Genomic DNA, 115,343 nt, shown 5'->3' with positions numbered 1-115,343 from the left:
CTTCGTCTACCTTGGTATTCTGGTCGCAGCCGAAGGCTTGGCCCCGGCGACTTGGGGCGTGGAGTGGCTGGCGCGAGACGTCTTTTGGCGCATCTCTGTCGGCACCGTGATGGGCGCGGCGGGCGGTTGGGCCTTGGGGCAGGTGTTGTTCGCCGTGCCGCGCAAGGCGGTTCTGGCGGATACCTCCTCAGGGGTGGTGGCCTTGGCAGGGGTGCTTTTGTGCTATGGCACGACGGAATTGGTCGAAGGCTATGGCTTTATCGCCGTGGCGGTGGCCGGTCTGGTGATCCGGCGGGTTGAGGCAGACCACGAATTCCACCGCCGTTTGCATGATTTCACCGCAGCTGTCGAACATGCGCTTACGGCGCTTTTGCTGGTGGCAATCGGCGCGGTGCTGCCTGCCTTGCTGAGCGATCTGACCCTCGCCGGTGCGGTGATCGTGCTGGCATTGATCTTTGTCGTGCGCCCTTTGGCGGGGTGGCTGTCGCTTTTGGGAACGCCGCTAGAGACGCGCCCCCGCTGGGTTGTGGCGCTCTATGGCATCCGGGGGATCGGGTCGATCTACTACCTTGCCTATGCGGCGGGGAAGGTGGAGTTTCTGGACGAAGAGCCGCTTTGGGCGATGGTGGGGTTTGCGATCCTCGTGTCGACCTTGGTGCATGGTTTTACCGCCGGGATCGCGGTGGACGGGCTGAGCCGTAAAGAGGGTGAGCAGCCCTAAGCGCGCCACCGGCGCAGGGCGGTTGCGCCGGGACGCGGATCGCACATTGCGCGCGGGGCGTTTTTGCCGGAAAAGGGCGGCATGGACCTCAAGCTTTCCTCTGTCAGCCATTACTATGGCGATACCCAAGTGCTGCGTGACATCACGCTTGATATTCCCTCTGGCCAGATTGTTTGCATCGTTGGCCCTTCGGGCTGTGGCAAGTCTACCTTGCTGCGCATGCTCGGCGGCTTGGAGCGGCCCAGCGAAGGACGCGTGCTTCAAATGGGCGAAGCGCCTGAGGGCTGTCTGAACCCGCTCACCTACATCTTTCAGGATTTCGCCCTGCTGCCTTGGCGCACGGTGCGCGGCAATGTGGCGCTGGTGCTGGAGGATCATGGGCTAGGCAAGGCGCAGCGCGAGGCGATTATCGCCGATGTGCTGGCGCGGACCAAGTTGACCGATTTCGCCGATGCGCTGCCCAAACAGCTTTCGGGCGGCATGAAGCAGCGTGTGGCGATTGCCCGTGCACTGGCGGTGAACCCTGCCGTGATGCTGATGGACGAGCCGCTGAGCGCGCTCGACAGCCAGACCCGCGAATTGTTGATGGACGACCTTGTGGCGCTCTGGACGCGGCAGCCGTTCACGGCGGTCTATGTGACCCACAACCTCGCTGAAGCGGTGCGGTTGGGGCATAAGATCGTCGTGCTCTCGCGCCGTCCGGGTGAGCTGCGCGAGGTGGTGGAGCTAGACATGCCCTTGGCCGAGCGGCGTCACGGCGATCCGGTGTTGGAGGCGCAGCAACAGCACCTTTGGGGCTTGATGCGTGATGAGGCCGCGGCGGCGGATGCGGAGTTGATCGATGGGTGAGATGACAGATGCAAATGCCCGCGAGGTCACCTTTCGCGGCGGTGGTTTCCAGCCCGGCACGCGGCGGGGCGTGGGGCTTGCGGTTTTCGTGGTGCTGATCCTGCTGGCGGAATGGGGCACGCGCAGCGGCTTTATCTCGGCCCTGACGCTGCCTCGGCCCAGCGATGTCTTGCTGACGTTTCAGGAGCTTTATCAGTCGGGGATGTTGTTCAAACATCTTGGCCCCTCGCTGACCCGACTGGCCGTAGGCGCGCTGATCGGTGCCTCACTGGGTATCGGGATTGGGGTGCTGATCGGGCTGTTCTCCTTGGCCCGCGCGGGTCTGGTGCCGCTGGTGGCAGCGATTTTCCCAATTCCCAAGATCGCGCTGCTGCCGCTGTTTGTCATTTGGTTCGGCATTGATGAGGCAAGTAAATACGCGCTCATCGCCTTTGGCACCTTCACGCCCACGGTGGTTGCCACCTATGCGGCGGTCGACAATGTTGACCGGGTGCTGATCCGGATGGGGCAGAGTTTCGGCCTCGGTTGGTGGTCGATTGTTTCGAAAATCGTGGTGCCCGGCGCGATGCCGGGGATCCTCTCGGGGCTGCGGATTTCGCTGACGATCGCGATTATTCTGCTGGTGGCGGCTGAAATGCTGGGCGCGGAATATGGGATTGGGGCCTATATTCTGCAGGCGGGAAGCCTGTATGATTTGGAGCGGTTGTTTGCAGGCGTGGTGATCCTGTCGCTGCTGGGCGTGGCGGTGTCTTCGGTGGTGGCTTTCGTTGAACGGCGTGTGTTGAACTGGCGGGTCTGAGGGCGGGCAGGCGATGGCCCGGCGCCTGCGGCTTGTTTACGGGCCCGGGGTGGTAGTCCTGAACGGCTTTGCTATCAATACGCCAACCGCCCTCACAAACGGACCCCTCCCATGACCGACCACACCACCACCCACGCCGCTGACGAAGACGCCCGCAACCGCGACATCAAGATCTACGTCAACGGCGACATCGTCCACCGCGATGAAGCCAAGGTCTCGGTCTATGACGCGGGCTTCATGCTAGGCGACGGCATCTGGGAAGGCATGCGCCTCTATAACGGCACATGGGCGTTCTTCGATGAGCATATGGACCGCTTCTTTAATTCCTGCAAAGCAATCTCGCTCGACGTGGGCCTGGACAAAGACGGCATCGCCGAGGCGCTGCGCCGCACGGCAGAGGCGAACGACATGTACAGTGACGTGCACTGCCGCCTGATGCTGACCCGCGGGATCAAGGATAAACCGTTTCAGCACCCCTCGCTCAGCACCACCGGCCCGACGCTGGTGATCATCATGGAGCATTCCAAACCCGTGGATCGCCTGCAATCGGCCGGCATTCGTTTGGCGAGCGTCCCACAGGTGCGCGGCCTGCCACATAGCCAAGACCCCAAGCTTAACAGCCACTCAAAGCTGAACTGCATCATCGCCTGCCTTCAGGCCGAGGAAGCGGGCGCGGATGAGGCGCTGATGCTTGACCCGCATGGTTTTGTGAACACCACCAATGCCTGCAACTTCTTCATCGTGCGGCGGGGTGAGGTTTGGACCTCGACGGGCGACTACTGCATGAACGGCGTGACGCGGCAGAAGGTGATCGACCTGTGCCATGAAAACGGCATCCCGATGAAAGAAAAGAACTTCTCGCTCTATGAGGCTTATGGCGCGGATGAAGCCTTTCTCACCGGCACTTTCGGCGCACAGACCCCGGTGGCAGAGATTGACGGCAAGGCCATCGGCACCGGAGAGCGCCCCCTAACCAAGCGCATTCAGGCGCTTTATAAAGAACTGATCAAACAGCACACGGCCTGAGGGCCGCGAGGATGCCCGCCCCGCGAAGGGGCGGGCGGCATTTCAGGACACCATGCGTTTCAGCGCTGGAATGCGGCGCAGCAGCAGCCAATCCAGCAGACCCACGACCAGCAGGGTGATCCCCGCCATGGGAAAGGCCAGCGCCACGGCCAGCCCGACCACAACCGCGCCTTTCCACAGCGTCATGTTACGCGGCGCAGGCGGGGCCGAAAGCCAGCCTGCGGGATTTGCCGGGCGGCGTTTCCACCACATTACCACGCCAGATACGCAGAGAAAGATCACCGACAGACAAAACAGCGTATTGGCCAGAACGCTCGGCCAGCCCAGCGTGCCCATATGCAGCGCGATGCCCACGGCCATGGCCTTGCCCGCCAGCGAATAATCCGCATAGCGCACATCGGCGAGGATATTGCCCGTGTGCTGATCAATATGCACCGTGCGGTCGCTGGTGGGGTCGGTCGCATCGGTGTTCATCGTATCCCGGCTTAGGGTCCAGACACCCTCTTCGCCCTGCGGCAGGTTCATCTGATAGCGTGCGTCAAATCCGATCTGTCGCGCCAGCGCATCGATCGTGTCAAGCGTGGCAGGCGTGCCCTCGGCCAATCCGGCCACCCCGGCATCACTGCCGGAGGCGGGCATTGGCGTTTGCTCTAGCGCCCATGGCACTTCCTTGGGGCCGTGGTTCATCTTGGCATGGATGTCATCCGACAGCGGGGCATCCCACTTCTCAGCCGGAAATTGGCCCCATGCCTGCACCATTTTCTCCCCCCAGACTCCGGCCCACGACAGGCCCGAGATCAGGAAGAAGAACAGCACGATCGACACCCAAAGACCGATCGCCCCGTGCAGAGATTTCCACAAGGCACGACCACGGCCCAGACGGGGCAGCAGCGCCGCCCGCCAACTGGTGCCGCGCGGCCACCACAGGTAGAGCCCGGTCGCAATCAGCACCATGCCAAGCGAGGCCGCGATTTCGATCATGCGGTCGCCGGTGACGCCGAGCAGCAGGTTGGCGTGGATGTTGTCGGCCATGTCATACCAGCCACTGCGCCGCGGGAAACTGGCGAGGATTTCGGCGGTATAGGGATCGACGGCGACCATGGTTGCCACATCATTCGCATCCACCCGAAAGATCGCGGCCAAGTCATCGGCGCGTGGGGCGACATATTGGACGAGCGTGCCGCCCTCTATGCTGGCCTGTGCAGCGGCCGCCTGTTCCGAGACAGCAAGGGGCGCGTCTTGGGGCATCACAGAGATACGCTCCCCATCACGCCCGCCGACAAAAGCGATCCAAAGCATTACCAACCCGGTGAGGGCCAGCATTATGAAAAAAGGGATGACATAGAGCCCCGCGTAGAAATGCCAGCGCCAAGCGGCGCGGTAGAAACTGTTCGTGCGTTGCGTATTGTCGTTTTGCAGGGCCGCGGCGCCTGCGGGATCGATAGAAACCATTAAATTGGTCCTCTGACTGAATTAATTTGTAAGTTGGACGTCAGAGGGTCTTCGGCGGCGCCCGCGCGCGTTTGCTTGCGCTGGGGCGCGGTTTGGGCTGTCTGATCGCGGCCGGTGGTGGGGCAGGGGCCGGGTGAAAGTTGACGGTTCGAGGCTGCAATTCCAGCGCTGTACGAACCTCGGCAACGAGGTGCTGGTTCCAGTCGCAGGGCTTATGCTCAGGCGTGATCGGTTCGCCGTCGGGGCCGATGGTCACGGTTTTCACCCCGTAACCGGTGCACAAGACTATGGTCAGCCCGCCTTGCTGGCGTTCTGGCATGGTTCCCGGCGCAAGCGCCGAGAACGCCCCGAAAAACAGCACCAAAGCCCAGAGGCAGAGGTGCTGAAGGGGGCCGGTCAACGCCCTACGGCGCATTTTCGGTATGTTCAGGGTTTAGTTTTCGTGCTCGTGCGAGGAATGTTCCATATCACCGGCGTTATGACCCCGGCGGCTTTCGACGTTGAAGGTCACGTCCAGCGTCCCGGCCTTTTCAAAGGTCAGTGTGGCAGGAATTTTCTCACCTTCCTCGAAAGGGTCGCCATCTAGGCCCATGAACATGACGTGCAGCCCGCCGGGCTTAAGCGTGACGGTCTCACCCGCAGGCAGGTTGATCCCCTCGACATGCGACATGCGCGCCACGCCCATGTCATCGGTCGTTGTCTCATGGAGGGAAACTTCGTCGAAACCTTCAGCGCTTACTGCGAGCAGGCGGTCGGATTTATCGCCATTGTTGGTGATGGTGAGATACCCTCCGCCGACGCGGGCTGTCTTGGGTGTTTCAAAAGCCATGGGGTGATCAACGACGATACCGCCCGCGTTGTATTCATGTGCGGCGGCAGGCAGGGCGAGAAGGGCAGCCAAGGCTGCGATAATGATGGTTTTCATGTGTTGTTCCATTGTCTGATAAATTGCTTAACGGGCGATTAATCAGACAAAGGGCGGCCCGCGCACCGGGGGCGGCGCCCCGGCTGGACTGCGCGGCGCACCAAGCGCGCGAACCGCGCGGGGCGCGGCAATGCCCATCTTTTTAGCGGGAAGTAAGACATTGGCCAAAGTCGGCAGCATCAACGCGTTGACGATCCGACAGGCTTCGCAGTCCAGCGCTGCATGGCCTTGGCCGTCCAACGGCCCATCGCAAAGGTCGCTTAGCGTGCCGCCCGCTTGGATAAAGGCAACAAAGGCCGGGTCTTGCTGAGTTTGCGCGGTGGAACGATGCGCAAATGGCAGGCTGGCGAAGGCCAAAACCAGCAAAAGGGTCAGGGTGACCCGAAGCGAAGATATGCGCGAAGCGGCGGTCATAGGGCGTGATAACGCGAAGGGCTGCGCAAGGCTATAGCACGGAGCAATCTGCGACGTGTTGTCGTAGGGCGGGGTGCTGCGCTGTGGGTCTTGGGGAAGCAGTATTGGTTTGGTTGGGCATCGGAATGATATGGTCGACAGTGCCGGTTCAACGCGAAGCGGGCCCCATCAAACTGCCACCACCACTTTATCACAGATATGGTGGACGCTGGCGGTGGTGCCGTAGACCTCCAAAAGCATCGCTTCGGTCACGACTTCGACCGCTGGGCCTTGATGGGTAATTCGCCCGTCTTTCATCGCGACGATCTGATCAGCATAGGCGGCGGCATAGTTGATGTCGTGAAGCACGATGACGATGGTCCGTCCATGATTGCGCGCGAGGTCTTGCAATGTGCACATGAGGCTGCGCGAGGCGGCGATATCGAGATTGTTCAATGGCTCATCCAGCAGGATGTAGTCGGTCTCCTGCGCGAAAGTCATGGCCACCTGCGCGCGCTGCCGTTGCCCGCCTGACAGAGTATCAAGCCGCCGCTCTGCAAGGGGCAGCAGATCAAAGGTCGCTAGCGCGGCTTCTACCTTTTCATCGTCTTCAGCTGTGGGGCGGCCCTTGTGATAAGGATAGCGGCCAAATCCCACCAATTCGCGCACCGTCAGCAGCGGCGCGGCATCGCTGGTCTGCGGCAAGATAGCGAGCCGCCGAGCTAGTACATCATTCGCGCAGACGCCAATTTGCAGATCGTCGACCATGATCTGCCCCTGCTGCAAAGGGATCAGCCGCGCGATCAACGATAGTAGTGTGGATTTCCCAGCTCCGTTTGGCCCAATAAGCGCGGTCACACCGCCCGATTGCAGCGTCAGGTCAATCTCGCGCAGGGTCGGTTTGCCGTCTCGGTCGTGGTTCAGGTCACGGATGGCGATCATCTGGGTTTTCTCCGCAACAGGAGGGTTAGGAAAACAAGGCCGCCAAGCACATCAACGATTACGATCAGCGGCATTGTGGATTGTAGGGCGCGTTCCAACACCATTTGCCCACCGACCAGAGTGATCGCCGAGATCAAGCCCGCAGAGGGCAGCAAGATACGATGCGACATCACCGGTGTAATCTGCCGGGCAACGCTTACCACCAGCAAGCCAAGGAACGCCATTGGACCAACAAGGGCCGTCGAAACTGAGACGAGGATCGACACAAGGACCAGTACCTGAAACATGCCGCTCTTTGGAGCCTCGCCAAGGTTGATGGCGCTTTCATCGCCCAACGACAGCACGTCAAGCCGGTGCCGCATGCGCCAAGCCGCGAATAGCGCAGCGCCGGTCAGCGCGGCAGCGAGGGTCAAAAGCTCGGCGTCGACCCTGCCGAACCGCGCAAAGGAATTCGCCTGAACGACCATGAACTCATTGGGATCAATGATGCGTTGCAAGAAACTGGTGACTGAACGAAACAACCCCGCAAAGATGATGCCGGTCAGGATCATGCGGAAAAGGTCATGTCCGCCACGGCGTAAAAGCGTGCCAAAAAGCGCCAGCGCCGCTCCCATCAATAGTAATGTATTCACGATGAACTGTGTGATCTCGGGGAGCTGCGTGAAGCTTTGACCGCCAAGAACAAAGATCAGCATTGTAAGGGTCAGTAGATAGAGCGCGTCAAACCCCATGACCGAAGGCGTCAGGATGTGGTTGCGGGTGATCGTCTGGAACAGCACGGTGGCCGTCGACACTGAGATGGCGACCAGCAGCAAGGCGATCAATTTGTTGGCGCGAAACGATAGCACAAAACCCCAATTGCCCCGCGCGCCCAGCCCGAGGTAAAGCGCGATGCAAAGGCAAAGCACCGCCAGAAGCCACCACAGACGCTTAGGATACATGGCGTTTGGGCCCGTGCAGCAGCCACAAGAACAGCAAGGCGCCGACCACGCCAAAGACTGTGCCAACCGGAATTTCATAAGGGTAGCGGATCAGACGACCAAGAATGTCACAGAGTAGAACGAGCGCGGCACCGGTCATTGCAGTCAGCGGCAAGCTGCGGCGCAGATTGTCCCCGGCCAGCCGCGCGATGATGTTGGGCACCACAAGCCCGACAAAGGGGATCAGTCCCACCGTGACCACCGTCAACGCGGTGACGATAGAAATGGCCAACAGCCCCAGCACCATCGTCTGGCTATAGTTCAGGCCAAGGTTGATGCTGGCGGTGCGCCCCATGCCAATGATCGCAAATTGATCCGCGGCGAGATAGGCGAGCGCCGCCACCAGCGCCACCAGCCAAAGCAGTTCATATCGGCCCTGCAAAACGCCGGAGAATTCTCCATTCATCCAGATTTCGACATATTGCAGCAGGTCCGCTTGATAAGCGATGACAGTGACCGCCGCGCCAAGGATGCCACCGTAGATCAGCCCGACAAGCGCCACCAGCAAGGGCTGTGTTGGCGGCAGGCGTTGTACAATCGCCAGAAACCCAGCGCTCGCCGCAAGGGCGGTTAGCGAGGCGAGGACCATCTTTACAAGGAGAGACGCACCCGGTGCGAACAGCGTGACCAACAGGATGCCAAGGGCCGCGCCCTGACCTGTTCCGGCGGTCATCGGTTCTACGAAACGGTTGCGCACCAGCATTTGCATGATCGCACCGCTGACCGCCAATGCACCGCCTGAAATGATGACGGCGATGGTCCTTGGTGCCCGGCTGACCACAAGCAGTTCCAATGCGCCCGGATCGCTCCAGAGCGCTGGCCACGACAGGTCAATCACCCCGACAAAAAGCGAGGCGATCGACAAGATCACAAGAAGGCATGCAAGGGCCAGCGCCACGGGGTTTACTGGTCTGCCAAGGCGGCGTTGATTTCATCCAGCGTGAGGTTCATCGACTGAATGCCGCCACCCGCGATGTAGATTGGTGCTGCACTCAAATGCACAACTTGGCCGGATTTCCATGCGGAGGTCTCATGCACCAAAGCATTGTCCAGCGTCGCGTGCGCACCTTCGCTTTCTTGACCGATGGCGGCCATACGGTCGATCACCAGCAGGATGTCGGGGTTGGCCTCGCGGATAAATTCAAAGCTGATCGCCTCGCCATGGTCGGTCATTTGGACGTCTTCCACGGCCTCGGGCAGGCCAAGGGCCTCATGCAGCCAACCAAAACGCCCGCCCGTGCCGTATGCACTGATCTTGGGGCCATTCGTCATCACGATCAGAGCGGTGCCTTTGCCCGCCAGCGCCTTTTTGGTCTCGGACAATTTGGTTTGAAAATCAGCGGCGAGGGCTGCGGCCTGTTCTTCTTTGTCAAAGATTTCGCCATAGGCGGCAAGCCGGGCAAGCCCTTCGCCAATGGTGTCTTCCCAGATGGTCATATCGAGTGTCGGCGCGATGCGGGCAAGCTCGGGCACCTGTTCAGAGCTGCGGCCACCGGCGATGATCAGGTCGGGGTTCAACGCGAAAAGCGTCTCGAAGTCCGGCTCGAAAAGGGAACCGACAACATCGGTGCCAGCGGCGGCGTCTTCAAGATAAGGCAGGTAGATAGGGCGCACCATTCCTTGCGGTTTCACGCCAAGCGCAGTGAGGCTGTCAAACGCGGCCAGGTCAAATACCGCGACAGTTTCGGGAAAGTGGGGCGCGTCCACAGGGCCACGGGCGGTCTCAACCGATATTGTTTCTGCAAAGGCGGGCGGGGCAAGCAAAAGGGCCATTAGGGCTAGGGGTTTGATCATAGCGGTAGGGCTTTCGTAAGACAGAGAAGGGAGGCGGGCTGGTGTTTACCATCCCAATGGCACGGCGTAGGACTTGTAGACAACTTGAATCTGGAGAGCGCGCTATGCCGACGACAACAGGATTTTACGCAACCGAAAGCGGCTCGAAATACTTGCAGCAGCTGTGCAAGCATTTTGGTCATAAGGTTGAGACATCCTTTGATCCGCATAAGGGCTGGGTGGCGTTTGAGATGGGCACCGTGCATATGAGCGCCACCGATGACGGTCTCACCGTTACCGCGACGGTAGAAGACGCGAAAGCGGTGCAAGTGGTGCATGATGTCATTGACCGTCACTTGGAGAAATTTGCCTTTCGCGAACCAGAAAAAACTATGGTTTGGACGGTCGAATAGGTCGACTTTAATAGCAATACCCGGCGCCAATTGTGGCACCGGGAGCGGATCAAAGCGTCGTTTGACCAAAGATTAAGAGTGGATCAAAAGACGATCTCGGCGCTGACTCGGATGGAACGGCCCGGTTCGGTCAGCGGCTCCACTTCGCCTACGAACTCTTGCCCATAGGTGGCGCGGCTGGTGTATTGCTCATCAAAGAGGTTGTTCACCTCGGCCCGCAGGGTCAGATTGTCCATACGCTTGGGTGTGTATTCGGCAAAGACATTGGCGATCGTATAGCCATCAAGCTCTGCTCCACGTCCACCCGTATCTGAATCGTAGGTATCGTCAAAGTCGAAGGCAACTTGGACATCGCCGCCCAAAAGAACGCCGTTGTTAAGACGGTGCGCCACTTGGAAGGTCAGGAAATCCCCCATCGGCATCGTCAGGTAGTTGCCGACATAGGAGTCCGAAGAACGGCCGTTGATTTCGGTATCGATGCGGGCGAAACCAGCGCGGAAGAAGCCATCCTCCCATGCGGTGCCGAGGCCAAGCTCAAAGCCGCGGGATTGCACGTCTGCCGACAAAGCGGGACCACCGCCCCAGCTGGCAGCGCGGGCGTTATCGATGTTGGTGGCAAAGATCTTACCGTCAACGATCCACGCTCCCAAAGCGTAGTTAGCCGCGATGTAAAGGTTGTCGGCGGTGACTTCTTCGATGTCGGATGTAGAGTAGTCCCAAGCAGGGTTGAGAATGTAGTTCTCTGCCAGTTCCAGACCGCCCCAAACATGGGAGTAGCCCGCGCTGACGGTCAGCTCGTTCGAGATATCGTATTCGCCCGAGATATTGCCTGACAGACCGGATTCAGACTGCGAAGAACCATCGGTGCCTTCGAAATCCTGAAAATCAGCCCGCGCCCCGAAAGAAAGCCGCGCATTGCTGCTGGGCTCCATCCGCGCTTGGGCAAAAAAGCCGATGTTGTTTAGTTTTTCACGAGCCGTCTCACGCGCGCCGGACGCAATGGCGAGATAGTCCAGATCGGCTTCGTCAGAGTAGAAATCCAAACCTGTGTTCAGTTCACCCCAGCTAAGTTCAAAGCGGTTCGAGAGTTCGCCGTTCAGGCTTACGGTCTCACCTTGGGTGACCGAATTGGTTGACAGGTCCGTCTCGTCATTGACCAATTCCGTGCCGCTATAGGCCAGCCGCGCGGTGGGGTTCCACATGGCCGTTGGCGTGGTGTCGCTATAGCTCAAGACGATGTTGGTCCGCTCAAGATCATAGGGACGCTCTGCCGGGAGGGGGCGGCCACCAAAGATGGTGCCGATATTGGCGCGATAGGGGCGTATTTCATCGTCGACCACATGTTCGTAGGATAATTCGACCCGGTCGCCAGTTTGGGATTCGTAGGCCAGTTTCCCAAGCCCGCTAAGAAGGTCGGTACCAGAGCCGATGATATCATCGCCGTTGCCATCTTCACGCAGGCCGCCATCGGCGACCTTTGCAAAGCCAAGGTATTCAAACCCGCCTTCGCGGCCGTACAGCGTTAGACTGTTCGAGAAGATGTCGCCATTGCTGTCGTATTCAAACTTGTAGCGCCCACCGAACGTCTCGTCCGCAGCCAACAGATCGCTGGCGTCTTTTGTTTCATAGGCCAGCGCGCCGCCCAAAGCACCGGGTCCGGCATCTGCGGGGGCCACACCGGGATCGACACGGGCGGCTTTCAACAGGGCGGGGTCGATCAGCGTGGTTGTGTTGTGGTGGAAAACCTTGTTGTTCTGCCGCGCCCCGTCGATAGAGATAGCGAGGTTGTTCTCTTCAATGCCGTTCACATAGACCTTCTGCGACATCGGAATGGAGCTGCCCACAGCAATGGTCGGCTCAGCCACAAAAAGCTCTGACAGGTCGGCAGGGTTGCTCAGCGCCAAGCCCTCGCTTGAGACAGAAATGGCGTCTTCTTCCATCCCCGGTACAGATGGCATTTCCAGAACGATAGTTCCCAAGAATGCTTCTTCACTATTGCTCTGCGCCTGACCTGCGGCGGGTATCATCCCCGCGGCGAGGCAAGCAAATGCGTGTGTCGTCTTCATTAGTTTCCCCTTAATAAAATGGCTCTCAACCCGCCAATCGACCAGCTGAATATGCTATTGGGGGGATTCCTTATAGAAACTGTCAGAAATCTCAAGAGGGATAGTCAGGTCAACAAACTGTTTAGATATTCTGGCAAAAACTGTGCCTTTACAGGCATAGTCCGGGGGCGAGTTCTGTGGGCTGACGGCAGGTCACAGTGGGCTGGGTTGGGGGTATCAAGAGCGGTGTAGCGATTGAACAGCGCGACGCGGGCCGGGATCAATGTTACAGCAACAGACTTTTCACGAACCCGATCGTACGCCGAACTGGCATTCCGAACAGCATCTTCAGGATCAGACAGATCTAGATCGTAGTATTGCCGAATTGGCGCTGGCGATCCCACCTACCTGTCGGCGGTAGCGTACAGATCGTCTGGATCCGCCAATTGATCCCAGCATGGATTTGCGCGGCGACGCCCGAAAGGGACTATCTGATTTTTATGGATGTGTTGGCTGGGATGGTAGGATACCCCAGTCAGTTGATCCAGTTCATCGGCTTACGTCACGGGGGTAAGAATGTGGGGCACTTTTGGGGGCATTTTGGTGCCTGAAGGGGGTAGGATATCCATCTCGGTAGGTGGCCCTTTTTCGGGGGCTACAAGGACAGACAGGCAATATCTTGGTCCTACTGGTGGGAGCCCAGCGCCTTCGGAAGGAGGAGCAAGTCGTAAAAGCAAAAAAATAGGGAGGGAGAGCCCCCGACCGAACACCCCTAAGGATGCCCGGACGGGGGAGTGGTTAGTTGGTGGAGAAGCGGGGATATTCTGTGTAGCCTAGGTCGCTGGGAGGCGGGAGCAGAAAGTCTACAGTCCACTCGCGGCCCGAGAAGCGGACAGTCCCCTCAGCCGTGGCTAGTCGCGGCAGGTCGCTTGCCTTAATACCTGTCTCGGCCTCGAAGGTAGGGAGCTCTTCCACGTTAACGAACCAAGCGCCGGTGCCGTCGATAGCAAGGATTTCGTAGCCGTGGCGGTGTTCGTTCAATTCATGCATAGTGGTCATGGTGTATTCCTTTTAATTTTTTGTAATTATTAGCTTTAACGCACCCTAACCCTAACCCATTGATAATAATGAAGCATCGGGTCAGGGGCTGAAGAGGTCATTAGCGCTAGACTCGTTCCCTACCGAACGAGCTTGAAAGCTGTCAGGATCGGGACGGATATCATATTAAGTGCCCGTGAAGCGGTGGTTAAGCTGCTTTCGAGGCGGGAGCTCCACAGGCCGAATGCGGCTGAGCGAGCCGTATCACCGTCTGGGACCGCTCACAGTAGCCCTGCATCTCATAGAAGACGACCCGTTTCCGAGCTCGTGAAGCCCAGCGCTCGCCTGATATGGGCGAACCGTTTGGTGACGTCGTTCACCGTCAGGTCGGGGAACAAGGGCCCTGAGGCGGGAAGTTCTGAAAGAACGGTGTCCAAAACAGAGTGTACCGGGACCATCCTTTCCGCTGCATCAGTCTTAAGCTGCCGAAGTCGGTTCGGGCGGACATGAAAAAAGTGCCCGAGGTTGCCCTTGGTCACCAGGTCTTCCCTCAGCAACCCTGCCGCCTCTCCAGACCTCATGCCGGACAACAAGCACATGAGAAGCACCTTTCCGATTGCAGGATCGTTGAGGCCGAGCAGTTGCTTAGCTTCCTTGTCGGTGGGGACTGCGTAGGGGTGGTGGCGTATCTTGGCGTCGAAGCGAACTGAGGTGAAGGGGTTGGCCTCCAACTCACCCTCATAGACACACCAGCCGAGCCAGTGGTTTACTTGAGACCAGATGCGCCGCTGTGTCCGTCCAGTTATCCGGGTCGTGCCAGACTTAGACCAGTCTACCGCTGCTAGCAAAGACAACTCCCTTGTTCGCTCTGACTTGCCAAGGTTGGGGCTGAGCTGTGCTATCAGGGAAAGGAAACCCCGGCCTTCTTCACGGGTGAGTTCGACCAGTTTCTGCGTCCCATACATCGATCGGAATAGCTCCACCGAATACCGGACGCTCTTAAACCCACTGGGCCTTAGTTCGTTTTGGCGCAGCACCAAATACTGTTGAGCAGCCTGCCCGACTGTCAGACGTGACCGCGCCTTAACCTGATACCGAACCGGTTCAGAGTGCTGTAGGGAGGCCCGAAGACGAGCAAGGGCGACCTCGGATGGGGTGGACCAATCACCGGCGTTACGTGAGGCTGGTTTTGGCAGAGACTGGGCCCCTGAGAGGACCTGCTCCACTGTACTCTCATAGCGGGTGTTAACCTCCGCAGCCCTTTGACGGGCTACCTTGGCATCACTGGTCTTAAGGGATTGCTTCAATGCTTGTTGGCCAAGAAGGTCAGCGACTTCCTTGGGGTAGTTACGACGATAAAGCCACGTCTGACCTTTCAGGTAGGCATAGCGAATTGTAGCAGAAGACATAGGTCCTCTCCTTTCATGGGGTTTTAATGGTTTTGAGGTTTGGGTTGTTTTAGTCGACGACCCGGAGGATCAGGTCGAATTCTGGCTCGCCGTATTCGCCAGCCAGTGGCCCGTTAAGGGAATACCCCCCGACGCAGTCCTCGTAGACCTCATCGATCAGGAACATATGTTCGGGAATGTCGTCGAAGGCCTGAATTACAACACGAACGCCGGGCCCCAGCTTTTGTTGGTCGATAAGTTCTCTATCCATGGCACTACCTCCTCCGAACAAAGAAGTCGGGAAGCAGTGCGCCCAGTGTAAAGCTAACGGGCAAAGGGAGCGTGATTGGCTGGAGCCAACTCGGCAAACATGCCAAGATCAGGAAGGCCCCCGCCACGGCCTGCGGAACAGCAAGGCTGAGGTCGAATTTTCTCCTAAGTGCCCAGGATAAGGTCAGCCGGAAGCCGACCCCAACTGCGATAAGCAGCGTGAAGGTGGTAAACATCTATACATCTCCATTGAGGTTTCTTTAATATAGATGCTTGGATTCACTCAGTTTTAGAGCTCATTTAGCTCCTCTTGGCTCAATGAGATTGCCATGGGAGAACAGCTGATGAACCTTATACCTTTCTTTTACCTTGACGATCATCTTATACTTCTTTTATACTATCGACGCAAGCTTACACAGTAGAGATCTATTATGCAGAATAAAGAAGTAGAAAAGTTAGCTCGGCAGGCCGCGATCCGGCTGATGCAAGATAAAGGATATAAGGTCCGCGATGTATCGTCAGGAACTGGCGTGCCTAAAAATTCCCGGTTGGAGATAACCGACAATGACGGTACCCACTCATGTATAATGAAGTACACGTCGTCGGGTCGCATTCATTTTGTCCGCGAGGGGGCTGGCTTCAAGGTTCTCGGAGACACGGACTTCGTCTTAATTGTTCATGCACCTTCTGAGGTAGCTAAACATGTGGTGGTACAGCTGTTTCATAGCGATACCGTCGAGAAAGCATTCAATGCTGCTGCTATGGCGCTAGATGAAGAGCAGCAAGGCCATGTTCCGATCTGGTTGAGCCCTGAATTGGAGGAGGGTGTTCGCTTCTCAGGGTCCGGCTTTAAAGATCGGGCTATTTGGGTAGAGCAAGTGTCACTCATTCATTCGCCTGAAACGGTAGAGGTCAATGAGTCAGCGGTGACCGTAGTTGAAGCTGAAACCGGCATAATGGAGCGGGTAAAAAGCATGCTCGCTACACATATGGGGGTTGAAGCCGACCAACTTGAGGTTGATGTAAGGATTAAAGTCTGATCCGCATTGAAGAACCTATAATCTACCTCCTCTCAATCTCGCTCGGGAGTGTCATGAACTTTGTGTATTTGGTCTGGCCCATGCGGGTTTTAGATACAGTCACGCATTGAAGCGATCCTCGAACATTATGGCGAAATGATTGCGGGCCGCAAACCATTCTCGAACATTCCGGCCGCCTTTCTCAAAGTTGCGGATCGCCAAGTAGATCAGTTTCGTGGCTGCGTCTTCGGTCGGGAACGATCCTCGCGTCTTGACCGATTTTCGGATTACCCGATTCAAGCTTTCAATTGCGTTGGTGGTGTAGATGATTTTCCGGATGGCGGGATCAAAGGCAAAGAACGGTATTACCTCTTGCCAAGCCCTGCGCCAGGCGGGGGCGATAGAGGCATATTTCCCGGCCCATTTTTCTTCAAAGGCATCCAGCTCCGCAGCGGCTTGCTCGGCTGTAGGGGCACTGTAAATCCGCCGCAGATCAGCGGCCACCTCCTTGCGATCTTTCCAGGCACAGAAATTCAACGAGTGGCGCACGAGATGGACAATGCACGTTTGCACGACCGTATCCGGAAAGGCTGCGGTAATGGCATCAGGGAAGCCCTTGAGGCCGTCCACGACCGCAATCAGGATGTCTTGAAGCCCACGGTTCTTCAGCTCTGTCATCACCGAGAGCCAGAATTTGGCGCCCTCGTTGTCAGCGATCCAAAGACCAAGAACCTCGCGCACGCCATCCCTGCTGACACCAAGGGCCACGTAGACGGCTTTGTTCTTGACCATGCGGCTATCGGCGTCGCGGATCTTGACCCGTAGAGCGTCAAAAATGACGATGGGATACATCCGGTCCAGCGCCCGGGATTGCCACTCTCGAACCTCATCCAACACCGCGTCGGTCACGCGGCTGATCAAGTCTGGCGAGACTTGCAGGCCATAGACGTCCTCAAGATGAGCACGGATGTCGCGGACCGTCAGACCAGCGGCGTAAAGCCCGATAATCTTGTCATCCATCCCATCAATGCGGGTCTGTCCCTTCTTCACCAGTTCAGGCTCGAAGCTGCCGTCCCGGTCCCGCGGCACAGCGATAGGCAGTTCGCCGTCTTGCCCCTTCAATTTCTTAGCAGATGAGCCGTTGCGACGGTTGGCCTGATCAGGCGGGGCATCTTTTCCGTCTTCATAGCCCAGATGTGCAGTCAGCTCAGCCCCGAGCATCCGTTCCATCAGCTTGATCTTGAGCTCTTTCATTAGCCCGGCATCGCCAAGCAGATCTTCAGGCCGCTCGCAGCCCTTCAGCAGCTCGTCCAACAGTTCCTTGGAAATAGTCATAGTCCTTGCTCCTCTCAGGAAGCATGGACCAGATCGCAGTTACACAGAAGACCGGACACTCTCTCTCGCTCCCCCCCCCCTACGTCCCATCCCATTACTTATACCTATTCTCAGGTAAGTATCTCCAGTCGGACTGGGATCGCTCTACAGACCCTTAAGAAGCATGCCTCCACTGGTGAGCCCCTAAAGCTGGGTGGTTACTCCGGTTTGTGGACCGTGGGTGCGTGTACGTCGTAGCACCAACTAACCACTCCCCCGTCCGGGCATCCTTAGGGGTGTTCGGTCGGGGGCTCTCCCTCCCTATTTTTTTGCTTTTACGACTTGCTCCTCCTTCCGAAGGCGCTGGGCTCCCACCAGTAGGACCAAGATATTGCCTGTCTGTCCTTGTAGCCCCCTAAAAAGGCTCTAGTCTGCTCACCCCTAGGGATGGTCCATGCGGGGGCATTATCAGGGGCATTTTTGACCCTAGGCAGGCCCTGAGGCCTAAGCTTAGCAATGACGGGGTGTGTTGGCTGGGATGGTAGGATTCGAACCTACGGTACACTGTACCAAAAACAGTTGCCTTACCACTTGGCTACATCCCAACACAGGGCGCTAATTAGAGTTCTCTGGCGCGGGGTGCAAGACCCGTTTTTGATAAATTCGCCTATTCTTCGCGCGCATGGTCAGAGAGTAGGTCTTCGCGGGGCAATTCGGCACGTTCCTGCGTGACGATGCGGGTCAATTCACGGTCAGCCTGCGCTTCAACGGGCTGTACGGGGGCAGGATTGGCGCTCTCCGTTGGCGATTGAGGCGAATCTTTTCGCTCGGTGCTGGACGATTCGCTTTGCGTTATCAATCGGTAGGCCGGGGGCTGTGCGGTAAGCCCTGCCACGTCGAAGGCGGCCAATGTCAGGCGAATCGCTTCGCTGCGCGCGGCGGCCAGATCGGTGGTCTCTTGGTTGATCCAAGCAGCGAATTGCATGTTGATCCAGTGATCGGCCACCTCCTCCACCCATGCGGCGGCTTCGGGGGAGGGGAGGACGAAATGCAGGTCGTTCAGCACCTCCAGCGCCAATTCCCGGGCGCGGGCCAGATCGGCGTCGCTGGCCACCGAGAGGGTAAATGTAAATCGCCGCTCAGCGTTGCGTGAAAAGTTGATAATGCGGCTTTTAAAGACCGTGGCGTTGGGGATGCGTATGTGGTTGCCGTCATAGCTGAGCAAAATCGTGGCGCGGCTGGTCAGGCGGATCACCTTGCCGGTGTCACCGTCAATCTCGACCGTGTCATTGGGGCGGAACGGCTGGCGGATCGACAGCATGATGGAGGCGATGAAATTCTCGACCGTGTCGCGCACCGCGAAACCGATGGCGAGGCCGACGATCCCCGCCGCGCCAAGGATGCCCGACAGCAGCGCCGTCGCCCCGAGGATATCAAGCGCCACGACCAGCGCCGCGATGATAAAGGCCAGCCGGATGATCTGGCGGTAAATGTCAGCGATAAAGGCGTTGGGGGCGAGCCGCTCCCACGGGTTGCGCAGCCGCGCCAGCGCCAGCCCGGCCACGACGATCAGGGCAAAGACCCCAAGTGCCACCAAGGCCAGCGGCAGGAAAGCCACGGCCTGTTCCATCCGGCCTCGGAAACGGTCCACGGCGGGGTTGAGCCGTTCCGACACATCGGTGCTCTCGCGGACCTCGTTGCGGATCGCCACCACCCCTTCGACACGGCTTGCCAGTTCGCTCAGCCGTCCGGCGCTGGCGGTGTCGAGCGTGGTGCCGCGTAGGGTGACAATGCCGGAAGAGACGGAAACGCCCACCTTTTCAAACCCTTCAAGCTCGCGCAGGATGGCGCGGATGCGGTTGGCGATGGCGGCATCTGCCGTGGCGTCCCCTTCGACGGCGATGGTGCCTTCGGGCTGGTCGTTGTCCTGCGCCGAGGCGGGGGCCAGCGGCAGGGCGATGAGCAGCACCAGGCACAGGATTAGGTTGGGCAGGGCAGGGATCAGGCGCATGGGGGTCTCCGTCGACGGGCAGGGCCACCGCCCCTCGGTGAGGGCGGTGGCTGGTCAATTAGCGCACTACCCCCGACAATCGAGCAGCACCGCCCCGCTGCGCTGTCCGGCCTCGACCAACGCATGCGCGCGGGCGGCCTCGGAAAGCGGGAGAACCGTGTCGACGGGGCAGCGCAGGGCGCCATCTTCCAGCGCGTGATGCAGTCGGGTGATCGCCTCTTCGCGCGGGCCTGCGGGCAGGAGGTAAATCAAGATGATGTCAATCGTGACCGCTTTGAACAGCAGCGGGTAGAAGGGCAGTGTGGGCGACATTTCCCCTGCCGAGCCATAGGCGGCGATGCGGCCGTTGGGGGCGATGACCTCGGTATCGGTCGTGAGGTTCAGGCCGAACTCTGTATCGACGATGGTCTCGACAGGCTTGCCGCCGTTGGCCTCCAGAACGGCGGCGGCGAGGTCAGGGTCGGCGTAGTTCAGCACCGCATCGGCGCCAGCCTCGCGGACCAGATCATTGTCCCGTGGGCTGCAGGTGGCGATCACCTTGGCCCCGCCCCATTTGGCAAGTTGCACGGCGAGATAGCCGACCGTTCCGGCACCGCCTTGAATAAGCACCGTCTCCCCGGCCACGCCGCCGCCGCCGAAAACGGCGTGGCAGGCCGTGAGCCCCGGAATGCCAAGCTGCGCCCCAACCTCGGGTGAGACGCCCTTGGGCAGGGGCACGGCTTGATGCGCGGGCAGGGTGATCTGCTGAGTTGCCGTGCCAAAGGCGCGTTGCCATTGGCCGTTCCAGACCCAGACCTTTTGACCTACACGGCTCGGATCGACGCCTGCACCCACCGCGATGATCTCGCCCGCGCCGTCGCTGTGGGGGATGACCTGTGGGAAGGGTGGTTTGGTCACGCCGGGGCGGGTGCCTGCGCGGGCCTTGACGTCCGATGGGTTTACGCCCGAGTGGCTCAGCGCCACGCAGACTTCGCCGGGTTGTGGGGCGGGGCTGTCGATCTCTGACAGGCGCAGCACATCTGCGGCGGCTCCGAAGTTTTCATAGGTGATGGCTTGCATGGCGCTCTCTCCGGCTTGAATTTTGCCGGCAGAGTGGCGCAAGCGCCGGGATCATGCAATTGGCCTGAAAGGCGGGGCTATTCGCGCAGTTCCTGAGGGCCGACGCCCCAAAGCCGTACTTTGGGCGCCCAGCCGGTAAATCCGCCCGAGCGCAGTTCGCACCATTCAAGCGTGCATTCGCCCAAACGCGCCACCACGCCCAGCTCCAGCCGCGCCACCACGGCGGCCTTTGGGTCGGGGTTGACGTGAAGTTGCAGCATGTCCTGCTCGACCAGCACGGTGCGCGTGCCCGACAAAAGCGAATAATGCACCCAGCCGCCCATGCCATCGCGATCCTCAACGCGGCGCCAGTGGCCGTGTTCGGCGGTGATCCTGAGCGGCAGGTCGCGGCGTTTGTAAACCCAGTCGATCCGATGCGACAGCGAAGGGCCACGACGCACGTTGCCCTCGGAAGCTTTAAGCGAAACAAAACGGGGGAGGGGGAGGTTCGTGACCTGTCCGCGCGCCTCTTCTGCGGCCCCGGGGCTTGCCTGAGCCAGAAGCAGCGCGCCCACCAAAAGGGTGCTGCGAAGAAAAGCCGTTATCATGGAATTGCCTGCTATGCGGTTCACTGCTGTGGGTCGGTGCTGTGCAAATCTGCGGGTTATTGTTGCTCTTTTTCCGGCGCGAGTTCTTGTGCCTCGTCGCTGCATGAGACACCATGCCCCGGAAACGAGGCGACGCCAAGACCGGGAGAGCAGGCATGTCAAAGAAGCGGTTGAGTGTTGTAGTGACGCGACGGTTGCCAGAGGCGGTCGAAACACGGCTATCAGAGCTGTTTGACGTGACCCTACGCGAAGATGACAGGCCCATGACCCGCGAGGAATTGGGCGCGGCGATGCGCCAAGCGGATGTGCTGGTGCCAACGATCACGGATGAAATCGACGCGCCGCTGATCACGCAGGCGGGCGAGCGGTTGAAGCTGATCGCCAACTATGGCGCGGGGGTTGACCATATCGACGTGGCCACCGCACGCCAGCGCGGCGTGCTGGTGTCGAACACCCCCGGCGTGCTGACCGACGATACTGCCGATATGACCATGGCGCTGATCCTGGCCGTGACCCGCCGTATGCCTGAGGGCATGGCGGTGATGCAGTCCGGCAATTGGGATGGCTGGGCCCCGACCGCGCTGATGGGCGGTCGGGTCGGCGGGCGGCGTCTGGGCATTCTGGGCATGGGCCGGATCGGTCAGGCCGTGGCGCGCCGCGCGCAGGCCTTTGGTATGCAGGTGCATTACCACAACCGTAAACGCCTGCGCGAGGAGGTCGAAGGTGCCTTGGAGGCGACCTATTGGGACAGCCTTGACCAGATGGTCAGCCGGATGGATGTGATCAGCGTGAACTGTCCGCATACGCCGAGTACCTTTCATCTGATGAACGCCCGCCGTTTGGGGCTGATGAAGCCTGACGCGGTGATCGTGAACACCTCCCGCGGGGAGGTGATCGACGAGAACGCCCTGACGCGGATGCTGCGGTCGGGCGATATCAAGGGCGCGGGGCTGGACGTTTACGAGCATGGCCGCGAGATCAATCCGCGTCTGCGCGAGTTAAAGAACGTTGTGCTGCTGCCGCATATGGGGTCGGCCACGCTGGAGGGTCGGATCGAGATGGGCGAGAAGGTTTTGATCAATATCAAGACCTTTGATGACGGCCACCGCCCACCAGATCAGGTCGTGCCGTCTATGCTGTAAGCCCTTTCGGGCGGGTACGGGGTGATGAATTCAGTGCGGGCGTTTCGCGAAATGCGTTTGTAGTCTTTCTGCGGCGCAAGAATGCTGTTGGGAGATAAGAAATGACAAAAATTGCAGAATTGCCGCGCAATGAGGCAGGCATTGCCGCCGCACTCGATGAGCTGGATCAGGCCTTTGGCGCGCGGTTGCTGACCGGGCAAGCTATACGCGAACAGCACGGACATACGACAACATGGATCGAAACGCAGGCCCCCGATGGGGTGGTCATGGCGGCCTCAACCGATGAGGTGGCGCAGGCGGTGCGCATCTGTGCGGCGCATAAGGTGCCCGTCATTGCCTTTGGCACCGGTACCTCGCTTGAAGGTCATGTAAACGCCCCCGCAGGCGGTATCTGCATTGACGTGATGCAGATGGATCAGGTGCTAGAGGTGAACCCCGGTGATCTGGATTGCCGCGTGCAGCCCGGCGTGACCCGCGAAGCGCTGAACACCCATCTGCGCGATCAGGGGCTGTTTTTCCCGATTGATCCCGGTGCCAATGCCTCGCTCGGTGGGATGACGGCGACACGGGCCAGCGGCACCAATGCGGTGCGCTATGGCACGATGAAAGACAATGTACTGAGCCTTGAGGTGGTGATGGCCGATGGCCGGGTGATCCGCACCGGCGGCCGGGCGCGGAAATCTTCGGCGGGCTATGATTTGACGCGGCTGATGGTGGGCTCGGAAGGTACGCTGGGGATCATCACCGAGATCACCTTGCGCTTGCAGGGTATTCCTGAGGCGATCTCCTCGGCGCGTTGTTCTTTTCCGACGGTGCAGGCGGCCTGTGAGACCGTTATGGCGGTGATCCAATACGGTCTGCCCGTGGCGCGGATTGAGCTTTTGGACGCCGATGTGGTGAAGGCCGTGAACGGCTATTCCAAGCTGACCCTGCCCGAAACGCCGCTTTTGCTGTTAGAATTCCACGGCTCGGATGCCGGGGTTGTCGAACAGGCCGAGACCTTTGGCATGCTGGCCGAAGAATTCGGCGGCAACGGTTATGCGGCGACCACCACGCCCGAAGAACGCAACAAGCTGTGGCAGGCGCGACATGACGGCTATTGGGCGGTGTTGGCGCTGCGTCCGGGGTGCAAGGCCGTGGCAACGGATGTCTGTGTGCCGATCTCGCGGTTGGCCGACGCTGTGGTCGCGGCACAGGCGCGGGCGGAAGAGTTGAAGCTCATCGCGCCCATCGTGGGCCACGCAGGCGACGGGAATTTCCATGCCTCGCTGTTGATCGACATGGACGACGCCGATGAGGTGGCGCGGGGCGAGACCTTCGTGAGTTGGCTGGCGGAATTGGCGATCTCCATGGATGGGACATGCACCGGCGAACACGGAATTGGGCAGGGCAAGCGGGCCTATCTGAGCAAGGAACTAGGCGCTGCGGTGGATGTCATGGCGACCGTCAAGGCGGCGCTGGATCCGGATAATATTTTGAATCCGGGAAAGATTTTGCCGGGGTGAGATGGGGTGGTCTGCCCTGATGTCGTGCGGCGGGAAATGTGGTGCACGGTATTTGAAAAAGGATGAAGTTGGGGTGGCGGTGCTCTGACGCGGGATTGGCGCGTTTGGTGAGGGGGTAAGGTCGGTTTTTGGCCATGTTGGGTCGGCTGGTGCCTGCGGTCTCTTGCCTCGCTGCGTACAACGGGGAGGAGCCTAGGGCAGAGGGATTGGCAGATGAAAACGCAAGTCAAAGCATTGGTTGTCGGTGGCGGCGCGGTTGGCACGTCGATTGCTTATCATCTGGCGAAGGCGGGTTGGGATGATGTGATGCTGTTGGAGCGGGACGAGTTGACCTCGGGCTCGACTTGGCATGCGGCGGGGCTGCTGCCGTTGTTCAACATGTCTTTTGCCACCACGCATATTCATCAGTACTCGGTCGAGTTTTATAAGACGTTGGAGGCTGAGACCGGGCTGAACGCGGGTTGTGCCGTGGTGGGCAATCTGCGGATGGCCCAGACCGATGCGAGGATGGACGAGTATATGCTCTATGCCTCGACCGCGGAGACCTGCGGCGTGCCTTATGAGTTCCTGACCCCGAATGAGATCAAGGCGAAATGGCCGTTGATTGAGACATCGGATTTGAAGGGCGCCCTTTATCACCAGACGGACGGCTATATTAACCCGGCCGATGTGACGATGGCGATGGCCAAGGGCGCGCGGCAGCGTGGGGTTTCGATTGAGCGCAAGTGGCAGGCGGATGCCTTTGCGTGGAACGGCACCCACTGGGAAGTGAGCTGCACCAAGATGGTGGAGAAGGGCGGGAACCTTGTCGCCAGTGATGAGCAGATCGTTATTACTGCTGAACATGTGGTGACCGCTTCGGGCAACCACGCGCAGCGCACGGCGCGGATGTTGGGGATCAAGATGCCCGCGATTCCCGTGGAACATCAGTTTATCGTCATGGACCGTGATCCGGCGCTGGTTGATTACCGCGCGGCGGGGCATGGGGAGCATCCGGTGATCCGAGATGCCGATGCGCAGAGCTATGTACGCGAGGAACGGGGCGGCTGGATCCTTGGGGTCTATGAGAAACACGCCCCGGCACGGTTTGAATATGGTGTGCCGGACAGTTTCCGGGCCGATCTGTTCCCGCTCGATCTGGAACGGATCGAAGATCAGTATATGGCGATGAACCATCGCATCCCCTCGGCTGAGAATTGCGGGTTGAAGGACGATTTTAACGGGCCGATTTGTTATACGCCGGATGGGAATCCGCTGGTCGGCCCTGCGCCGGGGCTACGGAATATGTGGTTGGCCGAAGGGTTTTCGTTTGGGATCACGGCGGCGGGGGGCACGGGGTATTACCTTGCACAGATGATGGTTGAGGGCGAGGCCGAGATCGACATGGCGAGCCTTGATCCGAAACGCTACGGCGATTGGATGACCACGGAATATGCCGCGCGGAAGAATGAGGAAGCCTACGACCACGTTTATATCCTGCACCATCCGGATGAGGAGCGTCCGGCCTGTCGGCCGCTGCGGACCTCTCCGGCATATGATCGACAGGCGGCGCGGGGGGCGCAGTTTGGGCAGGTCAATGGCTGGGAGCGGCCGAATTATTTTGCGCCTGCGGGGTTTAGTGACCATGACAGCCGGTCCTTTCGGCGCGGGGGCTGGTGGCAACATGCGGTGGAAGAGGCGAAAGCCATCCGCGAAGGGGTGGGTTTGATTGATGCCACGGCATTCACCAAACATCTGGTGCGCGGGCCGGGGGCGACGGCGTTTCTGGATTGGTTCACCTGCAACAAGCTGCCGTCGGTAGGGCGGATTAACCTGACCTATGCGCTGACGGGGGCAGGGACGACGCGGACGGAATATACCATCGTGCGGCTGGCGCAGGATGAATACTACCTTGTCTCGGCGGGCGCATGGAGCGCCTATGACAGCGATTACCTGCGCAAGGCGATTGCCGACAAGATGCCTGAGGTTGGTTATGTCGAATGTCATGACGTGACCACGCAGTGGGGTGTATTTGCGATTGCGGGGCCAAAGTCGCGTGATGTGTTGCGGGATTTGGTGCGGGATGCAGATCCCGACACGGTGCTGAGCAACAAGCGGTTCCCCTGGCTGACCATGCGCAACATCGAGTTGGGGATGGTGCCGGTGCGGGCGATCCGGGTGGCCTATACCGGGGAACTGGGTTGGGAGCTGCACCACCCGATCGAGATGCAGAACCATCTGTTCGACCAGTTGGAAAAGGCGGGCGCGCCGCATGGCATGAAGCTGGTCGGTGCGCGGGCGCAGAACTGGCTGAGGCAGGAGAAGAGCTATCGCGCCTTTGGCAATGAGTTGGGCCGGGATGCCACGCCGTTGGAGGCCGATCTGCCGCGTTTCGTGGACTTGAATAAAGAGTTTCACGGGAAGCAGGCGATGGTTGATCACGGCATCCGTTCGAAATGCGTAACACTGCTGATCGACGGGCCGGAGGATGCTGACCCTTGGGGCCGTGAGGTGCTTTACAATGGCGAGCGTCGGACCGGGCGGCTGACCTCGGGTGGCTATTCGGTCGCATTCGGCAAGAGCATTGGCATGGGCTATGTGCAACTGCAGGACGCGGTGGTAGGCACGAAGCTGAAGGTAAAGATGCTTGATCAACTGTGGGAGGCCGAGGTGGTCGAAGACAGCCCCTATGATCCGAAGAACCAGCGCATCCGGGCGGACGGTTGATCCGGCGGGGGTTGCTTGCTTTTTTCTGCGTGCTGGCGCTGACGGCGGCGCTGTTGCGGGACAATCCGGTTGTCAGCGCGGCGCAGGGCTATGCCGCGGATGTGGCGACCACGGCGGCGGCGTCTTATGTCACGCTGCGCACGTTGAATGCCTTTTTGTCCACCGCGCAAGAGATCGAGGTTGGGCTGTCCTTCATCGCTTCGGGGTCGGCGCGGCCTTTGAAGGTGTTGGAACCGATTGATGACACGGTTGAGCGGATCGCGGGGTTGGTCTTTGGCGTGATGGTGGCTACGGGCGTGATCGCGGTGGCCTTGGGGCCGGTGAGTGCGATTGGCTTGGGGTTGTTGGCGGCAGCGCTGGCAGTCTGGGCGCTGAGCAAGCGCGGTCACGCAGGGCTGCCACGGCGGTTGGCGTGGTATGGCGGGTTTCTGGGGCTTGCCTTGCCGCTGGCCTTGGTTGTGTCCGAACCTTTGGCGGGGCAGCTTACCGAAGGTGTCTATCTGCGCAATATGGAGGTGATTGAGGAGATCACCGCCCGTGTCGGAGGCAGTGAGGCTTTGGGTGAAGAAGAGCCGGGTCTGACAGAATACCGACAGCTTGCCAGCAACCTTTGGAGCCGGGCGGATGAGTTGATCGGCGCGCTGTTGGCGGTGTTAGGCGTGCATGTGTTCCGGATTTTCCTGTTGCCGCTCTTGCTGGTGGGCGGGCTCTTTGTTGTCGCGCGTCATTATGCGCGGGATTGACGCGCAACAGCAGCGTTGCGTGCGGGGCTGCTGAGGCGCAGCGGTATTTAAGAAAGGATGAAAGGGGGGAGATGCGCCCCCCTTTGGCGTTTAGCGTGCGGCGCGGGTGGCGACCCAGTTTTGCCATTGAGCGCTGCTGCCGGAGAAGGTGTTGAGGTCTACGTCACCGCCGATGCCGGGGACGATGCCGGTGGCGCTGTATTGCCAGAAGCGCCAAGTTTGGCCGGGGTAGGCCTCGGCGGGGGTTTTGGCGGTGGTGCGCAGCCAGAAGTCATAGCCGTTAAAGCCAGATAGGCCATTTTCGCGGTAGAATTTCGGCGTTGTGTAGATGATCGGGCGTTGGCCGTAGTGACGCTCTACCACGGCGAGCCAGCGGCGCATTTGGTCGCGGACTTCGGATGCAGGCGGGCGGATGTGGGCGCAGGTGGGGGAAAACGGGTTCCATTCCATGTCGAGCACTGGGGGCAGCATGCCGGGGGTGCGCGGCACATTGCGGATGAACCAGCGGGCCTGATCCTCGGGTGAGGTGCAGAAGTAGTAGAAGTGGTAGGCGCCGCGTTTGACGGCGGCTTGGCCTGCGCCTTGCCAATGGGTGTCGAAGTTGATGTCTTTAAGGTCGCCGCCCTCGGTGGCTTTGATGAAGGCGAAGTTCACACCGTTCAGCCGGGCAGTGTTCCAGTCGATGTTGTTTTGAAAGCGGGCCACGTCAATCCCGTGGACGGGGAAGGATTGCGGTGTGCGGCCGTTGAAATCCACCGGGTCGCTGTCGCCGAAACGCGCCGGGAAAAGCGTGCCGGGTTCGGCGGGGGGCGGGGTGCTTGGGCGGCCACAGGCGGCGAGGGCAAGGAGCGACAGGATCAGGGCGCGGCGGAGGATCATGGGCTGGGCTTTCTGGCGATGAATGCGAGGTTGTTGGCGGGCATGTCCACTTCATCGATCGGGCTAAGGGCCGCATCGCTAAGCCAGCGGGCCATGTCGATGTTGTCTTTGTAGCCGATCATAGGGTCGGCGGCGCGCAGTTCGGCGTCAAAGCGGGTATCGCCGGGAGAGGTGGTTTGGCCTGCGCGTTTGAAGGGGCCGTAGAGGATCAGTGTGCCGCCGGGGGCGAGGGCAGTGGCGGCTTCGATGATCAGGCTCTGGGTGGCGGCGGTTGGGATAAGGTGCAGCAGGTTGGCCAGCATGATCAGGTCGAAGGGGCCATGTTCGCCCGCCCAGCCGGGCTGGGTCGCGTCGAGTGGCAGGGCCGGGGCGATATTGGGCAGGGCGGCCTCGGCTGCGTGGGCGTTGATGCTGGCGCGGCGGGCGGTGTCGATGTCGCTGGGCAGCCATGTGACGCCCGGCAGGCATTTGGCAAAGCCGACCACATGTTGGCCGGTGCCGCTGGCGATTTCCAGCGCGCGGCCCTTTTGTGGGGCGTGTGTTGCCAGCAGATCGCAGAGCGCATCGAGATTGCGTGCGGCGGCTGGGGCGAAAAGACGGTCGCCGCCTGCGTCTTCGGCAACGCTGGCACTCGGGGGCAGTCGGCTCATGATTGCTCTTCCAGCCGGTCGGTGGCCGGGGGCGGTGTGGGCGAGAGCGCGGCGATGGCGGCGTAGGTTTGTGGCGTCATTTGGTAGTTCAGCGCAGCCAGTGACGGTTCAAGCTGCGCCAGAGAGCGGGCGGAAATGATCGGGGTTGGCCGCGTGGGGTGTGCCGCCGCCCATGCCACGGCGAGGGTTGCAGGATGGGTGCCGAGATCGCTGGCGAGGGCGGTCAGACCGGCAGCGGCACCGTGCATTGTCTCTTGACCGTAGCGGGCGGCATAGCGGTCATCTTCGCTTAGCCGACCTGTGCCACCGGTGGCGTATTTCCCGGTCAGCAGCCCGCCGCCCAGAGGGGAATAGGGGGCGACGAGGATGTCAAGGTCATGGGCCATCGGGAGGATCTCGACCTCGGCTTGGCGTTTGACGAGGTTATACATCGGTTGGATCACGGCGATGTCCAGCCCGAAGTTGGCGGCGATATGGGCCGCTTTGACGACCTGCCATGCGGCGAAGTTCGACAGGCCCACATAGCGGATATGGCCCTGTTGTTTCACCTCGGCCAGTGCGGCGAAGCTTTCGGTCAACGGTGTCTCTGGATCGAAGCGGTGGAGGTAGAGCACGTCGAGCGTGTCGAGCTGCATCCGTTGGCGCGATGTCTCGGCAGAAGCGAGGATATTTGCCCGGCCCGCGCCGCCGTCAAAGGCGGCTTTGGTGGCTACGATCAGGCTGTCGCGGCGCTCCTGCACGAATTGGCCCAGCAGCGTTTCAGACGCCCCGTCGGTATAGACATGCGCCGTGTCAAAATGGGTGATCCCCGCCTCAACGCAAGCGTCGAACATCGCGCGCGAGGCCGCAGCATCAGCGCGACCACCGAACTGCATGGTGCCAAAGGCGAGGCGGCTGGCGGGGGTGCCATCAAGGCTGGTAAGCATCTGGTTCATGCACGATTGGTGGCATGGGCGCTGCCCGCGCGCAATGGGTTTGGCGCGGGGCAGGCGGTGGGGCGCTAGCCGTCCTGCGGCTCGCCCTTTTCCAGGGCGCGTTGGTAGGCGGGGCGGCTTTGGATCATCTCGACGAAGCCTTTGAGCGCGGGGAAATCTGCGGCGCGGCCTTGACGCATGGCAACCTCGGCGGGAAAGCTCAGCATGATGTCGGCGGCCGACAGCGTATCTTGCACAAAATGGCCCGAGGCACGCACGAGGCTATTCATATAGCTGTAGTGGTTGTCCAACTCGGAACTGATACGTGGATGTAAGGGCGCGGCGGCATCGCCTAAGCGCGAGACATAGAGGTTCAGCAGGATCGGCGTCATGGCAGAGCCTTCGGCGAAATGCATCAATTCCATATGGCGCAGGAAAGCGGGCGTATCGCGTTCGGGGATCATTTCGGGCGCAAAGCGGGTGCAGAGCAGATCGACGATGGCGGCGCTTTCGACGACCAATTGGCCGTCAATCTCAATCATCGGGGACTTGCCCAAAGGGTGCACCAGTTTCAGCTCAGGCGGAGCGAGGTTGGTCTTGGCATCCCGTTGGTAACGGATGATGTCATAGGGCTGATCCAACTCCTCCAGCAGCCAAAGGATGCGCTGTGAGCGAGAGCGGTTGAGGTGGTGCACGGTGATCATGGCAGGGCCTTTCACGAAGTGGGAAGGGCGAGCCTAGCAACACCGACACGGGCTGCAATGAAAAAGGGGCGCGCGGTTGCCCGTGCGCCCCTCTCAACTGAAAGCCGGTTCGGCTTATTGCGGGATCGTGCCTTCGATGCCTTCGACATAAAAGTTCATGCCCGCGAGCGTGCCGTCATCGGCGCTCTCGCCTTCGGCCAGCCAAGCGGAGCCGTCTTGTTTGTTGATCGGCCCGGTGAAGGGGTGGTAGTCGCCCGACGCGATTTTGTCCTTCAGCTCAAGCGCTTCGGCTTTCACCTCCGCTGGCACGGCGTCTGTGATCTCGCCAATGCCGACCATGCCCGGCCCGATGCCGTCCCATGTGTCGGTGGATTCCCATGTACCATCCATGACCGCTTTGACGCGCTCGATGTAGTAGGGTGCCCAGTCGTCAATGATTGAAGAGACGCGCGGCTTGGGGCCGTATTGCGCCATGTCGGACGCCTGACCGAAGGTGATCACATTGCCCGCTTCCTGTGCCGCCGCTTGGGGCGCGGTGGAATCGGTGTGTTGCAGGACCACGTCGGCGCCCTGTTCGATCAGAACCTTGGCGGCGTCGGCTTCTTTGGCCGGGTCAAACCATGTGTAGGCCCAGACGATTTTGAACTGAACGTCGGGGTTTACTTTCTTGGCATGGATATAGGCCGAGTTGATGCCGCGGATGACTTCGGGGATCGGGAAAGAGCCGATGTAGCCGATGATGTTGCTTTCGGTCATCGAACCCGCGATGTGGCCCTGAATGGCGCGGCCTTCGTAGAAACGCGCGGAATAGGTTGAGACGTTGTCGGCGCGTTTGTAGCCGGTGGCGTGCTCGAACTTCACATCGGGAAATTTCTTGGCGACGTTGATGGTCGGGTCCATGTAGCCAAAGGAGGTGGTGAAGATCAGGTCGGCACCGTCGAGCGCCATCTGCGTCATCACACGCTCACTGTCAGGGCCTTCGGCAACGCTTTCGACGAAAACGGTCTCGACCTTATCGCCGAACTCTTTTTCGACGGCCAAGCGGCCTTCGTTATGCTCGTAGGTCCAGCCGCCGTCGCCCACGGGGCCGACAAAGACAAAGCCGACCTTGGTCTTGTCTTGGGCGACAGCGCCCGAAGCAAGGCCGAGCGCAAGTGCCGCGCTGGTCATGAGGGTGGATAGTTTCATGAGGTTTCCCCTGTTTACGTGCCCCTTGCTGGGGCTTGATGTGCGGGCGATGCCGCGTGACGTGATGCCCCTAGTTTGAGGCGTGGAAGGTTCGGCCCAGAGAGGCCGGCGCGGCGCTTTTGTCCGCCGACAGCACCACCAGAACGATGATGGTGATGATATACGGCGACATTGCCAGATACTCCACCGGTATGGCAACGCCCGCGCCTTGCAAGTTCAACTGCAACTGGGTGATGCCGCCGAAAAGATAGGCACCCAGCAGCGCGCGCCATGGTTTCCAGCTGGCAAAGACGACGAGGGCGAGGGCGATCCAGCCGATCCCGGCGGTCATGCCCTCGGTCCATTGCGGCACGCGGATCAGGCTGATGTAGGCGCCGCCCAAGCCCGCGCAGGCCCCGCCGAACAAGATTGCCATCGTGCGGATGCGTTTGACCTTGTAGCCAAGCGCATGGGCCGCGTCGTGGCTTTCGCCCACGGCACGCAGGATCAGGCCCGCGCGGGTGAATTTCAGTGCCGCCCAGACCCCGGCGACCAGCGCGATGCCAAGGTAAAGGATGATGTCATGGGTAAAAAGGATCGGCCCGATGACGGGGATGTCGGCCAGCGGCCCGAAGTCGATGTCGCCCAGCCGGGGCGGTTTGATCCCAACGTAGCTCTGCCCGATCAGCGCCGAGAGGCCGAGGCCAAAGAGGGTCAGCGACAGGCCCGAGGCGACCTGATTGGCCAGCGCCACCTGCGTCAGGAAGGCAAACAGCAGGCTAAGAACGGCACCGCCAACGGCAGCGGCGGCAAAGCCCAAAAGCGGCGACCCGGTCTCGACCGCCGTGGCGAAGCCGCAGATCGCGCCGGTGATCATCATGCCTTCGACCCCGAGGTTCAGCACACCGGATTTTTCGGCCACCAGTTCGCCGATGGCGGCAAAGATCAGCGGTGTGGCCGCGACCAAAAAGCCTGCGACGAACAAAAGCGGGTTGATTGCGGAAAGATCCATCAGGCAGCCTCCGCCGCGCCAAAGCGCAGCCGGTAATGAGTGAAAACGTCCAGCGCGAGCAGGAAGAACAGGAGCATGCCTTGGAACACCTGAATGGCGGCGGCGGGCAGGCCGAGGTTCGACTGTGCGATGTCCCCGCCAATATACGTCAGCGCCATCAGCGCTCCGGCAAGCAGGATACCAATCGGGTGCAAACGGCCAAGGAACGCCACGATGATCGCGGTGAAGCCATAGCCCACGTTAAAGTCGATGGTGATCTGGCCTGAGGGTCCAGAGACTTCGAACATTCCCGCAAGCCCAGCGAGCAGACCCGAGGTGCCGAGGCAAAACAGCACCAGCCGCGCCGGGTTCACGCCTGAGAACCGCGCGGCGCGGGGCGCTTCGCCAGTGACGCGGATGGCAAAGCCAAGACGGTGTTTGGTCAGCAGGACATAGGCAAAGATCACCGCGATCAGCGCCGCGACCACGCCCCAATGCATGCCGGACCCGGCGAAAAGCTCGGCGTTATGCGCGGGCGCATATTGTTGTAGATTGCGCGAACCGGGAAAGCCGTAACCTTCGGGGTTTTTTAGCAATCCCAGTGACATAGAGGCGAGGAACTGTTCGGCCACATAGACCAACATCAACGAGACGAGGATTTCATTGGTGCCAAAACGCACTTTCAAAAGGGCCGGAATCATCGCCCAAAGCCAGCCGCCCAAGGCCCCCGCGATCACCATCAGCGGGAAGATATACCAGCCCTCGGCAGGGTAGAACGCCAGCCCCATCGCGGCGCCAAAGATGGCACCCATGATGTATTGGCCCTCGGCCCCGATGTTCCAGATGCCCGCTTTGAACCCAAGGCTGAGGCCGATGGCGATCAGCACCAAGGGCGCGCCTTTGATCAGCAGTTGTGGGCGGTAATAAAAGGCATATTCGCCAAACAGGGGCTGCCAAAAGATCGTTTGCAGCGCCTCGACCGGGTCTTTGCCCAGCACGGCGAACAAGAGCCCGCCGAAGATGAAAGTGGCAAGCACCGCCATGATCGGTGTCGACAGGGAAAGGGCCCGACTGGGCTGCGGGCGCTTTTCAAGGCGGATCACAGATCACCCCCAATGGTCAGAGTGAAAGATGCGGAGGCTGCGTCAAACATGCGCCACCTCCATGCCATGCGCGCCGCCCATCATCAGGCCGATCTCTTCGACCGTTAGCCCCTGCGCGGGGCGCGTCGGCGACAGACGGCCTTCGTTTAGGGCGGCGAAATTGTCGGAAATCTCCATCAATTCATCAAGGTCTTGGCTGATGACGATCACGGCGGTCCCGCCCGAGGCGAGGTCCAAAAGCGCCTGCCGGATCGCGGCGGCGGCAGAGGCATCAACACCCCATGTCGGCTGGTTCACCACCAAAAGCTCAGGCCGTTGCAGCACTTCGCGTCCGATAACGAATTTCTGCAAGTTTCCCCCCGAGAGCGAGCGCGCCGCATTGCCGGGGCCGGGGGTGCGCACGTCGAAGGTCTTTATGATCTTCTCGGCAAAGCTGCGCGCCTTGCCCCAATCGAGCATGCCGCCACGCTCCAGCCCCTCACGGGCGGCACCGGTCAGCATGGCGTTTTCGGTCAGCGACATGTCCGGCACGGCGGCATGGCCAAGCCGTTCTTCGGGCGCGGTCAACACGCCAAGCGCGCGGCGGGCGGTGGGGCCAAGAAGGCCGATATCGCGCCCGTCAAAGGTGATCATGCCCGCGCTGACCAGTGTTTCGCCCGAAAGGGCGTTGAGCAGTTCGTCCTGCCCATTGCCCGCGACCCCGCCGATGCCCAGCACCTCACCACGCCGCACCTCGACCGAAATCTCGCGCAGCGGCATGCCGAAAGCATGGGCCGAGCGGGCCGAGAGGTTGTTCAGCGTCAGCGTTACCTCGCCCGGCTCTTTGCTGTCGCGCGTGGGTGTTTTCAGCGCTGAACCGACCATCATCTCTGCCATGTCCCGCGCGGATGTCTCACGTGGGGTGCAATGGCCGACGACCTTGCCCAACCGCAGGATCGTGGCGCTGTCGCACAGGCTGCGGATCTCTTCGAGCTTGTGCGAAATATAAAGGATCGCTGTGCCCTCTGCGCTGAGCTTGCGCAAGGTTTTAAACAGGATTTCAACCTCTTGCGGGGTCAGAACCGAGGTCGGCTCGTCCATGATTAGCAGTTTGGGATCCTGCAGCAGGCAACGGATGATCTCAACCCGCTGACGCTCCCCCGCCGACAGATCGCCGACGGTGCGGTCCGGCGCGAGCGGTAGGCCATAGGTATCCGACACATCGCGGATCTGCTGGCTCAGCTCGCGCATGCGCGGCGGGTTTTCCATGCCGAGGGCGATGTTTTCTGCCACGCTGAGCGCGTCGAAAAGAGAAAAGTGCTGAAATACCATGCCAACGCCCGCCTGCCGTGCGGCATGGGGATCGGTGGGCGCAAAGCTTTCGCCCCGCATTTGCATCTGGCCCGCGTCAGGTTTGACCAGCCCGTAGATCATTTTGACCAATGTCGATTTGCCCGCGCCGTTCTCGCCCAGCAGGGCATGAACCTCACCCGGAGCAATCTGCAGGGAAACGTCATCGTTCGCGACGACGCCGGGATAGGCCTTGGTCAACCCAGAGAGGTCGAGAAGTTTGTCAGTCATGCGGAAACCTTTGTCTGGGTCCGGGCGATGAGAGAGATCAACGCACCATGTGCAATCTGGGCGGGCAGCTTGCCCAGCGACTTATCGCCAATAGGGCAGATGATGCCAGAGGGATCCACCCCCATGTCGCGCAAGCGGCGGGAAAACCGTGACTTTTTTGTGTCAGAACCGATCAACCCGACGCTCTCTGCCCCGCGATTTAGCAGGGCCGCGCAGAGGGCGAGGTCGATGTCATGGGAATAGGTGAAGATCAGGTGATGCGCGTTTTGCGGCGCGTGGGCGGCAAGGCGCGGCATATCGGCGGTGGGCGTTGCGGTCACATGGGGGGGAATGGTGGCCGGAAAACGGTCTGGCGCGCTGTCGATCCATGTGATGGCAAAGGCGTGGGCGGGGCAGGCATCCACCACGGCGCGGCCGACATGCCCCGCCCCCCAAAGCCAGAGGGGCGTGTCGCTCTCGAATGTAGCGTCCAGCGGCAGCGGCGTGGGGTTGTCGAGCGGGCGGGGCGCGGCGGTATAGCGCAGGCTAACCGCGCCGCCGCAGCACTGGCCAAGGCCGGGACCGAGGGGCAGGGTTTGGCTGTCCTCGAAACGCCCTTCGGCCAGCAAGCGCCGCGCGTGAGCAATCGCCTGATGCTCCAACGCACCGCCGCCGATGGTGCCGTCGATACTGTCCGGCGTGACCTTCATCGCCGTGCCCGCATCGCGCGGGGCCGATCCGCGCGTGGCGGTGACCTCGACAAAGATCGCGGTCATTTCCGCGCCCGTCCCACGGCGGCAAGGACGGCCTCAGCGGTGGCGGGCGCTTGCAGGTCGGCGTAGCTGTCGCCGCAGGCCGCAACCGCGTGCGACAACGCCATAAAGGCCGAGATGCCCAGCATGAAAGGCGGCTCCCCCACGGCCTTGGAGCGGTAGACCGTCTGCGCCGGGTTCGGCTGGTCCCAGAGCGCCACGTTGAAGACCGGCGGCCGGTCGGAGCAGGCGGGGATTTTATAGGTCGAAGGTGCGTGGGTGCGCAGGGTGCCGGTTTCGTCCCACACGAGTTCCTCGGTCGTGAGCCAGCCCGCGCCTTGAACGTATCCGCCCTCGATCTGGCCAATATCCAGCGCCGGGTTCAGCGACGCACCTGCATCATGCAGAATGTCGGTACGCAGGATGCGGTTTTCGCCGGTCAGCGTGTCGATCACCACCTCGGTGCAGGCGGCACCATAGGCGAAGTAGTAGAATGGCCGCCCGCGCCCGGCGATGCGGTCCCATTCGATGTCGGGCGTTTTGTAGAATCCCGTGGCCGAAAGGCTGACGCGATTTTCATAGGCCGAGGCGGCGGCAGCGGCGAAGGTGATCTCTTCGCTGCCGATCTTTACCATGCCGTCAGCAAAGCGCACCTGATCGGGCGTGGTTTGGTAACGTTCCGCCAAATGCTCCGCCATGCGGTCGCGGATCGTGTCGCAGGCGTTTTGCGCGGCCATCCCGTTGAGGTCTGACCCGGAAGACGCCGCCGTGGCCGAGGTGTTTGGCACTTTGGCGGTGTCGGTGGCTGTAATCTTGACCACCTCGGGCGAGACGCCAAAGCGTGAGGCCGTGACCTGCGCCACCTTCTGGAACAACCCTTGCCCCATCTCGGTCCCGCCGTGGTTCAGGTGGATCGAGCCATCCTGATAGACATGCACCAGCGCGCCCGCTTGATTGAGGTGGGTGAGCGTGAAGGAAATGCCGAATTTGACCGGGGTGATGGCGATGCCGCGTTTCAGCAGTGGGTTTGCGGCGTTCCACTCGGCGATGGCGGCGCGGCGGGCGTTGTAGTCGGCACTCTCGACCAGTCGGTCGGTCAGTGCGTTGATGATACAGTCGGTGACCGGCTGGTGATAGGGCGTGGTCTGCACGTCCGATGGGGTTTCAGGGATCGCAGCCTTGCCCGTCGGTGCAGGAGGCGCGCCGCGCGACGAGAGGTCGGCCTCGGCCTCCGGCGGGGTGCGGTTGTCGATCGCGGTGCCGGTATTCTCCACCTCGGTCGGGCGGTGGGCGTTGTCGCTGTAGTAATTGGCCCGGCGCACCGCGAGCGGATCAAGGCCCAGTTCCTGCGCGATATGGTCCATCACCCGCTCGATCCCGACGATGCCCTGCGGGCCGCCAAAGCCGCGAAAGGCCGTGGCGCTGGTGGTATTGGTGCGCAGGCGGTGCGAGGTGATGCGGATGTCGTGCAAATGGTAAGCGTTATCGGCATGCAGCATGGCGCGGTCGGCCACGGGCAGGCTGAGGTCCATCGACCAGCCGCAGCGGGTGTAATGGGTCACGTCCAGCGCGGTGATGCGCCCCGCCTCGTCAAAGCCTGCGTCGTAAGCGATGCGAAAATCATGCCGCTTGCCGGTGATGATCATGTCGTCATCGCGGTCATAGCGCATTTTGCAGGGTTTGCCGGTCAGAGATGCGGCGACAGAACAGGCAATCGCCAGCGCGTTGCCTTGGCTTTCCTTGCCACCGAAACCGCCGCCCATGCGCCGGGTCTCGACCCGTACGGCATGCATCGGGCGGCCAATGGCATGGGCCACCTTATGCTGAATTTCGGTCGGGTGCTGGGTCGAGGAATGCACCAGCATGTCGCCGTTGTCCTGCGGCAGCGCCATGGCGGCCTGACCTTCGAGGTAGAAATGCTCCTGCCCGCCCATCTCAATCTGGCCCGAAAGGCGGCGGCTGGCCTTGTGGAGCGCGGCCTCGGCATCGCCCTTCTGGTAGATGCGCGAGCCGTCTTCGAACCGGCTGTCGGCGGCGAGCGCCTGCTCTACGGTCAGGATCGGATCACGCGGGGTGATCTGTGGCTTGCCCAGTTGCGCGGCGCGACGGGCGGCGAGGTGACTGGTGGCCACGACCAGATAGAGCGGCTGGCCTGCGAAATGGATTTCGCCCGTCGCCAAAAGCGGCTCGTCATGGTTCGAGGGTGAGGTGTCGCAGTCATGGACGAGATCATCGGCAGTCAGCACTTTGACCACGCCGGGCGCAGACCGCACGGCGTCGAGGTCAAGCGCCGTCAATTCACCCGCCGCGACGGGGCTCAGGCCAAAGGCCAGATGCAGCGTGCCGCGTGGTGTGGGGATGTCGTCGACATAGCGTGCGGCGCCGGTGACATGCAGCACCGCCGCGTCATGGGGAAGGGGCTTTGCAACGCTCATGCCGAGACCTCCTGGAGGTTGGTGGCTTGACCATTGGCGTCGTGGAAATAGCGCAGCAGCATGTTTTGGGCCGCCTGCATCCGGTAGGCCGCCGAGGCGCGCATGTCCGAGAGGGGAGTGAAATCGTCGGTCATCGCTGCCATCGCCTTGCGGATGGTGCCTTCGCTCCACGGTTGGCCGACCAGGGCCGCCTCAGCCGCCGCGGCGCGTTTGGGTGTTGCCGCCATGCCGCCAAAGGCGATGCGCGCGGTGAGGATTTCGGTGCCATTGCCGGTGATCGACATACAGCCGCAGACCGCCGAGATATCTTGATCGAAGCGTTTCGACAGTTTGTAGCAGCGCAGGGTGTCATGTTGGCGGGGGATGAGGATGGCTTCGACGAACTCTCCCGCCGCGCGGTCTTGTTTGCCGTAGTCGAGAAAGAAATCCTCAAGCGCTATTTCGCGTCGCGCATCACCGCGCCGAAGCTGCAGGGTCGCCCCAAGCGCAATCAGCGCGGGCGGGCCATCCCCGATGGGCGAGCCATTGGCGATATTGCCGCCCAAGGTCGCCGCGTTGCGCACCTGCGTCGAGCCATAGCGGCGCAGCATGGTGCCCAAGCTGGGGTGCAGGGGGGCAAGCTTGGCCTCCACCTCGGTCAGTGTGGTCATCGCACCGATCCGCAGGCCGGTTTCATCCTCGGTGATGCCGCGCAGATCGGCGCAGCGGTTGAGGAAGGCCACGGCGCCAAGATCGCGGAAGCCTTTGGTGACCCAAAGACCCACGTCCGTCGCCCCGGCGATCAGCGTGGCATCGGGATTGTCGAGATACCAAGCGGCGAGTTCGTCGCTGTTTTCGGGCTGCACATGCGGCGCGCCTTCGGCTTTGGCGGGCGCAGGGATGTCCTGCGCCAACTTGTCTTTCAGGCTGCGCAGATGGGCGGGCACCGGCGCGCCTGCGGCGGCCTCGGCTGCGCGGATGATCGGGGCGTAGCCGGTGCAGCGGCAAAGGTTGCCAGCCAGCTGCACGTCATGATCCGTCGCCCCATTAAGATGCGCCGTGGCCATGGAGACCACGAAGCCCGGCGTGCAGAACCCGCATTGGCTGCCATGATGCTCTATCATCGTCTCCTGCACCGGGTGCAGCGTGCCATCGGCGCTCGCCATGCCCTCAACCGTGGTGACGGCTTTGCCGTTCACCTGCGGCAGAAACAGGATACAGCCATTGAGCGCGCGGCTGCCGTTTTCATCGGTGATCATCACCGAACAGGCTCCGCAGTCGCCCTCGTTGCAGCCCTCTTTTGTCCCGGTCAGCCCGCGTTCTTCGCGCAGCCAATCAAGCAGGGTGGTGGTCGGAGACACGTCGGAGAGTGACACGACTTCTCCGTTGAGAAGAAAAGTGATGTCCATTGGTTCTCATCCGCCGCGGTACAAAGTGGCCCAAAAAGGTGCGCGGGGTTCGATGCGGCGTAGAACCGGGCGCGGGCGAGGTAGAGGTCAGGCTAGCGGGGCGGGGGGCGTTTTGGCAAGGAAAAATGCGCTGGGTGCGATCCGGTGCTGGTGCCTTTGGGGCGGGTCGCGTAAATTGCGGGCATGTCCAATGATCCCCGATTCATTCACCTGCGTAGCCATTCCGAGTATTCCTTGCTGGAGGGCGCGCTGCGGTTGAAAAAACTGCCCGGCATGTGCCGCGATGCGGGTATGCCCGCGCTGGCGCTGACCGATACCAACAACATGTTCGCCGCCCTCGAATTCTCCGTCGCCATGGCGGGCGCAGGCGTGCAGCCGATCATCGGTTGTCAGGTTGATGTCGCCTATGTCGAGGTGCAGCCCGGTGAAAAACCGCGTCCGCCCGCACCGGTGGTCCTGCTGGCGCAGAGCGAATTGGGCTATGAAAACCTGATGAAGCTGAACTCCTGCCTCTATCTCGACAAGGGCGGGGCGGTGGCCGAGGTGACCTTGGCGGAGTTGGAAGCACTGAGCGCCGATATCATCTGCCTGACCGGTGGGCCAATGGGGCCGGTGGGCATGCTGTTGCAGGGCGGCCAGCGCCCGGCGGCAGAGGCGTTGATGGCACGGTTGAAAGCGGCCTTTGGCGACCGGCTCTATGTCGAGTTGCAGCGCCACCCCGAAGACGGCGGCCAGCCCGAGCCCGAGCGCCTGACCGAGCGCGGCTTTGTCGAGATGGCTTATGCGATGGACATCCCGCTGGTCGCAACGAACGATGTCTACTTCCCCAAGCCGGACATGTATGAGGCACACGATGCGCTGATCTGTATCTCGGAAGGTGCCTATGTCGACCAGCAACAGCCGCGCCGCCGTCTGACCGCACAGCATTACTTCAAGTCGCAGGCCGAGATGGCGACGCTTTTCGCTGATCTGCCCGAAGCGCTGAGCAACACCGTCGAGATTGCCAAGCGCTGCGCCTTTATGGCGTACCGCCGCGACCCAATCTTGCCGAAGTTTGCCGATGATGAAGTCGCCGAATTGCGCCGCATGGCCAACGAAGGCTTGCAAGCGCGTCTTGCCGTGATCCCCCATGCCGTGAGTGTGGAAGACTACCAAAAACGGCTCGATTTCGAGCTGGGCATCATCGAAGGCATGGGCTTCCCCGGCTACTTCCTGATCGTTGCCGACTTTATCCAATGGGCCAAGGACAACAATATTCCGGTGGGGCCGGGCCGGGGCTCGGGTGCGGGCTCGCTCGTGGCCTACGCGCTGACCGTGACCGACCTTGATCCGCTGCGCTATTCGCTGCTGTTTGAACGTTTCCTTAACCCTGAACGGGTATCGATGCCCGACTTCGATATCGACTTTTGCATGGACCGCCGCGAAGAGGTAATCCGTTATGTGCAGGAAAAATATGGCCGCGACAAAGTAGGCCAGATCATTACCTTTGGCGCGCTGCTGTCCAAGGCGGCGGTGCGTGACATCGGGCGTGTGTTGCAGATGCCTTACGGGCAGGTGGACCGTCTGTCCAAGATGATCCCCGTCGAAGGGGTCAAACCCGTCAGCATTGAAAAAGCGCTCGCGGATGAGCCGCGCCTGCGCGAAGAGGCGAAGAACGAAGAGGTCGTCGCGCGGCTGTTGAACTACGGCCAGCAGGTCGAAGGGCTGCTCAGAAACGCATCGACCCACGCGGCGGGTGTGGTGATTGGCGACCGTCCGCTGGACCATTTGGTGCCACTCTACCAAGATCCGCGTTCGGATATGCCGGCCACACAGTTCAACATGAAATGGGTCGAACAGGCCGGGCTGGTGAAATTTGACTTTCTGGGCTTGAAAACCCTGACCGTCATTCAAAACGCCGTGGATCAGATCAAGGCAGGCGGGCGGCATCTGCATATCGCCGCCGATGGTTCTGAGATTTATGCGCCGCCGGAGGGGCACGTTGATGACGTGGCCACGATTCCGCTCGACGACAAAGCGACCTATAAACTCTATTCCAGCGCCAAAACAGTCGCGGTCTTTCAGGTGGAATCCAGCGGCATGATGGATGCGCTCAAGCGCATGAAGCCGACCTGTATCGAAGACATCGTGGCCCTCGTGGCGCTCTATCGTCCCGGCCCGATGGAGAATATTCCGACCTATTGTGAGGTGAAGAACGGCCAACGCGAGCTGGAATCGGTGCATCCAAGCATCGACTACATCCTTGAGGAAACCCAAGGCATCATCGTTTATCAGGAACAGGTGATGCAGATCGCGCAGGTCATGGCGGGGTACAGCCTTGGCGGCGCGGACTTGCTGCGCCGGGCGATGGGTAAAAAGATCGCCGAGGAAATGGCCAAGGAACGCCCCAAGTTCGAAAAGGGCGCGATGGCCAATGGCGTCGATAAAAAGAAAGCAGCGGAGGTTTTCGACCTTCTGGAAAAATTCGCCAACTACGGTTTCAACAAATCCCACGCGGCGGCCTATGCGGTGGTCAGCTACCAGACCGCTTGGCTAAAGGCGAACCATCCGGTTGAGTTCATGGCCGGGGTGATGAACTGCGATATTCACCTGACCGACAAGCTCGCGGTCTACTTCGAGGAAGTGCGCAAACGGCTGGAGTTGCCTTGGGTGCCGCCTTGTGTGAACCGCTCAGATGCGAGCTTCAAAGTGGTCGACGGCGCGCTGGTCTATGCATTGGGCGCGTTGAAAAACGTCGGGCTTGAAGCGATGAAGTTGGTGACCGAGGGGCGCAAGGTGGATGGCGTCGATAAGCCCTTTGCCACGCTTTATGACCTTGCGCGGCGGGTGGACCTCAAGCGCGTCGGCAAGCGGCCCTTGGAGATGCTTGTGCGCTCGGGCGCTTTTGACCAGCTCGACAGCAACCGCCGCCGGGTGTTCCAATCGCTCGACGGGTTGGTCAGCTATTCGGCGGCGATCCATGAGCAGAAGGCCAGCAATCAGGTCTCGCTCTTTGGCGAGGCGGGCGACGATCTGCCCGAGCCGCGCATGTTACCCTGCGATGACTGGCAATCGGCTGAACGTTTGGCCGAAGAATTTAAAGCGGTTGGTTTCTACCTCTCAGGTCACCCGCTTGATGATTACATGGTCCCGCTGCGCCGCAAATGGGCGCGGGAAACCGGGCTGCCCTTCCTCACGCTGGACGAGTTGACTGAAAAGGTCAGCACACGCGGCGCGATGAATGCGCGGCTGGCGGGGGTCGTCGCCGGGCGGCAGGAACGCAAATCGGCGCGGGGCAACCGCTTTGCCTTTGCGCAGCTATCTGACACCACGGGCGGTTATGAGGTGACGCTGTTCTCAGACACGCTGGAACTGGCGCGGGAACATCTCGAAGTAGGCTCAAAGATCGTCATCACGGTTGAGGCCACGATGGAAAGCGATCAGCTCAAGCTGCTGGGCCGTTCGGTGGCACCCATTGATGCGGCGGTGGCGGATGCGGGCAGCATGGGGCTGCGGGTCTTTATTGACGGGCCGGGGGCGATTCAGGCGGTGGCCGATGTGCTGGACGGTGCGCGCCAAGCGGTCAAGGCGGCGGGCAAGGGGCCGGTGCAGTTTTGTCTGATGGACCCAAGCCTGCCCGGCGAGGTCGAGGTTGATCTGGGCCGCGAGTTCCCGGTGACACCGCAGATCAAGGGCGCGATCCGTTCGCTTGATGGGGTGATGGAGGTCGAGGAAATCTGACCTCGCCCCTCGCGCAGATCCGCCCTTTTTCCGCCCGTCAGTGGACGGCAAGCGGTGGCTGCGCTAATTCCCTGACAGCCAAAGGGGAGCCGACCATGTACCGACGCATCAGCCTATTATTCATGGCAGCGCTTCTCTCGGCCTGCGGCATGGCGCCCCCCGCGCCATCGCCTCAGGTCGCAGAGGTCGGCTTTGGCACCGCCTTGCCCTTTGGGGAGGTCGCCCGCGTCTGTGATGTGCGAGAGCAGGATTTGGGCAAGATGGTCGAAGAACCTGCGGCGCGGGGCTATCGGCTGTTCGATTCGCAACCCGGCAGCGCGGGGGCGCGCAGTTTTTACATCACCGGTTTTGCGGATGACTGCGCACGCCAGTTGACGGCGGCCAATGTCTTGTTCGGCACGCCATCGGTCTATGAGCAGTTGCACTATGGCCCGGGCGGGGAAAACCTGCCCATCGCTGAGACTGACGCGGCCTATGAGGCGATCAAGGCCAGCGTCTGCGGGGCGGGGCGCAGCAAACCCTGTGGCAAGCGGATTGGCACGCTCGACAAAACGGCGTTTTTCGTCAGCGCCTATGAGCGTTTGGGCCAGACCGCGCGTTGGTCTGAGGTGTTGGTGCATGACGGGGCCGCGGCCGCCGTGGCAATGAAATCAGCGAATTGAGCGGCGCCGCGGCTCAATAATGCGGTGGCCGTTCGTCGCCCAAAAGCACCGCGCCACCGCCTGAGGCATCCCGCTCCCCCTCGCGCTGCATCAACATATGCACGCGGCGGTTCAGGGTCACGATCTCATCCTCCTGACGGGTGACGATCTCTGACATATCATCAACCGCGCGGGTGAGGTGGGCGATCTGCTCTTCGAGTTGGTTAATTTGTTCTGCGGTTTGATCTAGGGTTTGTTCTGACATAGGGGCGCGTCCTTTTTGCGCGATTTAGCATGGGCGGGCGGCACAAGACAGGGGCAACACGCAGCGTTGCTTGCTCTTGCGGGGGGCTTGGGCTAGACGCGAGGCCAATTGATGCACCGAGGATCCTTGCCATGGCAAAGCCCAAGAAAACCCCCCGTCCCAAGGCGCAAACCCCCAAGGGGTTCCGCGATTATTTCGGGACCGAGGTGACCCATCGGGCCGAGATGCTCAGCAAGATCGCCGCAGTTTACCACCGCTATGGGTTCGACGCGCTGGAAAGCTCGGGCGTGGAGACTGTCGAGGCGCTTGGCAAATTTCTTCCCGATGTGGACCGCCCGAACGAGGGCGTCTTTGCGTGGCAGGAAGATTCCGAAGGCGACAAGCCTGGCGATTGGCTGGCGCTACGTTATGACCTGACGGCCCCCTTGGCGCGGGTCTATGCCCAGCACCGCAACGATCTGCCGATGCCCTACCGCCGCTATGCGATGGGGCCGGTCTGGCGCAATGAGAAGCCGGGGCCGGGGCGGTTTCGGCAGTTTTATCAATGCGATGCGGATACCGTGGGCGCGCCATCGGTCGCAGCGGATGCCGAGATTTGCGCGATGCTGGCTGATTGTCTGGAAGAGGTCGGGATTGCGCGCGGCGACTATGTGGTGCGCGTGAACAACCGCAAGGTGCTGAACGGTGTGCTGGAAGTCGCGGGCCTTGCCGGAGACGACAAGGACGCCGAACGCGGCATCGTGCTGCGCGCCATCGACAAGTTGGACCGCCTCGGCCCAGAGGGCGTGCGCGCCTTGCTGGGCGAGGGCCGCAAGGACGACAGCGGCGATTTCACCAAGGGTGCCGGGCTGGAAGACGCGCAGGCCGATGTGGTCATGGGCTTCATGCAGGCCAAGCGTGACAGCGGGGCCGAGACTGTGGCGCGGCTGCGCGAGTTGGTCGCGGGCTCCGATGTCGGCGTGCAGGGCGTGGATGAGCTTGAACTGATCTCTGACCTTCTGGCAGCGGGTGGCTATGGCCCCGACCGGGTTGAGATTGACCCTTCCGTCGTGCGCGGCCTTGGCTACTACACCGGGCCGGTGTTCGAGGCCGAGCTTACCTTTGAGATCAAAGACGAAAAGGGCCGCGCGCGGAACTTCGGCTCGGTCGCGGGCGGTGGGCGCTATGACGGGCTAGTGAAGCGTTTCACGGGGCAGGAAGTGCCTGCCACCGGCGTCTCTATTGGGGTTGATCGGCTGCTGGCCGCTTTAGCAATGCGGGCCGAGCGAACGATGGTACCTGAAGGCCCCGTCGTCGTCACCGTGATGGACCGGGACCGCATGGCCGATTATCAGGCGATGGTCGCCGAGTTGCGGCAGGCGGGCATTCGGGCAGAGGTGTATCTGGGCAACCCAAAGAACTTCGGCAACCAGATGAAATACGCCGACAAGCGTCAGAGCCCGGTTGTGGTCATTGAAGGCGGTGACGAGAAAGACCGCGGCGTGGTGCAGATCAAGGACATGGTGTTGGGCGCGCAACTGGCGCAGGAGGCCAGCCATGATGAGTGGAAAGAGCGCAAAAACCAATATGAGGTAAAGCGCAGCGATCTGGTGCAGGAAGTGCGCAATATTCTGGATCGGACCAACTGATGCCGACAAGTTCTGACACGTTGGCCCGCGCGGCAAGCCTGCGCGCGATCTTTGAGGCGCAGGGCGCTGTGCTGGTTGAACCGCCAATCTTGCAACCTGCGGACACTTTGCTGGACCTCTACGGCGAGGACATTCGCGCCCGCGCTTATGTCACCTCAGACGCGCTGCGGGGCGAGCAAATGCTGCGCCCCGATTTCACCGTGCCCGTGGTGCAGATGCATATGGCACATGGGGCGGAGCCTGCACGCTACACCTATTCAGGCGAGGTGTTTCGCCGGCAGGAGCATGACCCGAACCGACCCAATGAGTATATCCAAGTGGGCTATGAGGTCTTTGACCGCGCCGATCCGGCAGCGGCAGATGCCGAAGTGTTCGCACTGATTGCCGAGGCGATGCAGGGTCTGCCAGTGCGCCCCGTGACGGGCGACATCGGTGTGCTCATGGCAGCGGTGCAGGGGCTTGAGACATCGCCTGCACGTAAACAGGCTTTGATGCGGCACATCTGGCGGCCCCGCCGGTTTCGTGCCTTGCTTGACCGTTACGCGGGCCGCAGCCCGGTGCCCGCGTCGCGTCAAGCCTTGTTGGCCGGTGACGCCGCAGACGGCGATGCGCCTATGGTGGGGCTGCGCTCAAGCGCCGAGATTGACGCGCGGGTTGCAGCCCTGCGCGAAGATGCCAAAACGGCGCCGATCTCAGAGCAACAGGTCGATCTGTTCGATGCGCTTCTCGAAGTGCGAGAGACGTTGCCGAATGCGCTGAGCCGTCTGCGTGATCTGATGGTGGACATGCCCGCGATCGCCGATGCGGTGACCGGCGTGACCGACCGTGCCGAGGCGATGCGCGCACGTGGGATTGATACTGATGCCTTGCTTTTCGAGGCCAGCCACGGCCGTTCTTCGATGGAATATTACGACGGTTTTGTTTTTGCCTTCCGGGCGGAAACACGCCCCGATCTGCCCAGCATCGCCACCGGCGGGCGCTATGATGCGCTGACGCGGCGGCTGGGGCAGGGCGATGAAATCCCGGCGGTGGGCGGCGTAATGCGCCCCGGCCTGATGCTGGAACTGGAGGCCGGGCAATGACGCTGAAACTTGGCGTGCCGTCCAAGGGGCGGCTGATGGAAAAGACCTTTGAGTGGTTCGGTGCGCGTGGCGTCCGCCTGCAGCGCACCGGATCTGATCGCGAATATGCTGGCAAGGTCGAGGGGGTTGAGGATGTCTCTCTGGTGCTGCTCTCAGCCGGGGAAATCCCGCGAGAGTTGTCGGCAGGGCGGATCCACTTAGGCGTGACTGGCACCGATTTGGTGCAGGAGAAACTGGCGCTTTGGGATCAGTTGGTTGAGCCTCTGGAAGAGTTGAACTTTGGCCATGCCGATCTGATCATCGCGGTGCCGCAGGCGTGGATTGATGTCGATACGCTGGATGATCTGGATGCTGCGGCGGCAGCCTTTCGCGCCGAACATGGGTTCCGGCTGCGCATCGCGACCAAGTATCACCGTTTGGTGCGGGAATTCCTGCGCACCCACGGGGTCGCTGATTACGCGTTGGTTGACAGCCAAGGCGCGACCGAAGGCACGGTGCTGAACGAAACCGCCGAGGCGATTGCCGATATCACCTCAAGTGGAGAGACTTTGCGCGCCAATCACCTGAAGATCCTAAGCGATGGGTTGATCCTGCAATCGCAGGCGACGCTTTGGCGGTCACGCATGGCGCCGTTGGAAGACCATAGCCGCAAAGCGCTGAAAGCCCTGATTGCGCAACTGACCTGAAGTCGCGTTATAGCGCGATTATTCTTTTCTATCGCAACACCCGGAGCCTAAAGTTCCGGGTGTTTTATTGTGCGGATCACATAGCAAAATATCGGACCATGACGATGGCAGGGTGACGGCGACGATGAAACTGTACCGCGCCAAGGTCTATGCGCTTTACGCCTGAGTTAGGTCAGAGCACGCCAATTTCGGCCAATGCGCGGTTCAATTCGACTGGTAGTTCGGTCTCCTCCTCGCGGCCCTCGGGCAGGTCAGGGGGCGCGTCTTCGGATTTGAGGTATCGCCAGCCTTGGAACGCGCGGCGTAGGCTGTTCTGGGTGCGAATGATTTCGGGGTCCAGCACGATGGCGCAGCGGCGGATGCCATCGGCGCGGGTGATCTCTTCCAAACGCAGGATGCGCTGACGGGCCTGAATCACCCCTTTGATCACCCAATAGATTGATCCGCCGTTGAGAATCTCGGCTTCGCGCTTGGGCCACATGCGGGTCACATGACGCGGCAGACCGTCTTTCGTCCGCACATCTTTGCGCGCCTGCCATTTGGTGAGGCTCTCGACGCCCTCGGTACCGACCGAAAGTTTGATTAGGTTGATTTTATCGGTCACATCGCCCCCCAGCGATTCCATTGGTCTACGCCATATAAGGTAGTTGGATTTCAATCACATGCAAATTCTTGTGGGTTCGGCGGCATTTTTCCTGTTTTCGTTTTCGCGCACCCTAGCTATGAAGGGCCCCTGCCACTGACCTCAGGAGTTTCAAAATGTCCCGCTTTACCGCCCCGATCGCCGAACAAATTTGGGATATGAAATACCGCTTTAAAGGGGCCGATGGCACCGCAAAAGACGTGACGGTAGAAGACACTTGGCGCCGCATCGCGCGTGACCTCGCGCAGGTCGAATCGGATGCCGATGTTTGGGAAGACAAATTCTTCGGCGCGCTGGAGGATTTCAAATACCTCCCCGCTGGCCGCATCACCGCAGGGGCGGGCACCGCGCGCCGTGTGACCCTGTTCAACTGCTTCGTCATGGGCACCGTGCCTGACAGCATGTCCGGCATCTTTGACATGCTGAAAGAGGCCGCATTGACCATGCAGCAGGGCGGGGGAATCGGCTATGACTTCTCCACCATCCGCCCGCGTGGCGCGGATGTGCTGGGCGTCTCGGCAGATGCCTCTGGCCCGCTGTCGTTCATGGATGTTTGGGATGCAATGTGCCGCACAATCATGTCCGCAGGCAGCCGCCGTGGTGCAATGATGGCCACCATGCGCTGTGACCACCCTGATGTCGAAGACTTCATCTCGGCTAAATCCGATCCGGCGCGTCTGCGCATGTTCAACATGTCGGTGCTGGTCACTGACCCCTTCATGGAAGCCGTGAAGGCCGATGGTTCTTGGGATTTGGTTTTTGGCGGCAAAGTCTACAAGACCGTGCAGGCGCGTGATCTGTGGAACAACATCATGCAGGCGACCTATTCTTATGCCGAGCCGGGCGTGATTTTCATCGACCGCATCAACTCTGCCAACAACCTGAACTATTGCGAGACCATCGCGGCCACCAACCCCTGTGGTGAACAGCCGCTGCCGCCTTACGGTGCCTGCCTTTTGGGTTCGATCAACCTTGCGCGTCTTGTGGCGCAACCCTTTGATGCGGCAGCGCATCTTGATCAGGACGCCATGAGCGAATTGGTCGCCACCGCCGTGCGGATGATGGACAACGTCGTCGACGTGTCGAAATTCCCACTTCCCGAACAACAGGCCGAGGCACAGGCCAAGCGCCGCATCGGCCTTGGAGTCACCGGGCTTGCGGATGCGCTTTTGATGGTCGGCTTGCGCTATGGCAGCGACGAGGCCGCGCAACAGACCGAGGAATGGCTGCGTGCGATTGCCCGTGCCGCCTACCTTGCGTCAGTGGACCTGGCCAAAGAAAAGGGTGCTTTCCCACTCTTTGACGCAGAGAAATTCCTCGCCTCTGGCACCATGATGCAGATGGACGACGATGTGCGTGATGCGATCCGCGAACATGGTATCCGCAACGCGCTGCTGACCTCCATCGCGCCCACCGGCACGATCAGCCTCTATGCCGGGAACGTGTCTTCGGGGATCGAGCCGGTCTTTGCTTACGCCTACACCCGTAAGGTGCTGCAAAAAGACGGCAGCCGAACCGAGGAAGAGGTCGTTGACTACGCCGTGCAGATGTGGCGCGAGCTGAAGGGCGACGCACCGCTGCCCGACTATTTCGTCAACGCTCAGACCCTGCCGCCTGCGGATCACGTAAAGATGCAGGCTGCCGCGCAGAAATGGATCGACAGCTCGATTTCCAAGACCATCAACTGCCCTGAAGATATCTCCTTTGACGACTTCAAAGATGTCTACATGCAGGCATGGGATCTGGGCTGCAAAGGCTGCACCACCTACCGCCCGAATGACGTGACCGGATCGGTCCTGAGCGTGTCGTCCGAAAAGACAGACAAGGCCCCCGCCGACAGCCCCGATCAGGTCAGCGAAGGCGGCGAAATCGTTTATATGTCCGACCCGCTGGACCGTCCCGCCGAGTTGGAGGGCAACACCTACAAAGTCAAATGGCCCGATAGTGAGCACGCGCTCTATATCACCATCAACGACATTGTGCTGAACGGTCATCGTCGTCCGTTTGAGGTCTTCATTAACTCCAAAAACATGGAGCATTTCGCTTGGACTGTGGCTCTGACGCGCATGGTCTCTGCGGTATTCCGGCGCGGCGGCGACGTGTCTTTCGTAGTAGAAGAGCTGAAGGCTGTCTTTGACCCGCGTGGTGGTGCTTGGATGCAGGGCAAATACATCCCCTCCATCCTCGCGGCGATTGGCGGCGTGATCGAACAGCATATGATCGCTACCGGTTTTATCGCGGGCGAAGGCATGGGACTGAAGACTGATCCACAAGCGAAGGTCGTCGGCTTGGACGCCCCGCGTGGGAAGTCTTGTCCGTCTTGCGGGCAGTTCGACCTGCGGATGGTCGAAGGTTGCATGACTTGCGGGAGTTGCGGGCATAGTAAGTGTGGGTGACGGGGCGTTTGGGCTATTTGTCAGTTGTTGACGTCCGACATAGGTATTACGTCTTTGCGACAAAAGACGGTTTTTTGAACCGCATGTAGGCTAACGCCGATTCCGAGTTTGAGAACCAACAAGGGCGGCGCTATGAGGCGCCGCCCTTGTTGATTTCCCCGCGTTTTCATTCAGTCGGCAAGTGCTGCTTCGGCTTCTTGTCTCAGAAAAATGTTGCCGTAGTCGACGTGGTCTGGGCTGAAGGGTATGACGCCAGCACCCCGCAGTTTGCTGGACAATGACTGCCAACTGGTGCCCTTCGCTTTTGAGAGCATGCGGAGAGTAGCGAAGCGATCATAAAATGCCGCAGCATCTTTGGGAGCGATGAATTTCTGCATCGCCTTGGTGCGAGGATTGCGCATCTCCGTCGAGGAGACATGCCCATTGCGCACCAACCTATGCATGTGGACGGGGTTACCCAACCCTACTGTTTTAGCGAACAGTTCCATAGACATTGCGGATGGCATGTCCTGTGCAAGAATTTGGGAAACTTCGTCATGGTAAACATGGACAGAGGCGTAACCACTGAACTGCACGTTGCGGGCAACGCGTTGAATTTGCCCATCCCAGATTGCGTGAATGATTTCGGCAGGGCGCAGTTTCAGGCGTTGTGCGCATTTTGCGATAGTTTCCCACCCATGTTGGGCCTGCTGGATCGTTTCAGCACTGTTTAACAGCCGGTCTACGAATGCCCGTCCATCCCGCGGGTCCCAGACATGCTTTGTACTCGTATCGGAAAGGGACGGTTGCAAAACGCCATCTTCGGCCAGAAGGTAGAACTGCGAACGACCGATGTTAAGCGCATCGTAGAATTCTTTTGCGGACATGAAGGTAACCAATGATGCCAACAAGGACCGCGCTGCTTCGGCATCGAACACGGCCCAATTGTCAGGCAATTTGCGGTCGATCAAACCCGATGCCTCTAACATTGTCCGCAAGCGGCGGATATCGACGCCAGTCTCCTCTGCCGCCGTCCGTACCGAATGCAAAATTCGTTCCTTGACAGGCATCCCTAGAACATAATCCCCGGGCTGCAATGGCCAGCTTTCCAGAAGATGTTGCGCGAGGATTTCGCGATATGGTGCGAAATCAACATCGGCAATGTAATCCTGTGACAGGCGATCATAGAGCATTGGGAAAACTGCTTTCGGGCCAAGTCGAGGTTCCGCGAGACGACTCAGTTTTTGTAGTTCTTTGTGGATGGCTTGCTCTCCGTGTCGCGCGATCTCGAAACCCATTTGGTAACAACCCCACTCCGATTCAGGGGCAACCTGTGAAGGTTTGACACCCTCAAGTTTCAATCGTGAGGTACCCAAAAGGCGACAAAAAACCGATGCAGCATGCAGAGGTTGGTCATCAAGCCAAGTTGCGGTGTGAGGCTGTCCTGCCAATCTCTGGTCGAACCAGATTTCGAAGTCCGTCGGATCACGTACTTCGTGCTTGAAGCCTTCGGACATGACACAGTCCGCAATCAAACGAAACTGCGCCGCTGTGTCGTATCGCTGCGTCTGTGCCGCGTTCTTCCACAGAACCACTAGCTCCCTCTCATGTCGCAGACACAGACTGACATGGTGGATCAGCCAATGACTCCGGAAAATCATCGAGCGGTGCGGAGGCAGCGCTGAGCTTGCGATATCTTCTTTCAGACAGGAGGGGCATCCACGGACCTGGGACGTAAGCAGCGGTCTAACCGGGAACTCATGCCCCTGAATGCTTCGCTTGGCCGCGCCAATACCTTTGGGTGTCCAATCCCAGAACGTGCTTTCGGAATGCCCGATCATCTGGCTGAATTCCTTCAGACCTGAGGGCTCACCTTTCAGAATTTCGGCAAACGGAAGTCCGATGTCTTGTCCGAAATCCACAGCGGATACAGCTCCCATTGAAGCGAGACGGGACATGACTGCGAAGGCAGGTTCGCGTTCGCGGGGCACGGTTTGCAGCGGAAGTGGATTATTTTTTTCGGTCATTCAATCAAGTATGACCCAAGTATTGATCTGTCAAATACGCAGAGCGACTTTATCCAATAATTAGTAGCGGTGCGTTCAGAGGCCGGCGATAGAAAAGTCGTGTTTCCTATGCCTGTGATCGCCTTGTACGCCTTAGGGGCGTGGGACATATGGGGCGGAGAGCCGAAGTTCGCCGCACGTGCGAACGCATTCCGTGCCGACTGTAATAGCCGCCATCCAACCGAGCACTATTCTCGATCAAAGGGGCCATACACCGAGGTCTGAATGAGGGACCAGTGAGGGACATGTCCCCAGATTTGTGCAACAAACCGCTCCATGGTCTAAATGGAGTTCAAGCAAGCAGTTGCTACGCCGCTTTTACGCAATGACTGAGGGAATATAGACAGTACTATTGCTGTCCTATCTCGCCGTATCGCCGAACGGGCGTTTGATACAGTACGATCAAAGAAGCACCTGTGCGAGGGCGCGGTTGAGCTGAAGTTTATAGCGCCCGGTCGCCTTGGGGGGCTAAAGCCAGATGCGTATCGGCTGCCTGCGTGGCACCGGTCGAAAAATGGCGCATGATCCAATCGGCGAACGCTGCGGTTTCGGGACGCTCATCGGTTCGCACCACCAGCCAGTAGGTGTCGCGCGCCAACGGACTGACCCCGTTCATCCGTTTCAATCGCCCATCAGCCAGAAATCGTTCGACTAACGGGTTGCCTGCCAGCGCAACACCATGCCCCTCCAAGGCTGCCTGCAGCATCGTGAAGTAGCTGTTGAACTGAAGCCCTTGGGGGTCAGCAGGCAATTCCATCCCGCGCACGCTGAACCAGTTCTCCCACTTGGCCTCCGGGCGGTACAGGCCGCTCAGATGCATCAACCGTTCAGATAGCAGATCCTTAGGTGTTTCTAGCGCTGTCTGTGCAGGATAGTCTGGGCTCCAAACTGGCAGGATCGACTCCTGTGTCATAAAGCGCGCCCCGGGTGGCTCTTCGGGCGCATATCGAATCGCCAGATCAATCGCCTCGGCTTCCAGATTAAGATAGCGGTCCGACACAGCCAGATCGATCTCGATATCTGGGCGCTGCTCGGAAAATTCCGCCAGCCGTGGCATCAGCCAGTAGTTTGCAAATGCCGATGTGACGGTCACCTTTAGCCGACGGATCCCATCAGGGCTGCGCAACCGGTCCAAAGCTTCGGTAACGTCCACCAAAGCAGGTGTTATAACGCTATCTAGCGCGAGGCCTGCCGCTGTCGCGTGGACGGTGCGGTGTCCGCGTTCGAAAAGCGGGGTGTCCAGATGTGCCTCAAGATCGGCAATCTGACGACTGACGGCCACTCGCGATACCCCAAGCTCCTCGGCGGCACGGCTGAAGTTTTCAGCTCGGCAGGCGGTAGAAAAGACAACGAGATGACGCAAGAAATGAGCATGATCAGAAGGATTTGCCATAACGATTTGGTTAACGCACCGCTACGTAGATCGCAACTGGAATGGGTCGGGGAAGAGCCTTAACCTGTCGCTCACAGTATAAATTACTACAACAACCAACGGAGGCTTCCGATGATCCGTCCGATTTCGAATATTTGCGCGCTAACCACTTCCATGCTTTTGGCCACAACAGCTGCCGCTCAGGATATGCCCGGCGAGGGTGTCAGCGTTCACCCGATTAAGGCGACTCCGGTCAATGCTTGGCTGTGGAACCAAGTCGTCGCACTGGGTCTTGGTGAACTTGGTTATGAAATTAACGATATACGCGAGGCTGACTTTCCGGTGCTTCACCTGGCCGTCGGTCAAGGCGACGCAGACTTCACAGCCAACAACTGGAAGCCGCTGCACGACGCCTACTATGATCGTGCGGGTGCCGAAGACACCATGGTGCGCATGGGGCCAATCACCACTGGTGCAGGTCAAGGGTATTACATCGATAAGGCCACGGCCGAGGAATATGACATTAAGAGCTTGGGTGATTTAAAAGACCCCAAGATCGCCGCGCTGTTCGACAGCGATGGCGACGGCCGCGCCAATCTGGCCGGCTGCAATCCCGGCTGGGGCTGTGAGACTGTGATCGAGCATCATCTTGAGGAGTTTGATCTGCGCGACACGGTTCAGCACGATCAGGGGAGCTATTTCGCGATTATCGCGGATGCGATCGCACGCCATGAGAATGGCAGTCCCATCCTTTACTATACATGGACGCCTAACTGGGTCGGTGACGTGCTGAAACCCGGTGAAGACACGGTGCAGTTGGATGTGCCCTATTCTGCGATTCCCGGTGATCCCGACGGGAGCACCGAACTTGAAGACGGATCAAACCCCGGATTTGCAATGAACGACATCTATATCCTCGCCAACCGTGACTTTGCCGAAGCAAACCCGGCAGCAGCGACCTTTATGGAACAGGTGCAAATCCCCTTGTCCGACGTGAACGCGGTCCAAGTCCGGATCCGCAACGGCGAGGATAGCGCGGAGGATTTCCGCAAGCAGGCCGAAGATTGGATCGCGGACAACCGCGGCTCGGTCGACAGCTGGCTTGAAACAGCGCGCGCGGCTGCAAAGTGAGTAGTGATCTACAAGGAAACGGCGCACGGGGTGGCGATAGGCAACCCCGTGTCGCTTGCAACGGTGTCTGGAAAATGTTCGGCGACCGGGCCGATGAGGCTCTACGTGCCGCCCGCGACGAAGGGCTAAGCAAGGACGAGCTGCGCGATCGTTTTGATTGTGTCGTTGGCGTACGCGACGCGAGCTTTGAGGTCTATGAGGGCGAAATCTTTTGCATAATGGGTCTGTCCGGCTCGGGTAAATCCACGCTGGTGCGTCACATCAATCGCCTGATCGACCCGACGGCTGGTGAAATCCACGTGGCGGGCGACCGGGTGGATACGATGGATGAAACGGCGCTAAACACGCTTCGGGCTGAAAAAATCGGCATGGTGTTTCAGCATATGGCGCTGTGGCCACACCGCACGCTGGTCGAAACCGTGGGTTTCGGGCTGGAAGTGCGTGGCGTTCCCAAGGCTGAACGACGCGAGCGGGCGCTGGCTGCCCTTACCGACATGGAGCTTGTCGATTGGGCTGACCAATATCCCAATGAGCTGTCGGGCGGCATGCAGCAGCGCGTCGGACTGGCGCGTGCATTGGCCGCCGATCCCGATATCCTACTGATGGACGAGCCGTTTTCCGCGCTCGATCCTCTGATCCGACGCCAACTGCAGAACCAATTTCTCGACCTTTCGCGTAAGTTGGGCAAGACCACCATTTTCATCACCCACGATCTGGACGAGGCCATCCGCATGGGTGACCGCATCGCCATCATGAAAGATGGCGAAATCGTTCAGACTGGAACGGCGGAAGACATCGTCACCGCGCCGGCCAATGATTACGTTGCCGATTTTGTGGAAAACGTGCCGAAGGGCGGCTTCATCACAGCGCGCCAGATTATGGACACCCACGGTGCCGACACTGCCGGGCGCAGTATCGCGCCCGACACACCGCTGAACGAGGTTCTTGCAAAATTTGCTGAGGATCAAACGCCGATAGCCGTGACCGAAGGCGGCGCCACACTGGGCTGTGTGACGGTGGGCGCTGCATTGTCCGCGCTTGCCGGAAAGGATGAAACCTGATGAATTTGTGGAATATATTCGATACCGAATGGGTGCCGGTAGGCGCATGGATCGACAATCTCTTGCAATGGCTTGTGTCAGACTTCCGTTTTGTCTTTCAGGCCATAAAGGTGCCATTTGACGTGGTGCTGTCCGCTTTGGAAGACGGGCTGACCGGAGCACCGGATTTGTTGATCCTGTTCTTGATCACGTTGATCGCATGGCAGGCCGGAGGGCGCAGGGTGGCAACGGTTGCTACGCTTTCGATGCTGGCCATCGGGCTGATGGGGGCGTGGGAAGAAAGCATGACGACCCTTTCGATCGTGCTGACTTGTGTGTTCTTTTGCGCCTTGGTCGGCCTGCCGTTAGGTGTCGCCTCGGCACGATCTGAAAGGGTGTGGAACTGGATGCGTCCGGCGCTTGACCTGATGCAGACGATCCCTTCATTCGTGTATTTGGTGCCCGTGGTTATGCTGTTTTCCATTGGCAACGTCTCGGGGGTGATCGTCACGTTCATCTATGCATTACCGCCTTTGGTTCGTCTGACCAATTTGGGAATTCGGCAGGTCCGTTCCGACATGGTAGAAGCGGCGCGCGCTTTTGGCGCCACGCAACGCCAAACGCTGTGGAAAATCGAATTGCCGCTCGCAATGCCGACGATCATGGCGGGCGTGAACCAGACGATCATGATGGCCCTGTCTATGGTTGTCGTGGCATCCATGATCTCAGTCACAGGGCTGGGGCAAATGGTGCTGCGGGGCATTGGGCGCTTGGACATGGGGCTCGCCTCGGTTGGCGGGTTGGGGATCGTGTTCTTGGCTATCATGATTGACCGTATCAGCCAAAGCCTAGGGCAGCCCTCTCGAGATCGGGGTCACAAGCGGTGGTATGAGTCCGGTCCGGTAGGCCTGGTCACCGGGCTCTTTGGCAGCAAGCCAGAGGCAAGCCACGACGATGGCAAAACGGCCATCGCACCGAGACAAAAATAACCTTGAAAGGGTTCGGCATGACAGAAAAAACGAATATCCTGTTCATTCAGGTCGATCAATTGATGGCCGAAGCGTTGGGTGCCTATGGCAATGGATTTTGCCATGCGCCTAACATTGACGCGCTGGCGCAGCGGGGGGCGGTATTCGAAAGGGCCTATTGCAACTATCCGCTTTGCGCACCGTCGCGGGCCTCGATGGCTACAGGCAAACTTTGCTCGAACATCGGTGCTTGGGATAACGCCGCCGAACTACCGGCCTCAGCACCGACCTATGCCCATTACCTACGCGGAGCGGGGTACCGCACCGCACTGGCCGGCAAGATGCACTTTATCGGTCCAGATCAGTTCCATGGGTTCGAACGCCGCTTGACCGCCGATGTCTATCCGGCAGACTTTTCTTGGGTACCCCGCGAAGGCGGGATGAAACCGAGCGAGACAAACGATACGCGCGGCGTCACGGCATCGGGAGTGGCCGAACGCACCGTTCAAATGGATTATGATGATCGCGTTACTTATGAGTCGATCCAATATCTTTACGATATGGCCCGCGACGAAAAGGATAAGCGCCCCTTCTTCCTACAGGTATCCTGGACCCATCCCCACGATCCGTTCTTCTGTCGCCCCGAGCATTGGGCACTGTATGAAGATTGCGATATTCCGATGCCCCGCGTCGGCGCCCTAAGCGAGACCGAGCATGACCCGCATTCTGCGCGGTTGCTCAGCAACTTCTCAATGTTGGGGGTCGATTTCCCAACTGAAGACGTCATTCGTGCCCGTCGCGCCTATTACGGGTCGATCAGTTATGTGGATGACAAGGTCGGCGAACTGATGGAGGTGCTCGAGGCAACCGGACAAGCGGACAACACCGCCATTGTCTTCACCTCGGATCACGGTGAGATGCTTGGCGAACGGGGAATGTGGTTCAAGAAGCATTTCTACGAACCCTCGCTGCGCGTGCCGCTGATCATTGCGGCACCCGGATATGATGGCAAACGGGTTGCTGGCGTGACGTCGCTTGTCGATCTGCTGCCCACGTTTATGGGGCTTGCCGAAGGCTCGGGTTGGACCAGCCCGATCGAGGAGCTGGATGGCGACGATCTAACGCCGTTTTTGGGTGATCGCGAGATCCCCGAGGATCGCACGGTCTATGCAGAATACCTGGCCGAGGCGACACCGGCACCAATCCTGATGATCCGCCGTGGCCGGTTCAAGTACATTCATTCGGACGTTGACCCACTGATGCTGTTTGATGTGGAGGCAGACCCGGACGAACGCCAGAATTTGGCTGATGATCCAGAGTACACGGAAATCATTGAAGCCTTTGCTGACGAGGCTCGTGCGAAATGGGACAGCACCGCGATGTGGGAATGTATCATGAAGGATCGTCGCCGCCGGCTGTTGATCCATGAGGCCAACAGCAAGGGTGTCGCGCCGAACTGGAACCATGGTGAAGCGCCCGGAGAGAGTGTTCCGTGGTACCGCGGGCATGAAGGGTACAACGAATGGGCCTTCCGTCACATGCCGGTGAAGGCCGCGGAGTGACAGCACAGGCCGAACTCTTGTGACGCTACAATCAGGTTCTGTCGGGCGTGATGGTGCTGTTCTAGCCGCAGCTTCGCCAAGCTTCAGAAACGGGTGACCACCTTCTGAAGGTAGCAGGATTTGATTGGGGCGGTGCCGGCCTTCGCATTGAAGGCCGGCTGAAACTGCAGATATGCAGTGCCGAGACCACCATCCTTGGTGACGACAAATAGCCGCTTCGCGATGCCAGCGGTGCTACGAAATTGACGGAAAGAGGCGCGTGATGGAAGGCGAGAAGAAAACTTGCTGCGGTGCCAGACGAAGCGAAGGGGCGGATCGCTCTGCCTCGCGCGAAGCTGAATTCCACTTGGCCGCGAAGGAGGTTCCGAACGCCTCGGCGGCGGAACGTGACGAACTCCGGGCGGGTCTCGTGCCGATTGCTGGTGGCATTTTTGAGATGGGCTCCCGCCGGTCGCGCTTTGAGGCCGATCTCGATAGCCCCCGGCGCAAGGTAAAGCTGTCTCCTTACCGGATGGCACCAACCTCTGTGACGAACCGGCAATACCAACGGTTCGTCGACGCGACGGGTTATCGCACTGTGGCGGAACGCGAGGGTTGGAGTTTCGTGTTCCACCTTCTGCTGGATGAGCCCTCCGACTGGCCTGAAAGCCCGCCGAACCTGCCTTGGTGGCGGCGTGTGGACGGGGCATGCTGGTGTGCCCCCGAAGGGCCGGGCAGCAGTATCGCCGGCCGTGAGGATCATCCAGTAGTCCATGTTGCCTGGCACGACGCGGTCGCCTATTGCAAATGGTCGGGGTTGATCCTTCCCTCGGAAGCACAATGGGAACGGGCTGCGCGTGGTGGGCATGTACGCCAGCGGTTTCCTTGGGGAAACGAGATGATGCCTGGGGGGCACCATGCGATGAACACCTTTCAGGGTGAGTTCCCGCGAACCAACACGGCGGAAGACGGATGGCTGGGTACAGCACCGGCTGATGCCTTCGCGCCGAACGCTTTTGGCCTTTACAACATGACAGGCAACGTCTGGGAATGGGTCGCCGACTGCTTTGGCGCACTGCCTGAGGCAAAGCGCATTCCGCTGGTAGACCCGATCCGTATTGCGGGGAATATCAAAGCAGCAAACCCTCGCATTCAGCGCGGTGGATCATACCTTTGTCATGAAAGCTATTGTGATCGCTATCACGTTCACTCCCGCAACGCGAACGACCCTGACAGCTCGACCGGACATTGCGGTTTCCGGGTCGCATCCGCGGAGTAAGAAGGGTGGATACAGTAAGACGCCGCGCTGATGATTCCGCGTCTTGCTCAATATCGATCTATTCCCTCTTGAAACCTGCTCTTTTCGACAATTTAACAAACGCCGCCTGCCTTTGCCTTCGAGGAGTTGCGACACTTCCGTGTTGTAAATGCGTATATTCTGCGCTTGAAAGTTCTAATTTGAACTTTGACCATCCAGTCAGTATCGGTGCTTAGTCACAAGGCAGAAACGGCCATTGCAGCACCATAGCGAAAGTCCGGTTCCACGGGCCGTACCGTAGCAGTGCGGGATGAGCGTGTACGGCTGTAAGGGCCGACCGTGAAGACGGGTGGATTCTGCTCTTGAAAGCGCATGCGTATTATCGTTCAATTTTAATTTCGCTCAAGCCTGTGAAACAGGATCCAAGTCGAGCTCTTGCAACCAACAATGCTGCGTTCCGTTGCCAATGTCCGCTTCGGGCAAACTGCAGCGCGGCATCAGGTGATGCAGCGAACGGCACTAAAGGGCCGAAAGCGGACCCCGACCTTCGCTGTCTCCTCTACGAAGGTCCATTTCTAAAGGCGAAAGGGGGGGGTGTTGCGCGTTCCGTATCCGCCTCAGTCAATGCTTTGGGTTCGGCTGCCTTCAATTGCAGACGAAACAACACAACGTTGGATTTGAACAGCAGGCGGCTATCGGAGCGGTTGCAGTATCACTGCAGCCTCTTTCCGCAGCGTCGAACAAGGCATTTATGTGGGCGACTGGAAGGTCCTCTGCCGCCTCGATTTGCACATTTAGCTGGGCGGTCCGAAAGCCGACAGGAACGTTGTCGGCACCCGGCCTGCCATGTCCAAGTCATTTCAGCACGGCTATCGATACGATGATGACCCAATCACCCATGCCCGCTGATGTTTCTAAAGTCCCCCCGGCTTTTGCATGGCATCTTCGCTGCTTTTAGCGTCATATGAAGACACAGTAGACGCGAAGACGCGGCCGACCTCGAATTCCTAAGGAAATTTAATAAATATGTGCCCAGCATCAGTGGCCAACGGAGCCGAGCGCGGGTTCATCATCCCAATCGGCGGCGGCGAAGACCGCATCAAGGAGATGCAAATTCACCGCAGGTTTGTGGAGCTTTCGGGGGGAGCAGATGCATCCATCGTGGTCATACCTACTGCATCGATGCTGCATGAGACCGGCCAGGACTATCATCGCATCTTCTCCGAACTTGGGGCCGGCAAGGTCGATTTTTTGCAAATCAACCGTCGGTCCGATTGCGACAATGACGACTTTGCCGCGCTGCTGGACAATGCGACCGGCATCTTCATGACTGGCGGCAATCAGTTGCGTCTGTCCGCGATCCTCGGGGGCACGCGCGTTGCACAAAAGATCAGACGGCGGAATGCGGAGGGAATTCCCGTCGCGGGCACCTCTGCCGGTGCGTCCATCATGTCAGAGCATATGGTGGCCGGGGGTGCAGGGAACGAACCGCCAGCAGAGGGCAGGGTGTCCTTGGCGCCGGGGATCGGTCTCACCAATAGTGTTATCATCGACCAGCACTTCACCCAGCGAAACCGCTTGGGACGCCTGCTGACCGCGTCGTCTTACAATCCTTTCCTGATCGGACTGGGCATCGATGAAGACACGGCAGCCTTCATAGGGCCAGATGATGTTCTGGAAGTTGTCGGCAGCGGAACGGTTACCGTCGTGGACGCGAGCCAAATGACCCATTCGTCCATTTGGGATGCAAAACCCGGCGAGGCGCTGAGTCTATTAGGTCTGCGGCTGGACGTGCTGGGCGAAGGGTGTCGGTATGATCTGAATGCCCGTGTCGGATATCCTCCCGATGACCCACCGGGAGCCGGCATCCCATCAAATGCCACCGGGGAAGTTTCCGCATAGCGCGGAGCATCAACAATCAATGAGGTGAACCTGTGAAGATACTCTCTACCAATGTGTTTGTCGGCCCCAATGTCTGGGCGGGGTTCCCTGTCATCCGGCACATCGTTGATCTGGGGGTGTTGGAAGACTGGCCTTCCGGAAAGATTGGGACCGACTTTGTCGAAGGACTGGTCGAGGCCTTGCCCGGATTGGCCGACCACGGCTGCTCTTACGGCGTGGCCGGCGGCTTTCTGCGCCGTCTACGGGAAGACGGCGGCACATGGATGGGCCATATTCTGGAGCATTGCGCCATCGAGGTGCAGAATGTCGCCGGGACCGATGTCACCTTCGGCCGCACCCGGGGCACCGGCGTGCCGGGACAATACAACATGGTCTATGCCTACCGCCAACGCGACGTCGGATTGGCCGCGGGAGAGTTGGCGCTGACGCTGTTGATGCATCTTTTGCCGCCATCACTTCGCGCTCAGGTAGATTTCCCATTCGATCCTGATTTTGACTGGTCGATGGAATTGCGTAGCTTCGTGCTGCACGCCCAACGAAAGGAGCTTGGGCCATCGACCGAGTCGCTGGTGCGTGCGGCACAAGACCGCGACATTCCATGGATCAGGTTGAACGAAGGGTCCTTGGTGCAATTTGGTCATGGCAAATACCAGCAACGGATTCAAGCAACCATCACCTCCGAGACCCGCCACATCGCTGTCGAAATTTCCTGCGACAAGGAAGACACCCACAACCTGCTCAGCGATCTGGGGCTACCGGTGCCGGTGCAGAGCATCGTCTACAGTGCCGAAGAGGCCGTTCGCGCCGCCCACAAGATCGGCTTTCCCGTTGTGGTCAAACCGCTTGATGCCAATCATGGGCGCGGCGTGTCGATCAATCTGACAAAAGAAGCTGAAGTCACCGCAGCATTCGCCGAGGCGGAGCAACAGTCGAAAAGCGCTGCCATTCTGGTCGAGAGTTTTGTGACGGGTTTCGATCACCGGATGCTGGTTGTAAACGACAAACTGGTGGCGGTGGCCAAACGGGTGCCCGGCCATGTGGTGGGCGACGGGATCCATACAATCAGCGAACTGGTCGAAACGGTCAATCAAGACCCGCGCCGCGGCATCGGCCACCAGAAGGTGCTGACAATGCTTGAGATCGACCCTCAGGCCAAACGTCTGATTGCCGATGCCGGACATAGCATTGAGACGGTGCTGCCTGCAGGCGAGCTGTTCTATCTGCGCGCCACCGCAAACCTTTCTACCGGCGGGACGGCAATTGATCTGACCGATGTCGTCCATCCAGACAACCGCGACATGGCCGAACGGGCGATCAAGGCTGTCGGGTTAGACGTCGGGGGTGTCGATTTCCTCATTGAGGACATTACCCGGTCCTACAAGGAGATCGGCGGCGCGATTGTCGAAGTGAACGCGGCCCCGGGTTTTCGCATGCACGTTGCCCCGTCCGAAGGAAAGCCGCGCGATGTGGCCGGCGCGGTCATCGACATGCTGTTCCCGCTCGGACAGGAATGCCGCATTCCAATAGCGGCCATCACCGGCACCAACGGCAAGACAACCACCTCGCGTATGTTGGGCCATATTATGAAGGCCAGCGGCAAGATCGTGGGCATGACTTCGACCGACGGCGTCTATGTGGATGGCAAGCTCAGCGTCAAAGGCGACATGACCGGGCCGAAATCTGCCCAAATGGTCCTGCGCGATCCCAATGTCGATTTTGCGGTGATGGAAACGGCCCGCGGCGGGCTGGTTCGCAGTGGCCTCGGGTTTCAGCGCTCCGATGTTGCGGCCTGTTTGAACGTGACCGGCGACCATCTGGGGCTGGGCGGTATCGAAACGGTCGAGCAACTGGCAGCCGTCAAACGTGTTGTCATCGAAAGTGCGACACAAACAGCTGTGCTGAACGCTGACGACATCAACTGCCTGAAGATGGCTGACTATGCAGATGTCCGTTCGATCTTCTATGTGACCATCAACCCCGGCCACAGTCTAGTAAAGGCGCATATCAAGGCTGGTGGTCAGGCGATAGTTCTTGAAAAAGGCATGAGTGGCGACATGCTGACGATCTACGACAATGGTTTGCACATGCCGGTTCTGTGGTCCCATGTGATCCCGGCCACGCTTGAAGGCAAAGCCGTTCATAATGTGCAGAACGCCATGTTTGCAGCTGCGATGGCTTATAGTTTCGGTGTCGATCTGGATAATATCCGACACGGGTTGCGGACCTTCGACACCAGCTATTTCCAGGCTCCGGGGCGGATGAACGTCTTTGATGAACACCCGTTCAAGGTGATCTTGGACTATGGTCATAACCCCGCTGCCTTGGGCGCGATGGCGGGACTTGCCGAGCGGCTGGACGTTAAGGGGCGGCGGATTGTCGTGCTCTCGGTGCCGGGCGACCGCCGCAATTTGGATGTGGTCGAAGCCGCGCAGGTTCTGGCCGGGAAATTCGACCACTATATCTGCAAGGCCGATGATGATCGCCGCCACCGCGGCGAGGATGAGATTCCGCAGATGTTCAAGGCAGAGTTTTTGAAGCTCGGCATTGCGGAACATCAGATCTCGGTGATCCCGAATGAGGAAGAGGCCGTGGCTGCCAGCCTCGAGATGGCACAGCCCGAGGATCTTCTGGTGATCTTTGGTGACAACAGCGCGCGGTGCTGGAAACAGATCATCTATTTCAATGCCGATGAAGACCAAGAGAATGGCACAGCGCATGCAGAAGGCGCGCCAAGTGGCGCCGTGTTCGAAGAATTTATGGACCACGATCTACCCATTGTGCGCGATGGGCGTGGCGTCCGATTGGCCCGGGAACGCATTGAAGATGGGGATTGATCCAGACCGCCATACCAACCGCATCGAGCAACTGGAGGCTGCCCTTGATATCCGCTGGGCCACCGTCGACGGGATTCATGTCGCGCCGCCGCGCCGTTTGACCGGGCCGGGCCTGCTGTGGCAGGCCCCCGGGGCGGTGATGGATGTCTCTGTCGAAGATAGTGATCCTAACGCTATTAGCAGACTGTGGGCACACCACGCGCGACCGGTGCTTGATGCGGTCGGCTGGGCCGATCAAGAGCTGATCTGCCGCGTTTTTCAGGGGGGTGTCAGCCTCGCAGTTTCAGCACCGATGGATCAACTGCACTCAGCCACCTTTTTGGCCAAGACGGCATGGCACTACTGCGCGGCGGATCTGTCTCATACCGCAAGCCAGCCATTTCAGGATATGATCAGAGATCTGCTGCGGGTGATGGAGCAGGAAACAAATCCGCCGCTGATCGCCTTGATGTCGGCAGCCGCGGCTCATGATGTCGATTTTCTCTGTGACGATGAAGAGGTGTCAATCGGGCATGGCGTGGGCGCGCAAGTCTGGCCCGTGGACGGCCTGCCAGTCCCAGAGCAAGTAAACTGGTCGGCTATCCACGATGTACCCATAGCCTTGATCACGGGCACCAACGGCAAAACCACGACGACCCGCCTTTGCGCCGCAATTGCCACGGCGGCTGGCAAGGTTGTCGGGCTGACATCCACGGATTTGGTGCAGGTTGGGGACGACATCCTCGACCACGGGGATTATTCGGGGCCGGGGGGTGGACGGATGGCCCTGCGCGATCCGCGGCTTGAAATCGCCTGCCTTGAGGTTGCGCGCGGCGGCATCCTGCGGCGCGGCTTGCCGACCCGTCGTGCCCGTGTGGCCTTGGTGACAAACGTCGCCAGGGATCATCTGGGCGAATATGGTGTCATGACATTGGCGGATTTAGCTGCAGCCAAATTTGCCGTCACCCGCGCTTTATCGGCAGATGGCGTCGTGGTGCTGAACGCCGATGACTCACAGGTCGTCGCGGCCGCAGCGGAAACAACGCAGCCGATCTGGTGGTTCTCGATTGATGCGACGACGCCGCAAATCGTCCAGGCGCGAGACCGCGGCATGCCCTGCTGCTCTGTCGAAGATGGTAATCTGGTCTTTTTTGGCGGGCGCAATGGGACATTCTCGATCCCCCTCTCAGAGATGCCCATCACGCTTCAAGGGGCCGCAACGCATAACGTGCGCAATGTTCTGGCGGCGGTTTGCGTCTGCACCGCGCTTGGCCTCTCGCAAGCCGCGATCCGATCCGGGCTTACAGGGTTTGCTTCCAATCACACGGACAACCCGGGCCGGTTCAATGAATTCCATCACAACGGGGCGCGGGTCTTCGTCGATTTTGCGCATAACGCTCATTCAATCTCAGCCGTCTGCGATGCACTATCAGCGGTCCCCTCTGAGCGCCGTTTCATCATGCTGAGCCAGCCCGGAGACCACAGCGATCAGGATTTCGCTGAAGTGGCCCAGGCGGCTCTTCAGTTCGGGCCCGACGTGATCGTTACCGCTGAGATCGAAGATTATTTGCGCGGTCGTCGTCTTGGCGATACCTCTGCGGTCCTAAAAGCCTTTTTTAGCGCGGCCAAATTTCCGCTTGTGCAGATCCTTAGCGCCGGTTCTCCGCCGGAGGGTGCCAAGCAGATCCTCGACGAACTGCAACCCGGAGATCTGGCACTGCTGTTGGTGTTGTCGGACCGCGGGGCGATCTTCGACTTGCTGCGAGAGCAGTAGGTCGCCAGATGAATTGCCTCGATCCGTTGCGGCGCAGATTGGTATTTCACCTGTAGAGACGCGGCATCGGCGAGCCCAGCCGTGGTCGGGGAGGAACTGTGGTTCCCCTGTGACTATTGAATATATCGACTGTTGAGGCCAATTTGCGCGGATTTAAATTTCGAGCTACTTGCGTTCCGGGGGCGTCGCCGGGCACAAAGCTTCAACCGAGGAATAATTTTTTACCTACGCGAAATTTGCATCCCACCCCCTCCTACCCATCCTTCCTGCGTAAAACAGTGGGTGAAGCGACGGGCTACCGGCTTGCTGCGAGCCCGGGTGTTTGGATATTTAACGACCATTTGCGACAGACGCGGCGGTACATCTATTTCCTTTTGGCACTCAAGCACCAAATGGCTCTCTATGGGTTAGTCAGCCCGAACAGATGCGGTTACACTTCTTCCCAATAGGTGACATCAAATGAAAACCACAAAGACTTCTCTTGACCGTTCCAAATGGGAGACGCGTGCCGACCAGACAACTGCGGCGGCGACTGAAATCGTAGACAAAGTGAACAGTGACCGCACAAAGAAAACCGAGCTTCTGCGTGCCGCCCGTCTCAAGCGTGATCAAGCAGAAGGCGCAGACATCACGAAGTCTCCGCGCCAACAAAAGACGTCCAAAAAACAACCAAAGTCCTGAAGCTGTAGATGTCCGTACGAGGCTTCAGCCGGCCAATGCCTGTGCCCGCATGACCAATAATATTGACACCAGGACCTATGTGATAATTTGGCGCTATTGGGCTCAGGCTCGCAGCCTCAACACAGAGGTGAGTAAGGGGGGGTCGGTGCTACTGCGCGTCCTCAGAATGAGCCGGTTGCCTCTGCCATTAGCTTATCATTGGTCCGTCCAGAAGTTCTATTACCGCATCCGCGCCTGCAGGGCTTGAGGTTGCCAATGCCATCGGAGCGGCGCCACCAAGCTCTGAGTTGGGCTTTTCCAGAAAGCGCATAATTAGAGCACCATTGCCTTGGTAAATTCTGTCAGCGACCACATAGGCTCGCGCAAAATTATAAAGGACTTGGCTTTTGACAGGACTCAAAGGTAGCTTTTCGGCTTTCGCCCTGCGGTAGGCTCGTTCTGATACGATCTTATGGGCCGGTTGCGAGTGCATGACTTCCCAGATGTTCTCTACCGAGGCGGCGGGAAGGCCCTCTTGGACCCGGGCTCTTAGCGTATCCTGATTGTCGACTTCCTCAGGTAGCCCCAGAAGTTCTGAAACCCGATTGCCGTCGGTTGTGCGCGTGAGTTTTCCAGTCATATGTGGCTCCCTTTGCCAATCGGCTGACAGCTCTTTCGCTCTTTCACAACCAGATAGTGTTCAACGGCTCCGTGCGTAACTGTGCTTTCGATTTGATATCTCGCATTTCGACCGAGTGACGGATCGACCAACTTCCAATAGAAATGCGGCAAATAACGCAGGGAAGTACTCCCAGAAAGGCGCGCACCCGTCCCGATCGGAGCTCAAAGTAGTGGCCAACACGAAGGGCGGAATGTGTTGAAAAACTCTTATACAGCGCGTTGGGGCCAAATTTGGGAGAACAAAATTCCGAACTACTCAGATTTCGACGGCGTCACGAGGCGCAATCAGTCCGTCGGTGAACGGTTTCCCACATTCCAGAAATTTTCAGTTGCAGCAAAGAGTTTTTCAACAGAATCGGCGAATTTTGTTGAAAAACTCTTGCTTGATCGGATGCTCCTTCGCTGATTCAATTACTTTATTGATTGGGGGATCGAGCGATGATGGGACCGAAGCAAGAAGCTCAGGCTGCATTGTTTTACGAATTCTCTCTGGAAGACCATGTCCCGCAAGATCACCTGTTGCGGTCGATTGATCGGTTCGTTGATCTGAGCGACATTAGACAGTATCTGGCCGAGTTCTACAGCCACACGGGCCGCCCTTCGATTGATCCTGAGTTGCTGATCCGGATGCTTTTGGTAGGCTATTGCTTTGGCATCAGGTCAGAGCGCCGATTGTGCGAAGAGGTCCATTTGAACTTGGCGTATCGCTGGTTCTGCCGCCTCGATCTGTCTGATCCTATCCCAAACCATTCGACGTTCTCCAAGAACCGGCACGGGCGCTTTCGGGAAAGCAAACTTCTGCGCCACCTGTTCGAGAAGACCGTTGCACGGTGTATCGCTGATGGCTTGGTGAGCGGGCAACGCCTTGCGGCAGATGCCAGCCTGATTGAGGCTGATGCGAACAAACAGAACTCTACACCGAAGGAAGATTGGGACCGCAGTGCCATCGATCCAAAAGATGCGCCGCGTGCGGTGAAGGAATATCTCAACGTCTTGGATGACGCGGCTTTTGGTGCAGCATCTGAGGTTGAACCCAAGTTTACGTCCCATTCTGATCCCGCCAGCCAATGGACCGCAGCCCGGAAAGGCCCCGCGTTCTTCAGCTATTCTACCAATTATCTGATTGATACGGACCACAGCGTCATCGTGGACGTTGAGGGAACGCGGTCGATCCGGCAGGCAGAGGTCGGGTCAGTGCGCACCATGTTGGATCGCATCAAAGACCGGCACGACATTGATCCAGAAAGACTGATCGCAGACACTGCTTATGGATCAGGGCCGATGTTGGGATGGCTGGTTGATCGTAACATCAACCCCCACATTCCGGTGCTGGATAAAGCTGGACGGACTGACGGCACCTGGTCTCGCGCCGACTTTGAATGGGACCCTGAGAACAACCAATACATCTGCCCGGAAGGCCAGCCGCTCAAGCAATTCCGCCGCAACTACTCAGATCCAAACCGTGGTCCCACCGGCAAAGGCGTCGCCAAGTATCAGGCTTTGAAACACACCTGTCAGGCCTGCCCATCGAAGATAAAGTGCTGTCCGAAAGCCGATGCACGCAAGATCACCCGCGAAGAACACGAAGATGCCCGGCAGGTCGCCCGTGATATTGCCACGACCAAGCAGTATGCGATCTCGATGCGGTTGCGAAAGAAAGTCGAGATGCTCTTCGCGCACCTCAAACGCATCCTTGGCTTGGGACGGCTCCGATTACGTGGTCCATGCGGCGCAAATGATGAATTCCTGCTCGCCGCAACCGCCCAAAACCTCCGGAAATTGGCTAAGATCTTTCCTGCGCCGCAGCAAACGCGCAAAGCCTGATAGGAAAGGCGCACGCGCCAGATTTGGAATAGCTATTTCTGCGTTTGCAAACGTTAGTTTTTCCACAGAATCGGCGGAGAGCGGTCGTTCGCTGCGGGTGCGCAGTTAGCTAAACGGTACGAGAAAGCGGACATTCGGCAGTACGTAGCACTTTTGACCGCAGCGAATGGCAGCGAAAAAAGGCCCCACTGCCACTATTTATCAATGCTGCAGCGAAAGGGAGCTTCCTGACCAGCCAAACATACACTTAAATAGTTGCGCAAAATTCTTCCGGTGCGCAGGGGCGAAGCCTTTAGAGTGTGACCTCTTGACGTTATGGACCACTGCAAGGTGAAGCGTGGTTCACCAACGTTGTATTCGTGTGGCTATGATACTATGTATGAGTTACGAAGTTGTGGTTCTCTCCCGAATAGGCGCATTAGCCCGACAGAGCCGACCATAACCCTTCATCATTAAAATTCAGCTGTCAGGTTCTTTAGCAGGGATTTGTTGTTTGGAACCGTTGCCGTTGGCATCGGGTGGGGTCAGGTCGATTGTGACACACTCCACCTGCCCATGGTCGCTGCAAACGGGGAGGAGCGACCCAATAGCAAATATGAAGATTGTTAGACGGCGCAGCCGCTGAAGGCTCAAGCTCTGCGGCTACACCGACGAAGAACGATACTCTGTTTGGTTTATCTGCGCATTGGAAAGGCAGGACATTGCGCCGCAGTTCATTGAAGCCGGGAGCTGGCTTTAGCGCAGGACCAAGCAAATACAATCATGAACCCAATCAAAACAGTGAGGCGGGACTTTCGCCGTCAGAGGATCGAACATGACATTTCCCGAACGGACAAAACCCAACATTTACGGCGCTGTAGTTGGCGCTGGTGCTGTCTCGAGCCTTAACCTCGCCTGTGACGGGTTGACCATTTCCAGCGGCACACAGGAGATCGCTGACAGCCCTGTGGAAGAACGAGTGACACTTGCCACGGTGCCGGACATTGAAGCTGCAAGCCGGGAACTGGCAGACGCCTGTCATGCGGGGCTTAAGAGAGATGGATCGTAAACCACAACTTACAGGGTCGCGCGGCCCGCATGCAATTGCCTTCTGCGCCCCTTCGCAAACTCACACAATCATCGGTCTGTTTGCCGGTTCAATCTTGGCGCTCATGCTTTCTGTGCTACCTGCATTGGCCCAAACCAGCGCACAAGAGATGCCGGAGAACGCCAGTACCAGAAGTTATGGCAAAGGCTGGGAATGTAATATTGGTTTCCGCCTGAACGAAAATGCCTGCCTTGAAGTCATCGTACCGCAAAACGCATATGACACGAAGCGGTCCTACGGGTCCGGATGGGACTGTCTACATGGGTTTCGCAAAACCGATACGGAAACCTGCATTGCGGTCGAGGTGCCTGAGGGTGGCTTCTTAGACCCGTCAGGCAGGCGGTGGGAGTGTTTACGTGGCTATGTCAAAGTCGATGACTCATGTCAGGAAATCGTCCTGCCAGCGCATGCGTATTTGGTCGATGCCTCATATGGCTCCGCGTGGAGGTGTGAACGTGGGTATGAAGCAACTGGCAACCTGTGTGTCGAGATTGCGGTTCCGGCCAACGCCTATCTGAATGGAACGCGATACGGTCAGCCTTGGACGTGTGAGCGTGGCTTTGTTGCACAGGCTGGTCTTTGCAAAGCCGCCGTTATTCCCCAAAATGCCTATTTCGATGGCGCAAGCTATGGAAAAGGCTGGAAGTGCGATCGTGGATATGCCGCGTCGGGCAATAGATGCGAATTGATAGATATTCCTGAGTACGCGCATCTGGGCAGGTCGGGCAACCGATGGGAATGCAACAGAAATTTCCAAAAGTCCAAAGGGCAGTGCGTCCTTAACAACTGAGCGCGAAACACCGCAACACAGGCTTCAGCCTGTGGGGCTGCGAACGGGCCTGTCCTTGATGCTAACATAAAAAGAGAGAACAAAATGGAAACGAAGTCTGACACTGTCGATACCATCCGCCGTCCGGCCAGCGGTGCGCAAGCGCCGCCAATGAGCCGGAGCAACGCGTCTGTCGCACTATCAAACACGCAGATCGCGGCTCACCCAACAGCGATTGTCTATTGTGAAGGCAACTTTACGCGGATTGATGGCAAGACCGCGAATGGCCTTGTTCGCCATTCCCAAGCGTATCGCATCCTTTCAGTCATCGACAGCACCTATAGCGGACAAGACAGCGGCCTCGTTCTCGATGATAGGGTCAACCAAGTACCGATCTTTGGTCATTTGGAGGCGGCAGTTGCCCATGAAACCGTCACGCCCGATACGCTGATCTATGGGATGGCCCCCTCAACAGGGCGTCTTTCAACTGCGGACCGGGGCGTTGTTCTGCAAGCGATTGAGCTTGGGATGAATATCGTAAGCGGGCTGCATGAATATCTGTGCGATGATACAGAAATAGCCAGCGCTGCATCGGACCGGAATGTCACGATCCGCGACATCCGCAAGCCAAAAGCCAGCAAAGACATGCGGCTCTTTGATGGGAGTGTCGCTGACGTCAAAGCGCTGCGGATTGCTGTTCTTGGTACTGACTGCGCCATCGGAAAGCGAACAACGGCCACCGTTTTGGCGCGGGCGCTCAACGCACAAGGCATCAAGACCGTGCTTGTAGGCACGGGCCAGACCGGCCTGATGCAGGGCGCGAAATACGGCATCGCAATGGACGCCGTGCCGCCGCAGTTCTGCTGTGGCGAGCTTGAGGGCGCGATTGTTGCCGCGTCTGACGCCGAACAGCCCGATGTGATCCTGATCGAAGGGCAGGGCGCCCTGAGCCACCCTGCCTTTTGCACATCGGCCTTCATTCTGCGAGGGAGCCAGCCCGATGCGGTCATCCTGCAGCACGCGCCAAAACGCGCCCATCGCTGCGACTTTCCAACTATGCCGATGCCCACGTCATCAAGTGAGATCGCTTTGATCGAAGCTTTTGCTGATACCAAGGTCATCGGTGTCACGCTCAATCACGAGGGGATGTCCGAGGTCGAGATTACCGACACTATCGCGGCCCAGTCACAACAGCTTGGGCTGCCAGTCACCGATGCATTGGCGAGACCGGTTGCAGATCTGCTTGCGATGGTAACTGCCGCATACCCAGCACTGACGCGAAGGCCTGCTGTGGCAACGGTATGAGCTGCCCACGCATCGAGGTGGACCTATGCAAGATCAGGCACAACACGCAGACGCTGGTCAAGCGTTTGGGCCTGCGGGGGGTCAGCGTCACTGGCGTGACGAAGGCTGTCTGCGGGCATCCTGCAATCGCTCAGGCCATGCTCGATGGTGGGGCCACGGCGCTTGCAGATTCACGTATCAGCAACGTGCAAAGGCTACGGTCGACAGGGCTGACAGGCCCGATCACGCTGATCCGGACGCCGATGTTAAGCCAGGTTGATGAGGTCGTTCAATCCTGCGAAGCGAGCTATAACACTGAGATTCTGGTCATCTCGGCCTTGGCAGCCGCTGCGATCCGCAATGGGTCAATCCACGGTATTATCCTTATGGTCGAGATGGGGGACCGGCGCGACGGCATATTCCCAGAGAAGCTGGCTGAAATTGCGCAGCAGGTCCGGCAGATGCCCGGGGTCAGGCTGGAGGGGATCGGTGCTAACTTTGCGTGTTTGAGCGGGGTCGCTCCGACAGCCTCTGAAATGGTCGCATTCGGTGAGCTGGCCGAGGAGATTGAGCGAAAGAGCGGCCCCAGCCTCAAGATTGTGTCAGGTGGCGGATCAGCCAACCTGCCTTGGGCATTCGGCGGGCACGCAACGGGCCGCGTCAACGACCTCAGATTGGGCGAGGCGATCCTTTTGGGTGTCGAACCTCTGTCCGGTGATCGGATCGGGGGTTTGCATAGGGACGCCTTCACACTTTTGGCCGAAGTTATTGAGAAGGGTGTAAAACCTAAGCCGTTCCCCATTGCCCTGGCGGCGCCATCTGCGGAACGACGTCGCAATGAGCCTGCCTATGCTGCCTCCGCGCTCATGATCCTCGCGCTTGGACATCAGGACACCGACATTCAGGGGCTTTCACTGCCTACTGGGAACATATTGATTGGTGCAACCAGCGATCACCTTGTCCTTGGGACAAGCCAATCCCCGCCGCCGGTCGGCTCCGAAGTAAAAATTTTAATGAATTACAATGCGTTAATGCTCGCCATGGCTGCGCCCGACATCAAAGTAAGTCTGTTAGACAATCTACCTTCAGGACCGTCCGAGTGCAGCAAACATGAGCTTGGCCACTTGGCGCCTGCTTGAAAGGGCGAACTTGATTCAACCTTATGCAACCCAAAGAGGAAACTGAAAATTGTCAAAGCCCACAAAAAAGAACCTGTCCAAGGTGTATGATGCCAAACCGGAAACCGCGATGGAAAAGACAACGCGTGTCGTCAGACAAATGGTCGACGAAGAAGCGGAGCAGCGACAGATGAAGAACTCCAGATTGCGAACTGCGCGCCTTGAAAGGGAAGCGAACACGCCACCCGAGGCGGCAGCTAAACCGGTGCGCAAAACCCGCCGCACTGAAACTGATTCATAACTGCAAACAAGCTCCGACGGCCGTTTGTTAAGTGGCTCCCGAACAGGACAACAGGCACTTCAAGCGCATTACAATTGGTTGAGGCCGCTCTTTAACCTTCCAATCCACCCAGTCGTTTCCAAGGAGTCATTCGTGACCGACCCAGAACCTTCATCAGAAAAGATCCACTATATCTGCCAGACCTATGTGACGACAAAGGCTGGGCGCAATGGGCAGACTGGCCTGAAAATTGCCAAGCAATTTGAATATTCCTCCGCGCAAGAGGCACAGAACCGTGCCGAACGAGAGGCTTTATCCGACGATTTTGTTGGTGCCGACGCTTACATGATCCGCGAAGATCCAAACAGCGGAGAAGTCGCCGATCCAAGCTTCCTTGTGAGGCTGGGAAATGTCCCGGGGTTTGACGAATGATAAAACTCTGGATGTAGCTGGGCCTGCCTGTGGCCCGTTTCGCTTGTCTACTCTGGAACCTTAGCTAACAAAGGGAGCTACTGAAACTGGCTATTGGCCTCTCGGTGTCATGTGCGGCGATAGACTGATCATTGAAGCAATCGCGGGGAATTCATCCTCTGTTGCGCTCTGCCAACCTTCATCCGACGAAAATGCTGCACAATGAATGAATGGCAGGTCTGAAGAAGCTGCTCAGCAGCGTTCCGCCACAAGGCGATCGGTAGCTTTGGGCCGTTCGTGTTGATCGACAGCACGGGCGGAGAGCCGACCTTCGCTGCGCTTTGTCCCGATGTCTGCTGTCGGGAAACCCGGGCCTTGCCTGTGCAGATCTCATTGATAGGTTTCAGATCGCGGAAACTATTGCGGTTTTCGTGCAGACCCCTTGATTGCCTAAGCACATGGCTCTGTTCCTTGAAGCTATATGCTTCGATAGCATGGCGACTTAAGCTCGGCTGGGAATTCTGGCGATCACCTTGATTTCGAAGTCAAACCCAGCGAGCCAGTTCACACCGACGGCCGTCCAGTTCGGGTAAGGCTTCTCAGGAAAAGCGCGATCCTTCGCCTGCATGATGTCACCGAACTGGGCCTCGGGATCTGTATGAAAACTTGTAACATCGATTATGTCGCTGAGGGAGCAGTCTGCGGCGTGCAATACATCGGTCAAATTGTCGAAGGCGCGCTGTACTTGTGTCGCGAAATCAGGCTCCGGTGTTCCGTCTTCTCGGCTTCCCACTTGGCCCGAAACGAACAACAAGTCGCCTGAGCGGATGGCCGCAGAATATCGGTTGGTTTCATACAGGTCTTGGCGGCCTGACGGGAATACGGGGTCTGGTTTGGTCATTGGGTGTCCTTTGGTCTGTGAAATTTGCAACGCGCAGGGTGGCATTTGCAATCGCATCGGGGGCTAAGTGTGTAAGGCGCGGCGACGCTCGATCTTGGCCAGCAAAACGAGGGCAGTGATCAGCAGCAGGCTTGCATTGAAAGGGTGCAGCGCAAGCATGGTCGCGTCTCCCGTGGCCAGCGCAATCTGAACCCCGTAAAGCGCCAGAGCGCCGCAAGCCCACCATGCGAACCCGCGCAGATACCCAATGGCGCAGGCCATAATGGCCATGACAACAATCGGCACACCGGCCAAGCCGCCGACCATGCCGTGTATGGACCACGGCAAGCCGGCGAAGAGCGATTGCCCCGCGAGAAAGAACTGACCCGCGAGGGCGACGGGGAGCAATCGGGCCGACCACACAAACAGGGCCGGCGTGCCGCGCTCGAGAGCGACGAAAGTATCGTGCGTGCTTGCGGTCATCGCTCAGACCTCTGCCGTCTGCGCAACCCGTGGGGTCGTGATGAATGCTTGAAGCGCACGGGTGTAGCTCTGGGCTGCGGCTGCCAATGCGGCGTCATCGAGCTTGTCCGCTGAAAACGTCAGATGTGGCGCATGCCATGGCAGGCCACAGCGATGCGCCATCGCTTTCAAAGGGGTGAAAATTTCGTCGACCGAATAGTAATTTTGCCCCGACCGTGTATAGGCTTCGGCCACGTTGCCAAGCGTCGCGGCAACCATCAACGGCGTCCCTGCAAGGCGCTCGCCCTCGTCTTGTGGAAAGACATAGTACATCCGCGTCAGCACGGCGTCTTGCCAAGCCTTCAAAATGGACGGCGTCGCATACCATTGCACGGGAAACTGTAGCACAATCCGGTCGGCCCCAAGCAGCAGTTGGGCATCGGCTGCGGCATCCGTGAACAGGTCGATGTGCCCATCGGGATAGCGTGCTTGGACATCGATAGCGGTCACGTCTTCAATGGCGTGCGCCGCGCGAAGAAAAGCCGCATTGGCGACGGATTTTTCGATATCGCGGTGGAACATAAGTAGCAGTGTCTTGCTCATTCTCGCAGTCCTTTCGAGTTCTTTTGGCCAAGACGTAGATCCGCGAAACAAATAACTCCAACTGATATAAGATATAGTCTATTATTGACCCTATGAATTTAAGATCGATCGACTTGAACCTACTGGTGGTGCTGGATGCGCTATTGGACGAAGCTCATGTGAGCCGCGCCGCACATCGGTTGAACCTCTCTCAACCCGCCGTATCGAATGCGCTGCAAAGGTGCCGTGATCTGTTTGACGACCCGTTGCTTGAGCGCGGACGCGGTGCAATGCGGCGGACCGCCCGGGCAGACGCTCTGCGGGGGCCGCTTAAATCCGTTCTGGGCGAGCTGAATGACCTTCTCGATCCGCCGGAAACCCCTTTGCATACCTTGCGTCAAACCGTGCGGCTCACCATGGCAGACGACCCAGCATTTTTGATCGCGGGGCCGCTTCTGACCGCATTACAATCCACCGCCCCGGGCGTGACTCCTATTTTCCAACCTTGGAACGGCAGCACGGCAGCGGCGCGTGATTTGCTGAGTGGCGAAACAGACATTGCCGTTTCGGTCTTTGGGCACCAGATTGAGGGCATCGAACAGACCACATTGTTTAACGAGACATATGTTGTTGCGATGCGGCGCGATCATCCTGCCGCACAGGCGTTTGATCTGGATGCATGGCTGGCGTTCCCGCACGTCTTGATGTCCGGAACAGGAGGGACGCAATCACCTCTGGATGCTCAGCTTGCGGCGATAGGGCGGTCGCGCCGTGTCGGTGCGGTTGTGCCGTCCTTCCAACTTGTCCCGTCGCTGTTGGCGCACACAGATCATATCGCGATGTTGCCCAAACACGGGTTTGATCAAAACGCGCATCCGCTTTTGACCAGCTTTGAACCGCCGGTTAAGGTCAGTGGCTTTCCCTTGCATCTGGCCAGCCACACGCGCCAATCGAACAATCGCGGGGTTCAGCATGTGATTGCCGCGATCAGAGAGATTTTTCTGGTTTGAAACCAAGGTTGGCATGAACGTCCGCATATGTGGTATCGTGCCTTCCGCGCCCCCAAATGGCGACACATTTTTAATCATAATCATATTGCTACAGGCTGTTTCGATCCATGAACTGACTATGTCGCATTCATTCTGCTTCCGACAAGTTGGACACAGAGCGGCCTCTCGTTGCGGAAGCCGGCAAGGTCCGCTATGGGACGTCCGTGAAGACGGCCCAATTGTTTAGATTTCAATGGCTTCAGCGATAGCGAGGGCATCTTCCAACTCTACGCCGAGATAGCGCACCGTGCTGTCCATCTTGGTATGACCCAACAGCAGCTGAACCGCCCGCAAGTTTCCAGTCTTCTTGTATATTTGGGTAACTTTCGTGCGTCGCATTGAATGGGTTCCATATGCCGTCACTTCCAAGCCAATCGAGGAAACCCAGTCCCGAACGATCCGAGCATACTGGCGGGTTGAGATGTGCAAACGCTCGTGGAAGCGGCCAGGCCAGAGATACTCGGACCCGACCATCAGCGGATCTTCCATCCACTTCGTGAGCGAAGCTCTGGTCCCTTCGGAGATCTCGAAGCGCACCGGTTTCTGGGTTTTACTTTGTAACACTGACGCCCTCTCTTTGATCTGACCGGATGCCATGACATCGACCACTTTCATTTTGACAAGTCGCAGCCGCGCAATTTGCTGTCGATGGCCAGATTGAACAGCGCGAGATCGCGGTGTTTCTCGGCAAGCTCAAGCCTAACCCTGATTGCCCACACGTGCTTTGGCTTCAATGGGCGTTTTTGACCGACTATGCCGCCCTTGTTCCAAGCGGGGCGTAGCGCGCGAATGGCAGGTAAGTTTGGTGTTTCCATGACTGATCCTCCGATCCACCATGCCCTCCCACATCGACAACCCCACGTTGACCGAACCTACATATCACAGGATGCTGCAACGCAGCCGAGGTCCGCTTCGAGCCCGATTCTGTGGAAAAACAGCCCAACTTTACCGATTTCTTGCTGCGCGGCGAAGGTCGGCTTTCGCAGAATGGGATGTTCCTAAACCGCTTGACCGCGGAAAATTTTCGGATTAGCCAGCATTCAGGCTGTAGACGCCTGCCTCCCGCTGACGTTTGTCTTGGTTAAGTTCTGCGACGTAATTCTCTATCGACCTCTTTCCGCATATCGCGCGGATGGTAATGCGGGTCCCATCTCAAACTGCGCGATCAGGCAAGAGAGATATGGGATATGAGTGATACTCCCACCAATACATTCACCGATGGGCCGCTTGGCACAATCTACCTTAAGACTGCGCTGCCGATCATTTTCGTGATGGGGATGAACGGGCTGCTGTCCGTTGCAGATGCGTTGTTTTTGGGTATTTACGTCGGGCCTGATGCGCTGGCAGCGGTTACGTTGATGTTCCCGATTTACATGATGATTGTGGCGCTCTCCACGCTTGTTGCCAACGGCATGTCGAGCCTTCTGGCCCGGTCCCTCGGCGCGGGCGACATAGACGGTGCGCGTGCGACGTTTGCAGGCGCACATGGGCTGGCCGTGGGATTGGGCGCGGTCCTGATCGTGTTGTTCCTCCTATTGGGCCAGCCTGTTGCATTGCTCGCCGCTGGCGGGTCAGAGAGTTTGGCGCAGATGGGATTGGTCTACCTTCGGATCACGGTGTTCTTCTCTCCACTGTTGTTCGTGTTATCGGTCAATTCTGACGCACTGCGGAATGAAGGGCGCGTGGGCTTTATGGCCGCAATGAGCCTGCTGGTGTCGCTTGCAAACATAGGGTTTAATTATGTGCTGATCGCCATTTTGGACATGGGCGTTGCTGGGTCAGCCTATGGGACAGCGACGGCTCAAGCATTCGCGTTTGCGGTCATTCTTGCGTTCCGTTTGTTCGGCGAAACGTCGCTGCGTCCTGCGACCCTGCTGTCCCATTCCATGTGCGGAAAATGGGGGCGAATCCTCGCCCTGGGCGCACCCCAAAGCCTGAATTTCATCGGGCTTGCGCTTGGGTCGGCGGCGATTATCACCGCGCTGCAATGGGTCGGCCGACCGGGCTATGCCGACACGATCACGGCATATGGCATTATCACGCGGGTCATCACATTCACCTTCCTGCCGCTCTTGGGTCTGTCCTTCGCGATGCAAACCGTCACGGGCAACAACTATGGCGCCGCCCTCTTGCATAGGTCGGATGCGAGCCTGCGCATGGCCCTTTGGGTCGCGTTTATCTATTGCGCAGTGGTGCAGATCGTCGTGATGAGCATGCCGAGCCGGATCGCCAGCGCATTCGTGGAGGATGTCGCAGTCATTGACGAGGTGTCACGTATCCTCCCCGTCATGGCCAGCGTCTTCCTTCTGGTGGGGCCGTTGATGATGATCGCGACCTATTTCCAAGCGATTGGCTCCGCGAGCAAGGCCGCTCTGCTGGGGCTCACAAAAACCTATGCATTTGCGATCCCATTGACGTTCTTGTTGCCCGTCTGGTTCGGTGAAATAGGCATCTGGATTGCGGGCCCATTGGCCGAAGTCATGCTATTGGGTTTGACGGCTGTAGTGCTCAGGCTCGCCGCACAGGACCAAAGCTTGAAATGGGGTATTTTCCACAACAAAGAAGGAGAAGCTCTATGAACCCGCAACTTCCATCCGCTGCGAAAGCCAAGGATCAAGCAAAGCGTTTGCGGGCAAAAATGGCCGAGGACGGGACATCAATTGGCCATGCCAAGTCCCTCGAACTGGTCGCCCACCAGCACGGCTTCAGCGATTGGAACACGATGGTTGCCGCCATCGGCAACGCGCCCCTCAAGGGCCGGGCCATCGGTGACAAAGTCAGCGGAACGTATCTGTCGCAACCGTTCACGGGGCATGTGGTCTCTATTTCGACCCTGAAACCAGAGTGGTTCCGGTTGGAGCTGGACTTGGATGAAGCCGTAGACGTTGTCACATTCGATGGCTTCTCAAATTTCCGCTCGCGCATTCGTGGTGTCATTGGCCCCAAAGGGCATTCGATCGAACGGACAAGCGACGGGCAGGCGCATCTTCAGATTGATCTATGGTGAAAGTGAATTCCAGTTCTCAAACCCGTAAGCGGCCGATGGCGCGATTGAAGCCAACGGCAGCTCTGTCCGCACAAGCAGACCTCAGTGCTCGTTGCAGCTAACGTCTTCTTCGAGCCGATTGTGTTGAAAAACTCTCGTACAGCGCGCTGAAGCCAAATTCGGAAGAAAAAAATTCCAAACTATGGGAATTTCGGCGGCACCTCGGGGCGCAAGTAGCTTGTCGGAGAGCAGCCTCCCACTTTTTAGAAATTTGCAGTTGCAGCAAATAGTTTTTCAACAGAATCAGCCCTTACCGGACGGTCAGAAACCAAGCTCGAATGCACGATTGGAGTGAATTTGCGCGCCTAGCTTGGCAACTTTTTCGACATCAAGACTAAGAGCAAGATCCGCAGATCCCAGCTGCTCTATCGGGAACCAGCGTGCTTCGAGGGCATCGTCGCCGGCAAGTGGTTTCCCCGAAACCCAAGAGCAAAGGACGGCTACGAGAACGTAGTGGTGGCGCAAGACACCGCTCTCATCATGGTCGAAAGCATCAACCGCTGTAAAAACCTGCTTCGCCGTTGCCTGTATCCCAGTCTCTTCCGCCAGCTCACGAACTGCTGCGTCCTCAAGTGACTCTCCGAGGTCTACTTTTCCGCCTGGAAAGCCCCATCTACCAGCATCAGGCGGGTTCGCTCGTCTTACCAGCAAAACATGGCCCCGCTTGAACAATGCAGCAATTGTGGCGACAACTGGTCGGGTCATAGGATGTGGCACCTAACGATTGATTACTTGAGCTGGCGTATAGGAAAGCCCTCTATCTTCATTGTGTTTATCAGCCAGTAGCACGCCAGCAAGTTGAAAGGCAGCACCGTCAAACATCCGCTCCATCCCGCAGAGGCGACCTTGACCTGCAAGCCTTAGCGCCGTTTGGGTGGGCGACCGCAGCGAATGGCAGGAACGAGCCGATTGTGTTGAAAAACTCTTATACAGCGCGTTGGGGTCAAATTTGGGAGAACAACATTCCGACCTACTCAAATTTCGACGGCGTCACGCGGCGCAATCAGTCCGTCGGAGAACGGTTTCCCACATTTCAGAAATTTGCAGTTACAGCAAGGAGTTTTTCAACAGAATGAGCCCAAATTCGACGTTGCCTACTGATTGTCGACGCACATCCGGATCCCCTTTCAATTTTACGGTCTGTCCTTATTTGAAAAAGCACCAGGCGACAGACCCTCGTGGCGGAGGAAGGCCAGTCCAAAGGCGCTGGCGGACCCGTAACCGACCTGCAGCGCGATCTCGGCATTGGTCAGCCCACCCTGCCGCAGCAAGGTCTTGGCCACGGCCATGCGCCACTCGGTGGCGTATTCCATCGGCGCGCGGCCAACCTGCCTGCGGAACCGCTCGAAAAAGCCGGAGCGCGACATACCCGCCGCCTTTGCCATTTCCGAAACGGACAGGGGGCCGCTCGTCTCGGCGTGGATCCGTTGCAATGCACCCGAAAGCTGTGGATCCGACAGGCCGCGCAGCAACCCCGGCGGCAGGGTCGTCGCCGGGTCAGAGCGTAGAGCCTCGATCAGAAGGACCTCCAGCAATCGCTCGAGGATCATCCCGCGCCCCGGACGGTCTGCGCGGGTTTCCTCGTGGATCACCGGCACCAGGGCCGTCAAACGATCCTGACCCGAGACATGAATCATCTCCGGCAGCAGAGACACCAGAAGGCCCCGGGCCGGCGTGTCAAAGCGGCAATGCCCGACGAGGGCGCGCACATCGACAGGGGCCTCCGCCGCGCCAAGCCGGAACTGCCCGGGACCGGTTTCAAGCGGCAGGCGGGGCACATGGGGCGGCGGGGGCACCTCGCTGGACATGGTAAATCCCTGCAGGTGCGGGATCAGCACGAAATCACCAGTCCTCAGCGTGACCGGATCGCGCCCGGTGACGTGCAACCGGCACTGCCCTTCGACCATCGCGCAGTAAAAGGGGCTGGCCACGTCGTGACGTTTCACCAGCCACTGGCCACCGGCTGACACCATCTTAGAGATGGAGACCGCAGGCTTGAGCAGGGTCACGACACTGGAAAGGGGATCCGAGGGGCTGTCGAGCATGAGTTTGGACGATCTATGGAGGATTGCGGATACTTGAATATAGATGGACCAATTCCCGCCGTCTATCTTTGTTAAGGCAAGACAAGGAGATTTCATATGCCCCGTATCCTCATCACCGGTTGTTCCTCTGGTTTCGGTCAGGCCATCGCAGCGCAGTTCCTCGATCAGGGCTGGGACGTCATCGCCACGATGCGCAGTCCTTCTGCGGAAGGGCTGCCGGAGTCCGACCGCCTGCAGGTGCTGGCCCTGGACGTTACCAACGCCGCAAGCATCGCGGCCGCGATCGAAGCGGCAGGGCAGATCGACGCGCTTGTGAACAACGCCGGTGTCGGCATGCTCAACGTGCTGGAAGGTGCTGACATCGCCCGGGCCCGTGAGCTGTTCGAGACCAACGTTCTGGGTGCCATGGCGATGACCCGCGCCGTGATGCCTGCGATGCGCGCGCGCCGCAGTGGCGTCGTGGTCAACGTAAGTTCCAGCGTGACGCTGCGCCCGCTGCCCGCCCTGTCGATCTATAGCGCCAGCAAGGCCGCGCTGAATGCCTTTACCGAAAGCTTCGCGCTTGAGGTCAACGAATTCGGCATACGTGCCCGGCTGGTTCTGCCCGGCAGCGCGCCGTCTACATCCTTCGGACGCAATGCCGTGGCGCGGATGGGCATGGATGTGCCAGAGGCCTATGGCCCCTTCGTGCAGGCCTATTTCCAGAGCCTCCAGTTCGCGACCGAGAAGACCGAGGCGCGCGATGTCGCGCAGGCTGTCTGGCGCGCCGTTACGGACGAGACGGCGCCGATGAAGCTGCCCGCAGGCACGGACGCAGAAACCTGGGCGCGCGAAGCAGGCCTTGCCACGGCGTGACGCGTCCGATGCTGATTTTACTCTCAAACGGAAACACCCCATGAACAGACTTATCACTCTCTCCCGCGCCCTGCCGACACCAGAGTCTGAGATCACCGTCGCCTATACGCCGATCCAGCTGCCGATGCCCGGCCGCCAGCAGCTTGAGCTGCGTCTGACAGCACCTGCTGCCGGGGAGGACCTGCCCATCGTGATCCTGTCGCATGGCTTCGGCCCCTCGAACTACATCTCCTCCAAGGACGGCTATGCCCCGATTGCGCAGTTCTGGGCCGAACGGGGTGTCGCCGTCATCCAGCCGACCCAGGCCAGCTCCCGGGTTGGCGGGCTTGGCCCCGATCTGCCCGATGGACCTTTCTTCTGGCGCGAGCGGGTGGCGGAAATGCGCGCCATCCTCGACCAGCTGACCGAGGTCGAGGGACAGGCACCAGCCGTAGCCGGGCGGCTGGACCATGACCGGATTGCGGTAGCCGGGCATTCCTTTGGCGGGTTCACCTGCAGCCTGCTGCTTGGCGCGCGCCCGCAGGATGAAGACTTTTCCGACCCGCGCATCCGTGCGGGCATCCTGTTGGCCTCTCCGGGCCGGGGCGGTGCGGACCTGACCCCCGAAAACGCCGCGCGGTTTCCGTTCTTCGATGTGGATTTTAGCGGGATCAACACACCAACCCTCGTGGTTTGCGGTGCCGATGACGACCCGCATTTTACGCCGCGCGGCCCGGAATGGCACGCCGATCCGTTCCACGACGCCCCCGGCGCCGAGGCTCTGCTGACGATCAACGGCGTCGGCCACGGCCTGGGCGGCATCGCGGGATGGGACGCGCGCGAAACTGAAGCAGAAGACCCAGACGCGCTGGAGGCCACGCGGCGGCTGACGCTGGCCTGGTTTAGGAGCACCTTTGCGATAGAGCCCGCCGCCTGGACACAAAGCCAGTCCGCACTCAGGGAAAGTGCGGCATCCATTGCGGAAATAATTTCAAAATAGGGATGAATTTCAGCGGCGGCTTTGTCCGCAGAGGCGACCTTTGACCTTCAAACCTGAGCGCTGTTTGGGTGCGCGACCGCGGCGAATGGCAGGAATGAGCCCATGTTGACAAATTGCTGCGCCGCGGCAAGGTTCCCCATCTATGATCAAAGATCGTGAGTTCAGACATGAAAAATACTGCTAACCGAACTTTTGGTGTCGTCGGGCTCGGCAATTTTGGCAGCACCGTCGCAAAGGAGTTGCAGCGATTCGGCAATCACGTCGTCGGGGTCGACATATCCGAAGCACGCGTCATAACCCTTGCCGATACACTCTCTCAGGCCATGATTGTGGATGCACGCGATGATGCGGCTTTGCGGGAAGCGGGCTTTGGTGATTGTGATGTGGCCGTAGTTGCCATGGGCGACGATCTGGAGGCCAGTATCCTTGCGGCGATCAACCTCAAACTTGTCGGGGTTCCGGTTGTTTGGGCCAAAGCCACGACCAAAACGCATCACCGAATTCTGAGCAAACTTGGTGTCGACAGGATCATTCATCCGGAAGTTGAGGTCGGTCAACACATCGCGCAGGTTTTGCACAACCCGCTGGTGCGTGACTATGTCAGCCTGGGCAACGGCTACCACGTTGTCAATTTTCGTATCCCTGAAAGCCTTGAAGGCAAGAGCCTGAAAGACCTGCCGCATGGCGATAAATTCAATCTGCGTTGCATCGGGGTCATGCGGGGAACCGATTACGTAGGGCAAGATGCGACAGGATGCCAACTGGAGCGGCACGACCTTCTGCTATTGCTCGGCCAACGAAAAGACCTGCGCAACTTCGCAGCTAGCCTCTAACCATGGTATTTCGGCCCTCGAAACTGGTGAAGCGGTTCGCGACCTTGCGGATGCCTCCCCCCGCGGTTCTGGTGCTCTTTTACCTCGCCTTCATCATCGTGGGTGCGCTGCTGCTCTGGCTGCCGATCTCACATCACGGTGAAATCGGACTGGGCGAAGCACTGTTTACATCAACCTCTGCCGTGACCGTAACAGGGCTTGTGCTTGCTGACACGGGTGCTGCTTTTACGGGCTTTGGGCAGGCTGTCATTGCCGCGCTCATTCAGCTCGGCGGGTTAGGCTTGATGACTTTTGCGGTGCTCTTGCTCGGGGCGCTCGGCATTCCGGTAGGTATGCCACAACGCCTGATCCTGCGCGAAGACCTGAACCAGACATCGCTGTCAAACCTGACCTATCTTGCGCGCATCATCTTTATCATCGCCCTGGTCTGCGAGGTGATCGGGGCCGCCTTGCTTGCCCTGGTCTTTGTTCCTGAGTTCGGCTGGCATGGCATATGGCAGGCGGTTTTTCATTCTATTTCGGCCTTCAATAACGCGGGTTTTGCGCTTTATCCCGACAGCCTCTCTCAATGGGTAGGCCACCCGATCGTCAACATTGTGATCCCTGTCATCTTCATTCTGGGAGGGCTCGGGTTCATTGTCGTGGGGGATATCTATCAGAAACGCCAGTGGCGCAAACTTACGCTGCATTCCAAACTGATGCTGCTCGGAACCGGCATTCTGATTGCCTGGGGGAGCATCATGTTCGGACTTCTTGAATGGACGAACCCCAACACCTTGGGCCCGTTGAGCACTGGCGAAAAACTATGGGCAAGTTGGTTTCAGGGGGTCACGCCGCGCACGGCCGGGTTCAATACGATCGACACCGGCGGAATGCATGACAGCACGACCATGTTGACGATGACTCTCATGTTGGTTGGCGGTGGCAGCACCTCGACTGCAGGAGGGATCAAAGTGACGACACTCTGCGTGTTGTTGCTCGCCACTGTCGCTTTCTTCAGGCGTCAAACAACATTGCACGCCTTTGGGCGATCTTTGGGTGTCGACGAAGTCATGAAGGTCCTCGCTCTCACGACCATTTCAATGCTTCTGGTACTAACGGGCATTTTTGTCACGTTGATCAATCACGACGGTGAATTCATCGACCTCGCGTTCGAGGTCACATCGGCATTCGGCACAGTGGGTCTGTCGCGCGGGACGACCGGAGAGCTTGATGGTATCGGCAGGGCAATCATTATGGCGATGATGTTCATCGGTCGGGTTGGCCCTCTGGCCATCGGTTTTTTCCTCGCGACCCGCAGCGCGCCGCGGGTAAAGTACCCCGCAGGGCAAATATATCTTGGGTAGCCAAGCGACACAGGTCGAAGGACCGCTTCGTCCGCATTGCGGACCTTGGAACGATACGCAGCAAGGGTAAGCTCTCTGTACCGATACAGCGCAATGGAGCCTAAACCGGCGAGCTACGGCAGGCAGAAAGCATTCAGTTGCTACGGGAGTCCGGCATGCTTAACATCAAGTTTCACAAATCATTTCAATCCGCCAGAGTAATGGAAAAGCCCCCAGTCTGGCCGCGCTCATATGGCGAGTTCGTCGGGGGGTGGGGCTGTTCCGCCAGTTGATCCTATCTTCAACACAGGCTTCGGTCGATGAGCTGCCGCGCAGGCAGCTGAGAAGATCGGTAAATGTCATCGGGACTGACGACCCAGCACGGGGGCCGGACTTCGGCTGCGAGCAACCGACGTGGGGCATAGCATGATCGTTTTGGCACCACACCACTATCATGTCTATCGCTCTCTCAGCACTTACTGCATGGCGATATTTTGTATCCGGCACGCCCCTAAGCTGACAGGGCATGGATAGGTTACTATACAAGTATCCCGTGACTATAAGTATTTGTGGTGACATCAGATAATAATGGGATACCCGAGATCCCTTCATTATCGATTTATAAGGAGACCTGATTATGACGACTACTGGAAAACAGTTGTTCACTACGCTCGAGGCCGACGGCACGCTGACCGTTGCGATTGAAGATGTGACCTTTGATGCTCCCACCGGCAATCAGGTTTTGGTCAAAATGGAAGCTGCGCCGATCAACCCGTCAGACCTTGCCATTCTGGTTGGCGGAGCAGACGTCGGAAACGCCGAATATACACAAGGCAAATTTGTGGCCAAGATGCCAGAGGCTGCAAATGCTGGATCTAAGGCGCGCCACGGAATGAAGCTGCCCGCTGGCAACGAAGGGGCCGGCACTGTAATCGAAGCTGGTGAAAGCGACGCAGCGCAAGCACTTGTCGGGCAGCGGGTGTCTTGCGTGCCAGGCAACGCCTACAGTCAATATTGTCTCGCCGACGCATCCATGTGTTTGCCTCTGGGCGATCATTCAGCCGAAGAAGGTGCAAGTGCTTTCGTCAATCCGATGACTGCGCTTGGATTTGTCGAAAACGCCAAAGCCGATGGACAGGACGCCATTCTCCATACGGTGGGAGCGTCAAACCTTGGGCAGATGCTGACGCGTATCTGTAAAGAGGACGGACTTGGGCTGGTAAACATCGTGCGCAAGGATGAACAGGTTGACCTCCTGAAGGAGCTTGGGGCGACGCATGTTGTTAATTCATCGGACGATGGTTTTATGGATCGACTGAGCGATGCCATCCGTGAAACAGGTGCGTTCTATGGCTTTGACCCTGTTGGTGGTGGCAAGCATGTCGATATGTCGTTTAAGGCGATGGAACGTGTCGCGATCGAGCAGATGACCGAATACTCTCGCTATGGCTCCAACCAACAGAAACGAATGTTTATCTACGGTCGCCTTGATACCAGCCCAACTTTGCTAACACCGTCCTACGGGTTCGGATGGACCCTGTCGGGTTGGCTATTGTTCCCCTTTTTGCAGTCCGTTGGACAGGAGACTATGGGTCGTATGCGGAAGCGTGTACGGGACAATCTTACTACCACTTTTGCCAGCACCTACAAATCACGTGTTTCATTGGAAGGCATGCTGAAGAAGGATGCCGTTATGGACTACCGCGCTATGAAGACAGGCGAAAAATACCTGGTGACGCCCTGGGCCTAAAAAATATTGAAGAGGCGCGGCTCATCATGAGCAGCGCCTGCTTTCCTAGATTACCTACTACTGCGGTGCAGCTGAACGGTACCATATATCGGCGAAGCAAGGCCATACAAGCACCAGTCGTGAGCTACCGGAGTGGTTTTCTGCGCATTGTGCGAGATGCAGGAGGGTCGGAAAGCTACGGGGGGGGACGACACATAAAATGCATAATCGCCAAAACTTCTGACCTTGTTATTGCATAACATCGCAAACCACGGCCAGATCATCACACTACTTTTTATAGAAAATAGGAAAAACGATAGAAAATCTTACTAAATGTATTTTTTGCACTCTCCATGGTCGTCACGCAACACGCAGCGGCGCGTTGCGCAGATAACTACTAAGCTGGCTGCATCGAGTGTGCGTTGCCCGAGACACGGATCGACGATCCGACCTCACTGTCAAACTCAACCTCGATGATTGACGGCGCTCCCATATCTTCGCCCTGCCGGATCGTGAATTGCCCGCCATGTGGCCACTTGCGATCCCGCAGATAACCGGCAAATGCCGCTGCCGCTGCGCCAGTAGCGGGGTCTTCCAAAACACCCCCGGATGCAAATGCATTGCGGACTGAAAAGGCGCGATCCCCCTCGATGTGAACGAGCATGATTGTCACGAGTTTGTGCCGCCGCATCATGTCCCGCCCCTCATCAAGATCGTAAGCCATTGCGGTTAGCCGGGCGCGATCACGAAGCGCAAACACCAAGTGATCGGCACCGCCATGAATGTGCGCTGGTGGCAGGCGCATGTCCAAATCGTCCGAGGTCAGGCCAAGCAGTGCCATCGCATTCATTGACTCATCGTCAGTTATCGCACGGCTTTCGGTTGGCGGCGACGCCAGCATTGCCGCCATGCCTTCAGCCGATGTCGCAGCATCGACCGTGATCGAAGCGTTGTTCAAATCCAGATTATAGGTTCCCGGACCATTGCGCTGTCCAAGGGCGGCCCCGAGCGCAATGGTCGCGTGCCCACAGAACGATACTTCCGACTCTGGCGAAAAATAACGGACGCGCCACGACCGATCTGTCCCTTCTACGGGAACGGCAAAGACTGTTTCAGAGTATCCGACCTCGGCTGCCACCTTTTGCATATCCGCTTCGGGTGCGGCGTTGTCGAGCAGAACGACCCCGGCAGGGTTGCCGCCTTTGCCGTTAGCACTGAAGGCTGCAATGCGCTGAATATTCATGTTTGGTTCTCCATTTTGGTTATGGTCAGAATATGCATGTTCCCAACCCATGACGTCCCGGCGATACCGTAAGTATTATCAGCATTATGCGATCACATCGGCAGTCTATTAGCGTATTCAACCACTATGACGAAAGCTATTGATGAAATTGACCGGGGAATCATCTCCCCCTTTGAACATGACGGACGAGCGAGCTTGGCCGAAATTGGAAAAGGCGTCGGTCTCTCTGGACCAGCAGTCGGTGAGCGCTTGCGGCGCTTACAATCGGATGGGGTGGTCGAGGGGTTTACGGTATGTGTAGATGCAAAGGCCCTTGGCTATACGCTGGAGGCCATTGTCCGTATCAAACCACGTTCAAGACAGCTTCATAACGTCGAGCAGATAATCCAGAATGAGCCACGTTTTACATCCTGTGACCGAGTGACCGGTGACGACTGCTTCATCGCTCGCTTAGCCTTGGTGAGCGTCGCGGAACTTGACGATGTCCTGCTGCCGCTTCATGAGCGAGCCGAAACGCATACATCAATCGTCAAGTCGTCACTTTTGCGCAACCGGATGCCCGGTCTATCACCTAAAATACAGGCTCCTTAAAATCGCTGTTTGTTAAACGGGTTCATTGAACCCGACATTCGCGCACTTGCACCGAAGGTCTCCAAGGTCCGCTTAGCAGTCACCGCCCCATTAAAATGCTGCGTTCCATTGCCAATGGCCGCTTTAGGAAAGCTGCGACGCGGCATCGTCGGGGCCGGTCAATGTCCGGTTAGGGCCGTTCGTGTCGACTGACACCTTGGGTGGATTGCGGTCATTCGCTGCGTCGCGCACTGAGGTCTGCTGTGCGGACTTTGTTGCCGTTCGCTGCGGACGCACAGTTTCCGTTTCAGTTGAGAAGACCTCTTGGAGAAAGGACGGATACCGGACTTTCTCTGCACGGGAACTAAAGGTCTGATCTAAATCGAGTGCAACTACGGTTGTGCGGCCAATACGAGCTGCCTTCTGTGATCTCGTAGCTGAGCATTGGCATCTGTGTCGCCCAGCAGGCTCCCCGTTATTGGTTACGGTGCGAGGATCGGTATGATGGACAATAAGCACAGCATTGCCCGCGCGGCCTTTTTTTCCCGATAAGGGTGGTCAGTTAACCGGTTTGTATCCCGAAAGTGTACAGGTTAAGAAGCGTCCGATCTCGCCCAGTGGAGGCTGAGATGAGCGCAACTCCCTACGCGCGCCGTGCCGCCATCCAAGCAGCACGGAGGTGTCGAAAGCACCGACCCCGAACAAGCCGCGGCCCGTGGCAATACCTTAAGCGATGTCGTGCTCGGCAACGCCGGTGACCGCTTGCGACAACAACATGGCAAGGACTTATGCAACTCAACACCCTTGGAACACCGCTTATACTCTTTCTGATCCTCTTTTTCTTCGGCGGAACATTTCTTTTATCGCTTACCATTGGGCGCAAGCGTGAGAACGCTGATAACTACATGACTGCGGGCAATGAGGTTGGTTTCGGCATCTCCGCGGCCTCTATGACTGCCACCTGGATCTGGGCCGCATCGCTTTATGCCTCGGCCACGTCAGGCTACACATATGGCATCTCGGGACCTATCCACTATGGTCTCTGGGGTGCGCTGATGATCCTTTTCATCTATCCTTTCGGGCGCCGTATTCGCAGTATCGCGCCAAACGCGCATACTCTGGCTGAAATTCTGCACGCGCGCCACGGCCGATCCAGCCAGTTGATACTTGCGGGGTCCAATTTGCTGGGCAGCCTGTTGAGCCTTACGTCCAACTTCATCGCAGGTGGTGCGCTGATTGCAATGCTCTCGCCCGTTTCCTTTAGCGCAGGTATTTTAATGATCGGCACCGGTGTGCTGCTCTATACGCTATGGTCCGGGGTGCGGGCTTCGATCCTGACCGACTTCATTCAAGTCTGCGCCATGTTAGGCGCTGTTGTTATCATCGTTCCAGCAGTGTTTTTCGCGGCAGGCGGGCCTGAGATTTTCTCAACCGGTGCGGTCAACCTCACGCCCTCGCAGCAGAGCTTCTTTTCCTCTGACGCATTCTTCAACCAAGGCGCGCCCTACATCGCGGCGGTTCTGGCATATGCCATCGGCAACCAGACTATCGCCCAGCGTCTTTTTGCGGTGAGGGAAGACAAAATCCGCCAGACCTTTGTGACCGCGACAATCGGCTATGGGGCCACTGTGATCGGTGTCGGTATCCTTGGTGTGCTGGCACTTTATCTCGGGGTTGAGCCGATGGACGGCGATACCAACAACCTGATCCCGCAGCTTGCATCCATGTATCTTGGCCCGGTGCTGCTGTGCGTCTTTTTTGTGATGGTCATTGGCTCACTTGCATCCACTGCGGACTCGGATCTGGCAGCGATGTCTTCGATCGTGATGACCGATATCTATGGGCGTAATATAGCGCAAAATGGCAATGCAAACCCACGGCTTTTGCTGTTGGTGGGCCGAATTACTATGATCACGGCAACGCTTGCTGCGCTGTTCTTTGCTTCAAGCAAGTTCAACATTCTGGAGCTTTTAGTATTGGTTGGCGCGATTTGGGGGGCATTGGTTTTTCCTGTGATCGCCAGCTTTTATTGGGATAAAGTCACAAACAAGGCTTTCTCCATCTCAGTTATTGCGGCACTCGCAGCCTTCTTCCCTGTTCGCTTTGGCTGGATCGCATTGGAGGGGGCAACGGCATTTGCAACAGACCTTCTGGCCGTCATTGGTGTCGGTGTGATTGCGGGACTGATGATTTTTGGCTTCCTCGGTCGTACCGCCGGCATCGCGGCCGGGTTGATCGCATCCATAGTGGTACTTCCCTTTGGGGTCGGTTTTTTGCACCAATACCCGGTGTTGACCGCGTCGCTCTTGGCTTACGCCGTCAGCATGATCCTTTGTGTGGCACTGTCCTGGTCCGGACGTGAGCGGTTCGATTTCGACCGCATCAGTGCCAAGACCGGTAATTTCGACACCGCAACACCCACCGTTTAACGAAAGGAAGACCAATGTCTCCGACTTTTCTGACGATCTATGTACTGATTTTTCCGGTCATTGTTGCGGCCGTGCTATTCTTCTTGCTGCGTGCCTTTTGGAAGGAGTGGCGCAAAGCCAGCCGCGATGGGAAAAGCATTATATAGCACTTTTCTTCGGCTCTGCGGCCCTTCCCTCTAAGCCCGCAGCAGCTATCAAGAAGGTGCGCCGCTCCTAAATCTGCAAGGTTTCTTTCTTAGCCTCGTTACCCCTCACGATGGTACAATATGATGCTGTCGCGAGGGGTTTTCTGGCATCAACAAAAATTTTCGACGTACACGCGCCAGAAGACGAATCTCGATATCTTCAATTGCGCGCAGTGTTCTAAATCGCCGAAGCGTGACGCCGAACAAGCGGAAACTTAGGCGGGCTGGTCTTCGATCACCACGCAGCTTCAGAAGGCCGTCACTGCTGCGAAGTCAACAAACCGCAGCTATGCCTGCTCTGTCGACCTTCATCCTCCGAAAATGCCGCGCCATGGACGAATGGCCAGTCTGGGGAAGCTGCGGCGCGGCATCGGCGTGCTGGATGGAAGGCCGCTTTGGGCCGCCCGTATCGAGTGATAAGGGGCTGAGGCGCAAAGATCATGCTGTTGTGCGGAGCGCCGCATTGATCTAAGTTCTTCCACTCGCTGACGTGCTACAGTCATACGGCGAAATTTTCAGTCTTGACCGACAGTTGCATGGATACGGGTGGAATGGCATTCTAAGAGCCTAACCTTTTGGAATTATGATGCTCATCAATGTTGGCGATGCCCGCACCTCAAATATTGATCTGGTTCTGGCGGGGTTACTTTCTTCAATTGCTGGTGCCTTGAACGCCGTCGGGTTCCTTATTGCCGGATCATTCACGGCAAACATGACAGGAAACATCTCGGAATTTGCCGAGCACATCGCGAATGGCGCGATCCCGCTGGCACTTTCCTTCTTGGGGCTGGTCGTTGCCTTCATCTGTGGTGCAAGCATAGCCGCTCTTGCCATCCAGGCCGGACGCAAACGACAGCTCCCTTCGGTCTACGCTTTGGCAATTGCTGGCGAGGCCATCATTCTTCTTCTGTTCGGCACTGCACTTGCCATGTCATCGGCCGCTGAAACAGAGACATTTCTGGTCATTGTCCTCAGCTTCGTTATGGGCCTTCAAAACGCGGTAACGACGATGATTTCACGGGCGCGCGTCCGCACCACCCATGTGTCTGGAATGGCAACTGATATTGGCATCGGGCTGGCGGCGCTTGTCGGGGGTGAGAGATCAAGGTCAGACGCCGCGTCAAATCTCCGGCTGCACGGCTTGACCCTCGCCAGTTTTGCCTTCGGCGGTTTTTGTGGTGCGCTGTCTTTTCAGATTTTCGGGAATTGGGTATTTGCGCTCGCCGCAGCCCTCTTGCTGCTCATCGCAGTGCCAGAAACTCTTAGAGCACACCGCTCCTGAACACCGTTCAAAACCGTCCGTATGTTGAATGCTTCACCTAACCGGACATGGGTGTATGCGCAGCGATGGCCTGTCCCACTGACTGACGATTCCGACGGCAAAATGCTGCGCGGCGCACGGATGGCCGGTCTGGGGAAGCTGCGGTGCGGCATCGGACACATTGGCGAGAGGCGGCTCTGCGCCGAATGTGTTGCGCAACTATCTGTGAAGTGACGTAAATCTCATGGCGAGTATGGAGACTTTCCCACACGCTATGAAACAGTAGGCCGCCACGTAAGCTGCGGCGGCCAACCGTCACGACTATGCCTTTAGGTGATGGTAAAACCGCGGCCGACAGGGTCGGTTTCATCGATCAACCATTTGGCATAGCCGATAACTTTGGCAGTGCCCTTAACCGTAGGGATTACGGCGCGTTGGTTCCCCAGCATGGTTTCGCCCAAAAGCTGGCCTTCAAAGCGCCCCTGTCCCAGCAGGCCTTCGGATTTGATGGTTTGACCGATCTTCATCTGCCCACGCGCTTCGAACATTGCCATCATCATCGAAGTGCCTGTGCCGCCGGGCGAGCGATCAAGCTTACCGTCGCTGAAGACATGCACGTTGCGGTAAAGGCTGTCCGCGTGGTCAGGCTCTTGCCAGAAGGTAGTGAAGTTCAGTCCCTGAATATGCTTCTCAGTCGGGTGCTGAATCTTCATCTTGGCGTTGATCTGATCTTTCACCATTACACCCATCTCAGACAGCAGCTTGCCGTTCTGGGGGCCGATCGGGCGTTCCCCGTCTGGCCATTTAACGACAGCAAAGAAGTTGCCACCAAAGGTGATGTCAGCCTTCAATTCGCCATAGCCCGGCAGGGTGATCGGCACATCTTGTTCCAGAACAAAGGCAGGAACGTTTTGGAATTTGGTCCAAGCGATTTGACCGTTTTCGCGGCCAACTTCAGAGGTCACGTCACCCGCCGGTGTTTCAAAACGGATTTTCGTCACATCGCCGCCCGCGTCATGCACCAGCCCGTGAGAGACAAGTGCCATGGACAGTGCGATTGTGCCGTGACCACACATCTCCATGAAGTCATCGCCGTCGCACCAAAGCATACCGGCATCATAGTCGGGGCTGGATGGGGGCGTGACGAAGACGCCGACCATATCGTGGTGGCCACGTGGCTCACGCAGAAGGGCGGTTCGCACAAAGTTATAGTTGTCTCGGATAAACTGACGTTTTTCGGTGACGCTCAGCCCGTGGGGATAGGGGATGCCCCCATGGATGATGCAGGTGGGTTCACCATCGGTATGTGTATAGATCACATCGACGAAACGGTTATTGGTCATCATTGGACAGAGTCCTCCTGTGGTTTTTCTTGAAAAGTGAAAAAGTGTTAGAGTCCGAGCGCGCGCGGGATCAGCAGCACAAGTTGATCGGGGAAGGCGATCACGGCACCCAGAACAAGGAACATCACCGCGATAAAGGGCAGGTTCGCCCGGGTTAGGGTCAAGATATCGACCTTCGCGATGACGCTGGTGATAAACAGCGCGGCCCCAACTGGCGGCGTCTGTTGGCCGATGCCCCAGCAAAGGACAACGACCATGCCAAAGTGGATTGGGTCAATCCCCAGTAGTTTTACAGCGGGAAGGAACAGTGGCACGATGATGAAGATCATCGCAATCCCGTCCAAAAAGGTGCCCGCGATGATCATGATCGCGCTCAGCATGATGAGGAACAGAATGGGTGACATGTCCATCTGTGCGAGCGGCGCGAGAATGCTGTCAGCCAATTGTTCAAACGTGAAGGCAAAGCCCATGACATGCGCAGTTGCAGTCACCAGCATCACTGCGCCGGATAGAACTGCGGCTTCGCAGAAGGTTTGATAGAGTACACGCAGCTTGAGGGTACGGTAGTAGAACATGCCAACAAAGATGCCATAAACAACAGCCACGGCAGAGGCTTCAGTCGGGGTAAAGATACCCCCCAGAATGCCCCCAAGGATGATGGTCGGCATTAGCAGCGCGGGAAGCGCTTTGCCAAAGGCAACCACCATGCGTTTGCCGCTGAAAGGTGCCTCAACTGGGTAGCCTTCGCGCACCGAGATGATCCATGCTACAATGATCAGAGCCACGCCCAGCAGCACGCCCGCCATCAGCCCCGCAGCAAAAAGCGCGCCAGTGGAGATGCCAAGATAGGCCCCCAGAATGACCATGGGCACGCTGGGCGGAATGATGATACCAATGGTGGACGAGGCGGCAGTTACGGCCGCGGTGAAGGGGCGGCTGTAGCCGCGCTTAATCATCGGGTCGATGATCATCCCGCCCACGGCGGCAGTGTCGGACATTGAGGTGCCGCTCATCCCAGCAAAGAACATTGAGGTGACAACATTAACCGCCGCCAGCCCGCCGCGCATTTGACCAACGAGGGTCTTAGCAAATTCGATTAGATGACCAGAGATGCCAGAACGGCTCATGATTTGACCGGCAAGGATGAAAAGGGGCACCGCAAGCAATGGGAAACTTTGCACCCCGCGGTAAAGACGCTGGGCGACGATCAACTGGTCGATGTCTCCCATCCAGAAGATGCCGATGGCGATGCAAACCAACGCAAATGCGATGGGCAGGCCGATGCCGATCAACCCCAACAGGATGCAGAGGATTAAAAGCAGTTCCATGGTCAATTATCCTCGGGTCAAAGATCGAAAGGGCTGTTGTCGGCGTCTTGGCGGCTGTCGGGGTCAAGCCCCTGACGGATGCGCGGCAGGCTGCGGGCAATCTGTATCAGCGCATCAAGGCAGATCAGCGCGCCTGCAATGGGGATCGCTGCGTAGAGCCAGCTACTGGAGATTTCCAACACATTGGTAGTTTGGCCTGCAAAGCGGATAACCTGCCGCCCACCGTACCAAGCCATGATCCAGCCCACGCCACCGATGAGTACCTGGTTGACGACGTAAAGAACGCCTTGCACCCAGAAGGGCAGCTTGCGCACGAGGACATCGACCTTCAAATGCGCACCCCGGCGCAGCGCCAAATAGCTGCCTAAAAAGGTAATATAGGTCAGCAGCGCCAGCGAAACCTCAAAGCTCCAGCTGAGCGCGTTGTCGAGGAGATAGCGGTAGATTACCGCCAGAAACGCCACACCGACGGCCGCAAGCAGCAGGGCTGAGATGATCGCTTCGAGTATGCGGTTGATCATGGCTATCTCCTCGGGGCTGGGTTTACTGATCTGCGGCGCGGATCAGATCAATCAGCTTTTGTGCATCGGGGCCCTGCTCGGCTGCCCAATCTTCCCAGATTTGGCCGGATTGCGCGGTGAAGGCCTCAACATCCGCCTCGTTCACCTCCATGCCTTCTTCCTCAAGGAAGGTGACGATCTCAGTGTCGGCTTTGATTCCCAGTTCAACTGAACGTGCCTCGGCGGCCTCACCTGCTGCGAGCACAGCGGCCTGCTGGTCTTCGGTAAGGGCTTGGAATTTGTCTTCGGCCATCAGGAGATAGGTGACTGTATAGAGGTGATTGGTCAGAGAAAGGTACTTCTGCACTTCGTAAAATTTGGTGCTTTGTGCCCAGATCACTGGATTCTCTTGCCCGTCATAAACGCCGGTCTGGAGCGCCGAGTAGAGTTCGCTGAACGGTAGTGGGGAGGCATTGGCGCCATAGTGATTGAAGATCGCAATGCGCAGGGCGCTGCCTGGGGTGCGAATTTTGACGCCTTTCAGGTCTTCGGGGGTCGTGATGGGGCGGACATTGTTAGTGATCTGGCGAAAGCCACCTTCCAAAAAGCCAACCACCCGCAGGCCTTTTTCGGCAAGCATAGCTTCGATCAATTGGCCTGCTTCGCCATCCATTGCCGCTTTCACGTGTTCGCGGCTGGAAAAGATATAGGGCAACGCGGTTGCGCCAAGTTCAGGAGCGACGGCGGTGATCGGTGTTTCGATTGTGGCCATGTCGAGGATCGAGGACTGCATCGCTTCAATCGAGCTTTCCTGATCGCCGAGCGCGCTGGAGTGGAACAATTTGGTGCCGAGGCTTCCGCCGCTTTTGTCCTTCAGAACCTCGTTGAAATGCTCAACCGAGCGGAATGCGATCCCGTCTTCGTTGCCGGGAACATTGACACGGAAATTGATATCTTGCGCCACTGCGGGCAAGGTTGCCAAAGCGCTGGCCGAAGCGGCTAAAGCAAAGGCGGCAAAAGTTCTGCGGTTCATCTTGAGTCTCCCTCTCTGTACCCCGTTGTATACGGTGGGGCTGTATATGACGTTAGACAGCCATAAACTCTCTCGATAGAATAGATTAGACAGATAGATGGATAATTCAGACATTTTTGTTCGAATTCACTGCCCTCTGGTCATGACGCTACCGTTTATGGAGATGTGATGCGCCGTACTGAACAGAAACTTCGTGTCGGGTTTTTGCTGTTGGATAGCTTCACCCTCAACGCCTTCTCCGGATTCGTCGAAGCGATCCGCCTTGCCGCTGATCATGGTGGCCGCAGCCGGCAGGTTGCCTGTGGTTGGGAAGTTATGGGGAAGGGCAAGGTTGCGGCCAGTTGCGGGCTGACCATTACAGCAACAGCACCTTTGATAAATCCGGAAGAGGTCGACTATGTCGCGGTCTGCGGTGGCAATGGTTACCGTATTAGGTCCCAGCCCCAATGGCTGGATCAATACCTTTCCGAAGCTACAGAGGCTGGTGTCCCTTTAATCGGGCTCTGTACTGGGACATTTAACATCGCGCGGGCAGGGCTGATGCAGGGCTATCCGGCCTGCGTGCATTGGAACGTAGCTGACGAATTCCATGATCAATTTCCGCGGGTCGAAGCCTTTACTGACCGGATATTTTTGGACGCCGGGGCGCGGATCACTTGCGCAGGGTCGACCGGGGCCTCGGATCTCGCACTTCACCTGATCCATCGCCACTGCGGCAGTGAGTATGCACAGCAGGCCATCCGACATATGATGATGCAAGGCCAGCGCGCGGGGACTTTTCCCCAAGCGCACTTCTCAAAGAGCACCCATGATGTGAAAGATGAGGTGGTACGGCGCTGCGCAGCACTAATGGAGCAAAAAATCAATATGCCGCCATCAATGGATGTCCTGGCCGCCGAGGTTGGGATCAGCGTCCGTCAGCTTGACCGGCGATTTAATCAGGCAATGGGGCAAACACCATCTCAGTATTTCCGTTCAATGCGGCTCAGCTACGCGCTTTGGCGATTGACGCATACCACGGACAGGATCGCCGAAGTTGCAGCTGACGCAGGGTTTGCAGATTCTGCGCATTTTCACCGTGAGTTTCGTAAGTCCTATGGCACGTCTCCAAGCCTATACCGTCAATCATCGAATACTTTCTAATCGGTGAAGGAATCCAAATATTGTGTCAGCTTTCCGGGGGGTGCGAGTGCTCTTTCATCTTGGTGTTATGAGACCGCCTTAAGAAATTAAAATCTCTCTGCGGTTGCTTGCGATGCACCTTCTGAGTGGCGGTCGACATTTTCACCAATTTATCTGGACGTTTGCGACTGAACGGGCTTCGTAAGGGCTCCCAAAAGCTGACCTTAGCTGCGTACTACATGTATGTCCGGTTTGGGCCGATTGGGACCTTTGCCGCGGACGCTGACCGCAACCAGACGAGGGGCGAAAGAGTCCGGAAAATCTTTACCGTCTTCGGCAAACGACCCGATCTCCTGATCACAAGAATGGAGACCATTATGAACTATGAGCAAACGACGACATTGAAAGAAGTCGAATACGACCTGATCGAGTGGGCAGGCAGTGGTGAGGAGGGGGAAGATCTGCCGGCATGCCTTGCCCATTGGGATCTGGACAAAGAGCAGCTGGAGATCATCAAGGAGGTTTGTGCGGTCCCCCACGCGGCGGCGAGCGTTGCCAATGCGATGTGGTGCATCACTGACAGGGACGGGCTCTCGTCGATTGCAGAGGTGCTGCGGACTCACTGATGACATTGTAGGGTCCCGAAGCGCGATCCTTGTTCGTCGACTGCGATATCGCCTTGTTCCGTATCCTGCCTGGTTACACCTCGCGCAGTAGACGCATGACTGCAATGCGGGCTTCTACCACAGCATCAAGGCTGGCTTGTGGATGTCTCCTTCGGGCCGGTCTGACGGCCCGCCTCAGCTTATTCGGGGCCGCCATTCAGGAAAGATATGATTGCTTCAGAAACATCTTGATGGATCGCCCGGCGTGCGTCCATAGATCCACCACAGATCGATGCATCACCTTCTTCCTCCATCAGGATCTTCGGTCCGGCGACCGTGCAAACGGCGAAGGCATCGAATGCCGACGCTTGGGGCATGACAAAGGACGGAGTCTGTTGACCATCAGCCGATGTGCGCGCGAGCTGGCCGAGGGAAATCGATAGCGCCCGAACATCCGCCGGCACTGAGCCCAGGTTCTCCGAGTATTCCGGGTTTATGGCTATCGCCGAAGTCACGCGGGGGTCTCGCGCCATCCCGGCGAGGCCGTCCGGGTTGGTGGCCGACATGTCGACTCCTTGGGCAGCAAACCACCCGCAATCCGGTCCGAGCTGCTCTCTTTCCTGCGCGCAAGAGTGAAGGTAGCCGGCAACATCCAGCTCCGCTCCGCCAACGGACAGGGCAGCGGTCGCCCCCAGTGCAAATCCTGCGACTGACACCGTGGTTTCATCAATTCGCGGCCCCCAGGTTGAATCGGCCAGCACCAAGTCAATCGCGCGGCTGATATTCTGTGGTCTTTGCCAGATTTCGTTCACAGCATCTTCGGCGTTGTCCGGGCGCGGGGCATTGACTTCGACCACGACGAAGCCTTCCCGTGCGATGGAGGAACTGAGCCAGGCACCTGAGTCAGTCGCGGACCGCAAGCCGCCATGTGATACGATTATCAGCGGAAGCGAGCTTTGCGTGAACTCGGCATTTGGTGCTGCTGCAACCCCTTCGAAAACAGGATTTCCAGCGACAGTGCCCGATGCTATTTCCTCAGGCGGATACCAGATCGACACGGACAAAGGGCGCCCGTCTTCGGATGTGTCCCGGAGATGGGCAAATCCCGGAACGGTTTCAGCAAGAGAAGGCCCCGCGACCAGGATCAGAGCCAACGACAGACCAAATTTCATTCCAGAACTCCCCGTGCGGGCCAAAAGACTATGTTACTTTATCATGGGCTTACTGAAAAAGGGCAATGACCACTCTGCCCGGGGAGCTGACCTTGGCGTGCCCAATCTTGCTGCTGGATGCCACCGATGTCCGGTTTGGCGAAGCTGCGACGCAACGCGGCCAGTCGGACGAATGACCGCAGTGGGCCGTCCGTGACGACGGCCCAAGCCTTCAGATTTCGATAGCTTCGGCGATCACCAGCGCATCTTCAAGCTCGACGCCGAGGTACCTGACAGTGCTGTCCATCTTGGTGTGACCCAACAGCAGTTGGACCGCCCTCAGGTTGCCTGTTTTCTTGTAAATCTGCGTAACTTTCGTTCGCCGCATCGAGTGCGTGCCATAGGCGCTTGCCTCCAGACCAATGGATGTCACCCAGTCACGCACAATGCGCGCGTACTGGCGGGTCGAGATGTGAAGCCGTGCGTGAAAACGCCCAGGCCAGAGGTATTCGGATCCGACCATCAGCGGTTCCCGCATCCATCTTGCCAGCGATGCACGGGTGCCTTCGGAGATTTCGAAGCGCACAGGTTTCTGGGTCTTGCTCTGAAGAACCGACGCGCGTTCCTTGATTTGGCCGGATGCCATAACATCGACAACCCTCATTTTCACCAGATCGCAGCCGCGCAGCTTGCTGTCGATGGCAAGATTGAAGAGGGCCAGATCACGGTGGTTCTCGGCCAATTCCAGCCGCACCCTGATCGCCCAGACGTGTTTGGGCTTGAGCGGCCTTTTCTGGCCGACGATCCGGCCTTTGTTCCAGGATGGGCGCAAGGCGCGGATGGCCGGTAAGTTTGATGTTTCCATGATGGATCCTCCGATCCACCACGCCCTCCCACATCGACAACCCGACGTTGACAAGACATCATATCACATGATGCTGCGCTGCCTCCGAGGTCCGCAGTGAGCCCATATTGACCGATGCTGAGCGTTGCATGAGCGGCCGCAATCTGAGCGAATGGGCTATTCGCTAAATTGGAAGACAACTCTTAGAGTGCGCATTATGAATGAAATCGGACCCTTAGTTTACCTGAAATTCAAGCCATGAAGGGTAGAGACCGAAATGCCCCGTGCTGGTGCGGCTCTGGCAAGAAGTTCAAAAAATGCCATCTCGGCCGAGATGCTCAGCCGAAGGGGAATCCCTGGGATGCTGTGAATGTAAACCGAAAAGCCTTTTCCCAAAAGAAGTGCTGTGCGCGTGACGTAGGTTTAGGTGATTGCGACGGCAGCGTGGTCAAAGCCCACACTGTCTCGCGCGGACCGAACCTGACCAAGATCGCCAAAGAAGGCCATGTTCTGCACTATGTTGCGAGCATATCGGACATGAACAAGAACGGCGGAATGCTATCTGTGAAGAAGATCGGCATCAAAGATGCGTCAGTTTTCCACGGCTTTTGCAGCAAGCATGATCGAGAGCTTTTCTCCTGTATCGAGAATGAGGTGTTTACGGGACGACCCGATCAGTGCCTTGCTGTGGCCTATCGCACAATGAGCAGAGAACTCTATGGGAAGGATGCTGGAGCGCATTTGAGAGAAACGTTGCGGGAGGCCGACAAGGGTTTGAAACCTTTCGAGCAATTCATGCTTCAGCAGATGTTGAACGAGATTAACACAGGGAATGAAGCTGCGCGACGCGAACTAAAGGCTACGCATGATGCGTTGACCACTGCACTGGTGGATGTCCGTCTCGATACAATTAGGTCGGTTGTCTTCGAATTTGCGGCACCTTTGCCATTCATGTTTGCAGGCGCTTGGTCGCCCTTTACCGACCTCCATGGCGGAGAGCTTCAGAAAGGGTATGTGGACGAACTTCTTGAACAGATTTTCGTTTCTTCGTTTGCTGGTGACTCCAGCGCTACGATTTGTGTTTCTTGGCGAAATATTGACGACGCGCCCGGGCATGTCATCGCAGATCAGCTTTTGGCACTGCCGGATGATCAACGAGCATTAGCGTGCCTTCAGTTTGTAATGAAGCATGTGGAGAACGTCTTTTTCAATCCCGACTGGTTCCAAGCTTTGGATGGCAAACAGAGAGAGCGGCTCAACCAGCTTGCAGCCGACGGTCTTGATCCGATGGGCAGCGTCCCATCAATGCCTGTTCACTTGGATGTAGACTTTCAACTGCCTGCGTCAGCGAGATCGTTTCAAGTTTGACCACGACATGGCGTTTCGCCTTAGCGACTTTGCTATTTGCGGTCATTGGAGTAACCGCAGCGAAAGGTCGCTTGGTCCGCATCGCCGACATCGAATGGGCCAAAATGCTGCGCAACTGTTCCAATGACCGCTTCGGGGAAACTGAGGCGCGGCGACGCGTGGTTGGATCAATGTCCGGATTGGGCCGTTCGTGTCGCTCGACACCAAGGGCCGGTGGTTTGCGAGCATCAACAAAAATCGTCGAACATTTCGCCGCCTTCCCATGGTAAGCCTCGAGCCAAAGTGAATGCTTTTTCGGCGCCATCTCGCATGAAGAACGTGCCTTGTCTCTCATGAACGAATTGTTCATTTTCAAAAGTGATCTTGGACACCGACCAGGGTTTTATCTCGCTTTCGTTGTGCGCGCCCAAGTAAGTAGATTGCGTCTTCATGGCCGATCATTGCAACGTCTCCAACCTTCGTCTCTCCCCACGGTGAAATAACCGCAACGACACCTATATGCAGTTGGTCGAAGTATGCTTTGAGGGGCTGAGCTACAGTTGTGTCAGGGCAAAGAGGAAATTCTGCGGGCACCCTCCAGTTTCGCTGAGCCGCGCCAACTGTTTTGGCTGCAACCAGTTGTTCAGTTTGTTTTTCAACTGGTGTTGGGTCGCGGCCAAAAATCCAGTCTCCCAGACTCCCGCCGGACGATGGCTTCTCTGAGACCGCCCATGCCAGCATCCGTTGCAGACTATATTCAGCTTCGCGGGGCGTCACATTCTTCATCCATTCGAAATCAACAGCTAGAGCCCCATTCTTCGGATTGCGTGGATCGGCAAGGAAATCCTCAATGCTACCATACCGATTTTGGTTCCGCTTCGCGGTGATGGGATTGAGAAGGATGTTCTCGAGGCGTGTGACCCATCGTAAGTTTTCAGGGCGATTGTTGCGGCGGTTCGTATCTATGTGATCCACTATGTGGCTGTTACTTGGTTGTTCTCCATGAAATGCAGTAGCGACAATCCGGTGAAGCTTATGATCTGAGATCGTCATGTAGCCATCGCTTTTACTTGGATTGCCGAAAGTCCAAGATTCATCAAGCGGCCGTTTTCGCATGCCAATACGGGCCTGTCTAAGAACTGCGCCGTTGTCTCGACCACTTTAGTTTTCCCCACGATAAGCGCAGTCAACTTCGGTTCTAAAATACTCCAGGGAATCCAAGATCCACCCCTTCCATCGTTTTCGCAACTTCACATATCATGGATCGCGACTTGCAACCGATAGTGGTGAGCGCAGATCTTAGCATCAAGCTTGAATGATGGGATCACCTTTTTGTGGTGCTATTCCTCTATCGTCGTTGGGCGCAAATAGATCCCCAACGAGCTTTAGATATGATTGCCTGCGCCACTGCAGGTGCGTTACATCGCTCGAATGACCATCGAGCATACAGACGACGATCATGAACTTCGGTACTGGCGGGACCTGGAGCAACGTTTGCCACCAAATGGCGTCGCCTCCATCCTTCCTACGGATGCTGCGTGCCGAGAGCGACTTGCTTTGACGAGGTGGCCCACCGGAGTCGTCTGCATCAGGTGCGGGTCCATGGAGGTCGGGCAGCTGACTTTGCGAAAAACCTACCATTGCCGGAATTGCAGATATCAGTTCACTGTTTTGACGGGTACTCTGCTTCGCTCCAGTAAGTTGTCTGCGCAACTCTGGTTCGAAGTCGCTGACGAGTACATTCGCTGGCGGGCGAGGAATTCTCAACACGATTTTGGTCTTCATGCATTAGCTGAATTCATGGGTGTCGCATATCCAACAGCCTTCCGTGTCAGGAAAATCTTGAAACAAGACCTTGGTCCAGGTGGACCTGGATTGCTTGCCAAGTGCATCTGCTGCTCTTCGTAAGTGTAGCCTTTGTATTAACTGAGAAGCTTGGGGGACGTTTGTGGGCTTGTGGCTACCTTGTGGCCAGCAAGAGCACTGGTCCAAGTGTTGTTCGCATCATGCCATTCGAGCAACCTGTTGAGTTTTCTATATAGGAAAATATCAGCCCGCCGTATCAATCGAGAATTTTTACCCCTACTTCCGATCACCCCGGCGGCAACGCTGATCGAGAAGTAGTCAAGACGCAGAACCGGATGAATGAGGAAGAAGGAGTGGTTTGCGAAAAAAGTGAGAAGCGTAAAGCTCGCAAGTGCCTGATAACGAAGGGCAAATTGACTCTTTCGGCTGTTTCGTTCTACTCGGTAAGACAACGATTCGAGCCGAAGGACGATAGGTCTTCTTTGAACACACTATCAGGCCAAATGCGGGATGATCTCGCGTCAGAACGCAAGGAGCAGAACAAAATCGCCGCAGGGAAAAGCGACACCAACACGGTTCTGTACAGATACATCAGTACTTGTCGCATGCATACTAATCACGAGGGGAAAAGCACCGCTGTCAACCACAAACCATCAGCGCAAGGCGCTGAATGCACCAAGCCAAGAAGGTATAGTTCACTGCTGGTCGACGTAAGACATCAATAATCTAGTCGAGCTGACCTTCTTGTACAAGGCCGCCTGCGTAAAATCCGTCGGCATATCTTCCCGTCTGCCGAGCGCGCGATGGGTGGTTGGCCTGCATTCATCAACAACATTCGCCCTACAGGGCGAAGCATTATCAGTCAGCGCGCCGTGCTCACCGGCGTGAACAAGAAAGTCATGCTATGCAGAAACATAACTCTAGGCAAACCGATGTCGAACACCCGCATTCCGCCCTCCCTCATCTTTGGCAGGCAACCTTTAGTCCTCCGCCATTGGCCGATCCGGATGACCCTCACAAGATCGTACGTACACGTTTGAATAAGAAGGAAATTGGCAAATCCAGCGGGACCTGCCGGGTCGCGTTCTTGACGCGTATGCACCGCCGCGCTGTGATGCAGGAGTTTTGGTGCGCATCGTTTGAAGAAGCGCAGGTATATATCAATATCGCGGGCCATCCGGATGTTATCAATTTTAAAGAACAATTGACCAACGTTCCTTTCTGTAACTTAGACGGCAGGAAGACATTCACCCGGGTTGACGTCCATGTGCTGCTTCGTACTGGGGAAGAGGTGTTGGTCTCAGTCAAGTATGATGAAAAGGCGCGCAGAAGAACTTATTTGCAAGAGGTCGCGAACATCGCGGCCCAAACACCTGTCGAAGTCGCTGACAGGTTCACGGTGGCATCGCGCTATCTGTTTCATCCGACCCATCGCGCCTGCGTAGAGGCCATTCACAAGGCGCGCCGGGGCTGGGACCCGGTGGCCGACGATGCTGTACTCGAGCTCTCTCAGCATCTGGGGAAGTGGTTCCGCTTTCGTGACATCGTGGAGGCGTCTGACTTGGGACATCGCGCGCATCGGGCTGTAATTCGTCTCGTCGGTGATGGGGACCTACGCAAAGATCTCTTGGATCCGTTTGAGCCCGAAACCAAGCTCTGGAGGGCTGCCGCATGACCTACTTTTCGCAAATCAGCCCAAACGACCGCGTGACCTACGATGGATGCCCCGTGTCGAATTTCGCAGTCGATGTCGACAAGCATTCCAAGGAGATCAAACACTACCGCATGTCCGTCAAAACCCGTGAAGGTGATGTTGAAATTCGCACGTTCCGGCCGGAGGAAATCTGTCACCTGATTGATACCGAAATCCTGGTGGTCGAGCACGGTTACTACAGCCCTGCGCGCACGCGTGATCGCGATCTTTATGGTTCCCGCGAGCTGAATGGAGCGAACGCTCATCAGCGAGAACGTGTTGATCTTATCATGCAGCAATGTAGGCAGATGGAACGGTGCCGTGCCATGGGCATGCAGTTAACGCGCGACGGCGTTGAAGAATTTCGCTCGCTACTGATCCAGAGTTACGAAACTTATCAAGCGCGTAAGTTCTATGGAACGCAAAAGCCCAACGCTGCGCAACGTTTGAAACGCCTCCCTGCCAATAGCACCTTGCTGGACAGTTTTCTGAAATATAGGCGCGCCAATGGAAACCCGAACATCTTTCTGCCGACCGAGTCCGACCCGATTGAGCTGGATCTTCAGGCAAGTCTCGATTTCTGTTTCGTGATGGAACGGCTGGGGAAATATGCCACCAGCTATCCGTCATCTAAAAAGAAGGTCATCGACGATATGATCAAAGATGCGGAATTGGAAAATTCTTACCGTGTTTCGATCGGGAAACCTGAGATCAGTATCCTTTCCACGCGACAGTACGAGCGGTGGATTGACCTGTATCTCGATCCTTTCGAAGTCACGATGCAACGCGAGGGTTTGGCAGCTGCCATCAAGAAATTCGGATCTTTCGAACCGGGCCGGAAAGCAACTGCCATCGGCCAGATCGTCCAGTTTGATGCTTGGCGTGCGCATATGAAAGTGCTCGATTGCACGCGCGAAGAATACAACATGATGGGTGAAGATGATCGCAAAGACGTCAAATTCATTAGCCCCTGGATCACAACTGCCGAAGACTTGGCGACCCGGGCAATTGTCGGCGTCTCCTTCAGCCGGACCCCGAACCAAGAGGCGTCTCTGGAATGTCTGCGTATGATTTACAGGGACAAGACCTATCTCTTCCGCGAAATAGGACTCAAAAAATCGCACTGGAACTTCGTTTGCATGATGCAGGAAGGTAGCAATGATTCTGGTTCGGAATTCGGTGATGAACCCTTCGGCGGAGCGCAGTTTTCCAACGCCGTTCGCCTTCTGGCAAGCTCTCAGATGAATGGTGCGGCTGGTGTGTCCAATCTGCGCGGCGCCATGGAGCGTTTCTATTGGACCTGCGACCTGAAATGGGCGCGGTACTTGCCGGGCTATACGGCCCAGAATCCACAAGCGCGAAACGATCGAAAGTACCTCACCGAAACCTGCATCTGTTTCGATGAGTTCCAGACATTGTACCTGCTGTTCATCGCCGAGTACCATAAGTCTCCACATCGCGGGATCAACCGGCGGACGCCGTCCGCTATGTGGGAAGAGCTCTCAAATGGCGTCGACTATGATCCGACGCAAATGCCCTCTCCGGCACAGTTCCGCGAGGCCTGTGGTTATCACACCACGGCGAAAGTTACAGCTGAGGGCATTCGCTACGGTGGTGCGGTGTACACCAATGAGTTTATTCGCAACCAACGCAAAGCTCGCCTCGTCGATCGCATCGCTGCACCGGGCGAGAGCGTCGAGATCATGGTGGATCCCTACGATTTGGGTGGCATTTCGGTGCTCGCGAACGGCGACCTTATCTCGGTCCGCTGCCTCGACCCGAATATGGCAGGTAAGTCGCTGCGCGAATTCCAGGCGGAGCGGAAGCTTGAGCGCCTCAAAGCTGAGGCGGAGGCTTGTGAACAGGAAGGCGCGCGTCGCGAAGCACATGATCTGTGGCGCAACCTCGCAAACGCCATCATGCGCTCGTCCGACATCGGTATTTTCGGCTATACTCAGGCTGAAATTGAACGCGCTAAGACAGAACTGGAATTTGGTAAAGGGCAGCACGAAAAGCCGTTCGTCGGGCGCGATGAATACGTCGATCCACTGACAGAGGGTGGGTATAAGACTGGTCAGCCAGCGGAGTCTACAATTGATGAAGGCGAGGATCCTGACAGCATCGACAATGAACGCAAGACCAGCATGGACCGGTTTCGGTCCGGCGCGAGGAGCCGGAAGCACAATAAGAAACGGAACTGATCATGACCGCTGAGGCACACAGTGCTTCGGCGGACATATTTGAAGCGAATCGGGCCGAGCTGAATATTGCTTAATCCTATTGTGACCGTCAGCCGCCACCGTTTAACCGACCGCGCAGCGAACAATCTGAAAATAATCTCCATAATTAGGCCTTGCGAAAAAGTACTTAAAAAAGCGGTCACGCCTTTAACTGGCTGCCAGAGGCTATTTGCGAAAAATTCATGAAGTAATTTGTGCCCAGAAAATAGGTATTGACCTGCTCGGCCGGCCTCTGAATGTTTCCCTTATGTTCTATTCTGTCTCTGGCAGAAACAACATATTCGGTCACTCCGGTTCAGAAAGCACGATCCATGCCACGTATCAAATTTGTCGACGTCAGGTTCCCTGATCCCAACCTGCCTTCGGCCTACGACATCGAAGTCCGTTTAAAGAAGTTCCTGGACAGCTTCCGAGAACGGATTGGTAGCCCAAAATTTGACTACGCGCTGTCCGAAGCCGACCGGCTAAAAATCAAACGGAGATCGGCGGCATACCTCAGCGCCGTTTCACGCAACTCTGGCATGGACCACCTTGACCCGAAGGATCGTGCGCGACTCGAGGTGTTCCGAAATGGCGCACAAGTACAGCCAGTGGAAACCGAGCACCGCGCCGACGAAGTCGCCAGTTGTCTTCACAGGGAGATGCCGTGGATGGCTCCTGCAACAGAGCGTCTTTGGCACGACATGCGGGCTTCGGTCCGCAACGGCGATCCTGCCCCCTTTGTCCGGCCAATGCTCCTCGTCGGTCCGCCGGGGATCGGCAAGAGCCACTGGTCCCGCCTGCTGGGCGCGCAACTCTCCGTGCCGACGACAATCATAGAAGCCACGGGTGAGCCCGCCTCATTTGCTGTGACGGGGTCTCAGCGGGGCTGGGGATCGGCGGGCCCGGGAAAGGTTCTGGAAGGGATCATGGCTTCTCAGATTGCGAATCCTGTGGTCGTAGTCGACGAGATTGAGAAGGCGGGGCTATCGGTTTCTACGAAGGGGCAATCTTATGATTTGTCTCAAGGCCTATTGCCGCTCCTCGAGCGATTGACTGCACAAAGTTGGAGCTGTCCATACTACAGGGTGCAGTTCGACATGTCATGGATCACTTGGGTTTTGACAGCAAACAGCGTGAACGGACTGTCGGAGCCGTTTCTGAGCCGATGTCCACCCACCGAGCTGAGGGCTCTGACGCAAGAACACCAGATTGGATTTGCTGAGCGCGAAGGGGCGCGTCGAGTCCTTCCCCAAGATGCTATTGATGCGGTCAAGGACCTCATCCTGGCGATCGAACCGCCGCACAACGTCAGTCTGCGTTCGGTCATCCGAATGCTCGATGCCGTCGAACAGACGATGAACCGGCCTGTTTTGCACTGAGCAGATGTCGGCTGGGTTGAGGGGTATCTCGTCTCGCTGGTCTCTCTGTCTGTCCTTCAACCACACCATCAACCTTACTTTGGAGTTTCCCATGACCAATAAAGCCCTTTGGGCCCAAAAATTACGTTCCGCCATCAAAGCTGCTGATGCCGGACCTTCCGAAACCGACCTCGCCGGCGCACCAGTTCTGACATACTGGCGACCGCATGTATCCCGCCATGGCGCACCCATCCTGTGGGGGATCGCGTCCGGGCACCCAAGGCTGACCGGCGGCTGGATCACGACCTCGCAGCTTGTCGCGATGGACGTCACCCAAGGCTGGGCGCGCACGGCATCACGGTGGTATGCGCTGGGTCGTCCATTCGCCGACTATGAGAGGACCATAGCCAAGGATCTCGGGCTGGAAGAGGCGCCTTCCGGGTTCGTGCAGATGGACGTACCTGGGTATCGGCCGCTGAACGACTTGTCGTTGCTAGATGAACTTTTGGTGGCTTGGCGGGCACGTATGGCGCTCGACCATAAAGGGGAGGGCTGACATGTCCGATGAAGAAGGCCCCAAGTACTTCGATTTCGAGGAACGGCAGCGGCAGAAAGCGCGGTCACGTCAACGCGATGAAGAGAGGCTGGCGCGGGGGGAGATATCGCCCCGGGAACTCCAGGAGGAGAATATGCCATTTCGGAAGCTGCGACGCGACAAGGTAGCGATCTACCGAGACCGCAAAACCGGGGAGTTCAGACACATTTCTTTCGAGCGGAAACGTCGTCCGAAAGATGGCAGTGAGGATTGACGCCCCAGAAGAAGGCCTGCCGCCGCTCGACGTGTGACAGGCCTTCGGGCTCGTGGTGTAGCAGGTGCCAGTTCCACAGTGGCTTGTGTGCTACGGCAAGGGGCGGGGGGGGGGATAACCGCTCTTTGCGGGATTTCGTCGAACTTTGAATTTCTTAACAGGAGATTTCCCGATGTGGACATTAGGCGGAGCCAAACGTTGCCTTCGCAATTACTTTTCCCAAGCTCTCGCCCTCGCAGGGATTAGCTGCTTCCAATCCTATCATTTCTCAGGGACAATCAACACGTTCCAATGGGGATATTGAATTACGCATCCGGCGTTGCAATCCGGTAGAGTAGAAAGAACTGGACTGATAATTATAAAATAGGCCTCTCTGGCTCATCAGGTAAACTGCATTACTCTTTCGATAAACGCTGCGGCCCGAAATGCGCGCAGATCATCGAAGCTTTGTGCGACAACCTGCAATCCGACCGGTATGCCGTTGGCCGTTCTGCCGACCGGAACTGTTAAAACAGGCAATTGACCGAGCATGTTGAAGGCATAGGTCGTTACCCAATCGTAATCGCTGTTCAAATTAGCGCCGTTCACACTCATCAATTCCCAGGGCATTTGCTCGGCGCCGACGTCGTTGACAAGCGTCGTGGGGCATAGCAAAGCGTCATGCGTGCTCAGAATGGGTTCTAACCGGGAATAGAGGAGTCCGGCACAGTTCCGGCCTCGGGCCAGCGAAGAGAGATCGACGCGCTCAAGCTGATCTTTCTGCCAGAGCAGATAGGCAGACAGCTCTTCTGAACGGTTCGGAAAATACTGCGCGATGTCTGTGCCCAACATGATGGCAGCATGATTTTGGGCCGCTACACTTAGGTCTTCCGGCCACTCGACAGATGATTGGCTCAGAACGGCGCCGCAGGCCTGGAGCTGTTTCAGCGCTTTGTCCAAAACGGCCTGTATCTCCGAAGATGGCAATGTCTTCCCTAGATCGAAGCTGACGGCAAAGCGCGGCACTGGGGACTGCGGGAAAACGAGCGGAACCTCGACCATTTCGCGCAGACTGTGGATATCCTCTCCGTCGCATCCGGAGATGACATTGAGCAGCAGGGCGCAATCCCCGACCGTCTGCCCCATAGGCCCTACAACGCTGTAGACATCGTGGCCCTCGTCCGGGTCCGGCACCCGTCCATGTGGCGGCTTATAGCCGACAATACCGCACATCGCGGCCGGAACCCTTACAGACCCGGCGCTGTCCCCTCCGATGGCCAGCGTGCTGGTGCCCGAGGCAATGCTCGCCGCAGAGCCGCCGGACGACCCGCCTGGCGTGATCTCGGTGTTCCACGGGTTTCGCGTGACCCCCCAAGCCTTTGTCGCAGTGATCCAGCCCATTGCAAATTCCGACGTCGTGGTGCGAGCATGCAAAATGCCGCCGGCATCGCGAATGCGGCGCACTACGGGATGATCGCGGCCGGCTTGCCGCGCGTCGATCACCTTGCTGCCACGTGTTGTGCGGGCGCCGCGCTGATCGTAGACGTCCTTGATCGCCACGGTCAGCCCCTCGAGCGGTCTGATCTCCCCTCTGCCTGCATAGCGTGCCTCGGCATCCCGCGCCTGTAGGAGCGCCGCGTCGAAGAACGTTTCCGTAAACGCGTTGATCATGGGTTCGACTAGCTCCGCCTGCCGGATCTGTGCCTTAACAACCTCTACAGGCGACAGGTCCCTTGCCCGGTAAAGCCTGATCAGTTCCGTTGCCGGCAGCCGCCACAATTCGTCGCCGTGCAGCATGATCGCTAAGTTACTCATGAATGTCTTCCCCGGCTATGCAGCTCTGGCGTTCTTGATGCGAAGATGCCCGCTACCGCTGCGGATAAGTCGATCGATGATGATCGACAGGAATGAAATCCCGAGACCGGCGACGATCCCCTCTCCCGGCTGAACCTTCGAGATTGCAATCAGCGTGTCGTGTTCCAGCCCGCGGGTGCCCACCAGCGCCGTGATCACCAGCATTCCAAAGGCGAACATCACGGTCTGGTTCACGCCTAACAGAATGTCGGGCACTGCAAGTGGTAGCTGCACGTGGCACAACTTTTGCCACCGCGAACATCCGGACATCTCCGCGGCTTCGATGCTGGACCTCGCGACTCCTCTGATCCCTTCCTTGGTGTAGCGGATTCCGGGCGGCAGCGAATAGGCGACGATGGCGATCAGACCGGAGAACTCTCCTACGCTGAACAGCATAACGACCGGGATCAGATAGACGAAATTCGGCATCGTCTGCAGCGTGTCGATGACGGGCGTCACGCACTGGTCGGCCCAATTTGACAACCCGGCCAAGATGCCGACAGGTAAGGCAATGATCAGTGTCACGATCGTGGCAAGAAACACCAGATAGAACGAGGTCATCGCAGCGTCCCAATATCCCGTGACTACGATGAATCCCAGGAGCACGGCGCAGACCAGGGCCAGCCGCCAGCAGTTTAGAAGCCAGCCAAGCAGCGCTATCAAAGCGATAGCAGCCGACCATGGCGCCGCCAGCAGAAAATCCTTGGTCGGGCGCATCACGTAAAGGATCGTGGTGTCCCGGATCGTCTTGATCTCGGAGTAATACGTATCACTGATCCATAGGACCATGTCGTCCCAAAAACTGCCGGTGGAAACCGTCCACGCCCCAGGATATTCGCTGAGGAAGGGCGCGAAGGGCGCCAATGCGATCAGGATGGCTGTAATCAAAAGGCAAAGCAACCACGCCCTTAAGCGCAACCGGACCAATGCAACCGTCTGGACATGAGATGGGCGCTTTAGCGCGGCCGCCTTTGACAGCCGGTCCAGCAGCACCGCCATCAGCGTGATCGCGATCCCCGCCTCGACGGCCTCGCCGATACGTAGGGCCTTGAGCCCTTTGTAGACCTCGCCGCCAAGTCCGCCCGCGCCGATCACCGATGCGATGATCACCATGGCGAAGGTCAGCAAGATCACTTGGTTCAGGCCGATCAGCAGGTGCTGGCGCGCCGCCGGAAGCAATACGTTCCACATTTTCTGACGCGGCGTACAGCCGGCCATCGACCCGAAATCACCGATATTTTCCGGCACCCGCTGAAGCGCGATCGTCGTTACCCGGGCCATAGGCGGCATCGCGTAGATCACCGTGGCGATGATCGCCGCCACTGGGTTGAACCCGAACAGTAACAGCACCGGCACGAGGTAGGAAAATGTCGGGATGGTCTGCATCACGTCATAGACGGGCGTCAGGATGCGGTTGGCGGTTCTGCTCCGGTAACCCAGAATACCCAGCAGAACGCCGAGCATCAGACTGAACAGTACGGCAAAGATTACCGAAGACAGCGTCAACATTGCCGAGGTCCATAACCCGAAGATCAGAAAATACCCCAGTGTAAAACCCGTGAAGAAAGCAAGGCCCGGCCCGGCCAGCCGCCATGCGAAATACGTGAAGACAGCACAGACCGCAGGCCATGGGAGAGGCGGCAGTGTTTTCGCAGTACCATCGGTGCGATAAAACTCGAACCCCTCCGCCAGCGAGCCTCGCATGAGATCTACCGGAACCTCTAGCAAGCCCGCGAACATGCGGGAGACTTCTGAAAGCGTGATGCCAGCCAAGGCTAGGTCGTGGACCACATACTTGATCGCATCGGTTCCCCATGGCGCCAACTCCCAGACCATGCTTTCGGGATAATCTACGAGCCATGTCGGCAGATCAGCCATACTCAGAGCCGCGACAGCGAGTAGAACGATCAGGATCACAAAGCCTGCCCCAATCCGGCGCCGACCAAAGTATATGTTAAGACTCGCGATCATGTCACTTCGTCGTTCAGCAGCAGTTGAATCATTGTCTTGGCGTCAATCATTCCGACAAGCGCTCCGGTATCGTCGACCACCTCGGTTGGCTCCGTGGAATTCACCACCTGCGCCGCAACATCGCCGATAACATCGCACGCATGGACTCGATTTCCCGCTGCCACGCCGTTGGCGGGCGTCATCACCGAGCCTACCTTTATGACCTGCCGGCGCGGGATCTTCCGGGTAAATTTGGCTACGTAGTCGTCGGCCGGGCTGGTGATC

At 58.2% G+C, this 115,343-nt stretch carries 99 protein-coding genes, 1 tRNA gene and 1 pseudogene (2 of these 101 only partly in view); 51 read left to right on the top strand and 50 right to left on the bottom strand.

All coding sequences use genetic code 11. The features are described 5' to 3' along the window. The 4 genes from DSM110093_RS13975 to DSM110093_RS13960 all read left to right on the top strand — a co-directional run. A protein-coding gene (locus tag DSM110093_RS13975) for a cation:proton antiporter (RefSeq protein ID WP_243265660.1) crosses the window boundary here: on the top strand, positions 1–721 show its 3' portion. Its footprint begins 539 nt before the window's first position; only the last 721 of its 1,260 coding nucleotides appear in the window; the start codon falls outside the window, past its left edge; the stop codon is at positions 719–721. Positions 722–802: 81 nt separating this feature from the next. Beyond that, positions 803–1,570, top strand: coding sequence for an ABC transporter ATP-binding protein (locus DSM110093_RS13970; RefSeq protein WP_243265659.1), 768 nt, complete (start codon positions 803–805; stop codon positions 1,568–1,570). Beyond that, positions 1,563–2,369, top strand: a complete 807-nt coding sequence (locus tag DSM110093_RS13965) for an ABC transporter permease (RefSeq protein ID WP_243265658.1) — start codon at positions 1,563–1,565, stop codon at positions 2,367–2,369. The genes DSM110093_RS13970 and DSM110093_RS13965 overlap by 8 nt, the downstream gene beginning before the upstream one ends. Positions 2,370–2,480: 111 nt before the next feature. Beyond that, on the top strand, positions 2,481–3,395 hold the full coding sequence (locus tag DSM110093_RS13960; protein ID WP_243265657.1) for a D-amino acid aminotransferase: 915 nt from the start codon (positions 2,481–2,483) through the stop codon (positions 3,393–3,395). A 42-nt stretch (positions 3,396–3,437) separates the two neighbouring features. Here DSM110093_RS13960 and DSM110093_RS13955 read toward each other — a convergent pair whose 3' ends face one another. The 8 genes from DSM110093_RS13955 to DSM110093_RS13920 all read right to left on the bottom strand — a co-directional run bounded on the left by DSM110093_RS13955 (position 3,438) and on the right by DSM110093_RS13920 (position 9,881). Then, on the bottom strand, positions 3,438–4,847 hold the full coding sequence (locus DSM110093_RS13955; protein WP_243265656.1) for a PepSY domain-containing protein: 1,410 nt from the start codon (positions 4,845–4,847) through the stop codon (positions 3,438–3,440). Between the two features lie 40 nt (positions 4,848–4,887). Further along, a complete protein-coding gene (locus DSM110093_RS13950) occupies positions 4,888–5,262 on the bottom strand; it encodes a hypothetical protein (RefSeq protein ID WP_243265655.1) in 375 nt (124 codons plus the stop codon). An 18-nt stretch (positions 5,263–5,280) separates the two neighbouring features. Beyond that, positions 5,281–5,772 (bottom strand): copper chaperone PCu(A)C, encoded by a 492-nt coding sequence (locus DSM110093_RS13945; RefSeq protein WP_243265654.1) that lies wholly within the window; start codon positions 5,770–5,772, stop codon positions 5,281–5,283. A 42-nt stretch (positions 5,773–5,814) separates the two neighbouring features. Then, a complete protein-coding gene (locus tag DSM110093_RS13940) occupies positions 5,815–6,186 on the bottom strand; it encodes a hypothetical protein (protein WP_243265653.1) in 372 nt (123 codons plus the stop codon). A gap of 168 nt (positions 6,187–6,354) precedes the next feature. Continuing rightward, complete coding sequence (locus DSM110093_RS13935) at positions 6,355–7,107, bottom strand: ATP-binding cassette domain-containing protein (protein WP_243265652.1); 753 nt, start codon at positions 7,105–7,107, stop codon at positions 6,355–6,357. Beyond that, positions 7,104–8,048 (bottom strand): iron chelate uptake ABC transporter family permease subunit, encoded by a 945-nt coding sequence (locus DSM110093_RS13930; protein WP_243265651.1) that lies wholly within the window; start codon positions 8,046–8,048, stop codon positions 7,104–7,106. The genes DSM110093_RS13935 and DSM110093_RS13930 overlap by 4 nt, the downstream gene beginning before the upstream one ends. Next, positions 8,038–8,985 carry an iron chelate uptake ABC transporter family permease subunit gene (locus DSM110093_RS13925; protein WP_243265650.1) on the bottom strand — a complete coding sequence of 316 codons (948 nt, stop codon included), beginning with the start codon at positions 8,983–8,985 and terminating at the stop codon, positions 8,038–8,040. Before DSM110093_RS13925 ends, DSM110093_RS13930 begins: the two co-directional genes overlap by 11 nt. Positions 8,986–8,990: 5 nt before the next feature. Further along, positions 8,991–9,881, bottom strand: a complete 891-nt coding sequence (locus DSM110093_RS13920) for a siderophore ABC transporter substrate-binding protein (RefSeq protein ID WP_243265649.1) — start codon at positions 9,879–9,881, stop codon at positions 8,991–8,993. A 104-nt stretch (positions 9,882–9,985) separates the two neighbouring features. On the opposite strand from DSM110093_RS13920, the gene DSM110093_RS13915 reads away from it, so the two are divergent. Beyond that, positions 9,986–10,273 (top strand): DUF2218 domain-containing protein, encoded by a 288-nt coding sequence (locus tag DSM110093_RS13915; protein WP_243265648.1) that lies wholly within the window; start codon positions 9,986–9,988, stop codon positions 10,271–10,273. A gap of 83 nt (positions 10,274–10,356) precedes the next feature. Here the strand turns inward: DSM110093_RS13915 and DSM110093_RS13910 are convergent, their stop codons facing one another. The 4 genes from DSM110093_RS13910 to DSM110093_RS13895 all read right to left on the bottom strand — a co-directional run bounded on the left by DSM110093_RS13910 (position 10,357) and on the right by DSM110093_RS13895 (position 15,015). After that, positions 10,357–12,339 (bottom strand): TonB-dependent receptor, encoded by a 1,983-nt coding sequence (locus DSM110093_RS13910; protein ID WP_243265647.1) that lies wholly within the window; start codon positions 12,337–12,339, stop codon positions 10,357–10,359. A 777-nt stretch (positions 12,340–13,116) separates the two neighbouring features. Next, positions 13,117–13,377 (bottom strand): hypothetical protein, encoded by a 261-nt coding sequence (locus DSM110093_RS13905; RefSeq protein WP_243265646.1) that lies wholly within the window; start codon positions 13,375–13,377, stop codon positions 13,117–13,119. 278 nt (positions 13,378–13,655) lie between these two features. Beyond that, positions 13,656–14,765 (bottom strand): DUF6538 domain-containing protein, encoded by a 1,110-nt coding sequence (locus DSM110093_RS13900; RefSeq protein ID WP_243265645.1) that lies wholly within the window; start codon positions 14,763–14,765, stop codon positions 13,656–13,658. 49 nt (positions 14,766–14,814) lie between these two features. Further along, the gene (locus tag DSM110093_RS13895) at positions 14,815–15,015 is read right to left on the bottom strand and encodes a hypothetical protein (RefSeq protein WP_243265644.1); all 201 of its coding nucleotides are present in this window, start codon (positions 15,013–15,015) and stop codon (positions 14,815–14,817) included. A gap of 430 nt (positions 15,016–15,445) precedes the next feature. Between DSM110093_RS13895 and DSM110093_RS13890 the strand changes: the two genes are divergently transcribed. Continuing rightward, positions 15,446–16,054, top strand: coding sequence for a hypothetical protein (locus tag DSM110093_RS13890; protein WP_243265643.1), 609 nt, complete (start codon positions 15,446–15,448; stop codon positions 16,052–16,054). A gap of 99 nt (positions 16,055–16,153) precedes the next feature. On the opposite strand, the gene DSM110093_RS13885 is transcribed toward DSM110093_RS13890, so the two are convergent. The 5 genes from DSM110093_RS13885 to DSM110093_RS13865 form a co-directional block, all read right to left on the bottom strand. Beyond that, positions 16,154–17,368: an IS256 family transposase gene (locus DSM110093_RS13885; protein WP_243265642.1), complete on the bottom strand. Its 1,215-nt coding sequence runs from the start codon at positions 17,366–17,368 to the stop codon at positions 16,154–16,156. A 509-nt stretch (positions 17,369–17,877) separates the two neighbouring features. Continuing rightward, a tRNA-Gln gene (locus DSM110093_RS13880) sits at positions 17,878–17,952 on the bottom strand. 62 nt (positions 17,953–18,014) lie between these two features. Further along, a complete protein-coding gene (locus tag DSM110093_RS13875; RefSeq protein WP_243265641.1) occupies positions 18,015–19,358 on the bottom strand; it encodes a mechanosensitive ion channel family protein in 1,344 nt (447 codons plus the stop codon). A 66-nt stretch (positions 19,359–19,424) separates the two neighbouring features. Beyond that, the gene (locus DSM110093_RS13870) at positions 19,425–20,417 is read right to left on the bottom strand and encodes an NADPH:quinone reductase (protein ID WP_243265640.1); all 993 of its coding nucleotides are present in this window, start codon (positions 20,415–20,417) and stop codon (positions 19,425–19,427) included. Between the two features lie 77 nt (positions 20,418–20,494). After that, the gene (locus tag DSM110093_RS13865; protein WP_093928160.1) at positions 20,495–21,004 is read right to left on the bottom strand and encodes an SH3 domain-containing protein; all 510 of its coding nucleotides are present in this window, start codon (positions 21,002–21,004) and stop codon (positions 20,495–20,497) included. A 155-nt stretch (positions 21,005–21,159) separates the two neighbouring features. Here DSM110093_RS13865 and DSM110093_RS13860 point away from each other — a divergent pair, with 155 nt between their 5' ends. From DSM110093_RS13860 to DSM110093_RS13845, 4 genes are all read left to right on the top strand, one after another. Then, positions 21,160–22,146 carry a D-glycerate dehydrogenase gene (locus DSM110093_RS13860; RefSeq protein WP_243265639.1) on the top strand — a complete coding sequence of 329 codons (987 nt, stop codon included), beginning with the start codon at positions 21,160–21,162 and terminating at the stop codon, positions 22,144–22,146. Between the two features lie 101 nt (positions 22,147–22,247). After that, positions 22,248–23,651, top strand: a complete 1,404-nt coding sequence (locus tag DSM110093_RS13855; protein WP_243265638.1) for an FAD-linked oxidase C-terminal domain-containing protein — start codon at positions 22,248–22,250, stop codon at positions 23,649–23,651. Between the two features lie 213 nt (positions 23,652–23,864). Beyond that, positions 23,865–26,357 carry an FAD-dependent oxidoreductase gene (locus DSM110093_RS13850; protein WP_243265637.1) on the top strand — a complete coding sequence of 831 codons (2,493 nt, stop codon included), beginning with the start codon at positions 23,865–23,867 and terminating at the stop codon, positions 26,355–26,357. A gap of 11 nt (positions 26,358–26,368) precedes the next feature. Beyond that, positions 26,369–27,100: a hypothetical protein gene (locus DSM110093_RS13845; protein WP_243265636.1), complete on the top strand. Its 732-nt coding sequence runs from the start codon at positions 26,369–26,371 to the stop codon at positions 27,098–27,100. A gap of 90 nt (positions 27,101–27,190) precedes the next feature. Here the strand turns inward: DSM110093_RS13845 and DSM110093_RS13840 are convergent, their stop codons facing one another. The 11 genes from DSM110093_RS13840 to xdhA form a co-directional block, all read right to left on the bottom strand. Next, on the bottom strand, positions 27,191–27,979 hold the full coding sequence (locus tag DSM110093_RS13840; protein ID WP_243265635.1) for a glycoside hydrolase family 25 protein: 789 nt from the start codon (positions 27,977–27,979) through the stop codon (positions 27,191–27,193). Next, positions 27,976–28,629, bottom strand: coding sequence for a DUF938 domain-containing protein (locus tag DSM110093_RS13835; RefSeq protein WP_243265634.1), 654 nt, complete (start codon positions 28,627–28,629; stop codon positions 27,976–27,978). Before DSM110093_RS13835 ends, DSM110093_RS13840 begins: the two co-directional genes overlap by 4 nt. Beyond that, entirely contained in the window at positions 28,626–29,564 is a 939-nt protein-coding gene (locus DSM110093_RS13830) for an aldo/keto reductase (RefSeq protein ID WP_243265633.1), read from the bottom strand. The genes DSM110093_RS13835 and DSM110093_RS13830 overlap by 4 nt, the downstream gene beginning before the upstream one ends. A gap of 65 nt (positions 29,565–29,629) precedes the next feature. Next, a complete protein-coding gene (locus DSM110093_RS13825; RefSeq protein WP_243265632.1) occupies positions 29,630–30,247 on the bottom strand; it encodes a glutathione S-transferase in 618 nt (205 codons plus the stop codon). 114 nt (positions 30,248–30,361) lie between these two features. Then, positions 30,362–31,435: a BMP family ABC transporter substrate-binding protein gene (locus DSM110093_RS13820; RefSeq protein WP_243265631.1), complete on the bottom strand. Its 1,074-nt coding sequence runs from the start codon at positions 31,433–31,435 to the stop codon at positions 30,362–30,364. 70 nt (positions 31,436–31,505) lie between these two features. Beyond that, positions 31,506–32,426 (bottom strand): ABC transporter permease, encoded by a 921-nt coding sequence (locus DSM110093_RS13815; protein ID WP_243265630.1) that lies wholly within the window; start codon positions 32,424–32,426, stop codon positions 31,506–31,508. Beyond that, a complete protein-coding gene (locus tag DSM110093_RS13810; protein ID WP_243265629.1) occupies positions 32,426–33,508 on the bottom strand; it encodes an ABC transporter permease in 1,083 nt (360 codons plus the stop codon). Before DSM110093_RS13810 ends, DSM110093_RS13815 begins: the two co-directional genes overlap by 1 nt. Positions 33,509–33,550: 42 nt before the next feature. After that, a complete protein-coding gene (locus tag DSM110093_RS13805; protein ID WP_243265628.1) occupies positions 33,551–35,068 on the bottom strand; it encodes an ABC transporter ATP-binding protein in 1,518 nt (505 codons plus the stop codon). Beyond that, complete coding sequence (gene xdhC, locus DSM110093_RS13800) at positions 35,065–35,823, bottom strand: xanthine dehydrogenase accessory protein XdhC (RefSeq protein ID WP_243265627.1); 759 nt, start codon at positions 35,821–35,823, stop codon at positions 35,065–35,067. The genes DSM110093_RS13805 and xdhC overlap by 4 nt, the downstream gene beginning before the upstream one ends. Further along, complete coding sequence (gene xdhB / locus DSM110093_RS13795; RefSeq protein ID WP_243265626.1) at positions 35,820–38,234, bottom strand: xanthine dehydrogenase molybdopterin binding subunit; 2,415 nt, start codon at positions 38,232–38,234, stop codon at positions 35,820–35,822. The genes xdhC and xdhB overlap by 4 nt, the downstream gene beginning before the upstream one ends. Further along, entirely contained in the window at positions 38,231–39,622 is a 1,392-nt protein-coding gene (gene xdhA, locus DSM110093_RS13790) for a xanthine dehydrogenase small subunit (RefSeq protein WP_243265625.1), read from the bottom strand. The genes xdhB and xdhA overlap by 4 nt, the downstream gene beginning before the upstream one ends. A 183-nt stretch (positions 39,623–39,805) precedes the next feature. Between xdhA and dnaE the strand changes: the two genes are divergently transcribed. Further along, positions 39,806–43,342 carry a DNA polymerase III subunit alpha gene (dnaE, locus tag DSM110093_RS13785; RefSeq protein ID WP_243265624.1) on the top strand — a complete coding sequence of 1,179 codons (3,537 nt, stop codon included), beginning with the start codon at positions 39,806–39,808 and terminating at the stop codon, positions 43,340–43,342. A gap of 95 nt (positions 43,343–43,437) precedes the next feature. Then, the gene (locus tag DSM110093_RS13780; protein WP_243265623.1) at positions 43,438–44,004 is read left to right on the top strand and encodes a hypothetical protein; all 567 of its coding nucleotides are present in this window, start codon (positions 43,438–43,440) and stop codon (positions 44,002–44,004) included. Between the two features lie 13 nt (positions 44,005–44,017). Here DSM110093_RS13780 and DSM110093_RS13775 read toward each other — a convergent pair whose 3' ends face one another. Beyond that, complete coding sequence (locus DSM110093_RS13775; RefSeq protein WP_093928613.1) at positions 44,018–44,212, bottom strand: SlyX family protein; 195 nt, start codon at positions 44,210–44,212, stop codon at positions 44,018–44,020. Between the two features lie 167 nt (positions 44,213–44,379). Between DSM110093_RS13775 and hisS the strand changes: the two genes are divergently transcribed. Genes hisS through hisG form a run of 3 tightly spaced genes read left to right on the top strand, consistent with a single transcriptional unit; the run spans position 44,380 to position 47,644 of the window. Next, positions 44,380–45,876, top strand: a complete 1,497-nt coding sequence (hisS, locus tag DSM110093_RS13770) for a histidine--tRNA ligase (RefSeq protein ID WP_243265622.1) — start codon at positions 44,380–44,382, stop codon at positions 45,874–45,876. Next, on the top strand, positions 45,876–46,958 hold the full coding sequence (locus DSM110093_RS13765; RefSeq protein WP_243265621.1) for an ATP phosphoribosyltransferase regulatory subunit: 1,083 nt from the start codon (positions 45,876–45,878) through the stop codon (positions 46,956–46,958). The genes hisS and DSM110093_RS13765 overlap by 1 nt, the downstream gene beginning before the upstream one ends. After that, a complete protein-coding gene (gene hisG, locus DSM110093_RS13760) occupies positions 46,955–47,644 on the top strand; it encodes an ATP phosphoribosyltransferase (protein WP_243265620.1) in 690 nt (229 codons plus the stop codon). The genes DSM110093_RS13765 and hisG overlap by 4 nt, the downstream gene beginning before the upstream one ends. 172 nt (positions 47,645–47,816) lie before the next feature. Here hisG and DSM110093_RS13755 read toward each other — a convergent pair whose 3' ends face one another. Continuing rightward, a complete protein-coding gene (locus tag DSM110093_RS13755) occupies positions 47,817–48,248 on the bottom strand; it encodes a DUF1489 domain-containing protein (protein ID WP_093928614.1) in 432 nt (143 codons plus the stop codon). 155 nt (positions 48,249–48,403) lie between these two features. Here DSM110093_RS13755 and DSM110093_RS13750 point away from each other — a divergent pair, with 155 nt between their 5' ends. After that, complete coding sequence (locus DSM110093_RS13750; RefSeq protein ID WP_243265619.1) at positions 48,404–50,683, top strand: adenosylcobalamin-dependent ribonucleoside-diphosphate reductase; 2,280 nt, start codon at positions 48,404–48,406, stop codon at positions 50,681–50,683. A 170-nt stretch (positions 50,684–50,853) separates the two neighbouring features. Here DSM110093_RS13750 and DSM110093_RS13745 read toward each other — a convergent pair whose 3' ends face one another. Both DSM110093_RS13745 and DSM110093_RS13740 read right to left on the bottom strand, forming a co-directional pair. Next, positions 50,854–52,689, bottom strand: a complete 1,836-nt coding sequence (locus DSM110093_RS13745) for a TniQ family protein (RefSeq protein WP_243265618.1) — start codon at positions 52,687–52,689, stop codon at positions 50,854–50,856. Between the two features lie 481 nt (positions 52,690–53,170). After that, a complete protein-coding gene (locus DSM110093_RS13740) occupies positions 53,171–54,091 on the bottom strand; it encodes a LysR substrate-binding domain-containing protein (protein ID WP_243265617.1) in 921 nt (306 codons plus the stop codon). 141 nt (positions 54,092–54,232) lie between these two features. On the opposite strand from DSM110093_RS13740, the gene proX reads away from it, so the two are divergent. The 9 genes from proX (at position 54,233) to DSM110093_RS13695 (ending at position 67,208) form a co-directional block, all read left to right on the top strand. Continuing rightward, on the top strand, positions 54,233–55,231 hold the full coding sequence (gene proX / locus DSM110093_RS13735) for a glycine betaine/L-proline ABC transporter substrate-binding protein ProX (RefSeq protein ID WP_243265616.1): 999 nt from the start codon (positions 54,233–54,235) through the stop codon (positions 55,229–55,231). 74 nt (positions 55,232–55,305) lie between these two features. Then, positions 55,306–56,292: a betaine/proline/choline family ABC transporter ATP-binding protein gene (locus tag DSM110093_RS13730; protein WP_243265615.1), complete on the top strand. Its 987-nt coding sequence runs from the start codon at positions 55,306–55,308 to the stop codon at positions 56,290–56,292. Then, positions 56,292–57,260 carry an ABC transporter permease subunit gene (locus DSM110093_RS13725; RefSeq protein WP_243265614.1) on the top strand — a complete coding sequence of 323 codons (969 nt, stop codon included), beginning with the start codon at positions 56,292–56,294 and terminating at the stop codon, positions 57,258–57,260. Before DSM110093_RS13730 ends, DSM110093_RS13725 begins: the two co-directional genes overlap by 1 nt. Before the next feature lie 17 nt (positions 57,261–57,277). After that, complete coding sequence (betC, locus tag DSM110093_RS13720) at positions 57,278–58,801, top strand: choline-sulfatase (RefSeq protein ID WP_243265613.1); 1,524 nt, start codon at positions 57,278–57,280, stop codon at positions 58,799–58,801. A 262-nt stretch (positions 58,802–59,063) separates the two neighbouring features. Beyond that, positions 59,064–60,059, top strand: coding sequence for a formylglycine-generating enzyme family protein (locus DSM110093_RS13715; RefSeq protein WP_243265612.1), 996 nt, complete (start codon positions 59,064–59,066; stop codon positions 60,057–60,059). A 1,005-nt stretch (positions 60,060–61,064) separates the two neighbouring features. After that, positions 61,065–61,940: a cyanophycinase gene (locus DSM110093_RS13710; RefSeq protein WP_243265611.1), complete on the top strand. Its 876-nt coding sequence runs from the start codon at positions 61,065–61,067 to the stop codon at positions 61,938–61,940. A gap of 32 nt (positions 61,941–61,972) precedes the next feature. Next, complete coding sequence (cphA, locus tag DSM110093_RS13705) at positions 61,973–64,774, top strand: cyanophycin synthetase (protein WP_243265610.1); 2,802 nt, start codon at positions 61,973–61,975, stop codon at positions 64,772–64,774. Continuing rightward, positions 64,764–66,527, top strand: coding sequence for a Mur ligase family protein (locus DSM110093_RS13700; RefSeq protein ID WP_243265609.1), 1,764 nt, complete (start codon positions 64,764–64,766; stop codon positions 66,525–66,527). Before cphA ends, DSM110093_RS13700 begins: the two co-directional genes overlap by 11 nt. 459 nt (positions 66,528–66,986) lie before the next feature. After that, complete coding sequence (locus tag DSM110093_RS13695; protein ID WP_243265608.1) at positions 66,987–67,208, top strand: hypothetical protein; 222 nt, start codon at positions 66,987–66,989, stop codon at positions 67,206–67,208. Positions 67,209–67,395: 187 nt separating this feature from the next. Here DSM110093_RS13695 and DSM110093_RS13690 read toward each other — a convergent pair whose 3' ends face one another. Continuing rightward, on the bottom strand, positions 67,396–67,827 hold the full coding sequence (locus tag DSM110093_RS13690) for an antitoxin Xre/MbcA/ParS toxin-binding domain-containing protein (protein ID WP_243265607.1): 432 nt from the start codon (positions 67,825–67,827) through the stop codon (positions 67,396–67,398). A 479-nt stretch (positions 67,828–68,306) separates the two neighbouring features. Between DSM110093_RS13690 and DSM110093_RS13685 the strand changes: the two genes are divergently transcribed. The 7 genes from DSM110093_RS13685 (at position 68,307) to DSM110093_RS13655 (ending at position 74,662) form a co-directional block, all read left to right on the top strand. Further along, a complete protein-coding gene (locus DSM110093_RS13685) occupies positions 68,307–69,692 on the top strand; it encodes an IS1182 family transposase (RefSeq protein ID WP_243265606.1) in 1,386 nt (461 codons plus the stop codon). A gap of 814 nt (positions 69,693–70,506) precedes the next feature. Further along, entirely contained in the window at positions 70,507–70,740 is a 234-nt protein-coding gene (locus DSM110093_RS13680) for a hypothetical protein (protein WP_243265605.1), read from the top strand. Continuing rightward, the gene (locus tag DSM110093_RS13675) at positions 70,730–71,569 is read left to right on the top strand and encodes a hypothetical protein (protein ID WP_243265604.1); all 840 of its coding nucleotides are present in this window, start codon (positions 70,730–70,732) and stop codon (positions 71,567–71,569) included. The genes DSM110093_RS13680 and DSM110093_RS13675 overlap by 11 nt, the downstream gene beginning before the upstream one ends. Before the next feature lie 84 nt (positions 71,570–71,653). Next, entirely contained in the window at positions 71,654–72,853 is a 1,200-nt protein-coding gene (locus tag DSM110093_RS13670; protein WP_243265603.1) for a DUF1611 domain-containing protein, read from the top strand. Continuing rightward, entirely contained in the window at positions 72,850–73,971 is a 1,122-nt protein-coding gene (locus DSM110093_RS13665) for an alanine/ornithine racemase family PLP-dependent enzyme (protein ID WP_243265602.1), read from the top strand. Before DSM110093_RS13670 ends, DSM110093_RS13665 begins: the two co-directional genes overlap by 4 nt. 49 nt (positions 73,972–74,020) lie before the next feature. After that, entirely contained in the window at positions 74,021–74,251 is a 231-nt protein-coding gene (locus DSM110093_RS13660; protein ID WP_243265601.1) for a hypothetical protein, read from the top strand. 132 nt (positions 74,252–74,383) lie between these two features. Beyond that, on the top strand, positions 74,384–74,662 hold the full coding sequence (locus DSM110093_RS13655) for a hypothetical protein (RefSeq protein ID WP_243265600.1): 279 nt from the start codon (positions 74,384–74,386) through the stop codon (positions 74,660–74,662). Positions 74,663–75,143: 481 nt separating this feature from the next. Here DSM110093_RS13655 and DSM110093_RS13650 read toward each other — a convergent pair whose 3' ends face one another. The 3 genes from DSM110093_RS13650 to DSM110093_RS13640 form a co-directional block, all read right to left on the bottom strand. After that, positions 75,144–75,542, bottom strand: coding sequence for a RidA family protein (locus tag DSM110093_RS13650; protein ID WP_243265599.1), 399 nt, complete (start codon positions 75,540–75,542; stop codon positions 75,144–75,146). A gap of 63 nt (positions 75,543–75,605) precedes the next feature. After that, on the bottom strand, positions 75,606–76,004 hold the full coding sequence (locus DSM110093_RS13645; protein WP_243265598.1) for a DUF6220 domain-containing protein: 399 nt from the start codon (positions 76,002–76,004) through the stop codon (positions 75,606–75,608). 3 nt (positions 76,005–76,007) lie between these two features. Beyond that, positions 76,008–76,586, bottom strand: a complete 579-nt coding sequence (locus tag DSM110093_RS13640) for an NAD(P)H-dependent oxidoreductase (protein WP_243265597.1) — start codon at positions 76,584–76,586, stop codon at positions 76,008–76,010. Positions 76,587–76,699: 113 nt separating this feature from the next. Here DSM110093_RS13640 and DSM110093_RS13635 point away from each other — a divergent pair, with 113 nt between their 5' ends. Further along, positions 76,700–77,575 carry a LysR substrate-binding domain-containing protein gene (locus tag DSM110093_RS13635; protein WP_243265596.1) on the top strand — a complete coding sequence of 292 codons (876 nt, stop codon included), beginning with the start codon at positions 76,700–76,702 and terminating at the stop codon, positions 77,573–77,575. A 222-nt stretch (positions 77,576–77,797) separates the two neighbouring features. Here the strand turns inward: DSM110093_RS13635 and DSM110093_RS13630 are convergent. After that, positions 77,798–78,429: pseudogene (locus tag DSM110093_RS13630) on the bottom strand (tyrosine-type recombinase/integrase). A 372-nt stretch (positions 78,430–78,801) separates the two neighbouring features. On the opposite strand from DSM110093_RS13630, the gene DSM110093_RS13625 reads away from it, so the two are divergent. Continuing rightward, positions 78,802–80,193: an MATE family efflux transporter gene (locus DSM110093_RS13625; protein ID WP_243265595.1), complete on the top strand. Its 1,392-nt coding sequence runs from the start codon at positions 78,802–78,804 to the stop codon at positions 80,191–80,193. Further along, entirely contained in the window at positions 80,190–80,621 is a 432-nt protein-coding gene (locus tag DSM110093_RS13620; protein WP_243265594.1) for a glyoxalase superfamily protein, read from the top strand. Before DSM110093_RS13625 ends, DSM110093_RS13620 begins: the two co-directional genes overlap by 4 nt. 300 nt (positions 80,622–80,921) lie before the next feature. Here the strand turns inward: DSM110093_RS13620 and DSM110093_RS13615 are convergent, their stop codons facing one another. Both DSM110093_RS13615 and DSM110093_RS13610 read right to left on the bottom strand, forming a co-directional pair. Beyond that, entirely contained in the window at positions 80,922–81,365 is a 444-nt protein-coding gene (locus DSM110093_RS13615; protein ID WP_243265593.1) for an NUDIX hydrolase, read from the bottom strand. A gap of 428 nt (positions 81,366–81,793) precedes the next feature. After that, positions 81,794–82,705 (bottom strand): AraC family transcriptional regulator, encoded by a 912-nt coding sequence (locus tag DSM110093_RS13610; protein ID WP_243265592.1) that lies wholly within the window; start codon positions 82,703–82,705, stop codon positions 81,794–81,796. Positions 82,706–82,801: 96 nt separating this feature from the next. On the opposite strand from DSM110093_RS13610, the gene DSM110093_RS13605 reads away from it, so the two are divergent. From DSM110093_RS13605 to DSM110093_RS13585, 5 genes are all read left to right on the top strand, one after another. Further along, positions 82,802–83,560, top strand: coding sequence for an SDR family NAD(P)-dependent oxidoreductase (locus DSM110093_RS13605; RefSeq protein WP_243265591.1), 759 nt, complete (start codon positions 82,802–82,804; stop codon positions 83,558–83,560). Between the two features lie 40 nt (positions 83,561–83,600). Continuing rightward, positions 83,601–84,539 carry a dienelactone hydrolase gene (locus tag DSM110093_RS13600; protein ID WP_243265590.1) on the top strand — a complete coding sequence of 313 codons (939 nt, stop codon included), beginning with the start codon at positions 83,601–83,603 and terminating at the stop codon, positions 84,537–84,539. Positions 84,540–84,691: 152 nt separating this feature from the next. Beyond that, complete coding sequence (locus DSM110093_RS13595; protein ID WP_243267726.1) at positions 84,692–85,372, top strand: TrkA family potassium uptake protein; 681 nt, start codon at positions 84,692–84,694, stop codon at positions 85,370–85,372. A 2-nt stretch (positions 85,373–85,374) separates the two neighbouring features. Beyond that, complete coding sequence (locus DSM110093_RS13590) at positions 85,375–86,718, top strand: potassium transporter TrkG (RefSeq protein ID WP_243265589.1); 1,344 nt, start codon at positions 85,375–85,377, stop codon at positions 86,716–86,718. A 616-nt stretch (positions 86,719–87,334) separates the two neighbouring features. Next, positions 87,335–88,447, top strand: coding sequence for a zinc-binding dehydrogenase (locus DSM110093_RS13585; RefSeq protein WP_243265588.1), 1,113 nt, complete (start codon positions 87,335–87,337; stop codon positions 88,445–88,447). A 376-nt stretch (positions 88,448–88,823) separates the two neighbouring features. On the opposite strand, the gene DSM110093_RS13580 is transcribed toward DSM110093_RS13585, so the two are convergent. Further along, a complete protein-coding gene (locus DSM110093_RS13580) occupies positions 88,824–89,669 on the bottom strand; it encodes a PhzF family phenazine biosynthesis protein (protein ID WP_243265587.1) in 846 nt (281 codons plus the stop codon). 126 nt (positions 89,670–89,795) lie between these two features. On the opposite strand from DSM110093_RS13580, the gene DSM110093_RS13575 reads away from it, so the two are divergent. The 3 genes from DSM110093_RS13575 (at position 89,796) to DSM110093_RS13565 (ending at position 94,135) form a co-directional block, all read left to right on the top strand. Then, positions 89,796–90,260 (top strand): Lrp/AsnC family transcriptional regulator, encoded by a 465-nt coding sequence (locus tag DSM110093_RS13575; RefSeq protein WP_243265586.1) that lies wholly within the window; start codon positions 89,796–89,798, stop codon positions 90,258–90,260. 767 nt (positions 90,261–91,027) lie between these two features. Further along, positions 91,028–92,668 carry a sodium:proline symporter gene (locus DSM110093_RS13570; RefSeq protein WP_243265585.1) on the top strand — a complete coding sequence of 547 codons (1,641 nt, stop codon included), beginning with the start codon at positions 91,028–91,030 and terminating at the stop codon, positions 92,666–92,668. A 771-nt stretch (positions 92,669–93,439) separates the two neighbouring features. Beyond that, positions 93,440–94,135 (top strand): YoaK family protein, encoded by a 696-nt coding sequence (locus DSM110093_RS13565; protein ID WP_243265584.1) that lies wholly within the window; start codon positions 93,440–93,442, stop codon positions 94,133–94,135. A gap of 308 nt (positions 94,136–94,443) precedes the next feature. On the opposite strand, the gene DSM110093_RS13560 is transcribed toward DSM110093_RS13565, so the two are convergent. Genes DSM110093_RS13560 through DSM110093_RS13545 form a run of 4 tightly spaced genes read right to left on the bottom strand, consistent with a single transcriptional unit; the run spans position 94,444 to position 98,318 of the window. Beyond that, the gene (locus DSM110093_RS13560; RefSeq protein ID WP_243265583.1) at positions 94,444–95,460 is read right to left on the bottom strand and encodes a proline racemase family protein; all 1,017 of its coding nucleotides are present in this window, start codon (positions 95,458–95,460) and stop codon (positions 94,444–94,446) included. A 44-nt stretch (positions 95,461–95,504) separates the two neighbouring features. Continuing rightward, the gene (locus DSM110093_RS13555) at positions 95,505–96,785 is read right to left on the bottom strand and encodes a TRAP transporter large permease (protein WP_243265582.1); all 1,281 of its coding nucleotides are present in this window, start codon (positions 96,783–96,785) and stop codon (positions 95,505–95,507) included. Positions 96,786–96,802: 17 nt separating this feature from the next. Then, positions 96,803–97,306: a TRAP transporter small permease gene (locus DSM110093_RS13550; protein WP_243265581.1), complete on the bottom strand. Its 504-nt coding sequence runs from the start codon at positions 97,304–97,306 to the stop codon at positions 96,803–96,805. 22 nt (positions 97,307–97,328) lie between these two features. Further along, on the bottom strand, positions 97,329–98,318 hold the full coding sequence (locus DSM110093_RS13545; protein ID WP_243265580.1) for a TRAP transporter substrate-binding protein: 990 nt from the start codon (positions 98,316–98,318) through the stop codon (positions 97,329–97,331). Between the two features lie 168 nt (positions 98,319–98,486). On the opposite strand from DSM110093_RS13545, the gene DSM110093_RS13540 reads away from it, so the two are divergent. Together DSM110093_RS13540 and DSM110093_RS13535 are read left to right on the top strand one after the other, a co-directional pair. Further along, a complete protein-coding gene (locus DSM110093_RS13540; protein WP_243265579.1) occupies positions 98,487–99,461 on the top strand; it encodes a GlxA family transcriptional regulator in 975 nt (324 codons plus the stop codon). Positions 99,462–99,586: 125 nt separating this feature from the next. Next, a complete protein-coding gene (locus DSM110093_RS13535) occupies positions 99,587–100,066 on the top strand; it encodes a hypothetical protein (RefSeq protein ID WP_243265578.1) in 480 nt (159 codons plus the stop codon). A 179-nt stretch (positions 100,067–100,245) separates the two neighbouring features. On the opposite strand, the gene DSM110093_RS13530 is transcribed toward DSM110093_RS13535, so the two are convergent. Next, entirely contained in the window at positions 100,246–101,217 is a 972-nt protein-coding gene (locus tag DSM110093_RS13530) for a hypothetical protein (protein WP_243265577.1), read from the bottom strand. Between the two features lie 211 nt (positions 101,218–101,428). After that, positions 101,429–102,061, bottom strand: coding sequence for a tyrosine-type recombinase/integrase (locus DSM110093_RS13525; protein WP_243265576.1), 633 nt, complete (start codon positions 102,059–102,061; stop codon positions 101,429–101,431). A gap of 237 nt (positions 102,062–102,298) precedes the next feature. Between DSM110093_RS13525 and DSM110093_RS13520 the strand changes: the two genes are divergently transcribed. Next, positions 102,299–103,408, top strand: a complete 1,110-nt coding sequence (locus DSM110093_RS13520; RefSeq protein WP_243265575.1) for an SEC-C domain-containing protein — start codon at positions 102,299–102,301, stop codon at positions 103,406–103,408. A 351-nt stretch (positions 103,409–103,759) separates the two neighbouring features. Here the strand turns inward: DSM110093_RS13520 and DSM110093_RS13515 are convergent, their stop codons facing one another. Further along, a complete protein-coding gene (locus DSM110093_RS13515) occupies positions 103,760–104,503 on the bottom strand; it encodes an HNH endonuclease signature motif containing protein (protein ID WP_243265574.1) in 744 nt (247 codons plus the stop codon). A gap of 1,594 nt (positions 104,504–106,097) precedes the next feature. Between DSM110093_RS13515 and DSM110093_RS13510 the strand changes: the two genes are divergently transcribed. The 5 genes from DSM110093_RS13510 to DSM110093_RS13490 all read left to right on the top strand — a co-directional run bounded on the left by DSM110093_RS13510 (position 106,098) and on the right by DSM110093_RS13490 (position 111,275). Next, the gene (locus DSM110093_RS13510) at positions 106,098–106,868 is read left to right on the top strand and encodes a hypothetical protein (RefSeq protein WP_243265573.1); all 771 of its coding nucleotides are present in this window, start codon (positions 106,098–106,100) and stop codon (positions 106,866–106,868) included. Next, positions 106,865–109,087, top strand: a complete 2,223-nt coding sequence (locus DSM110093_RS13505; RefSeq protein ID WP_243265572.1) for a Mu transposase C-terminal domain-containing protein — start codon at positions 106,865–106,867, stop codon at positions 109,085–109,087. Before DSM110093_RS13510 ends, DSM110093_RS13505 begins: the two co-directional genes overlap by 4 nt. A gap of 350 nt (positions 109,088–109,437) precedes the next feature. After that, complete coding sequence (locus DSM110093_RS13500) at positions 109,438–110,487, top strand: AAA family ATPase (protein ID WP_243265571.1); 1,050 nt, start codon at positions 109,438–109,440, stop codon at positions 110,485–110,487. A gap of 91 nt (positions 110,488–110,578) precedes the next feature. Beyond that, positions 110,579–111,022 (top strand): DUF6634 family protein, encoded by a 444-nt coding sequence (locus DSM110093_RS13495; RefSeq protein ID WP_243265570.1) that lies wholly within the window; start codon positions 110,579–110,581, stop codon positions 111,020–111,022. Position 111,023: 1 nt separating this feature from the next. After that, entirely contained in the window at positions 111,024–111,275 is a 252-nt protein-coding gene (locus tag DSM110093_RS13490) for a hypothetical protein (RefSeq protein WP_243265569.1), read from the top strand. Between the two features lie 381 nt (positions 111,276–111,656). On the opposite strand, the gene DSM110093_RS13485 is transcribed toward DSM110093_RS13490, so the two are convergent. From DSM110093_RS13485 to DSM110093_RS13475, 3 genes are all read right to left on the bottom strand, one after another. Beyond that, on the bottom strand, positions 111,657–113,069 hold the full coding sequence (locus DSM110093_RS13485; RefSeq protein WP_243265568.1) for an amidase: 1,413 nt from the start codon (positions 113,067–113,069) through the stop codon (positions 111,657–111,659). Positions 113,070–113,084: 15 nt separating this feature from the next. Then, entirely contained in the window at positions 113,085–114,986 is a 1,902-nt protein-coding gene (locus DSM110093_RS13480; RefSeq protein WP_243265567.1) for an ABC transporter permease subunit, read from the bottom strand. An 89-nt stretch (positions 114,987–115,075) separates the two neighbouring features. Further along, positions 115,076–115,343: the end of an ATP-binding cassette domain-containing protein gene (locus tag DSM110093_RS13475; RefSeq protein ID WP_243265566.1), read on the bottom strand. The gene runs 791 nt beyond the window's last position; only the last 268 of its 1,059 coding nucleotides appear in the window; its start codon lies off the right edge, out of view; the stop codon is at positions 115,076–115,078.

The sequence above is a fragment of the Sulfitobacter sp. DSM 110093 genome, from assembly GCF_022788715.1.
Taxonomy (GTDB): domain Bacteria; phylum Pseudomonadota; class Alphaproteobacteria; order Rhodobacterales; family Rhodobacteraceae; genus Sulfitobacter.
The sequence above is the reverse complement of the archived record's forward strand: the minus strand, read 5'-3'. Positions and strand labels throughout refer to the sequence as shown.

Coding starts and splice junctions, on each gene's coding strand:
- DSM110093_RS13670 (WP_243265603.1), top strand. CDS start 71,654: ATGGAAACGAAGTCTGACACTGTCGATACCATCCGCCGTCCGGCCAGC.
- DSM110093_RS13520 (WP_243265575.1), top strand. CDS start 102,299: ATGAAGGGTAGAGACCGAAATGCCCCGTGCTGGTGCGGCTCTGGCAAG.
- DSM110093_RS13540 (WP_243265579.1), top strand. CDS start 98,487: ATGCGCCGTACTGAACAGAAACTTCGTGTCGGGTTTTTGCTGTTGGAT.
- DSM110093_RS13815 (WP_243265630.1), bottom strand. CDS start 32,426: ATGGATCTTTCCGCAATCAACCCGCTTTTGTTCGTCGCAGGCTTTTTG.
- DSM110093_RS13580 (WP_243265587.1), bottom strand. CDS start 89,669: ATGAATATTCAGCGCATTGCAGCCTTCAGTGCTAACGGCAAAGGCGGC.
- DSM110093_RS13625 (WP_243265595.1), top strand. CDS start 78,802: ATGAGTGATACTCCCACCAATACATTCACCGATGGGCCGCTTGGCACA.
- dnaE (WP_243265624.1), top strand. CDS start 39,806: ATGTCCAATGATCCCCGATTCATTCACCTGCGTAGCCATTCCGAGTAT.
- DSM110093_RS13890 (WP_243265643.1), top strand. CDS start 15,446: ATGCAGAATAAAGAAGTAGAAAAGTTAGCTCGGCAGGCCGCGATCCGG.
- DSM110093_RS13875 (WP_243265641.1), bottom strand. CDS start 19,358: ATGCGCCTGATCCCTGCCCTGCCCAACCTAATCCTGTGCCTGGTGCTG.
- DSM110093_RS13675 (WP_243265604.1), top strand. CDS start 70,730: ATGGATCGTAAACCACAACTTACAGGGTCGCGCGGCCCGCATGCAATT.
- DSM110093_RS13745 (WP_243265618.1), bottom strand. CDS start 52,689: ATGACCGAAAAAAATAATCCACTTCCGCTGCAAACCGTGCCCCGCGAA.
- DSM110093_RS13835 (WP_243265634.1), bottom strand. CDS start 28,629: ATGAGCCGACTGCCCCCGAGTGCCAGCGTTGCCGAAGACGCAGGCGGC.
- xdhA (WP_243265625.1), bottom strand. CDS start 39,622: ATGGACATCACTTTTCTTCTCAACGGAGAAGTCGTGTCACTCTCCGAC.
- DSM110093_RS13945 (WP_243265654.1), bottom strand. CDS start 5,772: ATGAAAACCATCATTATCGCAGCCTTGGCTGCCCTTCTCGCCCTGCCT.
- xdhC (WP_243265627.1), bottom strand. CDS start 35,823: ATGACCGCGATCTTTGTCGAGGTCACCGCCACGCGCGGATCGGCCCCG.
- DSM110093_RS13515 (WP_243265574.1), bottom strand. CDS start 104,503: ATGCGAAAACGGCCGCTTGATGAATCTTGGACTTTCGGCAATCCAAGT.
- betC (WP_243265613.1), top strand. CDS start 57,278: ATGACAGAAAAAACGAATATCCTGTTCATTCAGGTCGATCAATTGATG.
- DSM110093_RS13885 (WP_243265642.1), bottom strand. CDS start 17,368: ATGACTATTTCCAAGGAACTGTTGGACGAGCTGCTGAAGGGCTGCGAG.
- DSM110093_RS13855 (WP_243265638.1), top strand. CDS start 22,248: ATGACAAAAATTGCAGAATTGCCGCGCAATGAGGCAGGCATTGCCGCC.
- DSM110093_RS13965 (WP_243265658.1), top strand. CDS start 1,563: ATGGGTGAGATGACAGATGCAAATGCCCGCGAGGTCACCTTTCGCGGC.
- DSM110093_RS13550 (WP_243265581.1), bottom strand. CDS start 97,306: ATGATCAACCGCATACTCGAAGCGATCATCTCAGCCCTGCTGCTTGCG.
- DSM110093_RS13615 (WP_243265593.1), bottom strand. CDS start 81,365: ATGACCCGACCAGTTGTCGCCACAATTGCTGCATTGTTCAAGCGGGGC.
- hisS (WP_243265622.1), top strand. CDS start 44,380: ATGGCAAAGCCCAAGAAAACCCCCCGTCCCAAGGCGCAAACCCCCAAG.
- DSM110093_RS13560 (WP_243265583.1), bottom strand. CDS start 95,460: ATGATGACCAATAACCGTTTCGTCGATGTGATCTATACACATACCGAT.
- DSM110093_RS13935 (WP_243265652.1), bottom strand. CDS start 7,107: ATGATCGCCATCCGTGACCTGAACCACGACCGAGACGGCAAACCGACC.
- DSM110093_RS13695 (WP_243265608.1), top strand. CDS start 66,987: ATGAAAACCACAAAGACTTCTCTTGACCGTTCCAAATGGGAGACGCGT.
- DSM110093_RS13850 (WP_243265637.1), top strand. CDS start 23,865: ATGAAAACGCAAGTCAAAGCATTGGTTGTCGGTGGCGGCGCGGTTGGC.
- DSM110093_RS13840 (WP_243265635.1), bottom strand. CDS start 27,979: ATGATCCTCCGCCGCGCCCTGATCCTGTCGCTCCTTGCCCTCGCCGCC.
- DSM110093_RS13665 (WP_243265602.1), top strand. CDS start 72,850: ATGAGCTGCCCACGCATCGAGGTGGACCTATGCAAGATCAGGCACAAC.
- DSM110093_RS13565 (WP_243265584.1), top strand. CDS start 93,440: ATGCTCATCAATGTTGGCGATGCCCGCACCTCAAATATTGATCTGGTT.
- DSM110093_RS13870 (WP_243265640.1), bottom strand. CDS start 20,417: ATGCAAGCCATCACCTATGAAAACTTCGGAGCCGCCGCAGATGTGCTG.
- DSM110093_RS13525 (WP_243265576.1), bottom strand. CDS start 102,061: ATGGAAACATCAAACTTACCGGCCATCCGCGCCTTGCGCCCATCCTGG.
- DSM110093_RS13690 (WP_243265607.1), bottom strand. CDS start 67,827: ATGACTGGAAAACTCACGCGCACAACCGACGGCAATCGGGTTTCAGAA.
- DSM110093_RS13765 (WP_243265621.1), top strand. CDS start 45,876: ATGCCGACAAGTTCTGACACGTTGGCCCGCGCGGCAAGCCTGCGCGCG.
- DSM110093_RS13505 (WP_243265572.1), top strand. CDS start 106,865: ATGACCTACTTTTCGCAAATCAGCCCAAACGACCGCGTGACCTACGAT.
- DSM110093_RS13600 (WP_243265590.1), top strand. CDS start 83,601: ATGAACAGACTTATCACTCTCTCCCGCGCCCTGCCGACACCAGAGTCT.
- DSM110093_RS13730 (WP_243265615.1), top strand. CDS start 55,306: ATGTTCGGCGACCGGGCCGATGAGGCTCTACGTGCCGCCCGCGACGAA.
- DSM110093_RS13820 (WP_243265631.1), bottom strand. CDS start 31,435: ATGAAACTATCCACCCTCATGACCAGCGCGGCACTTGCGCTCGGCCTT.
- DSM110093_RS13495 (WP_243265570.1), top strand. CDS start 110,579: ATGACCAATAAAGCCCTTTGGGCCCAAAAATTACGTTCCGCCATCAAA.
- DSM110093_RS13955 (WP_243265656.1), bottom strand. CDS start 4,847: ATGGTTTCTATCGATCCCGCAGGCGCCGCGGCCCTGCAAAACGACAAT.
- DSM110093_RS13960 (WP_243265657.1), top strand. CDS start 2,481: ATGACCGACCACACCACCACCCACGCCGCTGACGAAGACGCCCGCAAC.
- DSM110093_RS13865 (WP_093928160.1), bottom strand. CDS start 21,004: ATGATAACGGCTTTTCTTCGCAGCACCCTTTTGGTGGGCGCGCTGCTT.
- DSM110093_RS13530 (WP_243265577.1), bottom strand. CDS start 101,217: ATGAAATTTGGTCTGTCGTTGGCTCTGATCCTGGTCGCGGGGCCTTCT.
- DSM110093_RS13545 (WP_243265580.1), bottom strand. CDS start 98,318: ATGAACCGCAGAACTTTTGCCGCCTTTGCTTTAGCCGCTTCGGCCAGC.
- DSM110093_RS13750 (WP_243265619.1), top strand. CDS start 48,404: ATGTCCCGCTTTACCGCCCCGATCGCCGAACAAATTTGGGATATGAAA.
- DSM110093_RS13725 (WP_243265614.1), top strand. CDS start 56,292: ATGAATTTGTGGAATATATTCGATACCGAATGGGTGCCGGTAGGCGCA.
- DSM110093_RS13480 (WP_243265567.1), bottom strand. CDS start 114,986: ATGGCTGATCTGCCGACATGGCTCGTAGATTATCCCGAAAGCATGGTC.
- DSM110093_RS13805 (WP_243265628.1), bottom strand. CDS start 35,068: ATGACTGACAAACTTCTCGACCTCTCTGGGTTGACCAAGGCCTATCCC.
- DSM110093_RS13950 (WP_243265655.1), bottom strand. CDS start 5,262: ATGCGCCGTAGGGCGTTGACCGGCCCCCTTCAGCACCTCTGCCTCTGG.
- DSM110093_RS13780 (WP_243265623.1), top strand. CDS start 43,438: ATGTACCGACGCATCAGCCTATTATTCATGGCAGCGCTTCTCTCGGCC.
- DSM110093_RS13650 (WP_243265599.1), bottom strand. CDS start 75,542: ATGACCAAACCAGACCCCGTATTCCCGTCAGGCCGCCAAGACCTGTAT.
- DSM110093_RS13490 (WP_243265569.1), top strand. CDS start 111,024: ATGTCCGATGAAGAAGGCCCCAAGTACTTCGATTTCGAGGAACGGCAG.
- DSM110093_RS13970 (WP_243265659.1), top strand. CDS start 803: ATGGACCTCAAGCTTTCCTCTGTCAGCCATTACTATGGCGATACCCAA.
- DSM110093_RS13610 (WP_243265592.1), bottom strand. CDS start 82,705: ATGCTCGACAGCCCCTCGGATCCCCTTTCCAGTGTCGTGACCCTGCTC.
- DSM110093_RS13620 (WP_243265594.1), top strand. CDS start 80,190: ATGAACCCGCAACTTCCATCCGCTGCGAAAGCCAAGGATCAAGCAAAG.
- DSM110093_RS13900 (WP_243265645.1), bottom strand. CDS start 14,765: ATGTCTTCTGCTACAATTCGCTATGCCTACCTGAAAGGTCAGACGTGG.
- proX (WP_243265616.1), top strand. CDS start 54,233: ATGATCCGTCCGATTTCGAATATTTGCGCGCTAACCACTTCCATGCTT.
- DSM110093_RS13640 (WP_243265597.1), bottom strand. CDS start 76,586: ATGAGCAAGACACTGCTACTTATGTTCCACCGCGATATCGAAAAATCC.
- DSM110093_RS13500 (WP_243265571.1), top strand. CDS start 109,438: ATGCCACGTATCAAATTTGTCGACGTCAGGTTCCCTGATCCCAACCTG.
- DSM110093_RS13930 (WP_243265651.1), bottom strand. CDS start 8,048: ATGTATCCTAAGCGTCTGTGGTGGCTTCTGGCGGTGCTTTGCCTTTGC.
- DSM110093_RS13680 (WP_243265605.1), top strand. CDS start 70,507: ATGACATTTCCCGAACGGACAAAACCCAACATTTACGGCGCTGTAGTT.
- DSM110093_RS13895 (WP_243265644.1), bottom strand. CDS start 15,015: ATGGATAGAGAACTTATCGACCAACAAAAGCTGGGGCCCGGCGTTCGT.
- DSM110093_RS13605 (WP_243265591.1), top strand. CDS start 82,802: ATGCCCCGTATCCTCATCACCGGTTGTTCCTCTGGTTTCGGTCAGGCC.
- DSM110093_RS13485 (WP_243265568.1), bottom strand. CDS start 113,069: ATGAGTAACTTAGCGATCATGCTGCACGGCGACGAATTGTGGCGGCTG.
- DSM110093_RS13555 (WP_243265582.1), bottom strand. CDS start 96,785: ATGGAACTGCTTTTAATCCTCTGCATCCTGTTGGGGTTGATCGGCATC.
- DSM110093_RS13590 (WP_243265589.1), top strand. CDS start 85,375: ATGGTATTTCGGCCCTCGAAACTGGTGAAGCGGTTCGCGACCTTGCGG.
- DSM110093_RS13510 (WP_243265573.1), top strand. CDS start 106,098: ATGCAGAAACATAACTCTAGGCAAACCGATGTCGAACACCCGCATTCC.
- xdhB (WP_243265626.1), bottom strand. CDS start 38,234: ATGAGCGTTGCAAAGCCCCTTCCCCATGACGCGGCGGTGCTGCATGTC.
- hisG (WP_243265620.1), top strand. CDS start 46,955: ATGACGCTGAAACTTGGCGTGCCGTCCAAGGGGCGGCTGATGGAAAAG.
- DSM110093_RS13715 (WP_243265612.1), top strand. CDS start 59,064: ATGGAAGGCGAGAAGAAAACTTGCTGCGGTGCCAGACGAAGCGAAGGG.
- DSM110093_RS13910 (WP_243265647.1), bottom strand. CDS start 12,339: ATGAAGACGACACACGCATTTGCTTGCCTCGCCGCGGGGATGATACCC.
- DSM110093_RS13825 (WP_243265632.1), bottom strand. CDS start 30,247: ATGATCACCGTGCACCACCTCAACCGCTCTCGCTCACAGCGCATCCTT.
- DSM110093_RS13710 (WP_243265611.1), top strand. CDS start 61,065: ATGTGCCCAGCATCAGTGGCCAACGGAGCCGAGCGCGGGTTCATCATC.
- DSM110093_RS13905 (WP_243265646.1), bottom strand. CDS start 13,377: ATGACCACTATGCATGAATTGAACGAACACCGCCACGGCTACGAAATC.
- DSM110093_RS13685 (WP_243265606.1), top strand. CDS start 68,307: ATGATGGGACCGAAGCAAGAAGCTCAGGCTGCATTGTTTTACGAATTC.
- DSM110093_RS13700 (WP_243265609.1), top strand. CDS start 64,764: ATGGGGATTGATCCAGACCGCCATACCAACCGCATCGAGCAACTGGAG.
- DSM110093_RS13940 (WP_243265653.1), bottom strand. CDS start 6,186: ATGACCGCCGCTTCGCGCATATCTTCGCTTCGGGTCACCCTGACCCTT.
- DSM110093_RS13570 (WP_243265585.1), top strand. CDS start 91,028: ATGCAACTCAACACCCTTGGAACACCGCTTATACTCTTTCTGATCCTC.
- DSM110093_RS13585 (WP_243265588.1), top strand. CDS start 87,335: ATGACGACTACTGGAAAACAGTTGTTCACTACGCTCGAGGCCGACGGC.
- DSM110093_RS13920 (WP_243265649.1), bottom strand. CDS start 9,881: ATGATCAAACCCCTAGCCCTAATGGCCCTTTTGCTTGCCCCGCCCGCC.
- DSM110093_RS13915 (WP_243265648.1), top strand. CDS start 9,986: ATGCCGACGACAACAGGATTTTACGCAACCGAAAGCGGCTCGAAATAC.
- DSM110093_RS13575 (WP_243265586.1), top strand. CDS start 89,796: ATGACGAAAGCTATTGATGAAATTGACCGGGGAATCATCTCCCCCTTT.
- DSM110093_RS13645 (WP_243265598.1), bottom strand. CDS start 76,004: ATGACCGCAAGCACGCACGATACTTTCGTCGCTCTCGAGCGCGGCACG.
- DSM110093_RS13860 (WP_243265639.1), top strand. CDS start 21,160: ATGTCAAAGAAGCGGTTGAGTGTTGTAGTGACGCGACGGTTGCCAGAG.
- DSM110093_RS13830 (WP_243265633.1), bottom strand. CDS start 29,564: ATGAACCAGATGCTTACCAGCCTTGATGGCACCCCCGCCAGCCGCCTC.